The organism is Tabrizicola aquatica, assembly GCF_002900975.1.
GTDB classification, from domain to species: domain Bacteria; phylum Pseudomonadota; class Alphaproteobacteria; order Rhodobacterales; family Rhodobacteraceae; genus Tabrizicola; species Tabrizicola aquatica.
Genome location: NZ_PJON01000003.1, coordinates 388,382 through 498,669, shown reverse-complemented (window position 1 = coordinate 498,669; position 110,288 = coordinate 388,382). Strand labels below are relative to the sequence as shown.

The following is a 110,288-nucleotide window of genomic DNA, read 5'->3' as shown; positions in this document are numbered from 1 at the left end:
CGGCCTCAAGCTCGGCCGCGGCCTGATGCCAATGGTCGCGGTCCCGGCCCTGGGGCCGGCCTTCAGCTTCCCAAAGCTGATAGGCACGCAGGCGGATTTCGTTGTCGTCACGTTCGCGGTCGTCCATGGCTCGCCTCCTTCGCGCGGGCAGAAACCGGCAGGGCGGCGGAAAGGTTCCCGGGCGGCTAAGGTTCCCCCGCCCGGTGCCAAAGCCGCAGGCGGATCTGCTTTTCCACCTCAAGCACCGCCAGGAACACCACCCCCACCGCGAGGATCAGCGCGCCGTCAGTCAGAGACACGGAGCGGGTGCCAAGCAGCGTCTGGAACATCGGCACGTAGGTCACGGCCAGCTGTGCCGCGGTGATCGCAAGCACCACGATCCAGACCACCGGCGTGCCGCGCACGAAGGCGAAGCTGAGCGAGGTGCCGTGCAGGCTGCGGATGTAGAACAGGTGGAAAATCTCCAGCACCACCAGCGTGTTCATCGCCATGGTCTGCGCCAGCGCCAGGTCGTGCCCCTGGTCCAAAGCCCAGGCGAACACGCCAAAGACCGCGACCAGGAACAGGAGTGAGACGAAGACCACCTGCCAGACCAGCCCGCGCGACAGGATCGGCGCATCGCGGGGGCGGGGCTGGCGGGCCATGGTGCCGGGTTCGGTCGGCTCGAACGCGAGGGCAAGGCCCAGGGTGATGCCGGTGATCAGGTTGACCCAGAGGATCTGGATCGCGGTGATCGGCAAGGCAAGGCCAAGAAGCAGGGCCAGGACCACCGTCGCCGCCTCGCCCGCGTTGGTCGGCAGTTCGAAGCTGATGACCTTGCGCAGGTTGTCCTGCACGGTACGCCCCTCACGCACTGCGGCGGCAAGGGTGGCGAAGTTGTCGTCGGCCAGGACCAGGTCCGCCGCCTCTTTCGCCGCCTGCGAGCCGCGCAGGCCCATGGCGATGCCGACATCGGCGCGCTTCAGGGCGGGGGCGTCGTTCACCCCGTCCCCGGTCATCGCCACGGACAGGCCCTGGGACTGCAACGCCTGTACCAGGCGCAGCTTGTGTTCGGGGCTGGTACGGGCAAAGACATCAACCTCGGCCACGGTCTGGGCGAGGGCCGTGTCGTCCATGAGGTCAAGCTCGGCCCCGGTCAGCACGCGGTCAGGCCGGGCCAGGCCGACGGCGCGGGCGATGGCCATGGCGGTCCCGGCATGGTCGCCGGTGATCATCTTGACCCGGATGCCCGCGGCCCGGCAGTCGGCGACGGCGGCTACCGCCTCGGGGCGCGGGGGGTCCATCAGGCCGACGAGGCCCAGAAGCCGCATGTCGTGGTCCAGGTCCGCAAGGTCGAGCGTGGGGCCGGTCTGCGGCCGTTCGGCCAGGGCAAGGACGCGCAGGCCCTGGGCGGCCATCGCCTCGGCCCGGTCGTGCCAGGCGGCGCGGTCGATGTCCTTGCACATGCGCAAGACCCGTTCCGGCGCGCCCTTGACCAGCGCCAGCGGGGTGGTGTCGTTCACCAGGACGGCCATGAAGCGATGGCGGCTGTCGAAGGGGATCGCGTCCATCCGCCGGGCGGGGGGTGGGGCGCCTGCCTTGCCGGCAAAAGCCAGAAGTGCGGCCTCCATCGGGTCGCCCTCGGCCCGCCAGCCGCTGCCGTCCGGCACAAGGCTGGCGTCGTTGCACAGGGCTGCGGCCCGGGCGAGGCGGGTCAGGTCGCCCTGGGGGGTGATGGTGCCTTCAGGCGCATACCCCTCACCCGCGACGGCGAAGTGGCCAAAGGGGGTTTCAGCGGCGGTGACCATCATCTCGTTGCGGGTTAAGGTGCCGGTCTTGTCGGTGCAGATCACGCTGACCGCGCCGATCGCCTCGATCGCGGGCAGGCGGCGGACGATGGCGCGGCGGCGGGCCATGGCCTGGACGCCGATGGCCAGGGTGATCGTCATCACCGCCGGCAGGCCCTCGGGGATCGCGGCCACGGCGATGCCGACGACCAGCATGAAAAGTGCCGAAAACTCGTAGCCGCCCAAGAGCGTGCCATAGGCCAGCAGCGCGGCCGAGGCGGCAAGGATCGCCCCCGAAAGCCAACGCGCGAAGCGGTCCATCTGCGCGACCAGGGGGGTGGTCATGTCCTCGACTGCCGCCAGAAGGCCGCCGATGCGCCCGATCTCGGTGGCAGAGCCAGTGGCGGTGACGACGCCATGGGCGCTGCCCTGGGTGATCAGCGTGCCGGACCACAGCATGGAATGCCGGTCGCCCAGCGCCGCCTCGCGCGGGGCGGGGCGGGCGGATTTTTCGGCCGGGACCGATTCGCCGGTCAGCATGGATTCGTCGGCGGCAAGGCCATGCGCCTGCATGAGCCGCAGGTCGGCCGGAACACGGTCGCCCGCCTCGACCAGGACGACATCGCCGGGGACAAGGTCCTGTCCGGCCACTGTGGTCCGCTCGCCCCCGCGCAGGACGGCGGCGCGGGGCGACAGCATGGTGCGGAGCGCGGCCATCGCGGCCTCGGCCTTGCCTTCCTGCAGGAATCCGATCACGGCGTTGGCCAGCACGACGGCCAGGATCACCCCGGTATCGACCCAGTGCTGCAAGCTTGCGGTCACCAGGGCCGCAGCCAGCAGGACATAGACCAGCACGTTGTGAAACTGGGCCAGGAACCGGCGCAGGGGGCCACGGGTGCGCACCTCGGGCAGGCGGTTCGGGCCGTGGCGGGCCAGGCGGGTTGCGGCCTCGGCCGTCGTCAGGCCCTCGGGCCGGGCGTCCAGCGCGGCCAGCGTTTCGGCGGCGGTCAAGTGGTGGAAGGGTTCGGTCATGCGGTCCTTGGGGCGACGCGGGGGCCGGATGGCCGGGTCAATCGCAGATAAGTCTGGCCGCCGAGTCTTTGCCGATCCTTGCGTCAGATCAATGGGAAACCGGAAAAGCGGTGTAGAAGGGGGCATGACCCTGCCGCCCCCCGCCCCGCCGGCCCGCCCGGTGTTCCGCGCCGAAGGCGTGACCCGCGTCTATCGCACGGGGGCGGTCGAGGTGCGCGCGCTGCGCGGGATCGACCTGGACCTGTACGAGGGCGAGATGGTCGTCCTGCTTGGCGCCTCGGGCTCGGGGAAGTCGACGCTGTTGAACATCCTGGGCGGGTTGGACCGCCCGACCGGGGGCCGCGTCTTTTTCCGCGACACCGAGTTGACCAATGCCAGCGAGGCTGCGCTGACCGCGTTCCGCCGCGCGCATGTGGGCTTTGTGTTCCAGTTCTACAACCTGGTCCCCAGCCTGACCGCGCGTGAGAACGTGGCGCTGGTGACCGAGATCGCCACCACCCCGATGCGCCCCGAAGAGGCGCTGGAGCGGGTGGGGCTGTCGCATCGGCTGAACCATTTTCCGGCGGAACTGTCGGGGGGCGAGCAGCAACGGGTCGCCATCGCCCGCGCCATTGCCAAGCGGCCGGATGTGCTCTTGTGCGACGAACCCACGGGGGCCCTGGACATTGCCACCGGCGCGCAGGTGCTGGAGGCGCTGCATTCTGTCAACCGCGACCTGGGCACGGCGACGGTGCTGATCACCCATAACGCGGTGATCCAGCGCATCGCGCATCGGGTGGTGGTGCTGGCCGACGGTCAGGTGGTGCGCGACGAGGCGGTGACCGACCGGCTGCAACCAGCGGACCTGACATGGTAAGGGCGCTGGACCGCAAGCTTCTGCGCGACCTGACCCGGATCTGGGCGCAGGCCCTGGCCATCGCGCTGGTCCTGGGCTGCGGGATCATGGTGCTGGTCGGCGCGCAGGCCACCTTGCGCACGCTGGACCTGACGCTGGCCGCCTATTACGACCGCGCCCGTTTTGCCGACGTCTTTACCACGCTGAAACGCGCCCCCCGCTTTGTGCTGGAGGAGGTGGCGCGGATCGACGGCGTGGCGCAGGTCGAGGGGCGGATCACCACGCTGGCGCTGGTCCGGGTGGACGGCATGGCGGTTCCCGCGACCGGACAGGTCGTCTCATACGCGGCCGATGGGGCGGTGCTGAACCTGCCAATCCTGCGCCGGGGGCGGATGCCCCTGCCCGACCGGCTGGACGAAGTAGCGCTGTCCGAACCGTTCGCCGAGGCGCATGGCCTGGTTCCCGGCACCCATCTGGGCGTGATCCTGGGCGGAGAGCTGCGCGAGTTGACGGTGACCGGCTGGGTCCTGTCGCCCGAGTTCGTCTATGCGCTTGGCCCCGGCTCGCTGATGCCGGACGACCGCCGTTTTGGCATCCTGTTCATGCCGGACCGTGCCGTAGCGGCGGCGACCGACATGGCGGGGGCGGTCAACCAGATCTCGCTTCGGCTGATGCGCGAGGCGGATGCGCGGCAGGTCGCGGCGGAACTGGACCGCATCCTTGCCCCCTATGGCGGAACCGGCGCGCATGACCGCGAACGCCAGCAATCCCACGCCTTCCTGACCAGCGAGATGCACCAGCTTTCGGCGATGTCGACCTATGCGCCGCCGGTGTTCCTTCTGGTCTCGGCCTTTCTGGTCAACATGGTGCTGGGCCGCCTGATCGCGTTGGAGCGGCCGCAGATCGGGCTGCTGAAGGCGGTGGGCTATTCAACGCGCGAGATTGCCTGGCACTATCTGAAGCTGGCGCTGCTGATCGGAGTGATCGGCATTGCAGCGGGCTGGGCGGCGGGGTTCTGGATGGCCGACGGGATGATCGGGCTTTACGCCGAATATTTCCGCTTTCCCTTCGTGATCCGGGCGGCGAACCCTTCGGCGCTGGTGATCTCGGCCGCGTTGGCGCTGGCGGTGGCGGCACTGGGCGGGGGGCGCGCGGTCTGGCAATCGGTCCGCCTGCCTGCGGCCGAGGCGATGCGGCCCCCTGCCCCGGCGCTGTTTTCACGCGGGGTCCTGGACCGGGCGCTGGAGGCGATGCGCTTGCGCCAGACGGCGGTGATGATCGCCCGGTCGATCCTGCGCTGGCCGGGGCGGGCGGCGATCACGCTGTTTGGTGTCTCGGCCTCGGTCGCGGTGCTGGTGATGAGCTATTTCATGTTCGACAGCGCCTCGCTTCTGGGCAACAGCATCTTTGGTGCCGCGAACCGGCAGGACCTGACGCTGGGCCTGACCGAACCGGCGGGGGAAGCGGTGCTGCTGGCCGCCCGCGCCCTGCCCGGCGTGCTGAAGGTCGAGCCGGGCTATGCCATCCCCGCGCGGCTGGTGAATGGCACGGCGGAACGGTTAAGCGCGGTGCAGGCGCATTGGGAGGGCGAGACGCTGGCCCGCCTGGTGGACGACCGGGGCCGCGAGGTCGCCCTGCCGCCGCACGGGTTGGTGCTGCCGGAAAAGCTGGCGCAGGTGCTGAAGGTCGGCCCCGGATCGTGGCTGGAGGTGCAACTCCTCGCCCCGCCGCGCGAAACGTTGCGGCTGCCGGTCACGGCGGTCTTTGCGCAAGGGCTGGGGCAAGAGGCGCATATCGCTGCCCCTGCCCTTTTCGCCGCCCTGCGCAGCGCGCCGCAGGTCAGCCACCTGCACCTTTCGCTGGATACTTCCGCCCGCGCGGCACTGGACGACAGGCTGGGCAGCCTGCCCGCCGTCTCGGGCCTGATCGACTGGGCCGAGGTGGAGCGTCAGTTCCGCACGCTTTTGCGCGAGAACCTGTTGACCATGGTCACGATCTACACCGCCATCGGCATGATGATCGCCGTGGGCGTGATCTACAACGCCGCGCAGATCCTGTTGTCGGAACGCAGCTATGAGCTTGCCACCCTGCGCGTCCTGGGCTTTTCCCGCCACGAGGTGGCCTTTGTCCTGGTGGGCGAGATGATGCTTCTGACGCTGGTCGCGATCCCGGTGGGCTGGCTGGTCGGCACCTGGCTGGCGCAGGGCATGGTCAGCGCGGTCTCGACCGATATCATGCAGCTGCCCTTTGCCATCAGCCGGCGCACCTATGCCTTGGCCGGGGTCGCGGCGCTGGTGGCGGCCTTTGGCTCGGTCACGCTGGTGCGGCGACGGCTGGACCGGATCGACCTGGTGTCGGCCCTGAAATCCCGAGAATGACGGAGGCCCGAACGATGAACCTGCGGCAAGGACTGGTCTGGGGGGTGGGGGCGCTGGCCCTGGTCGGCGCGGTGGTCTGGGCACTGTGGCCCGAGCCTGTGGTGGTGGACCTTGGCGCCGTGGCGACCGGCCCGATGCGCGGCACCGTCCTGGCCGAGGGCGTGACCCGCGTGCGCGACCCTTTCACCGTGGCCGCCCCCATCGCCGGCACCCTGCAACGCAGCCCGGTCGAGGTGGGCGATCCGGTGACGCGGGGCGAGACGGTGCTGGCCGTGATCCAGCCCGCCGCCCCGGTCCTGATGGACGCCCGCAGCCGCGCTCAGGCCGAGGCCGCCGTGACCGAGGCCCGCGCCTCGCTTGCCCTGGCGGAAACCGGCGTGACCACGGCCAGCGCCGCCCTGGCCCAGGCCGAGGCGCAACTGACCCGGGGCCGGTCACTGGCCGAAAGCGGGATCATCCCGCAGCGGATGCTGGAGGACCTGGAAACCGCCCAGATCACCGCGACCCAGCGCCTTGCTGCCGCGCGGTCCGAGGTGGACCTGGCCCGCGCCTCGCTGGTCCGGGCCGAGGCGCAGTTGATCGGCCCCACGCCTGGGGGCGAGACCGCGCCGGGTGACTGCTGCCTGCGCCTGACCGCGCCGCATGACGGGGTGGTGCTGACGCTGGCGGACCCCTCGGAACGCCCGGTGCAGGCCGGCGAGCCCTTGATGACGCTGGGCGATCTGGCGGAACTGGAGATCGTGGTGGACCTCTTGTCCTCGGACGCGGTGCAGGTGGCGCCCGGGATGGCGGCCGAGGTTGACCGCTGGGGCGGATCGGGGGCCCTGCAGGCCGTTGTGCGGCGCGTGGCGCCCTCCGCCGTCACCAAGATCAGCGCCCTGGGGATCGAGGAGCAGCGCGTCCGGGTGCATCTGGACCTGGGCGCCGCGCCTGCCGCCCGGCCGGGCCTGGGCGACGGGTTCCGGGTCTTTGTCCGCCTGCTTCTGTGGCAGGAAGATGCAGTGCTGCAACTGCCGCAATCTGCCCTGTTCCGCCATGGCGAGGGTTGGGCCGTGTTCCGCGTCCGCGACAACCGCGCCGACCTGGTCCCGGTCGAAATCGGCCGCCAGGTCGAGGACAGCGCCGAGCTGCTTTCGGGCCTGGACGAGGGCGACAGCCTTGTCGTGTTCCCCTCCTCCGCGCTGGAGGACGGGATGGCCGTCGCTGCGCGCGCGCCCTGACCTGCCGCAAATCGGGGCAACTCCCGTCGCGGCCGCCGATTTTGCGGGCAAGTCGACGCCAAACCGGGCCGGCCCCCAGCAAGCTTGTATCGAATCGGCGGGACGTTTTTACTGTCTGGTAAAAATCAACCAATGACAGGGATGGGTGACAGCATGACGGACGGACGCTTCACGACCTCGCGGCGCGGGGTTCTTCTTGGCGGCGCGGCGGCGCTGGTCGCGGCGCACCTGCCGCGCGGCGCTTTCGCGCAGGAGACGCTGAAGATGGCGGGCATCTACACGGTGCCGGTCGAACAGCAATGGGTCAGCCGCATCCACATCGCGGCCGAGGCGCTGAAGGCTGCGGGGACGGTGGACTACACCTACACCGAGAACGTCGCGAACACCGACTATCCCCGCGTGATGCGCGAATACTGCGAGGCGGGCGTCAAGCTGATCGTGGGCGAAATCTTCGGGGCCGAGGCCGAAGCGCGCGAGGTTTGCGCCGAATACCCGGATGTGGCCTTCCTGCTTGGCTCCAGCTTCCCGCCGGATGCGGCGGCGAACCCGAACCTGGCGGTTTTTGACAACTACATCCAGGACGCGGCCTATCTGTCCGGGATCGTCGCGGGCGGCATGACGGCGGGCAATATCGGCATGGTCGGCGGCTTCCCGATCCCCGAAGTGAACCGCCTGATGAACGCCTTCATGGCCGGCGTGCGCGAGGTGAAGCCGGACGCCAAGTTCCAGGTCAGCTTCATCGGGTCGTGGTTCGATCCGCCGAAAGCCAAGGAAACCGCCTTTGCGATGATCGATGGCGGGGCCGACCTGATGTATGCTGAACGTTTCGGCGTGTCCGACGCGGCGAAGCAACGCGGCGTGCTGGCGATCGGCAACGTGATCGACACCCAGCCGGATTATCCCGAAACGGTCGTGACCTCGGCCCTGTGGCACTTTGAGCCGACGCTGAACGCCGCCGTGGCCGCGATCCAGGCGGGCAGCTTCAAGGCCGACAACTATGGGGTCTATTCCTACATGAACGCGGGCGGCTGCTCGCTGGCACCCTTGGGCACGTTCGAGGGCAAGGTTCCGGCCGAAGTGATGGCTTTGGTCGCCGAGAAAGAGGCCGCCATCAAGGACGGCAGCTTTACCGTGACCATCGACGACAACGAGCCGAAATCGTCGTGAGCGCAGGACAGGAGGCGGAGGTCGTCCTCCGCCTCGACCGCATTTCGAAAAGCTTTGGCGCGCTGAAGGCCAACGACGCGGTCTCGCTGACCCTGCGGCGCGGCGAGGTCGTGGCGCTGCTGGGGGAGAACGGCGCGGGCAAGACGACGCTGATGAACATCCTTTTCGGTCACTATGTGGCTGATGAGGGAGAGGTTCAGGTGTTTGGCCAACCCCTGCCACCCGGCAACCCGCGTGCCGCCCTGGCGGCGGGGGTGGGGATGGTCCACCAGCATTTCACACTGGCGGGCAACCTGACGGTGCTGGACAACATCCGCCTGGGGACCGAGGGGCTGTGGTCCCGCTCACACAGCGGGGCGCGGGACAAGGTGGAACGCCTGTCGCGCGACTTTGGGCTGGCGGTGCATCCCGATGCCAAGGTCGGCCGCCTGTCGGTTGGCGAACGCCAGCGGGTCGAGATCCTGAAGGCGCTGTATCGCGACGCCCGCATCCTGATCCTGGACGAACCGACGGCGGTGCTGACGCCGCAGGAATCCGATGCGCTGTTCGCCACGCTGCGGAAGGCGACGGCGCTGGGGCTGTCGGTGATCTTCATCAGCCACAAGCTGCACGAGGTCATGGCCATCGCCGACCGCTGCGTGGTGCTGCGGCATGGGCGCGTGGTGGGCGAGGTGGATACGCAGACCACCGACAAGGGCGCGCTGGCGGCCCTGATGGTGGGGGGAGAGCTGTCCCTGCCCCGAGCCGAGGCTCGGGTTGCCGGGCCGGTGCTGATGCGGTTGGACGGGGTCTCGACGCCCGACCGGGGGGCAGCCCCCGGATTGAAGGCGGTGACGCTGGACTTGCGGGCGGGACAGATCACCGGGCTGGCCGGCGTTTCGGGCAACGGGCAGGCGGCGCTGGCCGAGATTGTCGGCGGGTTGGCCCTGCCGGCGTCTGGGCGGATCGTGCTGAAGGACACGCCAGTCACGCGCTGGTCGCCGGGCGAAGCCTTGGCCCGGGGCGTGGCGCGGATACCCGAGGACCGGCACCACCAGGGCAGCATCGCCGATTTCGACCTGACCGAGAACGCGGTGCTGGAGGGGTATCGCACCCGGTTTTCCCGGCGCGGCTGGATGAACTGGCGCGCGGCGCGGGCCTTCGCGGAAGGGATCATCAAGGGCTATGACGTGCGCTGTCCGGGACCGGATACGCGCATACGGCTGCTTTCGGGCGGGAACATGCAGAAGCTGATCCTGGGCCGCGCGATGGCCCCAGGCCCCGAGGTCATCCTGGCGAACCAGCCGGTGCGGGGTCTGGACGTGGGCGCGATTGCCTATGTGCAATCGCAGCTGATCGCGGCGCGGGACCGGGGGGCGGCGGTGCTGCTGATCTCGGAAGACCTGGACGAAATCATGGGGCTGTCGGATGTCATTCATGTGATGTCTCAAGGCCGGTTGTCGCCCGGGTTCACGCGGGGGACGATGACGGCGGCGGAGTTGGGCCTATGGATGGCCGGCCAGAAGTTCGGGGACGCGGATGCGGCTTGAACCCATCGCCAACCCCTCGCCCGCGCGCCGACTGGGCCTGCCGGCGCTGGCGCTGGTCGCCACCCTGGGGGTCGCGATGCTGCTGGCATTGGTCGCCGGCGCGAACCCCTTTGCGATCCTTGGCCAGATCGCCACCGGCGCGCTGGGGTCGAAGCTGGCGATCCTGGAGACCTTGAACCGCGCGACGCCGCTGATCTTCACCGGGCTGGCGATTGCCGTCGCCTTCCGGGCGAAGCTTTGGAACATCGGCGCCGAGGCGCAGCTATACGCGGGGGCCATCATGGCCGTCGTGCTGGGGACCGGGGCGCTGGGGAGCCCCTTGGTCCTGCCAGTGTCCGCCCTGGCCGCAATGCTGGCCGGGGCGGCGCTGCTGCTGGGGCCGGTCCTGCTGAAAACGCGGCTGGGGGTGGACGAGGTCGTCACCACGCTCCTGCTGAACTTCATCATGCTGCTGTTCGTCAGCTACCTTCTGGAAGGCCCGATGAAGGACCCGATGGGCATGGGCTGGCCGAAATCGACTCCGCTGATCCCAGAGGCCCGCCTGCCCCGCCTCGTCGAGGGCTTGCGCCTGCACTGGGGCTTTGCGCTGGCGATCATCGCGGCGGTTATCGTCTGGGTGATCCAGACGCGAACCACGCTGGGCTTCGAGATCCGCGCCGTGGGCCAGAACCCGGAAGCGGCGCGCTTCGCCGGGATGCCGGTGAACGCGGTCATGGTAAAAACGGCGCTATTGTCCGGGGGCCTGGCCGCGCTGGCGGGGTGGTCCGAGGTCGCGGGGCTGAAGGGGCATCTGTCGTCGGACCTGTCGCCCGGCTTTGGTTACACCGGGATCATCGTGGCGATGCTGGCCTTGCTGCATCCCTTGGGGGTCGTCGTGACGGCGATCTTCGTGGCCGGCATCTTCGTGGGGTCCGACGCGATGAGCCGGGCGGCAGGGGTGCCGACCTATATCGCCGACATGCTGCTGGCGACGGCGCTTCTGTTCATGGTGCTGGCAATCCTTCTGACCAAGGTGCGGGTGGTGCGGGGATGAGCGAGATCGTCGATATCCTGATCTCGGCCAGCTTCTGGGCCGCCGTCATCCGCATCGCCTCGCCGTTGATCCTGGCGACGATGGGGGAGTTGATCTGCGAGCGCGCCGGGGTGCTGAACCTGGGGATCGAGGGGATCATGGTCATCGGCGCCTTTACCGGCTGGATGGCGGTCTATCAGGGGATGCCGCTCTGGGGCGGGGTCGCGGTGGCGATGGGGGCGGGCATGCTGTTCGGGCTTCTCCACGCCACCCTGACGGTGCCCTTCGGCCTGTCGCAGCATGTCGTGGGGCTGGGGGTGACGCTGTTTGCCACGGCCTCGGCCTCGTTCGCCTATCGCCTGATGCTGCCCGAAGTGACCAGCCCGCCAAAGATCGAGCCGTTTCAGCCGCTGGAGATCCCGGTCCTGGGCGACCTGCCCTGGCTGGGCGAGGCGCTGTTCTCGCAGACGGCGCTGACCTGGGCGGCCTTTGCGGTGGCGGGCTTGGTCGCCTTCACGCTTTATCGCACGCCGCTGGGACTGGCCGTGCGAGCGGTTGGGGAAAACCCGGCGGCGGTCGAGGCGCAGGGGCTGTCGGTCACCGGCTTGCGGATGGGCGCGGTGATTGTCGGATCGGGCCTGATGGCGGTGGGGGGTGCGTTCCTGACGCTGTCGGCCTTCTCCAGCTTCTTCTTCGAGATGGTGAACGGCCGCGGCTGGATCTGCGTGGCGCTGGTGGTGTTCGGGGCGTGGAAACCGGGAAAGGCCGTCCTCGGCGCGATCCTGTTTGCCGCCTTTGACGCCTTGCAGATCCGGTTGCAGCAGACGGACCTGGGCGCGGTCCTGCCTTATCAGTTGTTCCTCGCCCTGCCCTTCATCCTGTCGATCCTGGCGCTAATCCTGATGTCGCGCCGGGCCGAAGTCCCGGCCGCCCTGATGGTGCCCTACAACAAGGGGGAACGCTGATGTTCGATCTTCTGGTCAAGGGCGGCACGCTGCCCGATGGGACGGTGGCCGATATCGGCATCACCGGCGACCGGATCGCCGCCGTGGGCCGGCTGGAGGCCGAAGCCGCAAGGGTGATCGACGCGACCGGCGACCTTGTGGCCCCGCCTTTCGTCGATCCGCATTTCCACATGGATGCGACGCTGAGCTATGGCCTGCCACGGGTGAACGCCTCGGGCACGCTGCTGGAGGGGATCAGCCTCTGGGGCGAACTGCGCGAGATCGCGACGGTAGAAGAGATGATCGACCGCGCCGTCACCTATTGCGACTGGGCGGTCAGCATGGGGTTGCTCGCCATACGCACCCATGTCGACACCACGCCCGACCACCTGCGCGGGGTCGAGGCGATGCTGGAGGTGAAGGCCCGCGTGGCCCCGTATCTGGACTTGCAGCTGGTCGCCTTCCCGCAGGACGGGCTTTACCGGACCAAGACCGGACGACAGAACGTGCTGCGCGCGCTGGACATGGGCGTGGATGTGGTGGGCGGCATCCCGCATTTCGAACGCACGATGGAGGAAGGGGCGGAAAGCCTTCGCGACCTGGCCCGTATCGCGGCGGAACGCGGGCTGATGTGGGACGTCCATTGCGACGAGACCGACGATCCGATGTCGCGCCACGTCGAAACCATGGCGCGCGAGGTGACGCGGCACGGGCTCGGCGGACGCGCGGCGGGCAGCCACCTGACCAGCATGCACTCGATGGACAACTACTATGTGTCCAAACTGCTGCCGCTGATCGCCGAGTCAGGCATGACCGCGATCCCGAACCCGCTGATCAACATCACCCTGCAGGGCCGCCACGATACCTATCCCAAGCGGCGGGGCCTTACCCGGGTGAAGGAAATGCAGGCGATGGGCATCCCTGTCGGCTGGGGGCAGGACTGCGTGCTGGACCCCTGGTACAGCCTTGGCACCGCAGACATGCTGGACGTGGCCTTCATGGGCCTGCATGTCGCGCAGATGACCCACCCGGCGGAAATGGCGCGCTGCTTCACCATGGTGACCGAGACCAATGCCCGGATCATGGGTCTGGCCGACTATGGCCTGCGCCCCGGCTGCATCGCCAGCCTGGTGGTCCTGGACGCTGGCACCCCGGTCGAGGCCCTGCGCCTGCGGCCGGACCGGCTGGCCGTAGTCTCCAAGGGCAAACTGGTGGCCCAGCGGCAGCGCAATGGTGCGCAGCTGGCGCTGCCGGGACGACCGCAAACGGTGCGCCGGCGCCTGGGTTAACGGATTGTCGCCCCCCGGGAAATGCTGACCCAAGGCGGGAATCGCCTTGGCCGGTCGTCCCCACCGCGCAAAGCCCTGCCCGTTCTGCCGGCATTCCCGGCCAAACCCGGAACAATCCGGGCCAACCGGCCGGCAACCTTCAAGATTCCACCGCACCGCCCCATTTTCGCCCCGTTCCACAACCTACGATCGCCCTGTGTATTGGTGCGCTTGCGTGGACGATTGCCTGCCGACCGGGTGCAATGCCCCGAGAGTTCGGCGCTTTTTCGGGTTTTGAAACGTCGCTGAAAGGGGAACAACATGCAGCAGCCAAAAGCTGTCGAGGCTCCGAAACCGGAGCTTGAGGACCTCGTCGACGAGTTGCAGCCCGGCACCAAGCTACTGAAGGGCCAGTACACGATCACCCGCTTCCTTAACAGCGGCGGGTTCGGGATCACCTATCTGGCCAAGGACAGCCTGGATCGCGACGTGGTGATCAAGGAATGTTTCCCGGCCGCCTTCTGCCGCCGCTCGAAGGCCTTGGTCGCGGCCCGGTCCCGTGCGCATACGGCCGAGTTGCGGTCGGTCGTGCAGTTGTTCGTCAAAGAGGCGCGCAATCTGGCCAAGATCGTCCACCCGAACATCGTCGCCGTCCACCAGGTGTTCGAGGATAACGGCACCGCCTATATGGCGATCGATTACATCGACGGGATGGACCTCCAGCAGATCATCGACGGCTACGGTCCGGTCCCCTCGCCGTCCGAGATCGTCGTCATTACCGAAAAGCTGCTGACCGCCATCGGCTTTGTCCATGAAAAGGACATGCTGCACCGCGACATCTCGCCCGACAACGTGCTTTTGTCCAAGGGCGGAGAGCCGGTGCTGATCGACTTCGGCGCCGCGCGGGAACAGGCCAGCCAGAAAAGCCGCGCCATGTCGGCGCTGCGCGTGGTCAAGGACGGCTACTCGCCGCAGGAATTCTATATCGCCGGGTCCGAGCAGGGCCCGTGGAGCGATCTTTATGCGCTTGGCGCGACGCTGTACCACCTGATCTCGGGCGAGGCGCCGGTGAACGGGCAGGCCCGTCTGGCGGCGCTGGCGGATGAAAAGCCCGATCCCTACCTGGCACTCGCCGGTCGGTTCCAGGGGTATCCGCCCGGCTTCCTGGAGGCGATTGACCGCGCGCTGAACACGCTGCCAAAGCAGCGGGTGCAATCGGCCAAGGAATGGCTGTTGATGTTCCGCCGCGCGGTCCCGGCCGCCCAACCCGCGCCGCGCGATCCGACGGCGGATGCGGTGCACCGGATGGTGGTCGACTTCGGGCAGGACGGCGACACCACCCCCGCCACGGCAGAGCCGAAGGCGGTTGCCGCCCAGCCGCCGGTCGAGAGCTTTGGCACCCCGCCCAGCCTGCCGCGCCAGGTCTCGGTCCGCCCGACCGCCGCTCCGGTCGCCGCTGCGCCCGCCAAGGCCGGTAGCAGCCCGGTGCAGGTTGTCGCCGGTGTCTCGGTGGCGCTGGTCGTGATGCTGGGCGCCTATATCCTGTTCCTTGGCGGCGACGATCCCGCCGCTGCGCCAGCCGCAACCGTTGCGGCCAGCGCTCCGGCCTCGGCGACGGCGACGGATGCCGCCACGGCGCAAGCCGCCGCCACCCAGGCCGCTGCAGTCAGTGCCGCGCCTGCACCCGAGCCTGCCGCCCCGGCTGCCCAGCCGGCGGCCGAGCCTGCTGCAACGGAAACCGCCGCTGCCGCGCCGGAAGCCGCCGCCGCTGCCCCCGCCGCCACAGCCGAAGCCCCCGCCCCCGTCGAGGCGCCCGCCCTGGGCGAGGCTGAGACCCAGCTTCTGGCCGAAGCCGGCGGAGTCACCCTGGACGAAGCCGCAGCCCTTGAGGCCGAGCTTGCCCCGGAAGCCGCCGCCGAACCGCTGGCCGCGCCCGAAGGCGCGCCGCTGCCGAACCAGGTCGTGTTCTCGGTCTGGGATGTGCAGATGCCCTTCGACACCAACAGCCGCATCGTGGGCAACGAGCGTGTGGCCGTGATCTCACGGCTGGAGCGCGGCGTTGACATCGACCTGGCCGGCCCTTGGATCCTGCCCGGCACCCGGCTTTATGCGGTGAACGGCGTTCCGATCAGCGACAGCAGCGACTTCGCCGGTGCAGTCCTGAACTCGCTGCACGTCGACCCCGATGGCCGCGCCCGCGTCGTGGTGGACTATGCCGCCCCCGGGGCCGACCGCCAGACCGGCCTTTTGACCGTGACCGCCGTGCGGCTGGTCAGCCTGGCCAACGGCGTCAGCTTCGCGATCTCGCATCTTGAGGACGGCTGGAAAACCGTCGTCACGTCGGTCGAGCGTCCGTCCGAGACCGACCTGCAACCTGGCGACGTGCTGTTCCGTGAAAAGTCCACCGACATGCTTCTGGACCAGTCCGGCTCGCTGGATGCCATGCTGAAGGCCCTGACCGACAAGGGCGAAGCGGTGGTGACCCTGTCGGTCGTGCGCAACAACCAGGTCGCCGGCGCGTCGATGCGTCTGGCCGTGGAACGGTGAGGCGTCCGATGCTGTCGCGCAAGCCCCGCCGTGCCGCCGACCCTGCCCCGGTCACGATCGAACTGGACGAACCCGCCGACCTGCCGTCCGCCCACGCGCTGGACGATCTGGTCGCCGCCCTTGACCGCGCGGTGCTTCGCTTGGCCCGCAGCACGCAAGAGGGGGCGCGCTGACCGCGCGCACCCGACCCTCCCGCCGAATTGACGGCCCGATGCGACAGCCGCAAGGAGTAGACTCTGCCATGAATACCGCAAAGATGCTGGCCCTGGGGTGCACGGCGCTGACCTTGACCGGCGGATCGGCGCTGGCGCAGGACTGCGGCGTGCATGTCGTCACCGCCGGCGACAACCTGCGCTACATCGCGCGTGACGCTTACGGCGACGCCGACCTGTACCGCCTGATCTACGAGGCCAACGTCGACAAGATCGGCCCGAAGGCCGACCATATCGAGATCGGCATGGAACTGCGCCTGCCCTGCGCCGACGGCCAGACCGCAGAAGCCGCAGCCCCGGCAGTCGTCCAGTCGGTAGCCGCCGAGCCAGCCGCCGCCGAGGCCGTCGCTACGGCCCCCGAACCAACCGCCCCCGCCCCTGCCGCCGAACCGCAGATGGCCGTGCGCATTGTCACCGGCAACAACTTCGCGCCCTATGTCGACGAAGCCCTGCCCGGCGGCGGCATGTTCACCCAGCTGGTCGAGATGGCCATGTTCCGCGCCGACCCGGGCCTGCCCTACAACATGACGTTCGTCAACGACTGGCAGGCACATCTGGATGCGCTTTTGCCCTCGCTGGCCTATGATCTGAGCTTCCCCTGGATTCGCCCGGATTGCGAAACTCCAGCCACTCTGACCGCAAGCGATTTGTCCCGCTGCGAGAATTTCGAGTTCTCGGCGCCTTTCGTGGAAATCGTCGACGGCTTTTTCGCACTGCGCGACAGCGAATTGATCGCTGCGACCAAGTACTCCGACCTGCTGGGCAAGCGGATTTGCCGGCCCGAGGGCTATACCTCCAGCCTGCTCGAAGCCAATGGGCTGACCACCGACCAGATTCAGCTGACCCGCCCCGAGCGGTCGATCGACTGCTTCGAGGCGCTGGTTGCCGGACAGGTCGATCTCGTCTCGATCGACGCCAAGGTCGGCGATTCGCTGATCGCGCAGCTTGGCGTCGTGAAACTTGTCGAACAAAATCCGCATCTTGCGAATCTGACTAGCCTGCATGTCATCGCGCACAAGTCGAACCAGCGGGCCGTGGGGATGTTGGCGAAACTGGATGAGGGCATCGTCGAGATGTACGAATCCGGCGAATGGTACGAGATCGTCTCGACCGCGCTGACCCGCGACATGCGGGACCAGTGACCAGGCCAGCCGCCGCAACGCAGAAGCCCGAGCGGGCCACAGCGCAATTGCAGCTGGCCCGTCTCATCTATCGGACCAATTCGCCACATCACAATCGCATTGCATTGCGATTTGCGACAGTGAATCCACCGAATTGCCTTAATCGTGCCACTTCGCCACGGCTTTCTTGATCCTGTAGAGTGAATTGTTTCGTAATCGTGTCCACCAGATCCCTCCGCAAATGCCGACAAGAGGACCAGTCGAAATGAATCGTGCAACCATCAAGTCCCGTTCCGTCGCCCTTGCGGCGTTGATGCTGGCGGTGCCCGGTGTCGCTGCGGCCCAGGAAGCCTGCACCACCTACACGGTGCAGGATGGGGACACGCTGGGGTCGATCGCCCAGGCGGCCTACGGCTCGTATGACTACCAGATGATCTTCAACGCCAACCGCGATGCGCTGGCGTCGAACCCGAACAACCTGCCGCCGGGTCTCCAGCTGATCCTGCCCTGCGAGGATGGTCGCCTGACCGCCGACAGCGAACTCAGCTCCATCATCGCGGCCGAGACCGAGCGTCAGGAGTCCAACTCCAGCCGCAGTGCGACCTACGAGCCGCCGCTGAAATTCATCAGCTCGAACAACTGGATGCCCTTCACCGACGAAAGCCTGACCGGCGGCGGGATCTTCGTGCGCATGGCCACCACGGCGATGCAGCGCGGCGGCAACGACCGAGGCTACGAAGTCAGCTATGTCGATGACTGGATGTCGCACATCGACGTGTTGCTGCCCACCGGCGCCTTTGACGTGTCCATCGCCTGGGAAGCGCCGGACTGCTCGAAGCTGGATCTCCTGGGCGAATTCTCGGTCCGCATGTGCACCGAGTTCGACTTCTCGCTGCCGATCTACGAGACGGCTTATGCGTTCAACACCCTGGTCGACAGCAAATACGCCAGCGCCCGCTCCTTCGGCGACTATGCCGGCGCGCGGATCTGCCGGCCCGAGGCCTGGCCGATCAGCGATCTGGAAGTGCAGGGCCTGGTCGAGCCGCTTGTGACCTATACCCACCCGAAGAATCCGCAGGACTGCGCGCAGATGCTGATCAACGGCGAGGTCGACCTCTATTCGATCGAGGCCGAGACCGCGTCGAGCAACTTTGCCGAACTGGGGGCGACCGACCGCGTGGTGCCGAACCCGGCGCTGGCGACCTTCATCACCTACCACTTCCTGACCTCGAAAAGCAATCCGCGCGGCCGGGTCTACATCGCGATGCTGAACCGCGGCATCACCGAAATGCGCGAGTCTGGCGAATGGTACGACATCGTCGCCACGGGCCTTGCAGAATACAACAAGCTCAGCCAGTAACCCTTTCTGGCATGAGCGAAGCCCCGTGCCGCAAGGCGCGGGGCTTTTGTCTGCGCGGCACTCAGACCTTGGAACATTCATTCCATGTGCTATGCTGATGCCCACAACCGCGCAGGATGCCATGCCCCAGGACAGCCCCCGCCCGCCACCGCCACCCTCGGTTGCGGCATTTCGTGAGCGGCTTGCATCGCTTGACGGCAACCTGCCCCGTCGCCTGCAGCAATGCGCCGATCACCTGGCGCGGCACCCGGACCAGATCGCGCTTTCCACCGTCGCGCAGGTGGCGCAGGGGGCCGGGGTCCCCCCCTCGGCCATGATGCGCTTTTGTCAGGTGCTGGGCTTCTCCGGCTATGCCGAGATGCAGCGCCTGTTCCGGGACGCGCTGACGACCGCCCAGCCGGACTATGCCACGCGCCTTGCCAACCTGAAGGCCGGGGGCGCCGGCCAGCCCGCGACCCTGGTCGCCGAGTTCGTCGAAGCCGGCCGCCAGTCGATGGAGGCCCTGGCGCGCAATCTGGACGAAACCGCGTTGAATCAGGCGGTTGAGACGCTGGCCCGCGCCCGCACGATCCATCTGGCGGGCTTTCGCCGGTCGTTCCCCGTGGCATCCTACCTGGCCTATGTCTTTGACAAGCTGGGGGTTCCTGCCGTGCTGCACGACGGGGTGGCGGGCCTTGGCCACCGGTCGACCCTGCAGCCGACGGATGCGCTGCTGGCCATCACCTTCGCGCCCTATTCGGATGAGACCCTCGCGCTGGCCCGCGACGCCCGCAGTCGTGGCATGCCCGTGGTGTTCCTGACCGACCCGCCGGCGACAACCCTTGGCCCCCTGGGGGACACCATCCTCACCGTGACCGAAATCGACTTCGGTGCCTTCCGTTCGCTGTCGGCGGCGATTGCGCTGGCCCTGTCGCTGGCGGTCGCCGTGGCAGCCCGGCGTGAAACTTGATGCTTCCCTGCGAAGCGGAAATGGAATAAACGTTCCACCATCCATCCGACTCGCCAGGACTCTTCCATGACCCGCACGCTTGATGTCATCACCATCGGCCGCTCCTCGGTCGACCTTTATGGCGCCCAGGTCGGCGGCCGGCTGGAGGATATGGGGTCTTTCCAGAAGTATATCGGCGGCTCTCCTACCAACATGGCGGCCGGGACCGCGCGGCTGGGCCTGAAATCCGCCCTGATCACCCGCGTCGGCGACGAACACATGGGCCGCTTCATCCGCGAGGAACTGGCCAAGGAAGGCGTCGACGTGCGCGGGGTTCGCACCGACCCCGAACGTCTGACCGCGCTGGTCCTTCTGGGCATCCGCGACGACAAGCAGTTTCCGCTGATCTTCTACCGGGAAAACTGCGCCGACATGGCGCTCTGCGAGGATGACATCGACGAAGCCTTCATTGCCGAGGCGCGGTCGGTCGTCGCCACCGGCACCCACCTTTCGCACCCCAGGACCGAGGCTGCGGTGCTGAAGGCACTGACCCTGGCCCGCAAGCATGGCCTTCAGACCGCCCTCGACATCGACTATCGCCCGAACCTGTGGGGACTGGCGGGCCATGGCGACGGCGAGAGCCGGTTTATCGAGTCCGCGCAGGTCACCGCCAAGCTGCAATCGACGCTGCACTATTTCGACCTGATCGTCGGCACCGAGGAAGAGTTCCACATCGCCGGCGGCACCACTGACACCATCGCCGCCCTGCGCGCCGTCCGGGCCGTCTCCAACGCCACGCTTGTCTGCAAGCGCGGCCCGATGGGCGCGGTCGCCTTCACCGGCGCGATCCCGGACAGCCTTGACGATGGCGAGGCCGGCCCCGGCTTTCCGATCGAGGTGTTCAACGTCCTGGGCGCAGGCGACGGCTTCATGTCCGGCCTGCTGAAGGGCTGGCTGGATGGCGAACCCTGGCCGGTGGCGCTGAAATACGCCAATGCCTGCGGGGCCTTCGCCGTTTCCCGCCACGGCTGCACGCCCGCCTATCCCTCGTGGGAGGAGTTGCAGTTCTTCCTGAACCGTGGCGTCGTCACCCCTGCGCTGCGCAAGGATGCGGCGCTGGAACAGGTCCACTGGGCCACCAACCGCCACCGCGACTGGTCCACCATGCGGGTCTTTGCCTTCGACCACCGCATGCAGCTGGAACAGATGGAGGGCGCGACCCCGCAAAAGATCGGCGCGTTCAAGGAGCTGTGTCTGAAAGCGGCCTTGCAGGTCGCCAATGGCCAGCCCGGCTATGGCATCCTTTGCGACAGCCGCCTGGGCCGGGACGCCCTGTTCCAGGCAGCCGGCAGCGGCCTCTGGATCGGGCGCCCCGTCGAATGGCCCGGCTCGCGCCCGCTGACGCTGGAGCCGGAGCTTGGCCCCGACTTTGGCGGCTTGCAGGAATGGCCGCTGGAGCATGTGGTCAAGGTCCTGTGCTTTTATCACCCGGACGACGACGACGCGACCAAGGCCGCGCAAGAGGACACCGTTCGCCGCCTGTTCCACGCCTGCCGCCGCAACCGGCTGGAGATGCTGTTGGAGATCATCCCCTCAAAGGTCGGCCCCACCAACGACCAGACCAGCGCCGAAATCATCCAGCGGTTCTATGACCTTGGCGTCTACCCCGACTGGTGGAAGCTGGAGCCGTTCACAACCGAGGCCGCCTGGGACAATGCCTGCGCCGCGATCAACCGCAACGATCCGCACACGCGCGGTGTGGTCGTCCTTGGCCTTGATGCCAGCGAAGCGGCGCTTGCGACCTCGCTGGCCCTTGCGGCCCGGCAGCCGCTGGTGAAAGGCTTTGCCATCGGCCGCACGATCTTTGGCGACGCCGCCCGCGCATGGCTTAAGGGTCAGATGACCGACGCCGCCGCCGTTGAAATGATGTCAGACCGTTACGCGCGCCTTGCCGCCCTGTGGGACAGCAAGCGCGCAGAGGGAGCGAAGCAATGACCACCATCCGCCTTACCGCCGCCCAGGCCATGGTCCGCTGGCTGTCCGTCCAGCAGGCCGAGGATGGCAGCCGCTTCATCGAAGGCGTCTGGGCGATCTTTGGCCACGGCAACGTCGCCGGGATCGGCGAGGCGCTGCATGCCCACAAGGATGTCCTGCCGACCTACCGGGGCCAGAACGAACAGACCATGGCCCATGCCGCCATCGCCTATGCCAAGGCGAAACAGCGCCGGAACGCGATGGCCGTCACCTCCTCGATCGGGCCGGGGGCGACCAACATGGTCACCGCCGCCGCGCTGGCGCATGTGAACCGCCTGCCCGTCCTTTTCATCCCCGGCGACGTCTTCGCCAACCGCGCGCCGGACCCGGTCCTGCAACAGATCGAGGATTTCGACGACGCCACCGTTTCGGCGAACGACTGCTTCCGCCCGGTCGTGCGCTACTTCGACCGGATCAGCCGGCCCGAGCATATCCTGACCGCCCTGCCCCGCGCCCTGCGGGTGATGACCGACCCGGCCAACTGCGGCCCGGTCTGCCTGGCCTTCTGCCAGGACACCCAGGCCGAAGCTTACGATTACCCGGTGGAGTTCTTCGAGCCCCGCACCTGGCACATCCGCCGCCCCGAACCCGACCAGCGCGAGTTGGAGGCCGCCGTCGCCGCCATCAAGGGCGCCAAGACCCCGCTGATCGTGGCGGGGGGCGGTGTCCTTTACTCCGGCGCTGAACAGACGCTTCTGGACTTCGCCAAGGCACACAACATCCCGCTGGTGGAAACCCAGGCGGGCAAGGGTGCCGTCGACTGGGAGGAACCGCTGCACTTCGGCTCCCCGGGCGTCACCGGCACCGGCTGCGGCAATGAGCTGGCCGCCAAGGCCGACCTGGTGATCGGGGTCGGCACCCGGTTCCAGGATTTCACCACCGGCTCTTGGACCGTGTTCAGCGCACCGAACCGCAAGCTTCTGTCGATCAACATCCACGGTTTCGACGCCCACAAACGCGCGGCGCAACCGCTGGTTTCGGATGCGAAAGTTGCGCTTCAGAAAATCAGCGCCGCCCTTGGGCCACACCGCTGCGCCGACCCGGATTTCAGCGCCCGCGCAAAGTGGTTCGCCACCACAGACACGCTTTTCGCTGCGCCCAAGACGAATGAACTGCCGACCGACGCACAGGTGATCGGGGCGGTGGACCGCAACGCCGGCAAGCAAAGCCTGATCATGTGCGCCGCCGGCACCATGCCCGGCGCGCTGCACGTCCTCTGGCGGGCGGCACAGGGCGGCTACCACATGGAGTACGGATACTCCTGCATGGGGTATGAGATCGCCGGCGCCATGGGCATCAAGATGGCGCTGCCCCAGCGCGACGTGATCTGCATGGTCGGCGACGGCAGCTACATGATGGCGAACAGCGAACTCGCGACCGCCGTGATGATGGGCGTGCCCTTCACCGTGGTCCTGACCGACAACCGGGGCTACGGCTGCATCAATCGGCTGCAACAGGCCACCGGCGGCGCTCCGTTCAACAACCTTCTGCGCGACAGCTATCATGTGAATGAGGCGAACCTCGACTTCGTCGCCCATGCGCGGGCGATGGGGGCCAATGCGGTGAAGGTGGCCAGCATTCCGGAACTTGAGGCCGAGATGCAGCGTGCCAAGACCGCGACGATCCCCACTGTCATCGTGATCGACACCGATCCAGCGCCCGGAACCGGCGCCGGCGGGACATGGTGGGACGTGGCCGTCCCCGAGGTTTCGGACCGCAAGGAAGTGAACGAGGCCCGCAAGGGCTATGAAGCGGGCACCCGTGCCCAGTGGCTGTTGAATTGAGGACTGACGAATGAGCGTGAAGATCGGGATTTCTCCCATCTCCTGGCAGAACGATGACCTGCCGGACCTGACCGCCGCCTACACGATGGAGCAGGCCCTCAGCGAGGCGCGCGAAATCGGCTATACTGGCGTTGAGCGCGGCCGCCGGATGCCCGCCGACACCGAAGGGCTGCGGACCTATCTGAACGCCAACGGCCTGTCGCTGTGTGGCGGCTGGTGCTCGGGCAACCTTCTGGTCAACGACGTCCAGACCGAGATCGCGGCCGTCCGCCAGCAGGTCGAGCAGTTCGTGGCCCTCGGCGCGCCCTGCATCGTCTATGCCGAATGTTCGAACACGGTGCAGGGCAACATCGCGGTGCCGGTGAACAACCGCCCGAAATTCGCCGCCGCCGACGTGCGGGCCTATGGCGCGAAGTTGTCGGAACTGGCGAAGTGGATGGCCGATCAGGGCATGCCGCTGGCCTACCATCACCACATGGGGTCCTTCATCGAATCCGAGGATGACGTGAACGCGCTGATGGAAGGCTCAACGCCGAACGTGAAGCTTCTGTTCGACACCGGGCACCTCTTGTTCGGTGGGGCCGACGTGATGCGCGTCCTGAACACCTGGGCCGACCGGGTGCACCACGTCCACTTCAAGGACATCCGGCCCGAGGTGGTGAAGGATGTCCGCGCCAACAACCGCAGCTTCCTGGATGCCGTGATCGCCGGGGCCTTCACCGTGCCGGGCGACGGCTGCATCGACTTTCAGGCGGTGGCCGACAAGCTGAAAGCAATGGATTACAACGGCTGGATCGTGGTCGAGGCCGAGCAGGACCCGGCCAAGGCCCCGCCGTATGAGTATTCGAAACTTGGCTACGAGCACATCCTGAAGGTTTGCGCCCAGGCCGGCCTTCAGATCGACCACTCCCGCCCCGCCTGAGGACATGCCGATGCCCAACCTCCTCCGCCACCCCACCGGCACCCGCGGCAAGGTGCATGACATCACCGCCGAAAGTGCCGGCTGGGGCTATGTCGGCTTCTCGCTCTACCGGCTGGAACCGGGCGATGTGGCCGAGGAGGTGACCGGCGACCGCGAGGTGATCCTGGTGATCGTCGAGGGCAAGGCGCTGGTGGAGGCCGCCGGCCAGGCCTGGGGCGAAATGGGCAACCGGATGGACGTCTTTGAAAAGACCCCGCCGCATTGCCTGTATGTGCCGAACGGCAGCCAGTGGAAGGCCACCGCCACCACCGCCTGCACCATCGGTGTCTGCACGGCCCCCGGCAAGGGCGGCCATGCGGCGCAACGGCTGGGGCCGGAGGGGATCGAACTGACCCCGCGCGGCAAGGGCACCAACACCCGCCATGTGAACAACATCGCGATGGAGGGCCGCGAGGTGGCGGACAGCCTTCTGGTGACCGAGGTCTTTACCCCGGCCGGGCACTGGTCCAGCTACCCCAGCCACCGGCATGACGAGGACGACTTCCCCCGCATGACCTATCTGGAAGAGACCTATTATCACCGCCTGAACCCCGACCAAGGCTTCGGCATCCAGCGGGTCTATACCGAGGACGGGTCGCTGGATCAGACGATGGCCGTCAAGTCCCACGATGTCGTGCTGGTCCCGAAGGGGCACCATCCCTGCGGCGCGCCTTATGGGTATGAGATGTATTATCTGAACGTGATGGCCGGGCCGCTGCGGAAGTGGCGCTTCCAGAACGACCCCGACCACGACTGGATTGCCCAGCGGGACGCCTGATCCTTGTCCACGCGGGACAAAAGAAAAGGTTCGGTTTTTCAAACCCTTGCCTGCGGACGTTCAGCTTCTCTTAACCTGTTGCAACCCCTCTGGCCGCTCCTGCCGCCTGCCCCTATGCTGAGCATCCCATACCCAAGGGCCCCCGCATGAAGCTGCTGCGCGCCGCACTGCTTGCACTGACCGGCCCCGCCCTAGCCCAGGACCTGCCGCCCCTGCAACGCGGTGACCTTGTGTTCCAGACCTCCGGGTCCAGCCAGTCCACCGCGATCCTGCAGGCCACCGGCAGCCCCTATACCCATGTCGGCATCCTGGACTTCGACGCCTCGGGAGCGCCCGTGGTGCTGGAGGCGATCGCCACCACCCGTGCCACGCCGCTGGAGGACTGGATTGACCGGGGCCAGGGGCGCGACCTGGCGATCTACCGGCTGGAGGGCCTGACCGACCCCGACGCGCGCAGGGTCACCCAGGCCGCCCGCCGCCAGTTCGGCAAGCCCTACGATCCCTGGTTCCACGCCTCCGACACCGCGCTGTACTGCAGCGAGCTGGTGCGGATTGCCTTTCAGGACGGGCTGGGGCTCACCCTTGGCCGCACCGACCGCCTGGGCGATCTGAACCTTGGATCGGACGCAGCACTGGCGCTGATCCAGGACCGCTGGCCTACCCATCCCGCCTGCGACAAGGGCCAGGCGGCCGACGCTCAGGACTGCCTGACCCGCATCCTGGAGGAACCCATCGTCACCCCCCGCGCCGTGGCCGAGGATGCGCGCCTGACCCTGGTCCATTCGACCTATTAGGCCACGCGCTGCGGCACCCGGCCCTCGAACCAGCGGAAGATCAGCACGATCACCCCGGTGATCGCCATATAGACCACCGCCAGCAGCATCAGCGGCTCATAGGTGATGAGGGTTTCGGACCGCACCCGACTGGCCACGGCATAGATGTCGACGACCGTGATCATCGCCACCAGCGGCGTCGCCTTCAGCTGCAACACCGTCTCGCCCCCCAGGGTCGGCAAGACGCGCTGCAGGGCCTGCGGCAACCAGATCCGGCGAAAGATCGTCAGGCGCGGCATTCCCATCGCCCGGGCGGCTTCCAGTTGGCCATGCGGCACGGCCTTGAAGGCGCCGCGCATCACCTCGCCCTCATAGCCCGCGACCGACAGCGACAGGCCCAGAATCGCGTAATACCAGGCGTCGCGCAGGATCGGCCAGGCCCAACTTTCGCGGAGGCCGGGGATACCCGGAAACAGGCTGCCGATCCCGTAGTACAGCAGGAACAGTTGCAGGAGGAGCGGCGTCCCCCGGATCACCGAACAGAAGGCGCGCGCCGGCATCGCCAGCCACCACGGCCCCACCGCCTGCGCCAGCCCCAGGGGAATCGCCAGCGCCATGCCGATGGCCATGGTCAGCACCAGCAGGATCAGCGTGTTGCCGATGCCCCGGACGATCAGCGCCTGATACTTCGGATTGGCCAGCCAGTCCCAGCGGCCATAGATCGCGACCAGCGCGACGATGGCCAGCGCGATGGCCAGCATCACCAGACGACGCGGGATCAGCAACGACCTGATCATCCCGACACCGGCCTTTGCCCGCGCCGCGCCCGCCGCTCGGCCCAGGCGAACAGGACCGAGGACAGGATCGAGACGCCCAGATACAGCACCCCGGCAGCGGCGTAGAAGGTAAAGAAGGCCTTGGTGGTGCTGGCCGCCTGCCGCGTGGCCTGCGTCAGCTCGGCAAAACCCACCACGGCCAGAAGGGCGGTGTCCTTGGTCGCGATCAGCCACAGGTTCGCCAGCCCGGGCAGCGCAAGTGCCAGCATAAGCGGCAGCGTCACCCGCCGCGCCAAAAGGAACGGCGACATGCCCATCGCCCGCGCGGCCTCGATCTGTCCCGAGGGCACGGCCAGAATGGCCCCGCGCAAGACCTCGGTCGCATAGGCGCCCTGCACCACGCCAAGGACCAGCACCCCGGCCACCACGCCGGAAATCTGCATCTTCTCGCGCCCAAGCGCGACCAGCAGCTGGTTCGCCGCATCGGTGACGGCGAAATACAGGATCAGGATCAGGATCAGCTCCGGCACCGCGCGAACCACGGTGGTATAGATCGCCAGCAGATCCTTCGTGACCGGCCCGCCATACAGCTTGCCATAGGCCCCCAGGATGCCGATCCCCAGACCCAGCGCAAAGGCCCCGGCCGCGATCAGCACGGAATGCCACAGCCCCCACAGAAGCGTCGCCCCCCAGCCCGGCGGGTTCAGCGCCAGCAGGTCCAGCGTCGAGGCCAGCAGCGCACCACTCATCAAACCTGCACGACCCTTGACATTTTCTGTCCCCAAATATCCCCGCCGGAGGCCGCCCGAGCCGTTGCGCGTCCTTCACGCGCAAAAGGCGAGACAAAAGGCTTGCGCCGCAAGGCGCTCAATATGACAGGCGTCCCGACCCGCGATGGGGCCGGGCCGCCGGGTGCTGCCTTACGGCCAGCGATCATTCGCCGTAGATCGACGAGGCGAAATAGCCCGCGGTGATCTTGTCATAGGTCCCGTCCTCGCGGATCTTGGCGATCCCGGCGTTGAACTTGGCCTTCAGCTCATCCTCGCCCTGGCGCAGGCCGACGCCGACGCCCAGGCCCAGCACTTCCGGGTCATCGGCCACGGCACCCGCGATCTCGCAGCAGGCCGCCCCGCTTTCCGAGGCGATGAAGGCGTCCAGCGCGATGCTGTCGGCCTGGGTCGCATCGATCCGGCCGGCGGCAAGGTCCTGGTTCGCTTCGTCCTGGGTCTGGTAGACCTTCACCTCGGCTGCGGTGCCGGCGAAATGCTTGTTCACATAGGCTTCGTGGATCGTCGCCACCTGGACGCCGATGATCTTGCCCGCCAGCCCTTCGGCGGTCGGCGCGATGCCCGCGCCCTTGGCGGTCGCGATCACGGTGGGGGTGTTATAGTACTTGTCCGAAAAGTCGATGGTCTGCATCCGCTCAGGCGTGATCGACATGGAGGCCATGATCGCATCGATCTGGCCGGCGGTCAGGGCGGGGATGATGCCGTCCCAGGCGACCGGGGTGATGACGCACTGCATCTCGGCGGCGGCGCAGACGGCGTTGATGATCTCGACCTCCCAGCCGACCCAGTTGCCGGCGGCATCGGGGCTGGCGAAGGGCGGATAGGGTTCGGCGGCGATGCCGACCTTGACCTCTTGCGCAGCGACGGGCGCGGCCATCAGCATCAGGGCTGCGGCGAGGGATTTGAGTTTCATGGATCTCTCCTTGCTGGTTGGTTCCGTCTGTTCAGGCGACGGATTTGAGAAACTGTTTCAGCCGGTCGGACTTTGGCGCGCCGAACAGCTGGTCGGGCGGGCCTTCTTCCTCGATCCGGCCATTGTGCAGATAGATGACGTGGCTGGCCACCTCGCGGGCGAATTTCATCTCATGCGTGACCAGGATCATCGTGCGCCCCTCATCGGCCAGGGCGCGGATCACTTGCAGCACTTCGCCCACCAGTTCGGGGTCCAGGGCACTGGTCGGCTCGTCAAAGAGCATGGCCTTCGGCTCCATGCACAAGGCCCGGGCGATGGCGGCCCGCTGCTGCTGGCCGCCGGACATGAAGGCGGGATAGGCGCCCTCCTTCTCGGCCAGGCCGACCCGGGCCAAAAGCTTGCGCGCCCGCGCCACCGCCTGGTCCTTCGGCAGTTTCAGCACATGGACCGGCACCTCGATCAGGTTTTCCAGCACCGTGCGGTGGGTCCAGAGGTTGAAGTTCTGGAACACCATTCCCAGCGACTGGCGAATCCGCTCGATCTGGCGGCGGTCCGATGGCGTGCCGTCCGCCCGCATCGACACCGGCTCTCCCGCCACCGCGATTCCACCAGAACTTGGCGTCTCCAGAAAGTTGATGCAGCGCAGCATGGTGGACTTGCCCGAGCCCGACCCACCGATGATCGCGACCACATCGCCCTCGCGCGCGGTCAGCGACACGCCCTTCAGCACCTCATGCGTGCCAAAGCTTTTGTGAAGGTCGTGGACCCGTATCGCCTCTGGCCTGTCCGTCGTCGTCATGCGCCCCCCGGTTCTTGTTATCTGACCGTGCAACAGCGCGGCTTGCAAGCCTTTCCTTGGGAGAAGGGCATCGCGCCTTGAAGGGCCGGGACGGGTCGTCTAATCAGGGGACGGACACGGGGGACCCATGCGCATCCTGATCACCAACGACGACGGCATCAACGCGCCGGGGCTTGAGGTCCTGACCGAAATCGCCACCGCCATCGCGGGGCCCGAGGGTGAGGTCTGGACCGTCGCCCCCGCGTTCGAGCAGTCGGGCGTCGGCCATTGCATCAGCTACACCCACCCGATGATGATCGCCGAACTGGCGCCACGACGCTTTGCCGCCGAGGGCAGCCCGGCCGATTGCGTGCTGGCCGCGATCTATGACGTGCTGGACGGCGCCAAGCCGGATCTGGTGCTGTCCGGCGTCAACCGGGGCAACAACGCGGCCGAGAACGTGCTGTATTCCGGCACCATCGGCGGGGCGATGGAGGCGGCGCTGCAGGGCATCCCGGCCATCGCGCTGTCGCAGTTCTTCGGGCCGGAAAACGTCCGGCTGGCCGATCCTTTCGAAAGCGCGCGGGTGCATGGGCCGGCCGTCGTGCGGGCGCTGCTGGACAAGGGGTTGTGGACGCAGGACGATTACCGCGTCTTTTACAACGTCAACTTTCCGCCCCTGCCCGCCGCCGCCACCCTGGGCAGCAAGGTCGCACCGCAGGGCTTCCGCCGCGACACCGCCTTTTCGGTCGAGCCGCATATCTCGCCCTCGGGCAAGCGGTTCCTGTGGATCAAGGGCGGCCCGCAGCAGACACCGACCCTGCCCGGCAGCGATGCGGCGGTGAACCTGGACGGCTATGTCTCGATCACTCCGATGCGCGCCGACCTGACCGCGCATGACCTGCTGGCCGATCTTGAGGCGCGGCTGGCATGACGGGCGGACCGGAGGACCCCTTCGCCTCCGAAGAGCTTGCCGAACGCAAGATGCGCTTTCTCTTTGCCCTCCGCTCGCGCGGCGTGACCGATGCCCGGGTCCTGACCGCGATGGAAAAGGTCGACCGCGGCCTTTTCGTGCGCGGCATCTTCGCCGACCGCGCCTATGAGGACATGCCCCTGCCCATCGCTTGCGGCCAGACGATCAGCCAGCCCTCGGTCGTCGGCCTGATGACCCAGGCCTTGCAGGTTTCCGCGCGGGATACGGTGCTGGAGGTGGGCACCGGTTCGGGCTACCAGGCCGCGATCCTGGCGCAGCTGGCGCGGCGGGTCTACACCGTGGACCGCTACCGCCGACTGGTGCGCGAGGCGGCCGACCTGTTCCGCCAACTGGACATCACCAACATCACCACGATCACCGCCGACGGCTCGCACGGGTTGCCCGAACAGGGGCCCTTCGACCGCATCCTGGTGACCGCCGCCGCCGAGGACCCGCCCGGGCCGCTGCTGGAGCAGTTGAAGCCCGGCGGGATCATGGTTCTGCCGGTCGGGCAGTCCGATGCGGTGCAAAGCCTGATCAAGGTCACCCGCAGCTCACGCGGGTTTGATTACGAGGAACTTCGCCCAGTGCGCTTTGTTCCTCTGGTGGAAGGGCTGGGGTCCGAGTAGATTCGGACGCAGAACCGGGCCAACCCGGTCGGGCGTGACATGAGGCGGGTAATGCGGATTTCCTTTGGCAGACTGCGGATTCTCGGGCTGGGGGCCAGCCTTCTGGCGCTGACGGCCTGCATGGACACCGGCAACCTGGATTGGGATTTCCGGGCCGGGGGGGGCGATACCTCGGACGCGGCGCGGCAGGCCACGGCGGCAGCGCCGACGGCGGATGCCAATGGCGTCCTGTCCTATCCCGACTATCAGCTGGCCAAGGCCCGGCGCGGCGATACGGTCGCCTCGATGGCCGGGCGGCTGGGGCTGAATGCCAACCAGCTGGCCCAGGCGAACGCGCTGCGTCCGACCGATCCCCTGCGCGAGGGCGAGTTGCTGCTGCTTCCCGCCCGCGTCTCGGCCACTCCGCAGCCCGCCGTGGTAGCGGGGGGCACCGGGCCGGTGGACATCACCTCGATCGCGACCACGGCGCTGGACAATGCCGGGCCCACCCCGGTCGCAGCTTCGCCGGCGGCGTCAAAGCCGGTCGCGGGCCAGCCCCTGACCCACCGCGTCGCACGGGGCGAGACCGCCTTCACCATCGCGCGGACCTACAACGTCTCGGCCAAGGCGCTGGCGGACTGGAACCAGCTTGGCGCCGACATGGCCGTGCGCGAGGGGCAGACCCTGATCATTCCGATCGCCACCGCCCCGGCGCCGAACCCCGAACCCGTCCCCACGCCCCCCGGCGCCGGCAGCCCCACGCCCGAGCCGCCCTCGGCCGCGAAACCCCTGCCGGATGAAAAGCCCGAGGTTGCGGCGGCCAAGCCCAAGGCCACCCCGCCCTCGCCCGACCTGGGCGACCAGGCGACGGCGGCCTCGGCGGCCAAGATGGTGATGCCGGTGTCCGGCAAGATCATCCGCAGCTACGACCGCAAGACCAACCAGGGCATCGACATCGCCGCCGCTCCGGGCACGCCGGTCAAGGCGGCGGATGCCGGGACGGTGCAGGTGATTTCGGCCGACACCAACGGCAAGGGCATCGTGATCCTGCGCCACGCCAACAACCTGCTGACGGTCTATGTCGGTGTGGGCGGGGTGAAGGTGAAGAAGGGCGACAAGGTCTCCCGTGGCCAGTCGATCGGCACGGTGGCGGCGGGCGACCCGGCCTTCCTGCACTTTGAGGTGCGCAACACGTCGAAGGAAAGCTTCGACCCGATGACCTATCTGCAGTAACGGGCGCCGGGTGCGCGTCCAGCGCACCCTCCCCCGTCAGCCCTGATAGGCGCCGACCCGCGTCACCAGAATCTTGTCGATCCGTCGGCCGTCCAGGTCGATCACCTCGAACCGATAGCCTTCTGTGGTAAAGCTGGCGCCCAGGTCGGGGATCTGGCCGATCTGGTGCAGGACCAACCCCGCGACCGTGTCATATTCCCCCGCCAGGTCATGCGGCAGGCCCAGAAGGTCGCAGAATTCATCTACCGGCATCCAGCCGGCAACCAGATGGCTGCCATCGTCGCGCGCAACCATCGCCGGTTCATCCGCCTCGCTTGCGGCCACCGCCCCGGTGATCGCCTCCAGCACGTCGCCGGTGGTCAGGATGCCCTCGAAATGGCCGTATTCATCGTAGACCAGCGCGAAGCGATGTTCGGACCGTTGCAGGATCTCCAGCACATCCAGCGCCTCGGCCCGGTCCGAGACCACGGGCACCTCGCGCACCAGCGCCTTCAGCGACAGCGTCTCGCGGCGCGAGACGACCTGGAACGCCTCGGTCAGCAGGACGATCCCCACCACCTCGCCCTCGGCATTGGCGACGGGCATCCGGGGGCGGGCGATCTTGCGGATCGCCGCCACGGCTTCGGCCCCGGTGGCGTCCAGGGGCAGCATCTCGACCTCGTGCCGGGGGGTCATCAGCGCCCGCGCCGTGCGGTCCGACAGGCGCATGACGCCGGTGATCATCTCGCGCTCTTCCGCCTCCAGCACGCCGCCCTCATGCGCTTCGGCCAGAAGGACATGGACCTCTTCCTCGGTCACCCGGTTTTCGCTTTCCCCGCTTTGGCCCAGCAGCCAGAGCAGCGCCCTCCCCGACTTGTCCAGCAGCCAGACCAGGGGCGCGCCGATCACCGACAGGAAGGTCATTGCCGGGGCCATGCGAATCGCGATGCCTTCGGGGTTGCGCAAGGCGATCTGCTTCGGCACCAACTCGCCCACGATCAGGCTGACATAGGTGATCCCGACGACCACGCCGCCTACTCCCAGGGTCGCGGCCCAGTCGGCGGGCACGCCCTGCGCCACCAGCCAGCCCTGCAGGCGCAGGCCCAGCGTCGCCCCGGACAAGGCCCCGGACAACACGCCGACGGCGGTGATGCCGATCTGCACCGTGGACAGGAACCGCCCCGGATTTTCGGCCAGCCGAAGCGCCATCCGCGCGCCGCGGCTTTTCGCCTCCAACGTCTTCAGCCGGCCCGGGCGGGCGCTGACGATGGCAAGTTCGGACATCGCAAGGACGCCGTTCAGCACGATAAGGGCCAGAATGACCAGAAGTTCTGTAACCATGATCCTATCCGCGTAAGGCCGGTGACCGCCGCAGGCAAGTGCCAAGACCAATCACAGGCGGATCCGCACCCCTTCGCGGGCGGCAAGGTCGCAGAAGAACTGCCAGGCCACCCGGCCCGAGCGACCGCCCCGCGTCGCCTGCCATTCGATCGCCTCGGCATGCAGCCGGTCGTCGGGCACTGCGACCCCATGCGCCACGCAATAGCCGCGGATCATCTCCAGATACTCGTCCTGCGTGCAGGGATGGAACCCCAGCCACAGCCCGAAGCGGTCGGAGAGCGAGACCTTCTCCTCCACCGCCTCGCCCGGATTGATCGCGGTCGAGCGTTCGTTCTCGATCATGTCGCGCGGCATCAGGTGGCGGCGGTTCGAGGTCGCGTAGAACAGCACGTTCTCGGGCCGCCCCTCGATCCCGCCATCCAGAACCGCCTTCAGCGACTTGTAATGCTGGTCGTCATGGCTGAACGACAGGTCGTCGCAGAACAGAACGAAGCGGTACGGCGCCGCGCGCAGATGCGTCAGCAGCCGCTGGACCGAGGGCAGATCCTCGCGGCTCAGCTCCACGATCTTCAGGTCGTGCCCCTCGGCCCGGACGGCGGCATGCACCGCCTTGACCAGGGAGGACTTGCCCATCCCCCGCGCGCCCCAAAGCAGCGCATTGTTCGCAGGCAAGCCGGCCGCGAAATGCCGGGTGTTCTCCAGCAGCGTATCGCGCGACCGGTTCACGCCCACCAGCAGCGACAGGTCCACCCGGCTGACCTGGGCCACCGGCTCCAGCCGGTCGGGCGCGGTGTGCCAGACGAAAGCCTCGGCCTGGAAATCGGGAGCGGGCATCGGCGCGGGGGCCAGACGCTCCAGCGCCGCGGCGATGCGGTCCAAGGGATCGGTCACTTCTCGCCCGCCCCTTCGCCGTCGGTCTCCTCGTCCCACAGCCCCTCGGCCTTCAACTCGGCCTCGCGCCGCTTTTCGATGCGGCGGATCAGGAAGATCGACACCTCATACAGCGGGTAGACCGCAACGAAGAGGATCAGCTGGCTCATCACATCCGGCGGGGTGACCAGTGCCGCCACCAGCAGGATCAGGACGATCGCATATTTCCGCATCCCCGCCAGCCCGGTCGAGGTCGCCAGCCCCGCCTTGCCCATCAGGGTCAAAAGGACCGGCAACTGGAAGCACAGCCCGAAGGCCAGGATCAGCTTCAGGCTGATGTCCAGCGTCTCGTTCACCTTGCCCTGAAAGACGATGTCGATCCCCTGATCCACGACCGGCGCGGTGGCGTCCGGCACGGCACCAGTGCCATCGGCCAGACCCGGAATCAGCGCCGTGACGACCGAGAAGGCATCGGCAAAGCCCAGGAAGAACGTCATCGCGATCGGCGTGACGACGTAATGCGCAAAGGCGGCGCCAACCAGAAACAACACCGGCGAGGCGATCAGGAAGGGCAGAAACGCCTGCTTTTCATTGCGATAGAGACCCGGCGCCACGAACCGCCACAGCTGATAGGCGATGACCGGAAAACTGACCATCAGCCCGGCCACGACCGAGATATGGACCAGGGTGAAGAAGTACTCTTGCGGCGCGGTGTACTGCATCACCGGGTTCGGATCGCCCAGATCGCGCATCGCGCGCTCGATCGGCTGCAGCATGAAATTCAGGATCGGCTCGGCCACCACGAAGCACAGGATCATCGCCACCATGAAGGCAGAGACGGCCCAGATCAGGCGGTTGCGCAACTCGATCAGATGCTCGACCAGCGGGGCCGAGCTGTCGTCGATGTCATTCTTGGCGGTCATTCCTCGTCACCCGTCGCGACCGTGCGCTTGCGCAGCCGGCCCCCGCGCACCACTTGCGGCGCCTCGGTCACTGCTGGGGCGGCGGCTGGCGCCGTGCGCACCTCGCGCAGGCTGGCCGCCACTTCGGCCGAGGCCGCCTTCTTCGCCGCGACTTCCGCCGCCAGCGCCGCCGTCGCCGATCCTGCCGGGGCAGCGGCAGCGGCAGCCGCCGCCGGCGCCGTGGCCGCCGCAGCCGCGACCGGGGTCACCGGCGGCATCGGCGGCGGGGTCAGCGGCTTGGCCGCCGGGGTCGTGCCCTTCAGCGGGTCCCATTTTTCGAACCGGTCGGCGGCGGATTTCACCGCATCCAGCCCCATCGCCTTGGGCGACGTCACCTTGCGCAGGTCATCGGCCACGTCCTTGACGCCCGATTCCTTGGCCGCGGATTCCATCGCCCGGCTGAACTCACGCCCCATGGAGCGCACCTTCGCGGTAAAGCGCCCCAGCTCACGGAACATGCCGGGCAGGTCTTTCGGGCCGATGACAATCAGCGCGACGACCCCCACGATCAGAAGTTCGGACCAGCTGAGATCCATCTTGCGTTCCCCGACCGGCGCCTGTCGTTCAGACCTTGTCCTTTTCGGCCGGCGTCACATCCTTGGCCTCGGCGGCCTTCTGGGCCTCGATCTCGGCGTTGCCATCGCCGACGCCCTTCTTGAAAGCGGTGATGCCCTTGCCGACTTCACCCATCAGGCTGGACACCTTGCCCTTGCCGAACAGGACCAGGACCACGACCGCGATCAGCAGAAGGCCCGGCAGACCGATGTTGTTGAACATGGCGAATTCTCCGATTCTCGCGCCCCGACGGCGCCCTTGGTGCTTGACTGCCCCTCAGATACGCCCCCGACCCCACCTGTTCCAAGGGCCAAGCGACTTGGCAAGGACAGTCAACTGACAGTATTTTGTCAGTAAGGCGGCAAGACTGCCCACCCAGCGCCCGGAGTGCCGATGAAACGCGACGCCCGCCTTTACGACATCGTCCAGGTCCTGCGCGACGGGCGGCTGCACACGGCATCGGAACTGGCCCAGCGGCTGGGGGTCTCGACCCGGACGATCTGGCGCGACATGGAGATGCTGGCCGCAACCGGCCTGCCCGTCACGGGGGAACGCGGCCTGGGCTATATCCTCCGCGCGCCGCTGATGCTGCCGCCGACAATGCTGACGCCCGAAGAGCTGGAAGCGCTGGTCGAGGGGCTGCGTCACGTGGGCCAGGAGGGGAACCCACGGGCCAAGGCGGCGCGGAGCCTGCTGTACAAGGTCGCAACCCTGCTGCCGCAATCGGGCATCGAGACTGAGGGGTAATCCAGGCGCCCCCAAAATCCTTGAGGAAGGATTTTGACAAATTTCTTACTCAAGAAATTTGCCCCCGGCCGCGCCGTTGCTGACAGACCCTTGTCAGTTGCCCCCTGCCATACCCGTCGCATCGCAACCAAAGGAGTTCCCGATGGCCCCCGAAACGACGGTAATCGAATACGTCACCTTCACCCTGGTCCCCGATACGCCCGAGGCTGCCTTCCTGTCCGCCGCCCACGGGACCGAGGCCCTGGTCCGCCGCCAGCCCGGCTTTCTCTCGCGCCGGTTGTCGCAGGGGCCGGACGGCCGCTGGACCGACGCCGTGACCTGGGCCAGCCTGGCACAGGCCGAAGCTGCGGCGCAAAGCGTGATGGCGGACCCGGACTTCCATCCCTTCATGGCACTGATCGACGGGCCGTCCGCCACAATGCGCCATGAAACCCTGGCCTTGACGCTGGACTGACCCCCGGCCCACCCTGCCGCCATGCGCCGCACCGACCGCCTGTTCGAACTGATCCAGATCCTGCGCGACGGACGGCTGCACACCGCGCGCGACATGGCCGCACGGCTGGAGGTCTCGACCCGCACCCTTTGGCGCGACATGGCAACGCTCATCGCCTCGGGCCTGCCGGTCGAGGGCGAGCGCGGGGTGGGCTACATCCTGCGCGAACCCGTGACCCTGCCACCCCTCACGCTGACCCCGGACGAGGTGCAGGCCCTGACGCTGGGGCTGCAACTGGTGACCCGGGGGGCCGACCCTTCGCTGACGCGGGCGGCAGACAGCTTGCTGGGCAAGATCACCGCCGTCCTGCCCGCCCGCCTGCTGGACGGAATCGGGCAGGACACCTGGGTCTTTCCCGGTGCCGAAGCGCTGGCCGCCGCCCGACACCTGCCTGCCTTGCGCCGCGCGATCCGGCTGCGCGAACGTGTGGTCATCGCCTATGCCGACAGTGCGGGCGTCCCTTCGGAACGGCCAATCCGCCCCCTCCTGCTGGAGTTCTGGGGCCGCGTCTGGACGCTGGCCAGCTGGTGCGAGACGCGGGGCAATTTCCGCAGCTTCCGCGTGGACCGGATCGACAGCCTGCACCCGACAGGCGAGAGCTTTCCCGAAGTGCCAGGAACGACGCTCGCCGACTGGCGCCGCCTGCACGGCAGCTGAGTCGCCCCCTTGGTCAACGGCCCGCAGGCCAGACAGGAAGCACACAGATGGCAGCAGATCTTTCTGCAACAGGATCAGCAGCTTAACGCTGCGTGCGCCTAGACCCCGAACACAAAGCAGCGCTCGCGCCGGATCATCAGCCACAGGACAGTCCCCGGCTTCGGCAGGAACACCCCCGGCACGCTGGCCGTCAGCTTGGCCCCCTCGAAATCCATCGCGAAGTCCACCAGGCTTTCGCGCCCCAGATAGCGGCTGCGCAGGACCGTGCCACGGGCGGGAGTGCCATCTTCCGGGGTCGGATTCGGGCCGCGGCCGCCACGGTCGAAGTCGATCCGCAGGTGCTGCGGGCGGATCACGATTTCCACCTCGCCACCATCGGCATGGCCGGGGGTCAGGAAGGCTCCGAACGGCGTCTCGGTCAGCGCGCCCTTCGACACACCGCGGATCACATTGATATCGCTGAAGAACGCCGCCGCCGCCTTGTCCACCGGCGCGTTATAGACGTTGTAGGGCGCGCCCTTCTGCACGATGCGGCCCGCGCGCATCAGCGCGATCTCGTCGGCCATCCGCATCGCCTCGTCGGGTTCGTGGGTCACCAACAGGACCGCCGCGCCCTCTTCCTTCAACAGTTCCAGCGTCCGGTCGCGGATGCCGTCGCGCAAGCGGTTGTCGAGACCCGAGAACGGCTCGTCCATCAGCATGACCCGGGGCCGCGGCGCCAGCGCCCGGGCAAGGGCGACACGCTGCTGCTCGCCCCCGGAAAGCTGATGCGGGTGCTTGGCGCCAAAACCGGAAAGGTCCACTTTCTCAAGCAGTTCCCCCACGCGCCGTGCCTTTTCCGCCCGGTCCACCCGCAGGCCGAAGCCGACGTTCTCGGCCACCGTCAGATGCGGAAACAGCGCGAAATCCTGGAACATCAGGCCGACCGATCGCGCCTCGGGCGGGACATGCACGCCACCGCCCGCCACCTGGCGACCGTCGATCCGCACCTCGCCCTGATCGGCACGCTCCACCCCTGCGATGATCCGCAACGTGGTCGACTTGCCGCAGCCCGAGGGGCCCAGAAGGCAAGTCACCTGCCCCGCCGCCACCGAAAGCGAGACATCGTCCACCACCCGCCGCCCGCCGAACGCGCGGCTCAGATGATGGACCTCAAGACGAAGGGGGGCGCTGTCGGGCATGCCGTCCTAGTGAATTGCTCAGGTTTCTCTAGCAGCGCCCCGCCGGACGGGCAACCGTCAGCCCGACGGCGGCCGGACGCAAAATTGGCGCAAACTGTCCACGTTTTGCACAGAATGCGCCGCTATGGCGGGACTGTTATTGAAACCTGGACAGGAAGGTCCCGGCCATGCTGTTTCGCCCGCTCGCGCTTCTGTGCGCCGTTGCCATTCTTGCCGGGCTTTTCCTGCCCTGGGTCGCCACTCCGATCGGCAGCAACCTGACCCCCTGGGATGTCCTGCCCGCCTTCGACCGCGACACGGTCGAGACCTATCTGCGCGAGGCCCCGAACGAGGTGCGGCTGTTCCTGTTCAGTTTCGTCTTGGCCGGCCTGTTCCTTCTCGCCGCGCTTGTCGGGCTAGAGCGGCGCTGGCTGGCCTTCCTGACCGGCCTGTGTCCGGTGGCGCTGGCCGGCATCCTGGTCTGGCGCGCGCGCGAAACCCTGGGCCTGGCCGAGCCGCAATGGACGGCGGAAGAGGCGAACCGCCTCTTCACTCTGGCCTCGGACGTGTTGGGGCCGGGCGGCTGGGCCTGGATCGGCGGGGGCCTTCTGATGCTGCTTCTGGGCATCTTCGACCCCGGCCGCCCGAAGCCGCGGCCGATCACAACGTCGCGTTGGTAGCCCCGCCGTCCAGAAGCACGTTCTGCCCGACGATAAAGCCCGCGTGCTGCGAACACAGGAACGCGCAGGCCGCGCCGAATTCGGCCGCCGTGCCATAGCGCCCCGCCGGGATCGTGGCGGCGCGCTCCTCTATCGCCTGCTCCATCGTGATCCCGCGCGCCTTGACCACCGCCGAATCCAGCGCAATCGCCCGATCCGTCGCATGGATGCCGGGCAGAAGATTGTTGATCGTGACCCCCTTGCCCGCCACCTGCCGCGAGGTGCCGGCGACGAACCCCGTCAACCCCGCCCGGGCCGAGTTCGACAGGCCCAGCACCGGCACCGGCGACTTGACCGAGACGCTGGTGATGTTGACCACCCGCCCCCAGCCCTGCGCCATCATTCCCGGCAAGACGGCCTGCATCAGCGCAATCGGCGTCAGCATGTTGGCATCCAGCGCCTTGATGAAATCCTCGCGGCCCCAATCGGACCACAGACCAGGCGGCGGGCCACCCGCGTTGGTCACCAGAATGTCGAACGGCCCCTCTGCCAACACCGCCGCGCGCCCCGCCTCGGTCGTGATGTCTGCCGCCACGGTCGTCACACTCACCTGATGCCGCGCCCGGATCTCGGCCGCCGCCGCCTCCAGCGCCTCGGCACCGCGGGCGTTCATCACCAGGTCCACGCCGACTTCGGCCAAAGCCTCGGCGCAGCCCCGCCCCAATCCCTTGGACGAGGCACAGACCAGCGCCCGCTTTCCCCTGATCCCCAGATCCATTCGCAAACCCTCCTGCTTCTGGCCCAAGCCTAGCAGGCGACCCGGCCAGGACAAGGACCTGCAAGCCTTTCACATTTGCCCAAATATCCTCCGGGGGTTTGGGGGTGGAAAACCCCCAACTCCGAGGAGAAGGGCGCAAGCCCGCCGACGAGACAAAGACTTGCGCGCAAGCGCTCCTTTTGAAACCCGGCCGAAGCCGGGCTCAGCCGCCGAAGAAGAACTCCTCCCGCATGATCTTGCCGTCCTTGACGTGATAGACACCGACCTCGCGGTCCTTGCGCCGTTCGCCCGACGCCTTGTGCACCGTCTCCATGTCGAAGATCACGGCAAAGCGGTCGTCGCCATGCAGAAACGGCCCCTCCACCACCAGCGCCGGCACGTCGAAGTTGGCATCCCACCAGTCATGCTTGCCGTGGATACCCGCCAGTCCAACAGTCTCGCGCCCCGTTCCCGTGTCCGTCGGCTCGACCGAAACTGCGTCCGGGGCATAAAGCTTGTCCAGGTTCTCCCGCGTCCGGTCCTCGCGGCAGCCTGCAACCAGCGCCTCTGCAATCTCTTTCAGGGTCATGTCATCCTCCAATGTTCGATCATTGTTCTCACCTTGCGCTGCGGACTGCGGTCGCACAAGCCCCCGTGCCCGTTGCGGCCAAACCCCGCCCGCGCTATGGGGATGCCCATGTCGAACCGTGCCCCCCTTCCGCCCGAAATTGCCCGCCGCCGGACCTTCGCGATCATCGCGCACCCCGATGCGGGGAAAACCACGCTGACCGAAAAGTTCCTGCTGTTCGGGGGCGCGATCCAGATGGCCGGCCAGGTCCGCGCCAAGGGCGAGGCGCGGCGCACGCGGTCGGACTTCCTGAAGCTGGAGCAGGACCGGGGCATCTCGGTTTCCGCCTCGGCCATGTCCTTCGACTTCCGGCAGTACCGCTTCAACCTGGTCGACACGCCCGGCCACAGCGATTTTTCCGAGGATACCTACCGCACCCTGACCGCCGTCGATGCCGCGATCATGGTGATCGACGGGGCCAAGGGCGTCGAATCCCAGACCCGCAAGCTGTTCGAGGTCTGCCGGATGCGCGACCTGCCGATCCTGACCTTCTGCAACAAGATGGACCGCGAAAGCCGCGACACCTTTTCCATCATCGACGAGATCCAGGAGAACCTGGCGATTGACGTCACTCCGGCAAGCTGGCCCATCGGCGTCGGGCGCGATTTCGTGGGCGCCTACGACCTGCTGCATGACCGGCTGGAGATCATGGACCGCGCAGACCGCAACAAGGTGGCGGAATCGATCCAGATCAGCGGCGTCGACGACCCCAAACTTGCCGAACACATCCCCGCCGACCTTCTGGCCAAGTTCCATGAGGAACTGGAAATGGCGCGCGAGCTGCTGCCCGCTTTCGACCGCGCCTCCTTTCTGAACGGTTCGATGACGCCGATCTGGTTTGGCAGCGCCATCAACTCTTTCGGCGTGAAGGAACTGATGGACGGCATCGGCGAATTCGGGCCCGAACCCCAGCCGCAGAAGGCAGCCGAACGCCAGGTCAGCGCGGATGAAAGCCCGGTCACCGGCTTTGTGTTCAAGGTCCAGGCCAACATGGACCCCAAGCACCGCGACCGGGTGGCCTTTGTTCGCCTTGCCTCGGGCCATTTCGAACGCGGCATGAAACTGCATCACGTCCGCACCAAGAAACCGATGTCGATCACCAACCCGGTCCTGTTCCTTGCCGCCGACCGCGAGCTGGCCGAGGAAGCCTGGGCCGGCGACATCATCGGCATCCCGAACCACGGCCAGCTTCGCATCGGCGACGCGCTGACCGAAGGCGAGACGCTGCGCTTCACCGGCATCCCCTCTTTCGCGCCGGAACTCCTCCAATCCATCCGCGCGCTGGACCCGATGAAGGCCAAGCATCTGGAAAAGGCCCTGACCCAATTCGCCGAGGAAGGCGCCGCCAAGGTGTTCAAGCCGATGATCGGCAGTGGCTACATCGTCGGCGTCGTCGGCGCCCTGCAATTCGACGTTCTGGCCAGCCGGATCGAGCAGGAGTATTCCCTCCCCGTCCGTTTCGAGGGGTCGAACTTCACCTCGGCCCGCTGGATTTCCGGCGACAAGGCCGAGATCGAAAAGCTGGTGAACGTCAACAAGGGCCACATCGCGCATGACAGCGACGGGGACCTGGTGTTCCTGACCCGCCTGCAATGGGACATCGACCGCGTGGTGCGCGACTATCCCGGCGTGAAGCTGACCGCGACCAAGGAGATGATGGTCTAGCGCGTTCTTGACCCCGTCCGCCATTTGCGTTATGCGCGAAGCGCGGCCAAACGGGGCCGAGACGCCGGGGCGCCCGGAAACTTGCGTCCCATCATTCATGCGGTCCGATACCGCATCCATAGGACGCTAATGACCAAATTCTCCGACCTCGCGCTGGACCCGCGCGTGCTGCAGGCCGTCACTGAAGCCGGCTACGAAACCCCCACCCCGATCCAGGCCCAGGCCATCCCCGAGGCGCTAAAAGGCCGCGATGTCCTTGGCATCGCCCAGACCGGCACCGGCAAGACCGCCAGCTTCACGCTGCCGATGATCACGCTTCTGGGCCAGGGCCGCGCCCGCGCCCGGATGCCGCGCAGCCTGGTGCTGGCGCCGACGCGCGAACTTGCCGCCCAGGTGGCCGAGAACTTCGACATCTACGCCAAGCACACCAAACTGACGAAGGCGCTGCTGATCGGCGGCGTGGCCTTTGGCGAACAGGACAAGCTGATCGACCGTGGCGTCGACGTGCTGATCGCCACCCCCGGCCGCCTGCTCGACCATTTCGAGCGTGGCAAGCTTCTTCTGACCGGCGTGCAGATCATGGTGGTCGATGAGGCCGACCGGATGCTCGACATGGGCTTCATCCCGGATATCGAGCGGATCTTCCAGCTGACCCCCTTCACCCGCCAGACCATGTTCTACAGCGCCACCATGGCGCCCGAGATCGAGCGGATCACCAGCACCTTCCTGACCAACCCGGCCCGGATCGAGGTTGCCCGCCAGGCCACCGCCTCGCTGACGATCACGCAAAGCCTGATCGAGGTGAAGCCGATCCGCAAGGACCGCAACTTTGCCGACAAGCGCGCCGTCCTGCGCGCCCTGATCCGCGCCGAGGGCGAGGCTTGCACCAACGCCATCATCTTCTGCAACCGCAAGATGGACGTGGACGTGGTGGCCAAATCGCTGAAAGCGCATGGCTTCAACGCGGCCCCCATCCACGGCGACCTGGAACAGTCGACGCGGATGAAGACGCTGGACGCCTTCCGTGACGGCACGCTGCATCTCCTGGTCGCCTCGGACGTGGCGGCGCGCGGACTGGACATTCCGGCGGTCAGCCATGTGTTCAACTTCGACGTGCCCAGCCACCCCGAGGATTATGTCCACCGCATCGGCCGCACCGGCCGCGCTGGTCGTCTGGGCAAGGCGCTGACCATCTCGGTGCCATCGGATGAGAAGTATCTCAAGGCGATCGAAAGCCTGATCAAGACCGAAATCCCGCGCGGCGACCTGCCCGAAGGGTTCGAGCCTTCGACCGCCGAAAGCCGCCCCGACCGCCCGCGTGAGGACCGCAAGCCCCGCGAACGCAGCGGCCGCAGCCGTGAGCGGGATCGCCCGGTGAAACCGCATGACGAGGTTGCGGCGATGGAGCCGTTGGTGGCCGCCCCGAAGGCCGAACCCGCGGTCGTGTCCGAAGAACCCGCACGCGAACCGCGCCGCGAAGCACGGCCCGACAGGTCCGAGCGGAGTGAGCGCAGCGACCGGGGCGAACGCCGCCGGGACGACCGGGGCGAGGGTCGCCGCGATGACCGCAGCGAGGGTCGGGCCGAGCGGACCGAAGCCCGGACCGAAACGCGGAGCGACCGGGGCGACAGCCGCCGCGAGCCGCGCGATGACCGGCGCGACCAGCGCCGCGACCGCGATCTGGGGCCGGCAGTGATCGGCATGGGCGACCATGTTCCCGATTTCATCCTGCGCAGCTTCGCGCTGAAGTCCGCGCCGACCGCCGACACCGAAGAGACCGCGACCGGCACCGAAGGCTAAGGCCCAAAAGACTACGCCCCGGACCGGGTCCGGGGCGCTGGTCTGTTAGGAACAGAATGACGAGGGTCCCGGATGTTCTCCGGGACCTTTTGCTTATTCCGCGACCAACCGGCTGATCACCACGGTAACCTCAGGCTTCTTGCCGATCTCCTCGACCGAGACCTGACGCACGACGCGGCGGATTTCCTCTTCCAGCTTGGCGTCGTCGGCCAGCACCTTGCGGCCCAGACGGTCGACCACCTGCGCGAGGTCGCCTTCCAGCGTCTCGGCCAAAGGACGCTCGCCCCGTCCGATACCGGCCAGGCCCATCAGCTCCACCCAGGGCTCGCCCATCGGTGCGTCGGTTTCATCCAGGATCAGCGTGACCAGCACATGGCCGTTCAGCGCCATGCGGATGCGGTCGCGCACGACCCCATCCAGCGCGCCGACCTGGGCGGTGCCGTCCAGGTAGACCCGGCCGGTCTCGACATATTCCGCCACCTCCGGCACATCGCCGGTCAGGTCCAGCATCGTCCCGTTCGGCGCCACGGCCGCGGCGATGCCGCTTTCCGTGGCTATCCGGGCATGTTCCGACAGATGCCGATGCTCGCCATGCATCGGGATCAGCATGTCGGGCAGGATCAGGCGGTGCACATGCTCCAGATCCGGGCGGTTCGCGTGGCCCGAGACGTGGTACTTGCCGCCCTGATCGTCGATCACCTGCACCCCCATTTCCGAGAACGCATTCCAGACGCGGCCCACGTCCCGCTCGTTGCCCGGGATGGTCTTGGAGGAAAACAGGAACGTGTCGCCCTCTTTCATCTCCAACCCCAGATACTTGCCGCGCGACAACTGCGCGCTGGCCGCGCGGCGTTCGCCCTGGCTGCCGGTGACGAGCAGCATCAGGTTGCGGCGCGGGACTTCCAGCGCCTCGTCCGGGGTCACGGTGCGGGGAAAGCCAGACAGCACCGCCGCCTGTTCGGCCGCAAGCAGCATCCGCTTCATCGACCGGCCCAGCACGCAGATCGTCCGATCCGCCGCACGCGCGGCCTCGGCCAGCGTTTTCAGGCGCGCGACGTTCGATCCGAAGGTCGTCGCCACCACCATCCCGCTGCAACTGCGGATCAGCTGGGTCAAAGGTTCCGCCAGGGTCGATTCCGACCGGCCGACATGGGTGGAAAACACGTTGGTCGAATCGCAGGTCATCGCCTTGACCGGCCGCTCGGCCACGATCTCGGAGAACCGGGCGTCATCCCAGGCCTCGCCGACGACGGGCGCGTGGTCGATCTTGAAGTCGGCCGAGTGGAAGATACGGCCCGCGGGCGTGTCGATCACCAGGGCCGAGGATTCCGGGATCGAATGGCTGACCGGGACGAACTGCACCTTGAACGGCCCGACCTCAACCGTATGCGGCCGCGCCTCGACCGCGACGATCTGGTCCAGCGGCAGGCCGGCTTCCTCGAACTTAAGCCCGCCGATGGTGGCGGTGAAGCGGCGGGCATAGACCTTCTTCTGCAGCTGCGGCCAGAGATGCGGCAGGGCGCCGATGTGGTCCTCATGCGCATGGGTGATGAAGATCGCCTCCAGCCGGTCCAGCTTGTCGTGCAGCCAGGTGATGTCGGGCAGGATCAGGTCGACGCCGGGCGAGGTGTCCATGTCCGGGAAGGCCACCCCAAGGTCGACCAGGATCAGCCGCTCTTTCCCCTTGGGGCCATAGCCGTAGACGTAAGAGTTCATGCCGATCTCGCCGGCACCGCCGAGGGGAAGATAGATAAGGCGGTTCATGGGCTATCCTTGTTGTAGTCGTTGATCAGGACGAGGCCGCGCATGGTCAGATCGTCCTCGATGGAATGAAATAGCTCGGTCCCCTGCGCGAAAAGGGAGGCAAGGCCACCGGTGGCGATGACTTTCATCGGACGGTCGCGTTCGCGCCGAATTTCGCGCACGATGCCTTCGACCAGGCCGACATATCCCCAATACACGCCGGACTGCATGCAGGCCACCGTATTCGTCCCGATCGCGCGGGCGGGTCTGGCGACATCGACATGCGGCAGGGCAGCGGCCGCCATGTGCAGCGCCTCCAGCGAAAGGTTCACGCCGGGGGCAATCACCCCGCCGATATAGGCGCCGTCATCGTCCACCACGTCGAAGGTGGTGGCGGTGCCGAAGTCCACCACGATCAGGTCGCCACCATGCTGGCTGAAGCCCGCGACGGTGTTGACCAGCCGGTCCGGCCCGACCGTGGTGCCCTGATCCACGCGGGGGGCGACGGGCAGCTTGCAGTCGGGCTTGCCGACGACCAAGGGGCGGCAGTCGAAGTAGCGGTCACACAGGACCCGCAGATTGAACACCACGCGCGGCACGGTCGAGGAGATGATCGCCTCGGAGATGGTCGCTTGGGTCCTTGTCAGGGACATGAGGCTGGAAAGCCAGACGAAGTACTCATCCGCCGTCCGCTTGTGGTCGGTCGCGATGCGCCAGGTGGCGAGGAAGCGTGCGCCGTCCCAGATCGAGAAGACGGTGTTGGTATTGCCACAGTCGATGGCGAGAAGCATGGGCGGGATCTCGGGTTCAGCGGCGGACCGGGGGTTTCACACCCCCGGATCCCCGTGGGATATTTGGGGACAGAAAATGCAGGGACGCGGTCAGAAGAACACCTCGGCGGCGGGGATGGCAAGGGTTCCACTGGGGGTGCGAAGCATCAGGTTGCCGGTGGCGTCAATGCCGTCGAAAACACCCTCGCGGCTGTCCTGCCCGGTCCGGGCGCGGATCGTCTCGCCCAGGCGGGCGGCGTGGGCAAGCCAGGCCGCGCGCAGGGGGGCGAAGCCTTCGGTCACGAAGCGGGCTTCCCAGGCGGCATAGGCGGGGGCCAGGGCGTCGAGGAACGCACCCGGTGTGATGCGTAGGCCGGTCTCGTGCAGCAATGAGACGGGAGGAACAGCCCCGGCTTCGACCTGGGAGGCGTCGGGCGCGGCTATAAGATTGACACCGATGCCGATGCAAAGGACCGGGTGAGTGCTGTTTAGGCCCTGGGATTCCAGCAGGATACCGGCCAGCTTGCCACCGTTGCAAAGCACGTCGTTCGGCCATTTCAGCGTGAAGCTGCCGGGCAGTCCGGTAAGTTGCACCAGGGCATCGCGCAGGGCCAGGGCAGCGGCGAAGGACCGAAGCGCGACGGTCTCGGGTGGCTCGGAGGGTTTCAGGACCAGGGTGCCGTGGAAGTTGCCTTCCGGGCTGGACCAGGGGCGGGCGCGGCGGCCTCGGCCCGCGGTCTGGACCCCGGCCAGCACCCAGGTCGGGCCCGGCAGGCTGGCGGCCCGGCGGAAACCTTCGGCGTTTGTGCTGTCGATCTCGGGCAGGGTGATGCGCCCTGCCCCTTCGCCGTTAACGGACAAGCGCTTCGGCGGCCAGGGCCGCAGGCGCTTCGATCCCGAACAGGTTCACGATGCCCAGAAGCATGATCGCCGCCACCCCGACCAGCATCCCCCACTGCACCGGGGCCATGCGGCTGTCGACGGGCTCCTGCTCGGCGCCGAAGTACATGTAATAGACGATGCGCAGGTAGTAGAAGGCGCCGATCACGCTGGCGACCGCACCGGCCACGGCCAGCCAGACCCAACCCGCGTCCACGGCAGCCTTCAGGACGTAGAACTTGCCGAAGAAACCGACCATCGGCGGGACACCGGCGAGCGAGAACAGGAGGACCAGCATCGCTAGCGCCTTAAGGGGTTCCTTCTTGGCAAACTGATTCAGGCCGGCGATGTCCGACACCGGACGCCCGTCCCGCTCCATCGACAGGATGAAGGCGAAGGTGCCGACGTTCATCGTGACGTAGATCGCCATGTAGATCATCGTCGCCTGCACGCCGTAAGCCGTGCCGACGCAAAGGCCGATCAGCGCATAGCCCATGTGGGCGATCGAGGAATAGGCCATCAGCCGCTTGATGTCGCGCTGGCCGATCGCGGCCACGGCGCCCAGGAACATCGAGACGACGGCAAGCGCCGCCAGCACCTGGCCCCACTGGCCGGGGATGCCACCGAACGCGTCCTGCACCAGGCGCGCGATCAGGGCCATCGCCGCGACTTTCGGCGCGGTAGCGAAGAACGCGGTCACCGGGGTGGGCGAGCCTTCGTAGACGTCAGGTGTCCACATGTGGAAGGGCGCGGCCGAGACCTTGAAGGCAAGGCCCGCCAGCATGAACACCAGACCGAAGAGGAGGCCCAGCGGCACGCCGTCCTGCACGGTGGACAGGATGCCCGCGAACTGGGTCGTCCCGGCATAGCCGTAGACCAGCGATGCGCCGTAAAGGAGGAGGCCCGACGACAGGGCGCCGAGGACGAAGTACTTCAGACCCGCTTCCGAGGACTTGGCGCTGTCACGGCGGATCGAGGCGATGACGTACAGCGCCAGCGATTGCAGCTCCAACCCCATGTAAAGCGTGATCAGGTCGGCGGAGGAGACCATGACCATCATGCCCACCACGGACAGCGTGACCAGGATCGGGTATTCGAAGCGCAAAAGGTCGCGGCGGGTCATGTAGTCCTGGCTCATCACCAGAACCGCCGCAGCGGAGAGCAGGATCGTCACCTTGGCAAATCGCGCGAAGGGGTCGTCGATGAAGAGGCCGTTGAAGACCAGCCGCTCCCCCGCCCCGCCTGCGCCGATATACAGCGCAAGTGCGACGAAAAGGCCCGCCGTGGCCCAGACCAGCGTGGCGGCCAGCTTGTCCTTGGTGGTGTAGACGGCGACCATCAGGGCGGCCATCGCATAGCCCGCCAGAACGATCTCGGGGAGGAGGGTCTGGAAATCGGCGGAAGTCATTCCGAATGTCCTTCGTTCAGGGCCACCGCCGTCGCATCAGCGGGCAAGGCAGCCTGGTAGTCGGTGACAAGGGCCGTGACGGAAGGCCCGATGATGTCGGTCACGAGGCTGGGGTAGACGCCCAGGATCAGGGTCATGGCGATGAGGGGGGCGAAGATTGCCTTCTCGCGGCGGTCCATGTCGGTGATCGACTTCAGTGCTTCCTTGATCAGGTCGCCAAAGACGACCCGGCGGTACAGCCACAGCGCATAGCCGGCCGACAGGATCACGCCCGTCGCGGCGACGGCGGCGACCCAGGTGTTGACCTGGAAAATGCCCATCAACGTCAGGAATTCTCCGACAAAGCCCGACGTGCCCGGCAGGCCGACGTTGGCCATGGTGAAGAACATGAACACCAGCGCATAGGCGGGCATCCGGTTCACAAGGCCACCGTAGGCGTCGATCTCGCGCGTGTGCATCCGGTCGTAGATCACCCCGACACACAGGAACAAGGCACCCGAGATGAAGCCGTGGCTGATCATCTGGAAGATCGCCCCGTCGACGCCCTGCTGGTTCGCCGCGAAGATGCCCATGGTGACAAAGCCCATGTGCGCGACCGAGGAATAGGCGATCAGCTTCTTCATGTCGGTCTGCGCCAGCGCCACCAACGACGTGTAGACGATGGCGATGGCCGACATCCAAAGGACCAGCGGCGCCATCACGTCCGACCCCACCGGGAACATCGGCAAGGAGAAGCGCAGGAAGCCGTAGCCGCCCATCTTCAAAAGGATCGCCGCCAGCACCACCGACCCGGCCGTCGGGGCCTGCACGTGGGCGTCGGGCAGCCAGGTGTGGACCGGCCACATCGGCATCTTCACCGCGAAGCTGGCGAAGAAGGCCAGGAACAGCATCGTCTGCAAGCCGCCAACGACCTGGATGCCAAGGACGCTGAACGTCTCGGACCCGAAGTCATGCGCCAGCAGGTCGACGATATCCGTCGTTCCGGCGTCCAGATACATCGCGATCATCGCGACCAGCATCAGGACCGAGCCGAGGAAGGTGTACAGGAAGAACTTGAACGCGGCGTAGATCCGTTCCTTGCCGCCCCAGATGCCGATGATCAGGAACATCGGGATCAGGCCGGCCTCGAAGAACAGGTAGAACAGGACCAGGTCCAGCGCCATGAACACGCCCAGCATCAGCGTTTCCAGCACCAGGAAGGCGATCATGTATTCCTTGACGCGGGTTTCCACGTTCCAGCACGACCAGATCGTGATCGGCATCAGGAAGGTGGTCAGCATCACGAACAGGATCGATATCCCGTCGACGCCCATCTTGTAGGTCAGGCCCAGGATCCATTCCCGTTCCTCGACGAACTGAAAGCCGGTGTTCGACGGGTCAAAGCGGAGCAGCACGAAAAGCGAGATCACGAAGGTCGCGCTGGTGGTGAACAGCGCAAGCCACTTCGCCCCGTTGCGCGCCGCCGCATCGTCCCCGCGCATGAACAGCGCAAGGATCAGCGCCGCGACCAGCGGCAGGAAGGTGATGATCGAGAGAAGCTGGTTTTCCATTCTGCGCGCCCCTTACTTCGCGCCGCCGAAAAGCGTCATCCAGGTGACCAGGATCACGATCCCCAGCACCATCGCGAAGGCGTAGTGGAACAGGTAGCCGGACTGCGCGCGGCCTGCGAGGCGGGTGAAGAAGGGGATGATCCCCATCGCCACCCCGTTGATCGACCCGTCAATGACGTTGCCGTCGCCCTTCTTCCAAAGGAAGCCCCCCAGCCACTTGGCGGGGCGGACGAAGATCACGTCATAAAGCTCGTCGAAATACCATTTGTTCAGAAGGAACAGGTAGAGCGGGCGCTGCTGGGTCGCCAGACGGCGCGGCAGGCTGGGGTCCTTGATGTAGAAAAGCCAGGCCACCGCGAAACCGATCAGCATCGCGATAAAGGGCGAGACCTTGACCCAGGTCGGCACCAGGTGCGCGGCGTTGATCATGGTTGTTGGTGCGTGTTCGGCTTTGGCGGCCTTGTCGGCATCAAGCCGGCCGTCGACCACGGCCTGCTCTTCGGGAGTGAAGGGCAGCATGACCAGCGCGCCCTTGGGGGCAGCGCCCACGGCGTGACCCTCGGCATCGCCGGGGCTGGCTTCGGGCTCGGCAGGCTCACTCGTCGTGGCAACAGCGGAGCCTTCAGCCGGAGCGGCATCGGTCGCCGGAGCAGCCTCGGTGGTCACAGTCGCTGCAGGAGCAGCCTCGCTGTGCGTTTCCGTGGCGACGGCTTCCGTCCCATGGTCGGCGGCTTCGCCATGCGCGACCTGCTCCATGCCGAACCAGTCACGCACAGCGGTCTCTTCGCCGAAGAACACCTTGTACCACAGCATGCCGGAGAAGATCGCGCCCAGGGCAAGAACCCCCAGCGGGATCAGCATGACCATCGGGCTTTCGTGCGGCTCGTGGTGGTGGTCATCATGCCCGTGGGCCGCGTGACCGTGGCCGTGCGCGTCGTGGCCGTGGGCGCGGCTTTCGCCGAAGAAGGTCAGGAACATCAGCCGCCAGGAATAGAAGCTGGTGAAGCAGGCCGCGACGACCAAGAGCCAGAAGGCAAAGCCCGAGCCGACCCAGGCGCTCTCGATCACCGCATCTTTCGACAGGAAGCCGGCAAAGCCGTAATGCGTCAGCGGGATGCCCACGCCGGTGATGGCCAGCGTGCCGATCAGCATGGCCCAGAAGGTCAGCGGGATCTTCTTCCGCAGCCCGCCATAGTTGCGCATGTCCTGTTCGTGGTGGGTCGCGTGGATCACGGACCCCGCGCCAAGGAACAGCATCGCCTTGAAGAAGGCGTGGGTGAACAGGTGGAACATCGCCACCGAATAGACGCCGACGCCGGCGGCCACGAACATGTAGCCCAGCTGTGACATGGTCGAATAGGCGATCACGCGCTTGATGTCGTTCTGCACAAGGCCGATGGTCGCCGCGACAAAGGCGGTCAGCGCGCCAAGGATGGTGATGAAGGCCAGCGCCTGCGGCGCGTATTCATAGACCGGCGACATCCGGCAGACCAGGAACACCCCCGCCGTCACCATCGTCGCCGCGTGGATCAGCGCGGAGACCGGCGTCGGGCCTTCCATCGCGTCCGGCAGCCAGGTGTGCAGGAACAACTGCGCCGATTTCCCCATCGCGCCGATGAACAGCAGCACGCCCACCAGGTTCGCCGCGTTCCACTCACCCCAAAGGAAGGTCAGGTTCGTCTCGGCCAAGGCCGGAGCAGCCGCAAACACGTCGTCGAAGCGGATGGAATCCGTCAGGTAGAACAGTGCAAAGATCCCCAGCGCAAAGCCGAAGTCACCCACCCGGTTGACGATGAACGCCTTCATCGCGGCCGCGTTGGCACTGGCCTTGCGGTAGTAGAAGCCGATCAGCAGGTAGGAGGCGACGCCCACGCCTTCCCAGCCGAAGAACATCTGGACCAGGTTGTCACTGGTCACCAGCATCAGCATCGAGAAGGTGAAGAACGACAGGTAGGCGAAGAAGCGGGCCTTGTAATGCTCGCCCTCGTGCCAGTTGTCGTCATGCGCCATATAGCCGAAGGAATAAAGGTGGACCAAGGCCGAGACCGAGTTCACCACCACCAGCATGATCGCGGTCAGCCGGTCCAGACGGATCGCCCACTCGCTGCCCATCGTGCCGGACTCGATCCAGCGCATCAGGACGATGCGCTGCGTCTCGCCATCGAAGGTCAGGAAGATCTGCCAGGACAGGGCGGCCGCCAGAAAGACCAGCGCGGTGGCGATGACCTGCCCGGCTTTCTCGCCGATCAGACGCCAGCCGAAGCCACAGATGATGGCCCCGATCAGGGGAGCGAAGAGGATGATCGTCGCCATTTACTCGGTCCTGCCTTGGGTCGCGCCACAGCGGGTGGAACCGCAGCGGGTCGATTGAAATTCCTGCACTGGGGCGGCCCCAGCGGTGTGGCATGTCTCGCACTCCAGATCGACCAACCCGCCCCGTAGGGCGGTGATCCGCATCCCGAACACGTTGCGCTCTCCGACCTGCATGGCTCAGCCCTTCATCACGTTGACGTCTTCCACCTCGATGGTGCCGCGGTTGCGGAAGAAGACGACAAGGATGGCCAGGCCGATGGCGGCCTCGGCGGCGGCGACGGTCAGGACGAACATGGTAAAGACCTGCCCCACCAGATCGCCCGAGAAGGACGAGAAGGCGACGAGGTTGATATTGACCGCCAGAAGCATCAGTTCGATCGACATCAGGATGACAATCACGTTCTTCCGGTTCAGGAAGATCCCGAAGATCCCGATGACGAACAGCGCCGCGGCCACCGTCAGGTAATGTTCAAGTCCCACCATCTCTCGTTCCCTCTTGGGCTCTTTTGGCCCGAATTTCGCTGGCCACTGGCCAATTTCGTAAGGTGGGGTTCTACCCCACCCCGGTCACAACCCCTGGCCCGGCTTCACGTCCTTGAGTTCCATCGCCTTGGCCGGGTCGCGCCACATCTGCTGCAGCACGTTCTGGCGCTTGACGTCCTTGCGGTGCCGCAAGGTCAGCAGGATCGCCCCGATCATCGCGACCAGCAGGATCAGGCCCGAAAGCTGGAACAGCAGGAAATAGCGGTCATAGAGGATCATCCCCAGCGCGCGGGTGTTCTCCATCTCGGCCGGGGCGGGCGCCACGGCCTGCCGCAGCCCTTCGGCCCCGTCGGCCGCTTGCCAGACACCGACGCCAATGGCGACCTGCATCAGCAGCACCACGCCGATCAGCAAACCAAGCGGCATGTAGCGGGCCAGTTCCCCCTTCAGCGCGGCAAAGTCGATGTCCAGCATCATCACCACGAACAGGAACAGCACCGCCACGGCGCCGACATAGACGATCACCAGAAGCATCGCCACGAACTCGGCCCCCAGCATCACGAACAGGCCCGAAGTCGACAGGAACGCCAGGATCAGCCACAGCACCGAGTGGACCGGGTTCCGCGAAAGCGTGACCATCAGGCCAGCCGTCACCGTGATCACGGCGAACATGTAGAAGGCGAAACTGAAGACGGTCATGCGTCTTTCTCCTCGGTCTCTGCAAAGACGGCCTGAGCAAGCTCAAGCGCCTTCTGCGTGGCGGGCAACCCGCCGAACATGGACATCTGCCAGATCACTTCCGCGATCTCGCGTTTCGTGGCCCCGGCCGCAAGGCCGTTCTTGATCGTCATCCGCAACTGCGGCTCACCGACCGGACCCAGCACCGTCAGGGCCGCGATGGTCACCAGAAAGCGGGTCCGCGCATCCAGGCCTTCGGGGTTGAAGGTCTTGCCGAACCACATCTCCAAGAGTTCCTTCGGCATGGCCGGAAAGAACTTTTCCATCGCCTTCGCGTCGAAATTTTCCACACCCGGCATGAAGGCGCTGGCCATCTTCTGGCCCTGCTCCATCCAGGCGGAAAACATCTTGGCAAGGTCGTCGGTCATGGGATCACCGATACGGGGCGTCGATTTCAAGGTTACGGGCGATCTCGGCTTCCCAGCGGGCGCCGTTCTCCAGAAGCTTGTCCTTGGTGTAGAACAGCTCCTCGCGCGTCTCGGTCGAGAATTCGAAGTTCGGACCTTCGACGATGGCATCCACCGGGCAGGCTTCCTGGCAGAAGCCGCAGTAGATGCACTTGGTCATGTCGATGTCATAGCGCGTGGTGCGGCGGCTGCCGTCCTCACGCGGTTCGGCATCGATGGTGATCGCCTGCGCCGGGCAGACCGCCTCGCACAGCTTGCAGGCGATGCAGCGTTCCTCGCCGTTGGGATAGCGGCGCAGCGCGTGTTCGCCACGGAAACGGGGCGACAGCGGCCCCTTTTCGTGCGGGTAGTTCAGCGTGGATTTTGGCGCGAAGAAGTACTTCATCCCCAGGCCAAAGCCCTTGATGAAGTCCATCAGCAGGAAGTAGCGCGTCGCGCGGTTCCAGTCGATGTTTGCCATCCTCAGCCTCCAATCGTCCAGCGGGCCCAGAAGCCGCCAAGCACTTCGAATTTCGCCAGGAACGCCACCAGCACGACCCAGGCCAGCGACATCGGCAGGAACACCTTCCAGCCGATCCGCATCAGTTGGTCATAGCGGTAGCGGGGGACGATGGCCTTCACCATCGCGAAGATGAAGAAGAAGAACCACATCTTGCCGACCATCCACCACCAGCCATCGGCTAGCCCTGGGATCGGCGACAGCCAGCCGCCGAAGAACAAGAGCGAAATCAGCGCGCACATCAGGAAGATCGCGATGTATTCGCCGGCCATGAACAGCAGGTAGGGGGTCGAGGAATATTCCACCATGAACCCGGCGACGAGTTCCGATTCCGCTTCCGGCAGGTCAAAGGGCGGGCGGTTGGTTTCAGCCAGGGCGCTGATGAAGAACAGGAACACCATCGGGAAATGCGGCAGCCAGTACCAGTTGAACAGGCCATAGTCGCCGTCCTGCGCCTCGACGATGGCGCCAAAGCTCATCGCACCGGTCGACAGGATCACCCCGATGATGATCAGGCCCAGCGACACCTCATAGGAAATCATCTGCGCCGCCGACCGCAACGACCCCAGGAACGCGTATTTCGAGTTCGAGGCCCAGCCGCCCATGATCACGCCGTAAACCTCCAGCGAGGAGACGGCAAAGACGAACAGGATCGCCACGTTGATGTTGGCCAGAACCCAGCCGTCATCAAAGGGGATCACCGCCCAGGCCAGGATCGCCAGCACGAAGGACAGCATCGGGGCCAGGAAGAACACCGGACGGTCCACGCCGGCCGGGATCACGATCTCCTTGACCACATATTTCAGCGCGTCGGCCACCGATTGCAGCAGGCCGAACGGCCCCACCACGTTCGGGCCGCGCCGCATCTGCACGGCGGCCCAGATCTTCCGGTCGCCGTAGACAAGGAACAAGAGGCTGATCATCACGAAGGCCACGATCAGCAGCGACTGCGCCGCGATCAGCACCGCCGTTCCGAACCCCGTGGCAAGAAACCCGTCCATGTCAGTCCCTCATCCTCAAACCGCCAGTGTTACTGGCCCGGTATTCCAAGCTCTGCGCATTCCGTCACCGCCACTTCGGCGTCGATGGTGCGCAGGCCCTCGGGCAGGCCGGACGAGATCAGATAGACCGCGTCCCCGTACCACACCCCGCCTTCCTTCTTCACGATGGTCCGCACCTGGCGGGCGAACCCGTAACCCCGATCCAGCGCATATTGCGCGGCCGCACAGCGCCCGTAGGCCTCGACATCGGACTGGTCCTTCGCGCCGCGCATCGCGACGGTGAAGCTGACCAGATCGTCGTCCAGGAGGATCGTCTGTATCCCTTCGTACACCGGCTGGCCGCGCCCCTCTGACACCTCTCCGGCAGGCGCGCAAGCCCCCAGCGCCGCTGTCGCGGTGCCAAGGGTCGCCAGCAGGGTCAGCGGGTGCTGCATCGCTTACTCCGCCGCCAGCGCCGGGGTCGCCCGCGCCTTGGCCATCGCCGAAAGTTCGGCCATCACGGCCGAGGCCCGCGCGACCGGGTTCGTCAGGTAAAAGTCCTTGATCGCATTGCGGAAATCCGCCTTGCCCAGGTGCTTTACCGCGATCGGTTGCAGCGCGTTCTCGGCCACCTCGTCCACCCGGCCCAGGACCGGATGCGCCTTGACCAAGGCGGCACGCAGCCCGGCCAGCGAATCCCACGGCAGTTGCGCCCCAAGTTCCGCCGACAGCGCCCGCAGGATCGCCCAGTTCTCCTTCGCCTCGCCCGGCGCGAACCCGGCGCGGAAGGCCAGCTGCGGCCGGCCCTCGGTGTTGACGAAGAGGCCGTTCTCCTCGGTCCAGGCCGCGCCCGGCAGGATGATGTCGGCGCGGTTGGCACCCCGGTCACCGTGGCTGCCCTGATAGATCACGAAGGGACCCGGCGCGATCTCGACCTCATCGGCGCCCAGGTTGTAGACCACCTCGGCCCCCTCGGTCGCGGCGGCAAGCCCGCCCTCGGTCACCGCGCCCACATCCATCGCACCGACCCGCGACGCGGCGGTGTGCAGGATCAGCAGCTTCGCGCCGCGCGCTTCGGCGATGCGCATGGCATGGGCCAGCACCGCCTCGCCATCCGCCTCGTTGATGGCGCCCTGGCCGACGATCACCACGCCGGGCTTGGCATCTGCCGGAGCCGCCTCGGCGGTCTTCAGATGCTCGGCCAGCGCGGCGCGATCCGTGCCGATGTGGTGATAGTCATAGGTAAGGTCGACCGCCTGCCCGATCAGACCCACGACCGCGCCATTGGTCCAGGCCTTGCGGATGCGCGCGTTCAGCACTGCGGCTTCGACGCGCGGGTTGGTCCCGATCAACAGGATGCCGCCTGCCGTGTCGATATCCTCGATCCGCGCGGTCCCGGCATAGCCCGAGCGGTTGCCCGCCGGCAGCTTCGCCCCGTCGGTGCGGCATTCGATCTTGCCGCCCATGCCTTCGACCAGCTGCTTGAGGGAGAACACCGCCTCGACCGGGGCCAGATCGCCGACCAGGGCGGCGACCTTCTTGCCCTTCATCGCCGCGGCCGCGCGGGTCAGCGCCTCGCCCCAGGTTGCCTTCCGCAGCTTGCCGTTCTCGCGCACATAGGGCACGTCCAGCCGCTGGCGACGCAGCCCGTCCCAGACGAAACGGGTCTTGTCGCTGATCCACTCTTCGTTCACGCCGTCATGGTTGCGCGGCAGGATGCGCATGACTTCGCGGCCCTTGGTATCGACCCGGATCGACGCGCCCATCGCGTCCATCACGTCCACCGTTTCGGTCTTGGTCAATTCCCACGGGCGGGCGGTAAAGGCATAGGGCTTCGAGGTCAGCGCCCCCACCGGGCACAGGTCGATGATGTTGCCCTGCAGGTTCGAATCCAGCGTCATGTTCAGATAGCTGGTGATCTCGCTGTCCTCACCCCGGCCGGTCTGGCCCATCTGGGTGATCCCGGCGACCTCGGTCGTGAAGCGGACGCAGCGGGTGCAAGAGATGCAGCGCGTCATAGCCGTCTTGACCAACGGGCCCAGGTTCAGATCCTCGGACGCCCGCTTCGGCTCGCGGTAGCGGCTGAAGTCCACCCCGTAAGCCATCGCCTGATCCTGCAGGTCGCATTCGCCACCCTGGTCGCAGATCGGGCAATCCAGCGGGTGGTTGATGAGCAGGAACTCCATCACCCCCTCGCGGGCCTTCTTCACCATCGGCGACTTGGTCTTGACCACGGGCGCCTGCCCTTCCGGTCCCGGCCGCAAGTCGCGCACCTGCATCGCGCAGCTTGCCGCAGGCTTCGGCGGGCCACCGACCACCTCGACCAGGCACATCCGGCAGTTACCGGCGATCGACAGCCGCTCATGGTAGCAGAACCGCGGGATCTCGATCCCGGCGACTTCCGCCGCCTGGATGATGGTCATCGCGCCATCGACCTCGACCTCGATCCCGTCGATGTTGATTTTCTTGAGATTGGTCATGGCCCTACTCCGCCGCCACTTGCGCACAACCGCGGGTTTTCCACGCTTGCGCTTCTTTCAGATATGTCCAGCCGAAGGCATGGTCGCTGTCGCCATGCGCTTCCAGATGCTTCAACCGCTCCAGCGCCTCGTCCAAGGTGGGCTGGTGCCCGGCAGGCACCCACCACATGACGAAATGCATCCGGCCCAGCACCTCGAACCACTCGGCCCGCCGCTCATAGAACGCGCGATGCACCGTGTTGAAGACGAAATGCTCCAGCGTCTCGACGCTTTCCCAGACCGTCAGGTTCGACACGAACTGCGGGTCGCCGTCGATCTTGGCTTCGGTATTCCCGGTCCCCGGCTCGCCCGAACCTTCCATCATCCAGACGAAGCCGGGCATCCGCTTGCCCATCCCGTTCACCCGGTCGAGTGCGGCCATGAACTCGGCCACGCGCGGGTCGTCGGTGGGGGCCAGAAGGCGCCCCACGTTCAACTCGGCCAGGTGGAGGACGGGCTGGGTCACTTCTTCGACCTCAGCAGATAGCCGATCAGGCTTTCCTTGGCGATTTCCGCTTCTCCGATGGCGCAATAGGCCTCGGGCTTGCCCGGCTCGGCACCCTTGGCTTTCAGCCAGTCCGCCGCCTCGGCCTTGAACTTGGCCTTCTCCTCGTCCGAGGTGACGAAGGCGCGCACCACGTCCGAGGCATAGCCCTGCTTCAGCGCATAGTCGCGCAGCTTGTTCAACTCGCCCAGGGCGCGCAGCTTGCGGGCCTCCATCGTCGGGCAATTGTCGGCGATGGCATCGCCGATGAAACCCTGCAACAGCTTCTCGCGGATCACCGGCTCTTCGTTGATCGGCACCAGCGCATGGGCGGGCGCGGCAAGGGCTGCGGTCAGGGTAAGGGTCAGAATGAACGGGCGCATCAGGGCCTCCTTGGCTGCTCGTACCAAGGACATGGGGCCATAAGCCCGTGATATGCCATGACAAGCGGCCCTGTTCAGGGCTTCGTGACCAAAGGTGACAGCATTCGTCATGCGCACCCCTCCGCATAGACCCATTCGCCGGTCGCCCGGTCATAGCGGTCGTAGATCGAGACGCGGACCTTGCCCCCGCAGGCCGCGTCCGCCGCCTTGCGGGCCTGGGCACCCTCCCACATGGCAAAGGGCTGACCGTTGTTGGTCACCCGTACAGGCTCACCGCCGCGCTGGTCCGGGCCGGTCGCGGGCTGAACGCAGGCCGCGCAGGCAAGGACCATCGGCGATATGAGCAGGGCACGCATCATCCGCAGAACCCGTCGAACCAGTAGTCGCCCGAGGCAGGCTCCTTGTAGACGAACTGCGTGTCAAAGCCCTTCGGGTCGATCTTCCGCCCGCAGAACTGCCCCAGCGCATCCACCGCCGCGTCAAAGTCCGGCGCGCCCGAGATCACCACGGTATCCGCCGTTCCCGACTGCACGACCTGCGACTGACCCTTGGCATCGACCGTCGAGATCATCGACGGCCAGTCGGACATCTGCTCGGCCACAATGGTCGCGCCGGCAACTTCGACGGGTGTGCCCGCCAATACCCCGTCCACCCGTTCGGAATCCGGGATCTCGGACGACACACAGGCCGCAAGCGCCAGGGGAAGGAGCAGAGCGAACTTCATTCGGCGGCCACCGCACTGACGCGGCCGGTGCGCTTGGCCTTGATGCGGTCCTCGATCTCGTCGCGGAAGGCGCGGATCAGGCCCTGGATCGGCCAGGCGGCCGCGTCGCCCAGGGCGCAGATCGTGTGGCCTTCGACCTGCTTGGTCACCGACAGCAGCATGTCGATCTCTTCGACCTCGGCCTCGCCGCGGACCAGCCGGTCCATGACCCGCATCATCCAGCCGGTGCCTTCGCGGCAGGGGGTGCATTGGCCGCAGGACTCGTGCTTGTAGAACTTCGACAGCCGCCAGATCGCCTTGATCACGTCGGTCGACTTGTCCATCACGATCACCGCCGCCGTGCCCAGACCCGACCGCTGCTCGCGCAGCCAGTCGAAGTCCATGATCGCGTCGTCGCACTGTTCCTTGGTCAGCAAGGGGACCGAGGAGCCGCCAGGGATCACCGCCTTGATGTTGTCCCAACCGCCGCGCACGCCGCCGCAGTGGCGCTCCAACAGTTCCTTCAGCGGGATCGACATCGCCTCTTCGACGACGCAGGGATTGTTCACATGGCCCGAGATGCCAAAAAGCTTCGTCCCGGTGTTGTTCGGACGGCCAAAGCCCGCAAACCACTCCGGCCCGCGGCGCAGGATCGTCGGGACCACCGCGATGGATTCCACGTTGTTCACCGTGGTCGGGCAGCCATACAGACCCGAGCCCGCAGGGAACGGCGGCTTCATCCGGGGCATGCCCTTCTTGCCTTCCAGGCTTTCCAGCAGCGCCGTTTCCTCGCCGCAGATATAGGCCCCGGCCCCGTGGTGCAGGTACAGGTCGAAGTCCCAGCCGGATTTCGCGGCGTTCTTCCCCAGCATCCCGGCGTCATAGCATTCGTCGATGGCGGCCTGCAGCGCCTCGCGCTCACGGATGTATTCGCCGCGGATGTAGATGTAGCAGGTGTTCGCGTTCATGGCGAAGGAGGCGATCAGCGCGCCTTCGATCAGCGTATGCGGATCGTGCCGCATGATTTCGCGGTCCTTGCAGGTCCCCGGCTCGGACTCGTCGGCGTTGATGACCAGATAGGACGGGCGCCCATCCGACTGCTTGGGCATGAACGACCACTTCAGGCCCGTCGGGAACCCCGCCCCGCCCCGACCGCGCAGGCCGCTGGCCTTCACCTGCTCGATGATCGTGTCGCGCCCGCGCTTGATGATCTCGGCCGTGCCGTTCCAATGTCCGCGCTTCATCGCGCCCTTCAGGCTGCGGTCATGCATCCCGTAGAGGTTGGTGAAAATGCGGTCCTGATCCTTGAGCATCTTGTCTTCCTAACCCCGGCGTCCGCGCCAGATCTGATACGTCACCACCAAGGCCCACAGGAAAGCGGCGATGGCGGCCAGGTCGAACAGGAAGACATAGCGCGTCTCCCAGCCCATCTGGCCCCCAAGCCACTGCGCCCCCATCCACAACACGATCGTCCCGGCCAGGACGATACCGACCGTCCGCGACTTACGGGCGCGGGCAAGGTCGGCGGGATCGGGGCGCGGTTGCACCATGGGCCTCAATAGTTGTTGGTCTTGGCGCGTTCCCGGAACGCCTCAAGCCCGTCGGTCACGATGATCCGGGCCTGGGCCACCCACTTGTCGCGGGTGATCCGGCCCTTGAATCCCTTCATCTCGGCATCGACCAGCGCCACATCGGCGTCGGTCCAGGCGGCGATCTGGTCGAAGTGGTAAAAGCCCAGCTCATTGGCCAGCTTCTCCATCGCCGGACCAACGCCTTCCAGCTCTTTCAGGTTGTCCGCCACGCCGTTGCGCGGGGCCGACAGCCGCAGCGGGCCCTCGCCCACCGGGGCAGACATCACCGGGGCAGCCACCACCGGGGCAGACATCACCGCCGCCGGGGCCACCACCGCCTCGGCCACCACGGCAGCCGCAGGCGCCGCGTGATGCCCCGCGCCCGAGGCCTTGTCCGAACGGTCCAGATAGACCGCAGGCTCGGCGCTGCCCCAGGGCAGGCCCAGGATCAGGCCGACGACCGTCGCGACAACCGCCGCCATCGCCGCCGCAGGAAAGAGATCGAAGTCACCCAGAACAACCAGCACCGCAAAGGCGACCAGACCGGCTGCCGCCCCGATGACAAATCCCCCAAGCCAGGGGGCATTCACGTTTTCCGCTCTGTGCATTGCCGTCTCCCTCGTCCCGTTTGCCTGCCCTTGCGGGCGTTCTTGGTCGTCCTTCCGTTACGATTTGGCCGCGCGCTCGGCCTCGGCGACCGAGCCGCCCGCCGCCAGGATCTTCGCCTGCGCCACCCAATTGTCGCGGGTGACGCGGCCCTTGAAGCCTTCCAGGTTCGCGTCGACCCAGGCGATCTCGTTCGTGGTCCAGCCGGCGATCTGGTCGAAATGGTAGAACCCCAGCTTGTGGCAAAGCGCCTCCAGCTTGGGGCCGATCCCGACGATCAGCTTAAGGTCATCCGCCTTGCCGTCACGCGGGGCCGCAAGGCCCGCCGGGCGGGTGTCTTCACCCGCCGGCACCCGGGCTTCGGGCGTGGCGGCGGGGGTGGCGTTCGGGGCATCGCCCTCGGACTTCGGCTTGCCGCGGGACGAGGCCTTGGCCTCCTGCACCGTAGCGCCGGTCACATCCGCCTTGGCACCGGCACCCGGCGTCGGCTCGACCGCCTTGCCGCGCGCGGGCTTCGGCGCGGCCGGCTGGCCCAGCCAGGGCGTCGTCAGCGGCACTTCGGTCCCGTCGATCCGCTTGACCGTATCGGCCAGGTCCACCGCCCGCCGCGCGCTGGCGTTGTACTTGTCGCGCCCGGCCTCGTGGTCCTTGAGGCTGGTCAGCCCGCTCAGCGGTTCCGAGGCATAGCGGCCGTTCTGCGGCCCAGGCACCGCCACGTCGCCCACCCCGAAGCGCGCGATCAGGTCACGCAGCTTGTCGGCGGTCAGATCCTCGTAATAGTCCTTGCCGATCTGGGCCATCGGCGCATTGGCGCAGGCGCCCAGGCATTCGACCTCTTCCCAGCTGAACTTGCCGTCATGGCTCAGGGTGTGGGGGGTCGGCGCGATCAGCTGCTTGCAGACCGCGACCAGATCCTCGGCGCCACAGATCATGCAACTGGTGGTGCCGCAGATCTGCACATGCGCGACGCTGCCCACGGGCTGCAACTGGAACATGAAGTAGAAGGTCGCCACTTCCAGCGCCCGGATATAGGCCATGCCCAGCATCCCGGCGACGTATTCGATGGCCGGCCGGCTAAGCCAGCCCTCCTGCTCTTGCGCGCGCCACAGAAGCGGGATGATCGCGCTGGCCTGACGACCCTCGGGATATTTGGTGATCTGGGCCTGGGCCCATTCCAGGTTCGCCGGCGTGAAGGCGAAGGAGGCGGGCTGGTCTTTGTGAAGGCGGCGCAGCATCAGGGGCAGTCCTTGTGGTTCAGACGGAAAACACCGTTCGCAAAATCCATCGCGCCTTCGCCTGCCAGTTCCATCACCACGGTGACCGGATAGGTCTCCGCCGGTTCAAGCCCCAGTTCGGCCTCGACGGCCTCAAGCTGGCCAATGGGCAGGGTACAGCCGCGCGAAAGCAGCAGATCGGTGAACTTGGCGACGCTCTCGGGCTTGGCCGGGATCAGCGTTGTCGCCGGGGCATCGGGGGTGCAGATTTCCGGCGCAAGCGACACGCGCTGACTGCCGTCAGCGTCATCCGAGATCGTGGCAGACCCCGCGGCGACAAGGGCCTGGGTCATCGGCTCGTGCAGATGCTGCCGCAACCCGTAACCCGGCATCTGCTCGGCAATTGCGGCCTTGGTCATCGTGCAGCCGTTCGTCGCCATGATGCTGGTATAGACTTCGTCCCGGTAGGGCATTTCTGCCCCCTGCGGGGTCAATGGCTGTGCGGCTTCCTCGAAACCTTCGATTTCGACCGGCGCGCAGGCATGTTCGGGCATCGAGACCCGCTTGCTGCCATCGGCCTCATCCGTCAGCACCGCATCGCCCCGGGCGACCAGCGCCTCGGCCACAGCCTGATAGGTCGCCTGGTCGATCCCGGCGTCCTGCATCTGGCTGGCAAGATCGGCCTCGGCCATCGAGCAGCCGTTGAACTGCATCAGCATGACATAGGCGAATTCGGGATCGTCCACATCCTGCGCCAGAACCGGCGTCGCAAGCAGCATCAGACCAAAGGCAAGCGCGCGCGTCATTGGCAGATCTCGTCGCTCAGCGTCAGCAGCTTCATGTCGTCGGACAGCACGGCAAGATTGCGGTCGATCAGATAGACCGCGATCGCGCCCGACACCTCACGCGTGATCCCGGCGGCGGGCATCAGCTCTTCGGCCTCGTCCTCGGTCATGCTGCAATCATTCGCGGCGATGGCGTCGATGAACATGGCCTTCTGGTCTTCGGTGAAATCCTGCGCCAGGGCGGGCGCCGCCAGAAGGACAAGGGCCAAGGCCGGGGAAAGCACCCGCATCTCAGGCCCCCGCCATCATCGCGGACAGGACGGCCGGCAGGACCGCCGGCTGCGAGCCGAACAGCACCAGCAACACGATCAAACCCAGACCCACGGCAGGCGAGGCGGCGATCAACGGTCGATCTCCCCGAACACCACGTCCATCGTGCCGATGATCGCGCTGACATCGGCCAGCTGGTGGCCCTTGCAGATATAGTCCATCGACTGCAGGTGCAGATACCCCGGGGCCCGGATCTTGGCGCGGTAGGGTTTGTTGGTGCCATCGGCGACCAGATACACCCCGAACTCGCCTTTCGGCGCCTCGACGGCGGCATAAACCTCGCCGGCGGGAACGTGGAAGCCCTCGGTGTACAGCTTGAAGTGGTGGATGAGCGCCTCCATCGAGGTTTTCATCTCGCCCCGCTTCGGCGGCGTCAGCTTGCCGCGCGCCAGCACGTCGCCCTTCTCGACCCGCAGTTTCGCGCAGGCCTGACGGATGATGCTGGTCGACTGGCGCATCTCCTCCATCCGGCAGAGGTAGCGATCATAGCAGTCGCCGTTCTTGCCGACGGGGACCTGGAACTCGAATTCGTCGTAGCATTCATAGGGCTGGGCGCGGCGCAGGTCCCAGGCCAGGCCCGATCCCCGCACCATGACGCCCGAGTAACCCCATTTCTGGATATCCGCCTCGGTGACGATGCCGATATCGGCATTGCGCTGCTTGAAGATGCGGTTTTCCGTCAGCAGCCCGTCGATATCGTCCAGCACCTTCGGGAAGGCTTCCGCCCAGGCGTCGATATCGTTGATCAGGCTGTCGGTCAGATCCTGGTGCACGCCGCCGGGCCGGAAATAGGCCGCATGCAGCCGCGCGCCCGAGGCCCGCTCATAGAACACCATCAGCTTTTCGCGTTCCTCGAAGCCCCAGAGCGGCGGGGTCAAGGCGCCCACGTCCATCGCCTGCGTGGTCACGTTCAGCAGGTGGTTCAGGATGCGCCCGATTTCCGAATACAGCACCCGGATCAGGCTGGCCCGCCGGGGAACCTGCACGCCGGTCAGCCGCTCGATCGCCAGGCACCAGGCATGTTCCTGGTTCATCGGCGCCACATAGTCGAGGCGGTCGAAATAGGGCAGGTTCTGCAGGTAGGTCCGAGACTCCATCAGCTTCTCGGTCCCGCGGTGCAGCAGGCCGATATGCGGGTCGCAGCGTTCGACGATCTCGCCGTCCAGCTCCAGCACCAGACGCAGCACGCCATGCGCCGCCGGATGCTGGGGCCCGAAGTTGATGTTGAAGTTGCGGATGCGCTGCTCGCCGGTCTCGAAATCCTTCGAGCCGTCGTCATACGTGTTCACGCGGATATCGCCGTCCATCTACTTGCCCTCCGCCTTCTGGTCGCCCGGCAGGATGTAGCCCGCTCCCTCCCAGGGGGACATGAAGTCGAACATCCGGTACTCCTGCACCAGGCTGACGGGTTCATAGACGACACGCTTAAGCGCCTCGTCATAGCGGACCTCGGTATAACCCGTGGTGGGAAAGTCCTTGCGCAGCGGATAGCCGCGGAACCCATAGTCGGTCAGGATGCGCCGCAGGTCCGGGTGGCCGCTGAACAGGACGCCGAACATGTCGAACACCTCGCGCTCGAACCAGTTCGCGCTGGGGTGCAGATCGACCAGCGAAGGCACCATCTCGTCGTCCCGCACCGCGACCTTCAGCCGGATGCGGTGGTTCCGGTACATCGACAGGAAGTGGTAGACCACATCGAACCGCGCCGGGCGCTCGGGGTGGTCGACCGCCGTGATGTCCACCAGCGTCGAGAACCGGCAGGCCGGATCGTCGCGCAGGAACTCGAGCAGGGCTTTCAGGTTGGCCAGGTTGACGACCAGCGTCAGCTCGCCAAAGGCGACCGCGCTGGATTGCACGGCCTCGGGCTGCTTCAGCTCGATCAGGGCGGCCAGTTCGCGCAGGGCTTCCGACATGGGGTTACCTCACCAGGGTGCCGGTGCGGCGGATCTTCCGCTGCAACTGCAGGATTCCGTACAGCAGCGCCTCGGCCGTGGGCGGGCAGCCGGGGACATAGATGTCCACCGGGACGATCCGGTCGCAGCCGCGCACCACACTGTAGCTGTAATGATAATAGCCCCCGCCATTGGCACATGAGCCCATGCTGATCACATAGCGCGGCTCGGGCATCTGGTCATAGACCTTGCGCAGCGCCGGGGCCATCTTGTTGGTCAGGGTGCCGGCCACGATCATCACGTCCGACTGACGCGGCGAGGCGCGGGGCGCGACACCAAACCGTTCCGCATCATAGCGCGGCATGCTGGTATGCATCATCTCGACCGCGCAGCAGGCCAGACCGAAGGTCATCCAGTGCAGACTGCCCGTCCGCGCCCAGTTGATCAGATCCTCAGTCGAGGTCAGCAGAAACCCCTTGTCCTGCAACTCGCGGTTCAGGGCCTGGGTCGAGACCTCGCGATCCGCGCCGGCCGTGTTGGCCCCCGTCATCACTCCCATTCCAGGGCCCCCTTCTTCCATTCATAGGCAAAGCCGATGGTCAGAACCCCCAGGAACAGCATCATCGACCAGAAGGCGGCCATGCTGATCTCGCCGAAGGCCACGGCCCAGGGGAACAGGAAGGCGACTTCCAGGTCGAAGATGATGAACAGGATCGACACCAGGTAGAAGCGCACGTCGAACTTCATCCGCGCGTCGTCGAAGGCGTTGAAACCGCATTCGTAGGCGCTGACCTTTTCCGGGTCGGGATTGCGCACCGCGATCACGGCGGCGGCCAGGATCAGGATCAGGCCCAGGCCCACGGCGACGGCCAGAAGGATGAGAATGGGAAGGTATTCCCGGAGAAGCAGATCCACGAGGGGGCTCCTTGATGCTGGCGACATGCGAGCAGACGGACTCTGACGGCCCGCTTCGTCTCAGCGCCCGTTTACTCCGCCCCCCCGGCGCGGTCAACCGAAGGCGCAGGGAATTCGGGGTGATGCAGGCGCAGAAAATCGTCGCGGCCCCGCGCGCAGGCCGGGGACGCAAGCGGCGCGCCCTGGCGGCGGGCGGCGGGGGGCGGGCGCAGCGAAGGCCGGGCCGGTTTCCCCCACCTTGACCCCGGCGCGCGTCCTTGGTCCCCTGCATCCCAGCACAGTTCAAAGGACCCAGCCCATGCACCGCCCGCTTGCCACCTGCCTTGCCCTTCTGGCCGCCCTGCCCCTGCAGGCCCAGACCTGCGGCATCGACGCCACCGCGCTCGAAGCACGAATCGCCGAGCTTGAGCCTAGCTATGGCCTGATCCTGTCCGATATCAGCTGCGACGCGCCCACCCTGCCCGCGCATGTCGTGATGTGCGATGCGGCCAATACGCCGAACTGGACGCTGTGGCGGATGGGCCGGCTGGACGACCTCGCCTGGGCCTATGCGGTGGAAAACGCGACCGGGCAACAGATCGACCTGGCAAACCCGCCCCGCGACGCAAGCTTCCTGCAAGCCCGCGACGCCTGCACCGACGAGGCCTGCCTGTGCGAAGTGCTGATCCAGCACACCAACGACAGCCTTGGCGGCACCTCGCCCTACCCGCAGTGACCGGAGCCGACGGTGATCAGATAGGGCGCTTGCGCGCGAAGACTCCTTGTCTCGTCGTCGGGGCTTGCGCCCTCCTCCTCGGCTGACGAGGGGCGCTGCCCCTCGTGCTCCCCGGGATATTTGCGGAAGGGAAAGCGGAAGCCCGTTTCATCTTTGCCCAAATATCCCCGCCGGAGGCATCCCCGAGGAGAAGGGCGCAAGCCCCGACGACGAGACCAAGGACTTCGCCGCAAGGCGCTCAATCTCTCTGGCGACGGGGACCCTTGGTCAGCCCCGGGTGACCGGGTGGAAGGCATAGCCTGCACCGTCCCGCTCGATCCGGCCGATGCCGGGGTCGGACAGATGCGCGCCAGCGACCAGCCAGCCGGCCTCGACCGCCTGTTCCATCAGCGCAAGGCGGCTGGCCCGCGCCTGGTCGCGGTCGTCATCGTGGTGCCAGCCGACCCGCGGGCTGGGAAACTGCACGGCGGCATGGTGAACAAGGTCACCCCAGATCAAGAGCCGCCCGTCCACGAGATAGGCCATGTGCCCCGCCGTATGGCCCGGCGCGTTCACCGCCGTGACCCCGCGGATCGGCCCGTCGCCCTGCTCCAGCGGCATCAGCCGGGGGTGCAACGGGATCAGCCGCGGATTGGCACGGACCACCATCAGGTCCTCGACCGCGACGAACAGCCGTTGCGCAGCGGGGAAGGCCAGCCCGCCGTCCCCGTCCACCAGGCCCGAGACATGGTCGGCATGCGGATGGGTCAGCGCCAGCGCCGTGATCTCGGTCGCGCCGATGCCAGCCTCGGCCAGCGCCTCGGGCAGGCGGCCAAGGCCCGGCCGCCACTGATCCGCCGCGCCGGTGTCGATCATCAGGCACCCTCCCGGTCCCTGCACCAGGAAGGCTCGCACGGGCAGGCGCAACTCGCCCGCCACCAGATCCGCCGCCGTCAGAGCAGCCGAGTCCAGCGGCTTGTCGTCCTCATCCAAAAGGAACCGCGCCGGCAGCGTGGTCTCGCCGTCTGACAGCATGGTCACCGTCATCTCGCCCAGTTCCACCGTCAGGAACAGCTTGCCCGCCCGCAGGATCCGCATCAGCACCAACTCCCCCTCGGCCCGTTGCCATAGACGCGCGCATGGCCCGCCCGCACCATCCGCCCCGCCACATCCTGCCCGTCGAGGACCAGCCGCACCAGCGCCCGGCCGTACCGGTCCTGCCCCTCGCGCGTCAGGCTCAGCCGGTCGGCCTTCTGGATCAGCGTGCGCAAGCCCCAGGTCGCGCGCTCCGCCGCGATGAACTCGGCCAGGCATTTCGGCGAATACTTCTCGGGCGTGTCGAAGCCCACCAGCCGCGCGCTTTGCATCCCTTCCTCGGGACACATGAGCGAGACGGTATCCCCGTCGATCACCCGCAGGATGCGGCAGGCGCCCGCGTCGCTGTCCACCGGCTTCATCGCCGCATTCACCAGATCGGCCAGCGTGGGCAGCAGGAACAGCCCGACCACCCCCAGCCCCATCACCAGCTTCAGATAGAAGCGCGGGTCCACCAGCCGCCGCACCAGCCGCACCAGGGGTCCCGCAGGCCGCGCCGGGCGAAAGATCCGGCCCATCAATCCGCCGCCGGGGCCGCGACCGGGGCCAGGACTTCGGCCTTGGCGGCCAGTGCGGCCTCTTCGACCAGGATGCGGGCGATCTGCGCCACATCCTCGGGCGTGAAGGTCAGCGGCAGGCGCATGTCGATCAACCCGGCCAGCACCCGGTCGGTCTCTGGCAGCACCTCGGGCGCGGCATAGCGCCAATGCGCGTAGCGGCTGGTGAACCCCTGGGGATCGGCCGCGCCGAACCACTTCAACTCCACCCCCCGCGCCGCCGCCGCCGCGACGAAACCGGCGACCCGGGCCGCCTCCCACCCCGGCAGCAGGAACTGGAACGACGAGCCGACATAATCCTCATGCTGCGGCCGCGGGATCAGCTTGACGCCAACCGCCCCCGCCAGCCCCGCCTCCATCGCCTGGTACAGCGCCCGCCACCGCCCCCGCCGGTCGTCCAGCATGCCGACCTGAGGTCGCAGGATCGCCGCCCGCAGATTGTCCATCCGGCTGGACACATTGGGCACGTCCAGCTTCAGCGCCTCGAACACCTCTGGCCCCGGCGCCGCCCGGTGCCGCGCGTACAGCATGTAGGACCCCGACAGAAGCACCGCCCGCGCCGCCAGCTCCGCATCGTCGGTGACCAGAAACCCGCCCTCGCCCGAGTTCATGTGCTTGTAGGTCTGCGTCGAATAGCACCCCACCGCCCCATGCCGGCCCGAAGGCACGCCCTTCCACTTCGCCCCCATCGTATGCGCGCAATCCTCGATCACCCGCACGCCCAGCCGGTCACACAGGGCCATCAGCGCGTCCATGTCGCAGACATGGCCCCGCATGTGGGACAGAAGCAGCACCGTCGCGCCACTGGCCAGCGCCTGCGCCTCCAGATGCGCAAGGTCGATGGTCAGATCCTCGGTCACGTCGACGAAGACCGGCCGCGCACCGATCGACGCAATCGCCCCCGGCACCGGGGCCAGGGTAAAGGCATTGGACAGGACCGGATCGCCCGGCCTCACCTGCAACGCCCGCAGGGCGCAGGCCATCGCCGCCCCGCCCGAAGCCAGCGCCAGGCAGTACTTCGCGCCGACATAGGCCGCGAACTCCTCCTCCAGCAGCGCGGTCTCGGCCACCTCGCCCGGCACCGTGTTGTATCGGTGCAGCCGCCCATGCCGCAGCACCGCCATCGCCGCCTCGATCCCCGCCTCCGGGATCGGCTCCTGCTGGGTGAAACTGCCCGAAAACCTTTCGACCCGCTCGGTCATGCCTTTTCCGACCTCTTCAACATCAGGAACAGAAGGGTAGTTAGCGCAAGGAACCCCGCTGCCACCCAATAGGCCACATCGGTGGACCGCCAGGCCCGATCCTCGGCCCAGAAATGGCCGAAGATGAAGGCGAAGAACACCGTGCCAAACAGCATCGCCACATTGGTCACGGCGGAAATCCCGCCCTGTAACTCGCCCTGCGCATCCTCGGGCACGCGCTTGGTCAGAAGCGTCGTCATCAAGGGATGCACGAACCCCTCTGGCCCATGCAGGATCATCAGCGCGATCACCGCGCCAAGGCTGCCGACAAAGCCATAGCCCAGCACCACCAGCGTGGCACAGCACAGGCCGAAGAGCGCGACCTGCCACTCACCGAACCGCTTGGTCGCCGGGCCGGTCAGAAACCCCTGAAAGCCCCCCGCGATCAGCCCGAACACGGCCAGGGTGCCGCCGACCATCGCTTCGGACCAACCGAACTTGGCGATGCCCCAGAAGGTCCAGATCGCCGGGTAGACCGAGGTGGAAAAGAAGAACAGCCCCATGACCAGCACCATCGGCAAGACGCCGGGATAGCTGGCAAAGACCCGGAACGCGCCGAAGGGATTGGCGCGCCACAACTCGAACTTGCGGCGGTTCGCGGGGGCCAGGGATTCGGGCAGGACGAACCAGCCATAGGCGAAATTCAGCAAGGAAATCCCCGCCGCCACCCAGAAGGGCACGCGCGGCCCCAACTCTCCCAACAAACCGCCGATCGCCGGGCCGATCACGAAGCCCACGCCGAACGCCGCGCCCATATAGCCGTAAGCCTTGGCCCGGTCATCCGGCGCGGTCACATCGGCGATATAGGCGGATGCGATGATCCAGCTTGCGCCGCAGACCCCCGCGATGATCCGGCCGACGAACAGCCATTCCAGCGTCGGGGCCAGCGCCATCAGGATGAAATCCATCCCCAGCCCGAAGATCGCCAGCAACAGCAGCGGCCGCCGGCCGAAGCGGTCGGACAGGTTGCCCATCAGGGGCGCAAACACGAACTGCGCCAGGCTGAAGGCCGCGAACATCCAGCCCCCGATCACCGCCGCCTGGGCGATGTCGACATGGCCCACGTCCTCGATCAGCTTCGGCAGGACCGGCATGATCAGCCCGAACCCCACCATGTCCAGGAAAACGGTGATCAGGACAAATGTGACGGCATGACGACTGACGGGCCTCGGGGCCTCGGTCGCGGCGGCGGCGGTTGCGTCAGGGGCCTGGTTCATGGGGCGCGACCCTATGTCTGGCCCCTCGAACTGTCAAACTTCCGTGCGCCCTCCTGAGGCCCCGCGCCCGCCCACCCCGGAACCACCCCGCAGCCCTTTCATACTGGCCCAAATATCCCCGCCGGAGGCGATCCCAGCCGGTTGGCCGAAAGCCAGAGGCGAGACACAAACTCGCGCGCAGCGCGCTATTTCAAAACCGCCCGCCCCCACGCGGACCCGCCCGTCAAAGCGACGCTCCGCCGCGCGGCACAGCCAGCGCAAGACCAGCAAAACCCCGCCGGAGAATTCTTAAGAAACCCTTAGCGCCCGCGACCAACCTGTTGTTTTCACAAGTTGAACCCCAAATGTCCACCGTGGACATGTCAGCCCAGCAACCGCCCCGCCAGCCCCGGCAGGTCCTCGAACCGGTCCAAAAGCGCGGCCGGTCGGAACCGCTCCACCCCCCGGCCCTCCGGCCCGAAGGTGACCAGCGCGACCGGCACGCCTGCCGCAATTCCGGTCTTGGCGTCGGTCTCGGTGTCCCCCACCAGCATTGACCGTCCGACCACGCCCCCCGCCCGCTCCACCGCCGCCCGATAGGGCAGCGGATCGGGCTTTCTGACCGGCAGCGTATCCGCCCCGACCAGCGCCCCGAAGGCCTCCCGCACCCCCAGGGCGCGCAGCAGCCCCTCGGCCAGCCCCTCCGGCTTGTTCGTGCAGATCGAGACCGCGAACCCCGCTCGCCGCAGGCTCTCCACCGCCGCCATCGCGCCGGGATACAGCCGGGTATGGACGGCAATCGCCGCCCCATAGGCCTCCAGTAGCCGCGGATAGGCCGCGTCCACATCCGCCTCGGACCACGCCATCCCCAGCCGCTGGAACCCCAGCCGCAGCATCGCCCGCCCGCCATGGAACGCGGTCAGCGCGTCCGCAGGCCCCAGACAGGCGCGCGGCAGGCAGGCATTCGCCGCCGCCAGAAGATCGGCCGAGGTATCGGCCAGCGTCCCGTCCAGATCGAACACCACGCAGCGCATCGTCGCATCCTGTAACGTGGCGTGAGGCCCGTCCCCCTTGCCACCCGGCGCCACGGGGGTAAAACGGCCGCAACGATAAAGGAAGGGGCAGAATGCAGGTATCAGTCATCGTTCTGGCAGCCGGTCAGGGCACGCGGATGAATTCCGACACGCCCAAGGTTCTGCACCAGGTCGCCGCCGCCCCCCTCCTCCACCACGCGCTCAGCCTCGCGCAAGCCCTCGAACCCTCGCGCATCGTGACCATCACCGGGCACGGCGGCGAGGCTGTCGCGGCCGCCGCTACCGCCTTCAACGAAGCGATTGAGACCGTTGTCCAGGACCCCCAGCTTGGCACCGGCCATGCGGTCGCCCAGGCTGCCCCCCTCCTCGCGGACGCCGAGGGCGAGGCCATCGTCCTGTACGCCGATACCCCCCTGATCCGCGAGGACACCCTTCGCGCGATGCTGGAGGCCCGGGCGAAACACGCCGTCGTCATCCTGGGCTTCCACGCCCGCGACCCCGGCCGCTACGGTCGCCTCCTTACAAAAGGCGACGAACTCCTCGCCATCCGCGAGTTCAAGGACGCCACCCCCGAAGAACGCGCGATAACCCTCTGCAATTCCGGCGTTATCTGCGCCGAGGCAAAGCTCCTCTTCTCGCTCATCGCCGAGGTGAAGAACGACAACGCGGCGGGCGAATACTACCTGACCGATATCGTCGAACTGGCCCGCAAGCGCGGCCTTTCAGCCGGCGTTGTTCTTTGCGACGAGGCTGAGACGTTGGGCGTCAACACCAGGCAGCAACTGGCCGAGGCCGAGGCCGCCTTCCAGTCCCGCGCCCGCGCCGACGCGCTGGAGAACGGCGTCACCCTGACCGCCCCCGAAACCGTGTTCTTCGCGCTGGATACCTGGATCGGGCGCGATGCGATCATCGGGCCGAACGTCCTGTTCGGTCCCGGTGTCACCGTGGAATCCGGCGCGGAAATCAAGGGGTTCTGCCACCTGGAAGGCTGCCACATCAGCCGTGGCGCGACGGTCGGCCCCTTCGCCCGCCTGCGCCCCGGCGCCGAACTGGCCGAGGATGTACACGTCGGCAACTTCGTCGAAATCAAGAACGCCATCCTGGACGAGGGCGTGAAGGTCGGTCACCTGACCTACCTCGGCGACGCCCATGTCGGCGAATTCACCAACATCGGCGCGGGCACCGTCACCTGCAACTACGACGGCGTGATGAAGCACCGCACGACCATCGGCAAGCGCGCGTTCATCGGCTCGGACACGATGCTGGTCGCCCCGGTCACCGTGGGCGACGGCGCGCTGACCGCCAGCGGGTCGGTCATCACCGAGGACGTGCCCGCCGAGGCCGTGGCCATCGCCCGCGCCAAGCAGGTGACAAAACCGGGCCTGGCCACGCGAATGTTCGAAAAGTTGAAATCCATCAAGGCCGCCAAGGCCAAAGGACAGTCATAATGTGCGGTATTGTGGGGGTCCTGGGAAACCACGAGGCAGCGCCGCTGCTGGTCGAGGCGCTGAAACGCCTGGAATATCGCGGCTATGACAGCGCCGGGATCGCCACCGTCAACGCCGGGCGCCTGGACCGGCGGCGCGCGGTGGGCAAGCTGGTGAACCTCTCCGACCTTCTGGTCCATGAGCCTCTCGCGGGGAAGGCCGGCATCGGCCACACCCGCTGGGCCACGCATGGCGCGGCCACCGTGACCAACGCCCACCCGCATCGCGCGGGCGGCGTGGCGGTGGTCCACAACGGGATCATCGAGAACTTCCGCGACCTGCGCGCCGAACTGGCGGCCGAGGGCTATACCCAGGAATCCGAGACGGATACCGAGACCATCGTCCTGCTGACCCGCCGCGCGATGGACCGGGGCGCGACGCCCATTGAGGCGGCACAAGAGACGCTCGCCCGCCTGCACGGCGCCTTCGCGCTTTGCTTCCTGTTCGACGGCCACGACGACCTGATGATCGCCGCCCGCAAGGGCAGCCCGTTGGCCATCGGTTGGGGCGACGGCGAGATGTTCGTGGGCAGCGACGCCATCGCGCTGGCGCCGATGACCGACCGCGTGACCTATCTGGAAGAGGGCGACTGGGCCGTCATCACCCGCGCCGGCGCGCAGATTTTCGACGCCAACGGCGCGCGGGCGAACCGGGCCGAGACCCGTATCCAGTTGGACAGCGCCCGGATCGAGAAGGCCGGCTACAAACACTTCATGGCCAAGGAAATCGCCGAGCAACCCGTGGTCATAGCCGACGCGCTGAAGCACTACACCTCTTCCCGCGGCACGTTGGAACTGCCAGAGGCCCTTGATTTCACAGGTATAGACCGGGTGACGCTGGTTGCCTGCGGCACCGCCTCCTATGCCTGCCATGTCGCGAAATACTGGTTCGAGCAGATCGCCGGCCTGCCCGCCGACATCGATATCGCGTCCGAATTCCGCTACCGTGACCCGGTCCTTTCACCGGCCAGCATGGCGGTTTTCGTCAGCCAGTCGGGCGAGACGGCGGACACGCTGGCCGCGCTGCGCCATGTGAAGGAAAAGGTGGCCAAGGTTGTCGCCGTGGTGAACGTGCCCACCTCCTCGATCGCGCGAGAGTCGGACCTTGCCCTGCCGATCCTGGCGGGGGTGGAGGTTGGCGTCGCCTCGACCAAGGCCTTCACCTGCCAGTTGACAACATTGGCCCTGATGGCCCTGAAAGCGGCGCAGGATCGCGGGCGGATCGACGCGGCCACGCTGAAGGATCGGCTGGACGGCCTGCGCGCCCTGCCGGGGTTGATGAACGTGGCCCTGGCGCTGTCGGACCCCATCGCCCGCATCGCCGAAGAGCTGGCAAAGGCGCAGGACATCCTGTTCCTGGGTCGCGGCCCGATGTTCCCGCTGGCCCTGGAAGGCGCGCTGAAGCTGAAGGAAATCAGCTACATCCACGCCGAAGGTTATGCGTCAGGTGAGCTGAAGCACGGCCCTATCGCCCTGATCGACGCCGCCGTCCCGGTGATCGTTCTGGCCCCCAAGGACGCGCTGTTCGACAAGACCGTGTCGAACATGCAAGAGGTGATGGCGCGCAACGGCAAGGTGCTCTTGCTGTCTGACGCCGGGGGGGTGGACCTCGCGGGCCAGGGCACCTGGAAAACCCTGACCCTGCCCGCCGTCGATCCCCTTTGGGCACCGATCCTCTATGCGGTCCCGGCGCAGCTGCTGGCCTATCACACCGCCATCGCCAAGGGCACCGATGTGGACCAGCCGCGCAACCTGGCGAAATCGGTGACCGTGGAGTGAGGGCGTAAGGTGCGTGATATCACGCACCCTACCTTCAGCGTGCCGCCCAGAGGAGGCCGCGCCGCATCAACTCGGCCGCCGGGCCATTGTCGATCACGTTCCGCTGGTGGCCAAGCGCGTTGTAATAGACCCGCCCCGCGCCCCAGCGTTTGGTGAACACCACCGGCATCGCCACCGGCCCGTTCGGGGAATGCGGCCCCTCGAGCAGTGGGAAGTCGCAGACGGCATGGACCTTCACCACCGGATCGACGTGCAGGTAATACTGCTCGGTCTTGACCGTGAAATCGCCCACGCCCGCGACCAGGGGATCGTCCGAGACGATCCGCACCCCATAGTCCACCCCGTCATTGCCCGGATGCGCCACCCATTGCGCGCCGGTCATGAACTGCCAATCCACATTCTCGCGGAAGGCGTCGCACATGCCGCCGTGGCAGCCAGCCAGGCCCACGCCCCCGGCAACGGCGGCGCAGGCGTTCTTGGCCTGCTCCTTCTCGATCTTCGACATGGTCCAGACCGGGACGATCAGGCTCAGCCCTTCCAGCCGGGCCGGATCGTCGAAACAGGCCAGCGTGTCGGTCACCTCGACCTCCATCCCCGCCTCGCGCAGCCAATCGGCGAAAAGCGCGGCCACCTTGTCCGGCTCATGCCCGTCCCAGCCGCCCCAGGTTACCAATGCCTTTGCCATGTCGTCCCCTCCGGTTCTTGCCGGGCAGGCTAGGCAGCGACGGCGCGGCGGTCAACGCGGTAAGGTAATCCCTACGGCCGACATGCAGCCTTTGACCCTCGGCCGACCGGGGCCTAGCCTTGCGCGGCCTTATCCCGGACAACTTATGAAAACCGCGCATTACACCGCCTATGGCCCGCCCTCGACCATCGCCTTCCGCGATGACCCCGTCCCCACGCCCGGCGCGGGAGAGGTTCTGGTCCGTGTCCACACCGCCCCCGTCACCGCCGGGGATGCCCGGATGCGCTCGGGCAGGGTGCCCCGGGGTCTGGGCCTGATGGTCCGGCTGGCCCTTGGCCTGACCCGCCCCCGCGTCGCCCCCGGCTGGGCCTTCGCGGGCGAGGTGGCGGCCGTGGAGCCGGGGGCCGAGGGGTTCCAGCCAGGGCAAAAGGTCTTTGGCCTCAAGGGCTTCAAGGGTGGGGCGCACCGCGAGTATCTGACCATCGCCGCCACCGGCACGATCCTGCCCCTGCCCGAGACGCTTGATTTCCGCACCGGCGCGGCTTTCTTTTTCGGCGGCCTTACCGCAGCCGAGTTCCTGATCGACCGCGCCCGCCTGCAACCCGGCGAACGCCTGCTGGTGGCTGGCGCGACCGGGGCCGTGGGGGGGGCTGCGGTGCAGATCGGCCGCCACCTTGGCGCGCGGGTCAGCGCCACCGCCTCGCCCGCGAACCACGCGCTGGCCCGCCAGTTGGGGGCCGAGGCGGTCAGCGACTATCGCGACCAGCCCCCCTCTGGCCCCTTCGACGTGATCGTCGACGTGATGGGCAAGCTTGCCTGGCCCGGCGCGCGGCCGCTTCTGGCCCCGGGCGGGCGGCTGGTCCTGATCACCGCCGACCTGCCCCAGATGCTGGGCGCGGCGCTCCGCCCCCGCCGCGACGGCCGCCGCATCCTGACCGGCACCAACCGCGACGACCTGCCCTCGATGCGCCGGCTTGTCGACCTGCACCTGGCGGGCGCCTACACGCCCGCACTTGGCCCCGTCCTGCCCTTCGACCAGTTAGCGCAGGCCCACAGCCTGGCCGAAAGCTTCCACAAACCCGGCAACATCGTGGTCGAGATGGCCGCCTGAGCCCCGCCGCCTTGCGGGGTGGCCGCGAAGCCGTTAGGAAACCCGGGTCCCTAAAGCCAAAGGCCCGCCATGCGTCTTTCCCGCTACTTCCTGCCCGTCCTGAAGGAAAACCCCGCCGAGGCGCAGATCGTCTCGCACCGCTACATGCTGCGCGCCGGCATGATCAAGCAGCAGGCGGCCGGCATCTATTCCTGGCTGCCGCTGGGCTATCGCGTGCTGAAGCGGATCGAAGAGATCGTGCATCAGGAACAGATCCGCGCCGGGCACATCCCGCTTCTGATGCCGACGCTGCAACCCGCCGACCTGTGGCGCGAGTCGGGTCGCTATGACGACTACGGCCAGGAAATGCTGCGGATCAAGGACCGGCAGGACCGTGACATGCTGTACGGCCCGACGAACGAGGAGATGATCACCGACATCTTCCGGTCGCACGTCAACAGCTACAAGGACCTGCCGCTGACGCTCTACCACATCCAGTGGAAGTTCCGCGACGAGATGCGCCCCCGGTTCGGCGTCATGCGCGGGCGCGAGTTCCTGATGAAGGACGGCTACAACTTCGACGTGGACCGCGACGCGGCACTCCATGCCTACAACCGCCACATGGTCAGCTATCTGCGCACCTATGAACGCATGGGCCTGACCGCGATCCCGATGCGCGCGGCGTCTGGCCCCATCGGCGGCGACAACACGCATGAATTCCTGGTGCTGGCGCAGACGGGCGAGTCCGAGGTGTTCTACGACGACCGCGTGACCGCTCTGAAACTGGGTCAGCGCGACATCGACTATGACGACCGCGCGCAGGTGGCCGATGTCTGCAAGGAGTTCACCACCCTTTACGCCCGCACCGACGAAACCCACGACCAGGCAGTGTTCGACCAGGTCCCCGAAGCGCACCGCAAGGTCGGCCGGGGCATCGAGGTCGGGCAGATCTTCTATTTTGGCACCAAGTATTCCCAGTCGATGGGCGCTGAAGTCACCACGGCCGAAGGCACCAAGGTCCCGGTTGAGATGGGGTCGCACGGCATCGGCGTTTCCCGCCTTCTGGGCGCGATCATCGAGGCGAGCCATGACGACAAGGGCATCATCTGGCCGGAGGGGGTCACCCCCTTCCCGGTCGGCATCGTGAACCTGAAGCAGGGCGACAGCGCCGCCGATGCCGCCTGCGAGGGGCTGTACAAGGCGCTGCGGGCCAAGGGGCTTGAGGCGCTGTATGACGACCGCGACGAACGCGCCGGGGCAAAATTCGCCACGATGGACCTGATCGGCCTGCCCTGGCGGATCACCGTCGGCCCGCGCGGCCTGGCGAACGGGGTGGTCGAACTGACCTGCCGCCGCACCGGCGAATCCGAAGAGGTCTCGCCCGAAGCCGCCGTCGACCGGATCGCCCAGATCTACGCCGGTATCTGACCCGCCGCGCCGGGGTCCTGCATCACGCGGGACCCCGGCCGCCTTCAGCCGCGCGACCTTTGCCGGTACTGTTTCGCAAGATGAAACCGCGCCGGGAACCATCTAGCCCGTGAACGCTTGTCCCATGGTACCGGAGGGCCCTGCCCGCCGCAGCTTTGTGCGCCCGGACCTCAACCCTGCGACAGCACTGTCGCCCGTTATCTGAAAAGCATGGAGAGCAGCATGGAATACCGTCGTCTGGGCAAATCGGGGCTGAAGGTCAGCGAGTTCTCTTTCGGGTCCTGGGTCACCTTCGCCAATCAGGTCGATGTGGGCCCGGCCAAACAGCTTCTTACCGCCGCCTATGACGCCGGGATCAACTTCTTCGACAATGCGGAGGGGTACGAGGCCGGGGCCTCGGAACAGGTCATGGGCCAGGCGATCCAGGAGTTGGGCTGGGGCCGCGACAGCTTTATCGTCTCGTCCAAGGTCTATTGGGGCGGCGACAAGCCCACCCAGCGCGGCCTTTCGGCCAAGCATGTGACCGAAGCCTGCCATGCCGCGCTGAAGCGGCTGCGCGTCGATCACCTTGACCTCTACTTCTGCCACCGCCCCGACATCGACACGCCGATCGAGGAAACCGTGCGGGCGATGCACAACCTGATCCTGCAGGGCAAGGTGATCTACTGGGGCACCTCGGAATGGTCGGGCCAGCAGATCACCGAGGCGCATCTGGTCGCCCGCCGCGACGGCCTGACCCCGCCGACGATGGAGCAGCCGCAGTACAACCTTTTCGAGCGGGACAAGGTCGAACGCGACTATCTGCCGGTCTATGACACCTACGGCCTTGGCACCACCATCTGGTCGCCGCTGGCCTCGGGCCTTCTGACCGGCAAGTACAATGACGGCGTGCCGCAGGACAGCCGTGCCGCCCTGCCCGGCTATGATTGGCTGCGCGAGATCGTCGAGGGGCCGAAAGGCGCACGCCGCATCCCGCAGATCAAGGCCCTGGCCAGGATCGCCTCGGACGCGGGCCTGCCGATCCACCACATGGCGCTTCTGTGGTGCCTGGCGAACCCGCGTGTGTCGACCGTGATCCTGGGGGCCTCAAGGCTGGAGCAGTTGCAGGACAACCTGGAGGCGCTGGACCACAAGGCCAAGTTGACGCCCGAGGTGATGGATGCGATCGAGGAGGTCGTGCAGAACAAGCCCGAACTGCCGCAGCGCATCTAGTGACGCAGCGGCAGGTCGCGCAAAGGTGGCTTGACCGGCGATCACCGCCGGTCATCTATCGGTAATGTTTCCGCGCCAGACTGACACCATGACCCTGCCCTCCGACCACTACCGCCTGAAAAAGCGCGAGCTTTCGCTGCACGAGCTCCTGGCCGATGGCATCGTCCACGCCCTCGCCCTCTTGGCCGGGATCATCGCCTTTCCGATCCTGCTGTTCCACGCATTGCAAACAGCCGGAATCGGCACTTTCGCCGCGCTGGCCGTCTATGCCGCCGGGTTCTTCCTGATGTGGGGCTTCTCGCTGGCCTACAACATGACGCCGCCCTCGGCGCTGAAATGGCTGCTGCGGCGCTTCGACCATTCGATGATCTACGTGATGATCGCCGGCACCTACACGGCCGTGATCCCGCATCTGGACAGCTCCTGGGCCTGGGGCCTGGGGATCGTGGTCTGGACCGGCGCCGCACTGGGGATCGTGGTCAAGGTGGTTCTGCCGGGCCGCTATGACCGGCTGGCGATCCTGGCCTATATCCTCTTGGGCTGGGTCGGCGTCATCGCCATCGGCCCGGTCTCGGCCGCGTTGCCCTCGGTCTCGCTGTGGCTGCTGGCAGCGGGGGGGCTGACCTATGTGGCCGGCGTGGCCTTTTATGTGTGGGAGCGGCTGCGGTTCCAGAACGCGATCTGGCATCTCTTTGTCGCGGCGGCGGCGGGAATGCACTTTGCCGCGGTGGCGGTCGCGGTGGCCTGACCGGGGTGGGCGCATCGCCCACGCTACGCCCCTGCGGATGACGGCAGGTCATTCAGGGCACCGCACAGGCCCCACTTCACAAAGTCACATTCGGGACTAACGGGCGTAGGGTGGGCGATCCGCCCACCGTCCCCATGCCCAGCGGCTAACCCACCGAAGCGGGAACGCCCTGGCCCAGCAGATCCTCGACGAAGAAAGCCGCGAACTGCGCCCGTCCCGAGACCCCGGCCTTGGCATAGATCCGCGTCAGCTGTGCCCGGACCGTGCCCTGCGCCGCGCCGCGCAGCTCGGCGATCTCGGCCACGTCCAGGCCCTTCAGCGCCAGAAAGCCCACATCACGCTCGGCCGGGGTCAGCGCCCAGGCCTGGAACTGCGTCTCGATCACCTCGCCCAAGGCGCCCCGCGCCACGTCCAGCGCCTGCTCCTGCGCCCGCAAAAGCTCGATCGTCCGGCGCAGCGCGAAGGCGCCAAAGACGATTCCCAGCACCAGCGCCGCCGTCACCCCCGCCTCGAAGATGAAATGAACCGAGGTCGGGTCCTCGCGCAGGTCGCCGATCACGTCGCCGACGAAGAACACCGTGCCCAGTGTCTGGACCAACAGAAACGCCAACAGGGCGGCCGTCTGCCGCCGCCCCGCCTCTTTCAAGCCTGCCGTCGCCGTCATTTGCGCCTTTCGCCCAGCAGCATCGGCGCGACCAGGTTGCGCCGCATCGCGCGCCCCTCGACCACGACCCCGGCCACGTGCAGCGCGGCCAGGATCAACAGCAGATTGGCCACCACTTCATGCACCTCCTCGGCGGTATGGCGCAGGCCCGAATCCTCGTCGTTATCGTCCCCGCCCTTGCGGATCAAAGCAGACCAGTCGCCGGATGCAACCGCCGCCTTGTCCGCCGCCACCTGCATCGGTGTCGCACCGCCGGTCATCACCAGGCCCGTCACCGTCACCAGCGCCAGGCAGGCCCAAAATGCATAGGCCATCATCGCCCCCGCCGGGTTGTGCGAGGGATAGTCCCGCACCCGGCCCGAGGCGAGTTGCCCCAGATGGCGCAGCGCCGCCACCGGATTGGGCGGGAAGGCCGAGAACCGCGCCTCGGTCGGGCCAAGCGCCCCCCAGACCAGCCGCAGCATCAGAAGCGCCAGCACCAGCCAGCCCAGCAGGACATGCCACAGGCTGCCGCCCTCGGTCACCAGCGCATTGGCCAGGACCGAAACGGCGATCCCCCAATGCGTCAGACGGACCACCGGGTCCCACAGAGACGGCGGCGCGGCAAGGGTCAGGGGGGCGGCCATGTCAGTCCTCGGCCTTGATTTCGACGACCTTGCCGCTGGCCGGATCAAGGTAGACTTCCATCAGCTTGTTGGTGGCGGTGTCGGTACACTTGGCCTCGATCTTGCCATCCTCGGCCTCGAACTCGACGACCTTGCAGCCGGCCTTCTCCAGGGCCGCTGTCGCGGTGGCAGGATCGGTGCCGATCACGTCGCCCACCACCGGCATCGCCAGCGCGGCAAAGGGGGTGAAGGCGGCCAGCGTCAGGGGAAGCAGGAATTTCGATGTCATGGTCAGACCTTTCGGTAGGTGAGGGACCGGCCCACCCATCGGGCGAAGGACCGGGCCGGGACGATTGCCCCGGCTGCCCCGATCTGCCCGCAGCCTGGGCCCGCGGTCCATCGACCCTGCGCTTAAGGGGCGGTCCTTAAGCGGCAGCTGACAGCGAAATCCCGCCGAAACGCCAACCCCTTGCGCGGCGGCGCGGCAGGGGCGATATGTGGGGCCTTTCCAAGGGGAAGCCCACATGGCCCTGCCGATCAAAGACCAGCTGCGTTACTGGGGCATCGCCGCGGTGCTTTTCCTGGTGCTGTTCTGGTTCCTGGGCAACGTCCTGCTGCCCTTCCTTGTGGGCGGCGCCCTTGCCTATTTCCTCGACCCCGTCGCCGACCGGCTGGAGCGGGCGGGTATGAGTCGCGTCGCCGCCACCACGCTGATCTCGCTGGTCGCGCTGATCCTGGTGGTCCTTCTGGTCCTCGCGGTGATCCCGACCCTGGTCAGCCAGCTGACCGCCCTGATCAATTCCGCCCCCGACATCGCCAAGCGGCTGCAAGGCTTCCTCTTGGAGCGGTTCCCGGAACTGGCGGACAGCACCTCGACCATCCGCCAGACCCTGGCCGAAATCGGGACCGCGATCCAGGCGCGCGGCGCGCAGCTGGCGCAGGGTGTCCTCAACTCTGCCTTGGGGGTGATCTCGGTCGTCGTGTTTATCGTCGTCGTGCCGGTGGTGGCCTTCTACATGCTGCTGGACTGGGACGAGATGCTGGACCGCATCGACGCCATGCTGCCGCGCGACCATGCCCCCACGATCCGCCGCCTCGCGCGCGAGGTGGACGCCGTGCTGGCCGGCTTCGTGCGCGGCCAGGTCTCGGTCTGCCTGGCGCTGGGCACCTTCTACGCGGTCGCACTGATGGCGGCGGGGCTGCAATTCGGCCTGGTGGTGGGCGCGATTGCCGGGGCGATCACCTTCATCCCCTACGTCGGCTCGATCATCGGCGGCACGCTGGCGGTGGGCCTGGCGCTGGTCCAGTTCTGGGGCGACTGGGTGCAGATCGGCATCATCGCCGCGATCTTCGCCGTGGGCCAGTTCATCGAGGGCAACATCCTGACCCCGAAACTGGTGGGCAAGTCGGTCGGCCTGCACCCGGTCTGGCTGTTGTTCGCGCTGTCCGCCTTCGGCTCGGTCTTCGGCTTCGTCGGCATGCTGATCGCCGTGCCGGTCGCGGCCGCCATCGGTGTGCTGACCCGCTTCGCGGTCGAACAGTACCGCTCCAGTCTGCTTTATCGCGGCGCCGAGGCGCGGGTGCTTCTGCCCGAGGATGGCACGACCCCGCCCCCCGCCCCTTCCTCCCGGCGCAGCCGCAAGGCGGCGGGCAAGGCGGACCCGGCCCCGTGATCCGGCAACTGGCGTTCGACCTGCCCAGCGCCGAGGCGATGACGCGGGCGGATTTCTTCGTCGCCCCCTCGAACGCGCTGGCGCTGCAGACGGTCGAGGATTGGCAGAACTGGCCAGGGCGCAAGCTGCTTCTGGTCGGGCCGGAAGGGTCGGGCAAGACCCACCTCACCCGCGTCTGGGCCACGCTGTCCGGCGCGCAGGTCATCCCGGCCTCGGCCTTGCACGGCCTGGACCCCGCCACGCTGACCGGCACGCCCGTCGCGGTCGAGGATGCCGACCACCTGGACGATGCCGAGGCGCAGCTGTTTCACCTCCACAACCTGGTCACCGCGACGTCCAGCCTGCTCTTGACTGCCCAGCGCCCGCCACGCGACTGGGGCTTGCGGCTGCCCGACCTGATCAGCCGGCTGCAGGCGGCCCCCATTGCCCGGCTGGAAGCGCCCGACGATGCGCTGCTCTCGGCCGTGCTGGTCAAGCTGTTCGCCGACCGTCAAGTCGCGGTCCCCGCGAACCTGATCCCCTACCTGGTCAGCCGGATGCCCCGCTCCATCGGCGCCGCACGGGCGCTGGTCGCGGCCCTCGATGCCGCCGCATTGGCGCAGGGCCGCCCGATCACCCGCGCGCTTGCCGGCGACGTGCTGGACGCCCACGGCCCCTAGCCCCACCTGCAAACTCGTCGATGACTTCGTCACTCCTCGTCACCCCGACGAGGAGACGAAGTCGAACGAGGAGGCCCCCCGCACCCCCAGATGTCTGAAACCCCGGACGGCAAGGGCGCTGGACAGCCCGCAGGCGTGGTGAAACACTGTCATGGTTCTGTCACGATCCTTGGCGCATAAGCCCCCCATGACCCAGGCCGATTTCCTTCGCTCGCCCTTCCCCGCCCCGGTGGAACTGTCCTTCGCCGAAACCGCCGGCCCGGGCCGCTTTTTCAACCGCGAACTCAGTTGGCTGGCCTTCAACTGGCGCGTCCTGGAAGAGGCGGCGAACCCCGCCGTGCCGCTTCTGGAACGGCTGCGCTTTCTGTCGATCAGCGCCACCAACCTGGACGAATTCTACACCGTCCGCGTCGCGGGCCTGCGCGCCCTGGTGCGCAACGGCAACGCCACCCTGTCCGAGGACGGCCGCAGCCCGGCCGAACAGCTGCACCTGATCAACGCCGACGCCCGGCGCCTTATGCAGACCCAGCAGACCACCTTCAACCGCCTGCGCAAAGAGATGGAGGGTCAGGGCATCACCCTGGTCCAGCGCAGCAAACTGACCGCCCGCGACCTGAAGCACCTGGAAGCCCACTTCCTGAACAACGTCTTTCCGGTCCTGTCGCCCCTTGCCATCGACCCGGCGCACCCCTTCCCCTTCATCCCCAACACCGGCTTTTCGCTGGCGCTGGAACTGGAACGCGCCACCGACCGCCGCCCCCTGAAAGCCCTGCTCCCGATCCCGCAGCAAATCGCCCGCTTCATCCCCCTGCCAGGGAAAGAGGGCGAGCATCGCTTCCTGCCGCTGGAAGAATTGCTGCTTCTGCACCTCAACATGCTTTTCCCCGGCTATGCCGACCGCGGCCATTGCACCTTCCGCGTTTTGCGCGACAGCGACCTTGAGGTCGAGGACGAGGCCGAGGATCTGGTCCGCGAATTCGAGACCGCCCTGAAACGCCGCCGCCGCGGCGAGGTGATCCGCCTGAAGCTCTCCGCCGGCGCGCCCGAGGATCTGCGCGCCCTCATCATGGAAGAACTCGCCGTCACCGAGGACGAGGTGGTGGAGGTGAAAGGCCTGCTCGGCGTCGCCGACCTGAAGGAACTGATCCTGCCCAGCCGGCAAGACCTGATGTGGCCGCCCTTCACCCCCCGCGTGCCGGAACGGGTGCAGGACCACGAAGGCGACATGTTCGCGGCGATCCGGCAAAAGGACATGCTGCTGCATCACCCGTACGAGACGTTCGACATGGTGATCCGCTTCCTGCAACAGGCGGCGACCGACCCGAACGTCCTGGCGATCAAGCAGACGCTCTACCGCACCTCCTGGGACAGCCCCATCGTCGGCGCCCTGTGCGAAGCGGCCGAGGCCGGGAAATCCGTCACCGCGCTGGTAGAACTGAAAGCCCGCTTCGACGAGGCCGCCAACATCCGCCAGTCGCGCCGGCTGGAACGGTCGGGCGCGCATGTCGTCTATGGCTTCGTCAACTACAAGACCCACGCCAAGATCAGCACCGTGGTGCGACGCGAGGGCGACCATCTGGTCACCTATACCCATTACGGCACCGGCAACTATCACCCGATCACCGCGCGGATCTATACCGACCTGTCGTTCTTCACCTGCGATGCGGCACTGGGGCGCGATGCGACCAAGGTGTTCAACTACCTCTCCGGCTATGTCCAGCCCGAGGGGTTGGAGAACCTGGCAATCTCGCCCATCACCCTGAAACCCCGCCTTCTGGAACTTATCGCCGCCGAGGCGGAACACGCCCGCGCCGGGCGCCCGGCCGAGATCTGGGCCAAGATGAACTCGATCATCGAACCCGACGTGATCGACGCGCTTTATGCCGCCAGCCAGGCGGGCGTGAAGATCAGCCTCATCGTTCGCGGCATCTGCGGCCTGCGCCCCGGCGTGAAGGGCCTGTCGGAAAACATCCGCGTCAAGTCCATCGTCGGGCGGTTCCTGGAACATTCCCGCATCGTCTGCTTCGGCAATGGCCACGGCCTGCCCGGCAAGAAGGCGCGGGTGTTCTTCTCGTCGGCCGACTGGATGGGCCGCAACCTGACCCGCCGCGTCGAAACCCTGGTCGAGGCGCTGAACCCGACCGTGAAGAACCAGATCCTCAGCCAGATCATGGCGGCCAACCTTGCGGACGAGGCGCAAAGCTGGTCGCTGGCCCCCGATGGCTCGTATCACCGCGACCTTGGGCCCGAGGGTGCCAAGCTGTTCAACTGCCACCAGTTCTTCATGGAAAACCCCTCGCTCTCGGGCCGGGGCACGGCGGGGGCCAAGGATGCGCCCCGTTTGGTCATGCCGCGCGACGATGATACGCTGGGCGCAACGGCGGCGCGCTGAACCGGGCCAAATTCCTTTGCAGGAATTTGCAAAAGTTTTCGAAAACTTTTGCCCCGCCCGGTGACTGCCAACGGCCCGCCAAGTGGTTGACCCCGTGCGGGGCGACCGGCACGATAAGCGCCCAAGACCTGGGGGATTCTGACATGGCTGACGGCAACGCGCCCTTGACCGAGGACGACGATGACGGCCCCTTTGGCAAACCCCTGTTCGATGACCCGTCCGCCCGCGCCCTCAGCCGCGTCGGCGTCGTGGACGTCGGCTCGAACTCGGTCCGCATGGTGGTCTTTGACGGCGCGGCGCGCAGCCCGGCCTATTTCTACAACGAAAAGATCATGTGCGGTCTGGGCAAGGGCCTGGCCGAAACCGGCCGGCTGAACCCGCAGGGCCGCGTCCGCGCCCTGGCCGCGCTGCGCCGCTTTGCGATGCTGGCCGAAGGGATGCAGATCAACCCGCTGACCGTCGTCGCCACCGCCGCCACGCGCGAGGCCGCCGATGGCCCCGACTTCCAGGCCGAGGTGACGCGTGAGACCGGCCTGAAGCTGCATGTCGTCGATGGCGACGAAGAGGCGCGGCTTTCGGCCCAAGGCGTCCTGCTGGGCTGGCCGGACGCCAAGGGCATCGTTTGCGACATCGGCGGCAACTCGATGGAACTGGCGCGGATCAGCGACGGCCGCGTCGGCAAGCGCGTCTCGACCCCGCTTGGCCCCTTCCGCCTGCAACAGGTCTCGACCGACCCGCAGAAACGCCGCGCCCATATCGCCAAGACTTTGAAACAGGCGCAATCGGTGATGAAATCCACCGGCGAGCGGATCTACCTCGTCGGCGGCAGCTGGCGGGTGATCGCGCGGCTGGACATGGAGCGGCGGAACTATCCCCTGACCGTCCTGCACGAATACCGCATGACCCCCAAGGGCCTGGCCGACACGCTGGATTGGCTGGCGGTGGCCGACCTTGCCGTCCTGCGCGGCCGCACCGGCACCAGCGCCGAACGGATGGAGCTGGTCCCCCTCGCCTGCGAGGTTCTGCAAGAGCTTCTCGCCCTTTTCAAACCCTCCGAGATCGACGTCTCGGCCTATGGCATCCGCGAGGGGCTGCTTTACGAACACATGCCGGAAAAACTGCGCGCCCGCGATCCCCTGATCGAGGCCGCCCGGATGGCCGAGATGGTGCAGGCCCGCATCCCCGGTTTCGGCAAGAAACTGTACGACTTCCTGCTGCCCCTTTTCCCCGAGGCGTCGAAGGACCGGCTACGACTGATCAAGGCCGCCTGCCTTCTGCACGACACGACCTGGCGCGCCCACCCAGATTTCCGGGCCGAGGCCTGTTTCGACAATGCCACCCGCGCCAACCTGGGCGGGCTGGACCATCCCGGCCGGGTGTTCCTGGGCCTGGCACTCCTGCACCGCTACAAGAACAGCCGCTCCGGGTCGCGGCTGGAGCCGATGTTCCGCCTGCTGGACGACGACCAGATCCAGGCGGCCGAGGTTCTGGGCAAGGCCATGCGCTTCGGCGCGATGTTTTCGATCGGCGACCCGGCCAAGGCGGGCGTCCTGCGCTGGCAGCCGAAGAAGCGTGTGCTGGAACTGGCGCTGACCCCGGCGGGCGAGGCCCTGTTCGGCGAGGTGGCGCAGGCCCGGTTCCACTCGCTCGCCGTGGCGATGAAGGCGACGACCAGCGTCGCGCGGCCGGGCTGATGCTGCGGCTTGACCATCTGGCGATCTCGGCCGAACGGCTGGCAGACGGCGTGGCGGTGATCGAACGGCTGCTGGGCGTGCCCATGGCCGGCGGGGGCCAGCATCCCGCCATGGGCACGCACAACCGGCTACTGTCGCTGGGCGACCTGTATCTCGAGGTCATCGCGGTGGACCCCGACGCCACCCCGCCCGGCCGCCCGCGCTGGTTCGACCTTGACCGCTTCTCCGGCCCGCCGCGCCTGACCACCTGGATCGTGGCAACCGACGACATCGACACCGCCTTGACCGCAGGCCCGCCCGGATGGGGCGCACCGATGCAACTGGCGCGCGGCGACTACCGCTGGCAGATGGCCGTGCCGGGCGACGGCCGCCTGCCCTTTGACGGCACCTGCCCCGCGCTGATCCGCTGGCAGGGCGCCCTGCACCCCGCCCCCGCCCTTCCCGACCACGGGCTGCGGCTCCACCGCCTGACCGTCAGCCACCCCCAGGCCCCCGCGCTGCAAGCCGCCCTTGCGCTGGACGACCCCCGCGTCACCTTCACCCCCGGACCCCCGGACCTTCGGGCCGTGATCGACACCCCCAAAGGCCCCGTCCCCCTGCCATGATCCGCCGCGCCACCCCCGCCGACGCCGCCGCCATCGCCGCGCTCTGGAACCCCTGGATTCGCGACACGCCGATCACCTTCAACGCCGCCGAAAAATCCGCCGACGAAGTCGGCCGCATGATCACCGACCGTGACGCGCAGGGCCATGCCACCTTCCTGGCGGAAGGCCCCGACCTTCTGGGTTTTGCCACCTACGCCCAGTTTCGCGGCGGGGTCGGCTATGCCACCTGCATGGAACACTCTGTCATCCTTGCGCCCCAGGCCCGCGGTCGCGGTGCCGGCCGCGCGCTGATGGCCGCGGTCGAGGACCACGCCCGCGCCGCCGGGGCGCACCAGATGATCGCCGGCGTCTCGGCCGAAAACCCCGACGGCATCGCTTTCCACGCCCGTCTCGCCTATGCCGAAATCGCCCGGATCAAGGACGCCGGCTGCAAGTTCGGCCGCTTCATCGACCTTGTGCTGATGCAGAAATTCCTCTGACAACCGCCGCGCCCGCGGTTATTGTCAGCCCATGTCGATTTGGACCCGCATCGCCGATGCCCTCTCTGCGCTTGCCAAGGGCGAGCCGCTGTCGGTCGTTTTCGACCGCCTCCTTGGCCAAAACGCGCCCGAGCAATCAGTCGGCTTCACCATCGCCGTCCTTGCCCTTGGCGCCAAAATGGCCAAGGCCGATGGCACCGTCACCCGCGATGAGGTGACAGCCTTCCGCCGCATCTTCACCTTCCCCGAAGGCGAGGAACAGCACGCCGCCCATGTCTTCAACCTGGCCCGCCAGGACATCGCCGGCTTCGACGCCTATGCCCGCAAGATTGCCCGCCTGTTCAACCCCGACGGCCACCGGATCTGCGCCGACGACCACCACGTCCTGGTCGATATCCTTGAGGCGCTGTTTCAGATCGCCGTCGCCGATGGCTCTTATCACGAGGGCGAGGATGCCTTCCTCGCCCATGTGGCCGAGGAATTCGGCCTGGACGACGCCTGCTTCCGCATCGTCCGCTCGCGCCTTGTCGAAGGTGCCCCGCGCGACCCCTATGACGTTCTCGGCCTGCCGCGGGGCGCCAGCAAGGACCAGGCCCGCAAGGCCTGGAAGGACCTGGTCCGCGACACTCACCCCGACGTGATGCAGGCCCGTGGCGTCCCGCCCGAGGCGATGAAGCTGGCCACCCGCCGCCTGCAACTGATCAACGAAGCCTGGCGCGAGATTTCCGCGAAAGAGGCCGCATGACCCGCCTGCGCCTGGCCACCTACAACGTCGAATGGTTCAACAACCTTTTCGACGATCATGGCCGGCTGTTGGACGATCACGGCCCCTCGGCCCGCTACCAGGTCACCCGGGGCGAACAGCTTGCCGCGCTGGGGATCGTGTTCACCGCGCTGGATGCTGACGGCATCCTCATCATCGAAGCCCCAGACACCAACGGCAAACGCTCGACCGTCAAGGCGCTGGAGCGCTTCGCCGCCACCGTGGGTTTGCGCGCGCGCAAGGCGCTGATCGGTTTTCCTTCGGAAACCGAACAGGAAATCGCCTTCCTTTACGATCCGGACCGCCTGACCGTCCGCCATGACCCGAAAGGCGCCGCCACCACCAGCCACGGCTCGACCGAGGCGCCGCGCTTTGACACCATCTTCCGCTACGACCTGGACGCCGACAACATCAGCGAGACGGTCCGCTTTTCCAAACCCCCGCTGGAACTGGCCATCACCACGGCCCAGGGCAGCGAACTGCGCGTCATCGGCGTCCATGCCAAGTCGAAGAACCCCTACGGCGCCGTCGGGCGTGAAGCGCAGATCCGCCTCTCGATCGAGAACCGCCGCAAGCAGCTGGCGCAATGCCTCTGGCTGCGGGAACGGGTCGAGGGTCACTTGCAGGCAGGCGAAAGCCTGATCGTCCTGGGCGATTTCAACGATGGTCCCGGCATCGACGAATTCGAAAAGCTCTTCGGCCATTCCGGGGTGGAGATCGTGCTTGGCACCGCCCCCGACCCCGCGCTGCACCTGACCGACCCGCATGCCGCCATGGCGCTGCAAAGCCGCGTGGGCCTGGCCCCGACGACGGCCCGCTTCTACCTCGCCCCGCAGAAGCGGTTCTTCGAGGCGCTGCTGGATTTCGTCATGGTCTCGCCCGACCTTGCCGCCCGCAACCCGGACTGGCGCATCTGGCATCCGTTCAACGATCCCGCCGTCACCGCCGTCCCCGAACTGCGCGAGGCGCTGTTGCAGGCGTCGGACCACTTCCCCGTCACCGTCGACCTGCCCGAGGGGGTTTGAAATGCCGCCTGCCGCTTCCCATATCTGGCCAATGAAACTCGCCCTCGCCCTGATCCTCGCCGCTGCCCCCGCGCTTGCGCAAGAGACGGCCCCCACGCCCACCCCAGCCCCCGGGGCCGAGGAGGACGGATTCAGCCTGATGGAAGAAGGCGCCAAGCTTCTGTTCCGCGGCCTGATGTCCGAGATGCAGCCCGCTATCGACGAGATGGGCCAGGCGATGGAGGAGATGGGCCCCGCCCTGGAAGGCCTCGGCGAAGAGATCGGTCCGAAGATCCGCCAGCTCATCGCGATGATCGACGATTTCAAGAACTACGACGCGCCGGTGATGCTGCCCAACGGCGACATCCTGATCCGCCGTAACGCGCCCCTTGTGCCGCAGGCCGAGCCCACACCCGGCCCGAACGGCGAAATCGAACTCTGACAGACGCCTCCTCGTTCGACTTCGTCTCCTCGTCGGAAACTTCGCGTCCACCGCTGCGCGAATGCGCACCCACGCCCCTCTCCGCGAGGAGTGACGAAGTCATCGACGAGCAGCCCCAAGGGTCGAAGTCAACGACAAGCAATCCCAAGTGGCCGGGGCCAAAGTTCGATCCGGCGTGCCCCCTTGGTCCTGACCCAAGCCCGCGAGGAGTGACGAAGTCATCGACGAGCCACGGTGGCAAAGGGTTAGCGCGCGGTAAATTCCCGCCGCCAACCCCTTGATTTCCCAGCCCCGCTCCGACCTGACCCGCGTTGACCGCCTACCCCCGCGCCGCGCGGATCAGGTCCAGGATCTCCTTCGCGGCGGCCGGGATGTTGGTCCCCGGCCCGAAGATCGCCTTCACCCCGGCCCCCTTCAGGAAGTCATAATCCTGCTGCGGAATGACCCCGCCGCAGATCACCAGGATATCCCCCGCCCCGCGCTCTTTCAGAACCTCGATCAGCTTCGGGGCCAGCGTCTTGTGCCCCGCCGCCTGGCTGGAAATCCCGATCACATGCACATCGTTGTCGATCGCATCCTGCGCGGCCTCTTCCGGCGTCTGGAACAACGGCCCCACATCCACGTCGAATCCGATGTCGGCGAAAGCCGTCGCGATCACCTTCGCGCCCCGATCGTGGCCGTCCTGCCCCATCTTCACGACCAGCATCCGCGGCCGCCGCCCCTCGGCCTCGGCGAAGGCTTCCACATCCTTCTGGATCTGCTGGAAGCCCGCGTCACCCTCATAAGCCGCACCATAGACCCCTGCGAGGGTCTTCACCTCGGCCCGATGCCGCCCGAACACCTTTTCCATGGCCAATGAGATCTCCCCGACCGAGGCCCGTGCCCGGGCTGCTTCCACCGCCGCGTCCAGAAGGTTGCCCCCCTCAGCGGCCCGCCGTGCGACCTCGGCCAGCGCCGCCTGGCACCGCGCCTCGTCGCGGGACCCGCGCACCGCCGCCAGCCGCGCGACCTGGGCCTCGCGGACCGCGACGTTGTCGATGTCCAGGATGTCGATCGGGTCTTCCTTGGCCTTGCGGTACTTGTTGACCCCGACGATCACCTCTTCGCCCCGGTCGATCATCGCCTGCCGCTTGGCTGCCGACTCCTCGATCCGCAGCTTCGGCATGCCGGTGGCCACCGCCTTGGTCATGCCGCCCATCGCCTCGACTTCCTCGATCAGCTTCCAGGCCTCTTCGGCCAGCTGGTTGGTCAGGCTTTCAACGTAATAGGACCCGGCCAGGGGATCGACGACATGGGTGATCCCCGTCTCCTCCTGCAAGACCAGCTGCGTATTCCGGGCAATCCGCGCCGCGAATTCGGTCGGCAGGGCAATCGCCTCGTCCAGCGCGTTCGTATGCAGCGACTGCGTCCCGCCCAGCACCGCCGCCATCGCCTCGTACGCCGTGCGGATCACGTTGTTGTAGGGGTCCTGCTCCTGCAAGGACACGCCCGAGGTCTGGCAATGCGTCCGCAGCATCAGGCTGGAGGTTTTCTTCGCCCCGAACCCGTCCATGATCCGGTGCCACAGCAGCCGCGCGGCGCGCAGCTTGGCGACCTCCATGAAGAAGTTCATGCCGATGGCAAAGAAGAATGACAGCCGCCCGGCGAAATCGTCCACATCCATCCCGCGCGCTACGGCGGTTTTCACATATTCCTTGCCGTCGGCCAGGGTGAAGGCCAGCTCCTGCACCAGGTTCGCGCCGGCCTCTTGCATGTGGTAGCCGCTGATCGAGATGCTGTTGAACTTGGGCATCTCGGCGCTGGTGTATTCGATGATGTCGGCCACGATGCGCATCGAAGGTTCGGGCGGATAGATATAGGTGTTCCGCACCATGAATTCCTTCAGGATGTCGTTCTGGATCGTCCCCGAAAGGGCCGAGCGCGGCACCCCCTGCTCTTCACCCGCCACGATGAAACTGGCCAGGATCGGGATGACCGCGCCGTTCATCGTCATGGAAACGCTGATCTTTTCCAACGGGATGCCGTCGAACAGGATCTTCATGTCCTCGACACTGTCGATCGCCACGCCGGCCTTGCCCACATCGCCCACCACGCGGGGATGGTCGCTGTCATAGCCCCGGTGCGTCGCCAGGTCGAAGGCGACCGAGACGCCCTGCTGCCCCGCCGCCAGCGCCTTGCGGTAAAAGGCGTTCGACGCCTCGGCGGTGGAGAAGCCGGCATATTGCCGGATCGTCCAGGGCCGCCCGGCATACATCGTTGCCCGCACGCCGCGGGTAAACGGCGCCACGCCCGGCAATTCGCCCATCTGCGGCAGGCCCTGCACATCGGCCGCCGTGTACAGCGGCTTGACCGTGATGCCTTCCAGGGTCTGCCAGTTCAGGCTTTCGGGGTCCGCCCCTTTCAGCTCTTTCGCCGCCAGCGCCGCCCAGGCCTTCAGATCATTCGTCATGTCACACCTCAAAGCCTTTGGTTTTCGCCCGATCGCCCCTATATCCGGGACAAAGAGAGGCCCCATGAGACCCCTGCACATTGCTGTATTTGCTGCCCTTCTGCCGCTGACCGCTTTGGCGCAGGAGGCAGCCGCCCCAGATGCCCCGCCGCCCGAGGCCCCGCCGCAGGAGGTCGCGGCCTTCGGTCCGCTTCCGGCGGCAGAAGTCGTCTTTGCCGACCAGCTTTACGTCAAGCGGCCGCTGGTCGTCTTTGCGGATTCGCCCAACGACCCGAACTACCTTCGCCAGATGGAGCTTCTGTCCCGCGAGTACCCCGACCTGGACGAGCGCGACGTCATCCTGGTCACCGACACCGACCCCGAGGGCCGCAGCGAATGGCGCCAGAAGCTGCGCCCGCGCGGCTTTTCGCTGGTGATCATGGACAAGGACCTGCGCCCGGTGGTCCGCAAGCCGAACCCCTGGACGGTGCGGGAGATCACCCACGCCATCGACAAGCTGCCCCTGCGCCGGCAGGAAATGCTGGAGCAGAACCCCGCCGGCCGCTAGCGCAACGCCGATTTCCGTACGGAAATCGTCACGGAATTCGTACGAATTCCGGTCCCGGTCCATCATTCGAACTCCAGGATCACGTCGTCGACCTTCAGGCTTGCGCCCGCGCTGGCCTTCACGGCCTTGACCACGCCCTTCCGCTCGGCCTTGAGGATGTTTTCCATCTTCATCGCCTCGACCGTGGCCAGGGCCTGGCCTTCCTGCACCTCGTCGCCGACGCCGACATTGATCTTCACCACCAGCCCCGGCATCGGGCAGAGCAGGTATTTCGACGTATCCGGCGGGGCCTTTTCCAGCATCAGCCCGGCCAGGTCGTGCTGGCGCGGCGTGCGGACATGGACCTTCAGGTCCGCCCCGCGCAGCCGCATCCGGAAGCCCATCGGGATCTTCGCGACCTTGATCACCACCGGCTCGTCACCCACCATCAGCCGCGCAAGCTGCTGGCCGGGCGTCCAGTCGCTGGTCACCCGCAGCGCGGTGCCGTCGTCGAAGGCCACGGTCGACCCCTCGGGATCGGCCGCCACCTTGACTGCAAAGCTGACACCCTGGGCCGAGACGACCCAGTCGTCGCCCACCCGCCGCGTGTGGTTGTCCATCGTGCCGGAAATCCGCGTCCGCCTGATTTCCGCCACCCGGTTCATCGCCGCCGCTGCTGCTGCCACCCGGCGCAGGGTGGCTGCGTCCAGCGTCGCCCCCTGGAAGCCCTCGGGATATTCCTCGGCGATGAAGGCTGTGGTGATGTTGCCGGACTGAAAGCGCGGATGGTCCATGACAGCGCCGACGAAGGGCAGGTTGTGGCCGATGCCCTCGACCTCGAACGTGTCCAGCGCCAGCCGCATCTCTTCGATGGCATCAGCGCGGGTCGGGCCCCAGGTGCACAGCTTGGCGATCATCGGGTCGTAGAACATGCTGATCTCGCCGCCCTCATAGACGCCGGTATCGTTGCGCACGATGCCGCCGCGGTCGGTCTTGCCTTCGACCGGCGGCCGGTAGCGCGTCAGACGGCCGATCGAGGGCAGGAAGTTCCGGTAGGGGTCCTCGGCATAAAGCCGGCTTTCCATGGCCCAGCCGTGGATCTTCAGGTCCTCTTGCCGGAAGGGCAGCGGCTCGCCCGCCGCGACGCGGATCATCTGCTCCACCAGATCGACGCCGGTGATCAGCTCCGTCACCGGATGTTCCACCTGCAGACGGGTGTTCATTTCCAGGAAGTAGAAGTTGCGGTTGCCGTCGACGATGAACTCCACCGTCCCGGCGCTGGTATAGCCCACGGCCTTGGCCAGGGCGCAGGCCTGTTCGCCCATCGCCTTGCGCGTCGCCTCGTCCAGGAAGGGGCTGGGGGCCTCCTCGATGACCTTCTGGTTCCGCCGCTGGATCGAACATTCACGCTCATGCAGGTAGACGCAATTGCCGTGCTTGTCGGCAAGCACCTGGATCTCGATATGGCGCGGCTGGGTCACGAACTTCTCGATGAAGATCCGGTCGTCGCCGAAGCTGGCCGCCGCCTCGTTCTTCGACGACTGGAAACCCTCGCGCGCCTCCGCGTCGTTCCAGGCGATCCGCATGCCCTTGCCACCACCGCCGGCGCTGGCCTTGATCATCACCGGATAGCCGATCTGGCCGCTGATCTTCACCGCCTCATCCGCATCGGCGATCAGGCCCATATAGCCCGGAACCGTGGAAACCCCCGCCTCCTGCGCGATCTTCTTCGAGGTGATCTTGTCGCCCATCGCCTCGATCGCGGGGCTGGGGGGGCCGACGAACACCACGCCCGCAGCTTCCAGCGCGGCGGCGAAGTTCATGTTTTCGCTCAGGAAACCATAGCCCGGATGCACGGCCTCGGCGCCGGTCTGGCGGATCGCGTCCATGATCTTGTCGATCACGATATAGGACTGCGCGGCCGGGGGCGGTCCGATATGCACCGCCTCATCCGCCATGCGGACGTGCAGCGCATTGCGGTCGGCGTCGGAATAGACCGCCACCGTCTTGATCCCCATCTTGCGCGCGGTCTTGATCACGCGGCAGGCGATCTCGCCCCGGTTGGCGATCAGGATCTTCTTGAACATCGGCTCCCCCTTCAGACGCGAAAATGCAAAAGAACCACCCGGGCGGTCAGCCCGGATGGTCCCGTGAGTGGTGTGGACCGCCCGCAGGCGGCCGAAGTCGTTAGCGGCTTAGTAGCCCGAGTTGCAGGGCGGCAGGCCAAGCTCGATGCCGCAGGTCGCGACGCCGGCCAGACCGCCGATCGCGGCACCCGCGACCATGTTTTCGTCAAGCGCATCGGCGACCAGGGCGCCCGCGGCGGCACCGGCAAGCCCGCGCGATGCGGGGTCCTGCATGCAGCCGGCAAGCGGCATGGAGAGAAGAGCGAAAAGGATAAGCGACTTGCGCATGGAAGACTGCCTCGTTTGCGTGTTGTTATTGCGGCGGATTCTACCGCAACGCCACGGAATTCAAAGCAGTTTTTGACCCGCCCCGCACAGTCGGCGCCCGGCCGCCTGCCCGGAAGGGTCGGCCCGGCCTGGGAAGGGCCGGGCCGAAGGGAAGGGGAAGGGTAACAACTCAGACTGCACGGGCAGAAGCCAGACCGGCCCTGACCCGTGCGGAAACAATGCCGACCATCCGCGCCCATTGCAAACGCGCCAGCAACGCCGGCCAGAGTTTGGGCAAAAGCTTGCCGCAGGGGGCTGGGGGTCGGCGCGTTCATGCCTATTCGTCCTCGTCCCAGTCGTCGGCCAGGGCGTCGGGCGCATTGGGGGCGAAAACCTGCGGAAATGCGGCTTCTGCGCGTTTGACGTCGATCTTCAGCAACGCCTCGTACGAGCAGGGATCGAACGGGTCCTCGGCCGGCACCACCTCGCGGCCGAACAGCCAGGACAGGCGGCCGGCATCCAGGTTGCCACGCTCAAACGGTTCCTCGCCGAAATACTGCCAGAGGGCAGCCATGAAGGCGGCATCGGCGGCGCGGTCCACGCTTTTGCGGTCCTTGAACCGCTCACGCTTGATGATCTTTGTCGCGCCTTCCTTCACGTTGGCGCGGCGGATGGTGAACTGGAAATCGGTCCCCGGCATCCTTCCGGGAAAGCCACGGTGCTTCAGCATCTGTCCCTGCTCCTGTCAAACGGATCGGAGGGACGGATACGGCAAAGCGACGGCGCAGGACAGAGGCGCAACGACGTGGCGATGTTGGGGAGGGGTTGCCCGAAGGCGCGTTTGTGCCCGAAGGCACGGGGGCCGCAGCCCCCGAGGGGAGCAGGCCCGGTCAGCGCATGCCGACGGGCCCGCCCCGAAAGATCACTTGTACTTGCCGGTGTACTCGGGCTCGACGGTGACCGGCTCGACGACTTCGACTTCTTCTTTCTTGGCGCAAGCAGCCATTGCTGCGAACATGGCCACGACCAGAACGATACGTCCGCTCTTCGACATCCTCTACTCCATCCTTTTTGGGACGCGCGAGGGCCATCGGCACCCGGCGCCAGATTGTTGACTTCGGCCGATTTGGCCCGGCCTGGCGCCACCTTACCCGAAGCCATCGGGGAAGAACACGCCAGCCGAACCAAGTTCCCGACCTGTGGCGTTCCTACATCAGCGGTCACGCCAAAGCCAGTCGGATTTACAGGATTTTGTGCCCGCATCAGAACTGCTCCCAGATGCAGGAGCCGGACCCGATGGCGTAGCTTTCGAAGAACTGCACCACCTCTGGTGCCGGATGTCCGAAGGGCACTGCTTCGGCCGACCATGACACCACGATCTGCTGCGGTGCGGGCACCATGCCGTCGACCCGCGGCAGCGCAAAACCGTCGCAAAGCGCCTGCATGTCCACCGCCGCGGCCTCGGCCTCGTCCTGGGTCAGGCCGGGCGCAAGGAAGCGAAAGCGCGCCACGGCGCCTTCGGTCCCGGCCACGTCGGTCAGCACCTCGATCAGCGACAGCTCGCGCCCCGAGGGCACGGCAATGCCCTCGCCCCCAGGCTCGTCCTGGCAGGCCGCAAGGGCCGTCAGCGCAAGGATGGGAACGAAGCGCGCCATGATCACAGCGGAATATTGTCGTGCTTTTTCCAAGGGTTGGCCAGCTTCTTCGACCGCAGGGCGGCAAAGGCACGGGCCACCCGGCGGCGGGTGGAATGGGGCATGATCACTTCGTCGATAAAGCCCTTTTCCGCCGCCACGAAGGGGTTGGCGAAACGGTCCTCATAGTCCTTCACCCGCTGCGCGATCTTTTCCGGCTCGCCCAGTTCGGACCGATACAGGATCTCGACCGCGCCCTTGGCGCCCATCACCGCGACCTCGGCCGTGGGCCAGGCATAGTTGAAATCGCCGCGCAGGTGCTTGGAGGACATGACCACATAGGCCCCGCCATAGGTCTTGCGGGTCAGGACCGTGACCTTCGGCACCGTCGCTTCGGCATAGGCGAACAACAGCTTCGCGCCGTGCTTGATCACCCCGCCATATTCCTGACCCGTCCCCGGCAGGAAGCCCGGCACGTCGACCAGCGTCAGGATCGGAATCTCGAACGCGTCGCAGAACCGCACGAAGCGCGCGGCCTTGCGGCTGCTGTCGATGTCCAGGCAGCCGGCCAGCACCATCGGCTGGTTCGCCACCACGCCCACGCTCTGCCCCTCCAGCCGGATGAAGCCGGTGATGATGTTGGCCGCGAAATCCTTTTGCAGCTCGAAGAAATCGCCCTCGTCCGCGACCTTGGCGATCAGTTCCTTCATGTCATAGGGCTGGTTCGGGTTGTCCGGGACCAGGCTGTCCAGGCTCATCTCCACCCGCGCCGGATCGTCGAAGAACGGCCGCACCGGCGCCTTCTCGCGGTTGTTCAGCGGCAGAAAGTCGATCAGGCGGCGGGTCTCGGCCAGCGCCTCGACGTCGTTCTCATAGGCACCATCGGCGACGCTGGACTTGCGGGTATGCGTCCCCGCCCCACCCAACTCCTCGGCCGTGACCTGCTCGTTCGTCACCGTCTTGACCACATCCGGGCCGGTCACGAACATGTAGCTGGAATCCTTCACCATGAAGATGAAGTCGGTCATCGCGGGGGAGTAGACCGCCCCACCTGCGCAAGGCCCCATGATAAGCGAAATCTGCGGCACCACGCCGGACGCCAGCACGTTGCGCTGGAACACCTCGCCATAAGCTGCCAGAGAGCCGACACCCTCCTGGATCCGCGCCCCGCCGGAATCGTTGATCCCGATCACCGGTGCGCCGTTCTGGATCGCCATGTCCATGATCTTGCAGATCTTCGCGCCATGCGTCTCGGAGACCGAGCCGCCGAACACCGTGAAATCCTGCGCAAAGACATAGACCATGCGGCCGTTGACCGTGCCCCAGCCGGTGACCACCCCGTCCCCCGGCGGGCGCTCCGCCTCCATGCCGAAATCGGTGCAGCGATGGGCGACAAACATGTCGAATTCTTCGAAACTGCCTTCGTCCAGCAGAAGCTCGATCCGCTCGCGCGCGGTCAACTTGCCTTTGGCATGCTGTGCTGCGACGCGCTTTTCGCCGCCCCCCGCCCGCGCCACCGTGCGGCGCGCCTCAAGTTGCTCAAGGATGTCTTTCATCGCTCCCCCCGTTGGCCGACGCGAGGGGCAATCTAGGGCAAGCGCGGTGGCTCACAAAGCGGGAAAGCGAAAATTTGCATAACTTGCTGCACGGTTATGCATCAAATTGCAAATCTGCAAAAGCCAGATCAGAACCTCGTTGAAAACCCGATGGATATCGACTGGAAGGACAGATCGTCACGGTACAGGTTTCCGTTCAGAAGTGACGGATTAAGCAGGCTTTCATTGGCTGCCGTCGCCGCCTGCGCCAGATCGTCCAGCCAAAGGACCTGGTATCCCAGGGTCAGACTTGCCTGCTTGGAAAGCCGATACTCTGCCTGCAGCCCCAGTTCGGCGGCATAGGTTGTCGTGGTATCGCCGCTGCTGAACCCCTGGATCGCGTTCCCGCCTGCCAGCGAACGCGTACCCGCCACGGACTTGGTCCGGAACGCGCCAAGCTTGCCAAAGCCCTGCAGCAACCAGCGATCCGTTGGCCGGCCCAGGACCATATCTGCCCCGATCTGAACGCCCGTCAGATCGTTCTCGGCCTCATAGATTCCCGTCGCAACCGTGGTGTTAAGCGTGGTCGACAGCGCATCGTCGATCGACAGCTTGCGGACGCCCGCAAGAACGCCGAACCGGTCGCCATAGCTGTGACGCAAGTTGACCTCGCCGCTTGCCAACCGGGTTTCATAGTCGGACACAAAGTTGACCCCCGCAGGACCCGTGAATCCGACGCCGATGAAATTTCCGGGCGACACGAAAAGGTTGCGGCCTTCGGCCTTGGCGGACAGCAGGCGGACCTCGATCGAGGTGGCCGAGAACGCCTGATAGGTCAGTGCGGCTTCGATCCCGTTGCCAAGGCCAAAGTCCAGATCGCTGCCACTCAGGAAGGGCGTGCCCGACGGGTTTGCAGCCACGATCGCGCCCGCATCCGGCGTACTTCGCTGCCAGGCCAGTGCCGCCACCTCCAGCGCCCACAGCGGCCCGGTCCCCGGCTCTTCGGCCCCAGCCGCGGTGGCCAGTCCGATCATCGCGGCAAAGGCCACGCCCACAGCCACCCTTTGTCCCATCGTCCCCTCCAAACCCGTAGAAACTCGTTGCCCTTGGACTGAGTGACCCAAAGCCGGACGGTCGATCCAGGCGCCGGCAGGCCGTCTGCCATCATTGGTCTCACCTGTCGGATGCATAATCAAGCTGGAATATGTCTCTCGCCCCGGCTCTGGCCTTGGCCTCACCTGCCCGCTAAGCAACCGTCAAGCCCCGCCTTGATCAAGCCCCCCGTGATGAGGACCCCCATGACCGCCCTGCCCATCCCCGTCGTCACCATCGGCCTCCTCCTGGCCTCGAACGTGTTCATGACCTTTGCCTGGTATGGGCACCTGAAATTCAAGGAAAGCGCGGTGATCACGGTGATCCTGGTCAGCTGGGGGATCGCCTTCTTCGAGTATGTCCTGCAAGTCCCGGCGAACCGGATCGGCCACGGCTATTTCTCGGCCGCCGAACTCAAGACGATCCAGGAGGTCATCACCCTGTCGGTTTTTGCCGTATTTTCCGTGTTTTACCTGAAGGAACCGCTGATGTGGAACCACCTCCTCGGCTTTGCCTTCATCGCGCTGGGGGCGTTCTTCATTTTCCACAAATGGGCGTGAGCAGGCCGGCTGACCCTGCGTCCTGGCGGTGGACAAAGCCCCGGCACGGGCGTAGCCCTTGGCAATGCAAGACGCCCGCTTCCTTGACCGCTCCACCCCGCCGAAGATTGTCACGCTGATCCTGATCGCCGGGCTTTCGGCGCTGACGATGAACATCTTCCTGCCGTCGCTGCCCGGCATGGCCACCTATTTCGGCGTCTCCTACGGGGTGATGCAGCAATCGGTCGCGCTGTATCTGGCGCTGTCGGCCGCCTTGCAGATCGTGATCGGCCCGATTTCTGACCGCTACGGTCGGCGCAAGGTGCTGCTCTGGTCCCTGGTCCTGTTCCTCTTGGCCACGCTCGGCACGCTGCTGGCGACCTCGGCCACGGTGTTCCTGGTGTTCCGCATGGCCCAGGCGGTGATTGCCGCCGGCATGGTCCTGTCGCGCGCCGTCGTGCGCGACATGGTGGCCGACGCCCAGGCCGCCAGCATGATCGGCTACGTCACCATGGGGATGAGCCTGGTGCCCATGATCGGCCCGGTCATCGGCGGGGTGCTGGACGACCTTTACGGCTGGCAGGCCAACTTTGCGCTGCTGCTGGTCCTGGGCGCGGTGGTTCTGGCGCTGACCTGGGCCGACCTGGGCGAGACGGCGGAACTGCGCAACGTCAGCCTGGCCGAGCAGGTGCGCACCTATCCCGCACTCCTCGCCTCGCGCCGGTTCTGGGGCTATACGCTTGCCGCTGGTTTCGCCTCGGGCTGCTTCTTCGCCTATCTTGGCGGCGCACCTTATGTCGGGGACAAGGTCTTTGGCCTCTCCTCCACCCATGTCGGGGCGCTTTTTGCCCTGACCGCTATCGGCTATGCCCTGGGCAACTTCCTGGCCGGCCGCTACTCGGTCCGCATGGGGATGAACCGGATGATCCTGATCGGCTGCGTCGTCACCTCGCTTGGGCTAAGCCTGCTGGCGCTTCTGACCCTTGCCGGGCTGTCCGGTCCCACCACCTTCTTCGGCCTGACCGTGTTCATGGGCCTTGGCAACGGCATCTGCCTGCCCAACGCCAATGCCGGCATCCTCTCCGTCCGGCCCGAGCTTGCGGGCACCGCCTCGGGCCTGGGCGGGGCGATCCTGATCGGCGGCGGGGCGGCCCTTGCGGCGCTGGCCGGCGTCCTCCTCGGCCCCGGCTCGTCCGAGATGCCGCTGGTCCTTCTGATGCTGGCCTCCTCGGCCGCTTCGGTCGTGGCGATCCTTTTCGTCATCCGCCGCGCCCGCCAGATCGGCGCTTGACGGACCTTTGCAAAGCACCGCATAGCTTTGCAAAGAGGTCGCCATGCCCACCCAGAAACTTTACGCCGGCGTCAAACTGCGCGAGATCCGCGGCCGCCTGTCGCTGACCCAGAAGGCCTTTGCCGACAAGCTTTCCGTCTCGCTGCCCTACCTCAACCAGATGGAGAACAACCACCGGCCCGTCAGCGCGGCCGTGGTCCTGGCCCTGGCGCAGGAATTCGGCCTGGACGTCACCGAACTGACCGTCGGCGAAAGCGAGCGTCTGGTGACCGACATGCGCGAGGCGCTGGCCGACCCGGTGTTCACCACCCCCAACCCGCCGCTGGCTGACCTGCGCCTGGCCGCTTCGAACGCCCCGGCGCTGGCCCGCGCCTTCCTGCACCTGCACCGCGCCTACCGCCAGACCCACGAACGCCTGGCCTCGCTGGACGAGGCCTTGGGGCGCGAGGACGCCACGCTGCGCCCTTCTGCCTGGGAAGAGGTCCGCGACTTCTTTCACTATTGCGACAATTACCTGGATGCGATCGACCGTGCGGCGGAACATTTCGCAACCTCGGCAACCAGCGGGAAATCCATCGAGAATCTGGCGCAGGACCTGCTGAAACGTGCCGGCATCAGCTTGCACTATTCAAACACCGCACCCCTGCGCCACTATGATCCCGCCGCCAAGCGCCTGGATATCTCGGCCCGCGCGTCCAGCCCCTCGCAGCGCTTCCAGCTTCTCCACCAGGTTGCGCTTCTGACGCAGAACGACCTCCTGGAGGCGACCCTCGACCTTGCCCGCTTCTCCACGCCCGAGGCGCGCGACATCGCCAAGATCGGCCTTGCGAACTATTTCGCCGGGGCCGCGCTTCTGCCCTACCGCGCGTTCCTGGCCGCCGCCCAGGAAACCCGCCACGACCTTGAACGTCTGGCCGGCATCTTCGGCGCCAGTATCGAGCAGGTCGGCCACCGCCTTTCCACCCTGCAGCGCCCCGGCGCCAAGGGCATCCCTTTCTACTTCGTCCGCGTCGATCAGGCCGGCACCATCACCAAACGTCACTCGTCCACCCGGCTGCAATTCGCGCGCTTCGGCGGGGCCTGCCCCTTGTGGAACGTCCACCAAGCCTTTGAAACACCTGGACAATTCCTGCGCCAACTGTGCGAGACGCCAGACGGTGTCCGCTACCTTTCTCTGGCCCGCGATGTGTCGAAACCTGCCGGGGCCTTCCTGGCCCCCGTCCGCCGCTATGCCATCGGCCTGGGATGCGAGGTGCAGCACGCCCCGCATATCGTCTATTCCGATGGGCTGGACCTGAAAGGTCGGTTCGAGCCCATCGGCATTTCCTGCCGGATTTGCGAGCGGATAAACTGCCACCAGCGCAGCGTGCCGCCCCTGGAGGGCCGGTTGAAGATCAACCCCAACGCCCGCGACGTCCTGCCATACGAGATCGGCTGACCCGTCTTCCCCCCGCGAGGAGAAGACGAAGTCGCACGACGAGCCGTTACTTCCGCAGCGCCGCCGCGATCTGGTCCTTCAGCCGCGACCGGGTGCGGCGCAGTCCCTCTTCCTCTTCCTCGGTCAGCAGGTCCAGCCGCGTCTCGGACCGATGCACCTTGTCGTTGACCGCATCATACTCGACCAGCAGCTTCGCGAAATGGGCGTCAGACGCCTTCAGCGCGCTGATAGCCGCCCCTTGATTGGGGAATTCCTCGTGCAGGGTGTGCGGAGTGTTCGACATGCCTGTCTCCTTCTTGACTGTCCCCGCCAGTCTAGCGCCCTGGGCCGGCCCGGCCTTGACCCGGATCAAACGCCTGAAAAATCAGCGTTGCGACACTTGCCAATTCGGGTTGATCCACGGCTCCAGGTTCGAGGCCGGCAGCGGCGTCCGGCCCAGGATATGGTCGGCCGCCTTCTCGCCGGTCATGATCGACGGTCCGTTCAGATTGCCGTTCGTCACCTGCGGGAAGATCGACGAATCGGCGACCCGCAGCCCCTCGACCCCGATCACGCGACATTCGGGATCGACCACCGCCATCGGATCGCTCGCGCGGCCCATCCGCGCCGTGCCGCAGGGGTGATAGGCGCTTTCGACATGCTCGCGCAGGAAATCGTCCAGCTCGGCATCGGTCTGATAGGCCGGCCCCGGCTGCAATTCGTCCTTGAGATAGGGCTTGAACGCCTCCTGCCCGAATATCTCGCGCGTCAGGCGGATGCAGGACCGGAAATCCGCCCAATCCTCGGGATGCGACATATAGTTGAAGCGGATCACCGGGGCGTCCGTGGGGTTGCCTGACCGCAAGGTCACCGACCCCCGCGACTTTGACCGCATCGGCCCGACATGCGCCTGGAACCCATGCCCCGCCGCCACCGCCCGGCCGTCGTAGCGCACGGCGATGGGCAGGAAATGATACTGGATATCAGGATATTCCACCCCGGCCTTCGAGCGGATGAAAGCGCAGGCCTCGAACTGGTTCGACGCCCCCGGCCCCTTGCCGGTGAACAGCCACTGCGCGCCGACCCAGGCCTTGCCCCACAGGTTCCAGTACTTGAACAGCGTCACTGGCTGGCTGGCCGAGAACTGCATGTAGATTTCCAGGTGGTCCTGCAGGTTCGCGCCTACGCCCGGACGATCCGCCACCACCTCGATCCCATGCTCCCGCAGATGCGCCGCCGGCCCGATCCCCGACAGCATCAGCAGTTTGGGCGAGTTGATGGACGACGCGGCCAGAATCACCTCGCGCCCGGCCCGGATCACCTGCCGCCCGGCGCGGGTATCGACCTCGACCCCCACGGCGCGCTTGCCCTCCAGCACCACCCGGCGGGCAAGGCCGCGCAGGATCTGCACATTGCCCCCCGCCATCGCGGGTTTCAGATAGGCATTGGCCGCCGACCAGCGCCGGCTTTTCCAGATCGTCGCCTCCATCGGGCCAAAGCCCTCTTGCTGCTGGCCGTTATAATCGGTCGTGACCGGATAGCCGGCCTGCGCGCCGGCCTGGATGAAGGCATCGAACAGCGGGTTCTCACGCGGACCCCGGGTAATGTGCAGCGGGCCATCGGTCCCCCGGAATTCGGGGCCCGAGCCGCCGTGCGACTGCTCCATCCGTTTGAAATAGGGCAGGACATCGGCATAGCCCCAGCCATCCGCCCCCATCTCGGCCCAGGTGTCATAATCCTTGGCGTGGCCCCGGACGTAGACCATCCCGTTGATGCTGGACGAGCCACCGATCACCTTGCCGCGTGGCGTCGCCAGCACCCGGCCGCCCAGATGCGGCTCGGGCTCGGTGGCAAAACCCCAGTCGTAGATCCCCATGTTCATCGGATAGGACAGCGCCCCCGGCATCTGGATGAAGGGCCCCGCGTCCGACCCGCCATGCTCGATCACCGTCACGCGCTTTCCCGCTTCGGCCAGGCGGTAGGCCAGCGCGCAACCGGCCGAACCGGCGCCCACGATCACATAATCCGCGGTCATTCGCCCACCCCCTGCTCCAGTTCCGCCTCCAGGTGGCGCAGCGCGAAGGCCACGGCCACCGCCCCGTCCGGGGGCCCGGATTTCAGCACCTCGCGCAGGTAAAGCCCGTCGATCAGCGCGCCCAGCGACTCGGCGATCTCGACCGCCCGCCGCCCCGCCAAGGGCCGCAGCGCCGCGACCAGGTTCGACTGCAGCCGCCCCTGATAGACCGCCAGAAGCCGCTTCGCCTCGGGCACCGATTGCGCCAGAACCCAGAAGTTCAGCCAGGCGCTGACCGCCTCGCGGCGGAAGTTGCCGGGGCTGAAACTGGCCCGCAGAATCGCCCGGATGCGCCCCTCCGGCCCCTCGGCCGCCGCCAGCGCGCCGCGCACTTCCGCCCCGTACAGCGTCAGGATATGGCGCATCGCGGCCAGGAACATCTCTTCCTTGGACCCGAAATAGTGATGCGCCAGCGCACTGGACATCCCCGCCCGCTTGGCGATCTGGCTGACGGTCACGTCCAAGGACCCCACCCTGCCGATCTCGACAATGGTGGCTTTTACCAGGGCTTCCTTGCGGATAGGCTCCATTCCAAGCTTCGGCATCGGTGCGGCCCCAGAAATTGCTTGCCAAACCGAATAAGGGCGAAGTTTATTGACTCGTCAATCAACAAAAACAGGGAGCCCGACATGACCCTCCGTTCCACCCTTCTGACGACCTGCGTCACTTTCGCGCTGGCGGGCTCTGCCTTCGCCGAAGGTTGCGACAAGATCGTCTTTTCGGACGTCGGCTGGACCGACATCACCGCCACCACCGCCGCGACCACCCTGGTCCTCGAAGCCCTGGGCTATGAGACCGAGACCAAGCTCCTTTCCGTCCCCGTCACCTATGCCGGCCTGGCCGAGGGTGACATCGACGTGTTTCTGGGCAACTGGATGCCCACGATGGAAGGCGACATCGCCTCGTACCGCGAGGCCGGGACCGTCGACACCGTCCGCACCAACCTGGAAGGCGCCAAGTACACCCTTGCCACCAATGAGGCCGGCGCCGCCCTGGGCATCACCGATTTCGCCATGATCAAGGACCACGCCGAGGCGCTGGACTCCAAGATCTACGGGATCGAAGCCGGCAATGACGGCAACCGCCTGATCCTGGACATGATCGCCGCCGACCAGTTCGGCCTTGGCAGCTTCGAACTCGTCGAAAGCAGCGAACAGGGCATGCTGGCCGAAGTGGACCGCAAGACCAGCGCCGGCGAGCCGATCATTTTCCTTGGCTGGGAACCGCACCCGATGAACGCCAACTTCAAACTCACCTACCTCGCCGGTGGGGATGAGGTCTTTGGCCCCGATTTCGGCGGCGCCATCGTGGCGACCAACACCCGCAAGGGCTATGTCACGGAATGCCCGAACACCGGCAAGCTGCTGCAAAACCTCGTTTTCTCGCTGCCGATGGAGAACGAGATCATGGGCGCCATCCTGAACGACGGCACCGACCCGCGTGAGGCCGCCAAGGCCTGGCTCGCCGCCAACCCGGCCGCCTGGGAAGGCTGGCTTGACGGCGTGACCACCAAGGACGGCGGCGACGCCAAGGCCGCGGTCGCGGCCGCTCTGTAACCTGTGTCGCGGGCCGGGGCCCTGCCCCGGCCCTGCCACAAGGTCCGGCCCGCAAAGAAGGCCGGACGCGACCAAGGACGGGGGGAACTGGTTTGGACTGGCTGCAATCCACATATCCGTGGCTGTTCGAGAAGATCCCGGTCGGCTGGGCCGCGAAACAGGCCGTCGACTGGCTGAAGGCCAATGCCCGCCCCTTTTTCGACGGGATCAGCGACAGCTTCGGCTTCCTGATCGACGGCACCGTCAGCCTGATCCAATGGCCGCACCCGCTGGTGATCGTGGGATTGTTCGTGGCGCTGACCTGGGTTCTGCAACGATCCTGGAAACTGTGCGCGCTGGTCCTGATCGGCTTTCTCTATATCCTGAACCAGGGCTACTGGGAGGCGACGACCGAAAGCCTGGTCCTGCTGTTCTACTCTTGCCTGTTCTGCATGGCGATCGGCGTGCCGATCGGTGTCGCCGCCGCGCATCGACCCCGGCTTTATGCCGCCATGTCGCCGGTGCTTGACCTGATGCAGACGCTGCCCACCTTCGTCTACCTGATCCCGGCCGTAGTCTTTTTCGGCCTGGGCATGGTTCCCGGCCTGCTGGCCACGGTGATCTTCGTCGTCCCCGCCCCGATCCGCCTGACCTACCTGGGAATCTCCGCCACGCCCCAGGCCCTGCTCGAGGCCGCAACCGCCTTTGGCGCCACCCCTCGGCAAAGGCTGTGGAAGGTGGAACTGCCCTATGCCCTGCCGCAAATCATGGCCGGCCTGACCCAGACGATCATGCTGTCGCTGTCGATGGTCGTCATCGCCGCAATGGTGGGCGCCAACGGCCTGGGAACGCCCGTGGTCCGGGCGCTGGGGCAGAACAACTCGGCCCTTGGCTTCGAATCGGGTATGGTGATCGTCGTGGTGGCGATCATGCTGGACCGGATGCTGCGGGTGGCGAAATGACGGTGTCCTCCGCGCGTCCCGCCGTTGAATTCGACCGCGTCTCCATCGTCTTTGGCGATCACCCCGAGCGTGCCCTGCCCTTGATGGACCAGGGCCAGACCCGGCAAGAGGTGCAGCAGGCCACCGGCCAGGTGCTGGGCGTCCACGACTGTTCCCTGACCGTTGCCGAGGGCGAGATCCTTGTCCTGATGGGCCTGTCCGGGTCCGGCAAGTCCACCCTTCTGCGTGGGGTCAATGCGCTGAACCCCGTGGTCCGGGGCGAGGTGCGGGTGCTGGACGGCGACCGCATGGTCTCGGTCACCCATGCCGACCCCGCCACGCTGCGCCGCCTGCGCGCCACGCGCATCGCGATGGTGTTCCAGCAGTTCGGGCTATTGCCCTGGCGCACGGTGCGGGAAAACGTCGGCCTGGGGCTGGAACTTGCGGGCATGACGCCCCAAAGCCGCAAGCCCA

General features: G+C 66.7%; 112 protein-coding genes (2 of these 112 running past the window's edge). 50 read left to right on the top strand and 62 right to left on the bottom strand.

Annotated elements, in window-relative coordinates:
- Positions 1-127: the 5' portion of a DUF2934 domain-containing protein gene (locus CXR42_RS14275; RefSeq protein WP_103258213.1), read on the bottom strand. Its footprint begins 125 nt before the window's first position; the window shows 127 of its 252 coding nt (coding positions 1-127); the start codon lies at positions 125-127; its stop codon lies beyond the left edge, outside the window.
- A gap of 58 nt (positions 128-185) precedes the next feature.
- Complete coding sequence (locus CXR42_RS14270; protein WP_103258212.1) at positions 186-2,798, bottom strand: HAD-IC family P-type ATPase; 2,613 nt, start codon at positions 2,796-2,798, stop codon at positions 186-188.
- Positions 2,799-2,922: 124 nt separating this feature from the next.
- On the opposite strand from CXR42_RS14270, the gene CXR42_RS14265 reads away from it, so the two are divergent.
- The 18 genes from CXR42_RS14265 to CXR42_RS14185 all read left to right on the top strand — a co-directional run bounded on the left by CXR42_RS14265 (position 2,923) and on the right by CXR42_RS14185 (position 25,670).
- Positions 2,923-3,654, top strand: a complete 732-nt coding sequence (locus tag CXR42_RS14265) for an ABC transporter ATP-binding protein (RefSeq protein WP_103258299.1) — start codon at positions 2,923-2,925, stop codon at positions 3,652-3,654.
- Positions 3,648-6,011, top strand: a complete 2,364-nt coding sequence (locus CXR42_RS14260; protein WP_103258211.1) for an ABC transporter permease — start codon at positions 3,648-3,650, stop codon at positions 6,009-6,011. The genes CXR42_RS14265 and CXR42_RS14260 overlap by 7 nt, the downstream gene beginning before the upstream one ends.
- The gene (locus CXR42_RS14255; protein ID WP_245875449.1) at positions 6,008-7,231 is read left to right on the top strand and encodes an efflux RND transporter periplasmic adaptor subunit; all 1,224 of its coding nucleotides are present in this window, start codon (positions 6,008-6,010) and stop codon (positions 7,229-7,231) included. The genes CXR42_RS14260 and CXR42_RS14255 overlap by 4 nt, the downstream gene beginning before the upstream one ends.
- 153 nt (positions 7,232-7,384) lie before the next feature.
- Complete coding sequence (locus tag CXR42_RS14250) at positions 7,385-8,398, top strand: BMP family protein (RefSeq protein WP_103258298.1); 1,014 nt, start codon at positions 7,385-7,387, stop codon at positions 8,396-8,398.
- The gene (locus CXR42_RS14245; protein ID WP_103258209.1) at positions 8,395-9,927 is read left to right on the top strand and encodes an ABC transporter ATP-binding protein; all 1,533 of its coding nucleotides are present in this window, start codon (positions 8,395-8,397) and stop codon (positions 9,925-9,927) included. The genes CXR42_RS14250 and CXR42_RS14245 overlap by 4 nt, the downstream gene beginning before the upstream one ends.
- Entirely contained in the window at positions 9,917-10,960 is a 1,044-nt protein-coding gene (locus CXR42_RS14240) for an ABC transporter permease (protein WP_103258208.1), read from the top strand. The genes CXR42_RS14245 and CXR42_RS14240 overlap by 11 nt, the downstream gene beginning before the upstream one ends.
- Entirely contained in the window at positions 10,957-11,904 is a 948-nt protein-coding gene (locus tag CXR42_RS14235; protein WP_103258207.1) for an ABC transporter permease, read from the top strand. Before CXR42_RS14240 ends, CXR42_RS14235 begins: the two co-directional genes overlap by 4 nt.
- Positions 11,904-13,172 (top strand): amidohydrolase family protein, encoded by a 1,269-nt coding sequence (locus CXR42_RS14230; protein ID WP_103258206.1) that lies wholly within the window; start codon positions 11,904-11,906, stop codon positions 13,170-13,172. The genes CXR42_RS14235 and CXR42_RS14230 overlap by 1 nt, the downstream gene beginning before the upstream one ends.
- Before the next feature lie 300 nt (positions 13,173-13,472).
- Positions 13,473-15,698, top strand: a complete 2,226-nt coding sequence (locus tag CXR42_RS19655) for a serine/threonine-protein kinase (RefSeq protein ID WP_219727953.1) — start codon at positions 13,473-13,475, stop codon at positions 15,696-15,698.
- An 8-nt stretch (positions 15,699-15,706) separates the two neighbouring features.
- Positions 15,707-15,871: a hypothetical protein gene (locus CXR42_RS19600; protein ID WP_180996069.1), complete on the top strand. Its 165-nt coding sequence runs from the start codon at positions 15,707-15,709 to the stop codon at positions 15,869-15,871.
- Positions 15,872-15,939: 68 nt separating this feature from the next.
- Positions 15,940-17,052, top strand: coding sequence for a transporter substrate-binding domain-containing protein (locus CXR42_RS14220; protein WP_103258205.1), 1,113 nt, complete (start codon positions 15,940-15,942; stop codon positions 17,050-17,052).
- Positions 17,053-17,296: 244 nt separating this feature from the next.
- Positions 17,297-18,391, top strand: a complete 1,095-nt coding sequence (locus CXR42_RS14215; protein ID WP_103258204.1) for a LysM peptidoglycan-binding domain-containing protein — start codon at positions 17,297-17,299, stop codon at positions 18,389-18,391.
- 97 nt (positions 18,392-18,488) lie between these two features.
- The gene (locus CXR42_RS14210) at positions 18,489-19,340 is read left to right on the top strand and encodes a MurR/RpiR family transcriptional regulator (RefSeq protein ID WP_245875448.1); all 852 of its coding nucleotides are present in this window, start codon (positions 18,489-18,491) and stop codon (positions 19,338-19,340) included.
- Positions 19,341-19,406: 66 nt separating this feature from the next.
- Positions 19,407-21,314 (top strand): bifunctional 5-dehydro-2-deoxygluconokinase/5-dehydro-2-deoxyphosphogluconate aldolase, encoded by a 1,908-nt coding sequence (locus CXR42_RS14205; RefSeq protein WP_103258203.1) that lies wholly within the window; start codon positions 19,407-19,409, stop codon positions 21,312-21,314.
- Complete coding sequence (gene iolD, locus CXR42_RS14200; protein WP_103258202.1) at positions 21,311-23,137, top strand: 3D-(3,5/4)-trihydroxycyclohexane-1,2-dione acylhydrolase (decyclizing); 1,827 nt, start codon at positions 21,311-21,313, stop codon at positions 23,135-23,137. Before CXR42_RS14205 ends, iolD begins: the two co-directional genes overlap by 4 nt.
- Before the next feature lie 10 nt (positions 23,138-23,147).
- Positions 23,148-24,059: a myo-inosose-2 dehydratase gene (gene iolE, locus CXR42_RS14195; RefSeq protein ID WP_103258201.1), complete on the top strand. Its 912-nt coding sequence runs from the start codon at positions 23,148-23,150 to the stop codon at positions 24,057-24,059.
- 10 nt (positions 24,060-24,069) lie between these two features.
- On the top strand, positions 24,070-24,876 hold the full coding sequence (gene iolB / locus CXR42_RS14190; RefSeq protein ID WP_103258296.1) for a 5-deoxy-glucuronate isomerase: 807 nt from the start codon (positions 24,070-24,072) through the stop codon (positions 24,874-24,876).
- Between the two features lie 146 nt (positions 24,877-25,022).
- Positions 25,023-25,670 (top strand): YiiX/YebB-like N1pC/P60 family cysteine hydrolase, encoded by a 648-nt coding sequence (locus CXR42_RS14185; protein ID WP_103258200.1) that lies wholly within the window; start codon positions 25,023-25,025, stop codon positions 25,668-25,670.
- Here the strand turns inward: CXR42_RS14185 and CXR42_RS14180 are convergent.
- The 4 genes from CXR42_RS14180 to CXR42_RS14165 form a co-directional block, all read right to left on the bottom strand.
- A complete protein-coding gene (locus CXR42_RS14180) occupies positions 25,667-26,446 on the bottom strand; it encodes an ABC transporter permease (protein WP_103258199.1) in 780 nt (259 codons plus the stop codon). The two genes, CXR42_RS14185 and CXR42_RS14180, sit on opposite strands and share 4 nt — an antisense overlap.
- On the bottom strand, positions 26,443-27,174 hold the full coding sequence (locus CXR42_RS14175; protein ID WP_103258198.1) for an ABC transporter permease: 732 nt from the start codon (positions 27,172-27,174) through the stop codon (positions 26,443-26,445). The genes CXR42_RS14180 and CXR42_RS14175 overlap by 4 nt, the downstream gene beginning before the upstream one ends.
- A gap of 184 nt (positions 27,175-27,358) precedes the next feature.
- A complete protein-coding gene (locus CXR42_RS14170) occupies positions 27,359-28,126 on the bottom strand; it encodes a transporter substrate-binding domain-containing protein (protein WP_103258197.1) in 768 nt (255 codons plus the stop codon).
- Between the two features lie 31 nt (positions 28,127-28,157).
- Complete coding sequence (locus CXR42_RS14165; RefSeq protein ID WP_103258196.1) at positions 28,158-28,925, bottom strand: ABC transporter ATP-binding protein; 768 nt, start codon at positions 28,923-28,925, stop codon at positions 28,158-28,160.
- Between the two features lie 127 nt (positions 28,926-29,052).
- Here CXR42_RS14165 and surE point away from each other — a divergent pair, with 127 nt between their 5' ends.
- Genes surE through CXR42_RS14150 form a run of 3 tightly spaced genes read left to right on the top strand, consistent with a single transcriptional unit; the run spans position 29,053 to position 31,718 of the window.
- Positions 29,053-29,838: a 5'/3'-nucleotidase SurE gene (surE, locus tag CXR42_RS14160; protein WP_103258195.1), complete on the top strand. Its 786-nt coding sequence runs from the start codon at positions 29,053-29,055 to the stop codon at positions 29,836-29,838.
- Positions 29,835-30,506 carry a protein-L-isoaspartate(D-aspartate) O-methyltransferase gene (locus CXR42_RS14155; RefSeq protein WP_103258194.1) on the top strand — a complete coding sequence of 224 codons (672 nt, stop codon included), beginning with the start codon at positions 29,835-29,837 and terminating at the stop codon, positions 30,504-30,506. The genes surE and CXR42_RS14155 overlap by 4 nt, the downstream gene beginning before the upstream one ends.
- 51 nt (positions 30,507-30,557) lie before the next feature.
- The gene (locus tag CXR42_RS14150) at positions 30,558-31,718 is read left to right on the top strand and encodes a peptidoglycan DD-metalloendopeptidase family protein (RefSeq protein WP_103258193.1); all 1,161 of its coding nucleotides are present in this window, start codon (positions 30,558-30,560) and stop codon (positions 31,716-31,718) included.
- A 36-nt stretch (positions 31,719-31,754) separates the two neighbouring features.
- Here the strand turns inward: CXR42_RS14150 and CXR42_RS14145 are convergent, their stop codons facing one another.
- The 5 genes from CXR42_RS14145 to CXR42_RS14125 are packed head-to-tail and all read right to left on the bottom strand — an operon-like array spanning position 31,755 to position 35,647.
- A complete protein-coding gene (locus tag CXR42_RS14145) occupies positions 31,755-33,038 on the bottom strand; it encodes a hemolysin family protein (RefSeq protein ID WP_103258192.1) in 1,284 nt (427 codons plus the stop codon).
- Positions 33,039-33,089: 51 nt separating this feature from the next.
- Complete coding sequence (locus CXR42_RS14140) at positions 33,090-33,929, bottom strand: ATP-binding protein (RefSeq protein WP_245875447.1); 840 nt, start codon at positions 33,927-33,929, stop codon at positions 33,090-33,092.
- Positions 33,926-34,831: a twin-arginine translocase subunit TatC gene (tatC, locus tag CXR42_RS14135; protein WP_103258191.1), complete on the bottom strand. Its 906-nt coding sequence runs from the start codon at positions 34,829-34,831 to the stop codon at positions 33,926-33,928. Before tatC ends, CXR42_RS14140 begins: the two co-directional genes overlap by 4 nt.
- Entirely contained in the window at positions 34,828-35,406 is a 579-nt protein-coding gene (gene tatB / locus CXR42_RS14130) for a Sec-independent protein translocase protein TatB (RefSeq protein ID WP_103258190.1), read from the bottom strand. Before tatB ends, tatC begins: the two co-directional genes overlap by 4 nt.
- 28 nt (positions 35,407-35,434) lie before the next feature.
- Positions 35,435-35,647, bottom strand: coding sequence for a twin-arginine translocase TatA/TatE family subunit (locus CXR42_RS14125; RefSeq protein WP_103258189.1), 213 nt, complete (start codon positions 35,645-35,647; stop codon positions 35,435-35,437).
- A gap of 171 nt (positions 35,648-35,818) precedes the next feature.
- On the opposite strand from CXR42_RS14125, the gene CXR42_RS14120 reads away from it, so the two are divergent.
- From CXR42_RS14120 to CXR42_RS14110, 3 genes are all read left to right on the top strand, one after another.
- A complete protein-coding gene (locus tag CXR42_RS14120; RefSeq protein WP_103258188.1) occupies positions 35,819-36,172 on the top strand; it encodes a helix-turn-helix transcriptional regulator in 354 nt (117 codons plus the stop codon).
- 142 nt (positions 36,173-36,314) lie between these two features.
- On the top strand, positions 36,315-36,626 hold the full coding sequence (locus CXR42_RS14115) for a hypothetical protein (protein WP_103258187.1): 312 nt from the start codon (positions 36,315-36,317) through the stop codon (positions 36,624-36,626).
- A gap of 21 nt (positions 36,627-36,647) precedes the next feature.
- Positions 36,648-37,322, top strand: a complete 675-nt coding sequence (locus CXR42_RS14110) for a helix-turn-helix transcriptional regulator (protein WP_103258186.1) — start codon at positions 36,648-36,650, stop codon at positions 37,320-37,322.
- Between the two features lie 98 nt (positions 37,323-37,420).
- On the opposite strand, the gene CXR42_RS14105 is transcribed toward CXR42_RS14110, so the two are convergent.
- Entirely contained in the window at positions 37,421-38,503 is a 1,083-nt protein-coding gene (locus CXR42_RS14105) for an ABC transporter ATP-binding protein (RefSeq protein WP_103258185.1), read from the bottom strand.
- A gap of 167 nt (positions 38,504-38,670) precedes the next feature.
- Between CXR42_RS14105 and CXR42_RS14100 the strand changes: the two genes are divergently transcribed.
- A complete protein-coding gene (locus tag CXR42_RS14100; protein WP_103258184.1) occupies positions 38,671-39,162 on the top strand; it encodes a hypothetical protein in 492 nt (163 codons plus the stop codon).
- Here CXR42_RS14100 and CXR42_RS14095 read toward each other — a convergent pair.
- Together CXR42_RS14095 and CXR42_RS14090 are read right to left on the bottom strand one after the other, a co-directional pair.
- Positions 39,143-39,919, bottom strand: a complete 777-nt coding sequence (locus CXR42_RS14095; RefSeq protein ID WP_103258183.1) for an SDR family oxidoreductase — start codon at positions 39,917-39,919, stop codon at positions 39,143-39,145. The genes CXR42_RS14100 and CXR42_RS14095 overlap by 20 nt on opposite strands.
- Positions 39,920-40,121: 202 nt before the next feature.
- Positions 40,122-40,487 carry a nuclear transport factor 2 family protein gene (locus tag CXR42_RS14090; protein ID WP_103258182.1) on the bottom strand — a complete coding sequence of 122 codons (366 nt, stop codon included), beginning with the start codon at positions 40,485-40,487 and terminating at the stop codon, positions 40,122-40,124.
- 108 nt (positions 40,488-40,595) lie between these two features.
- Here CXR42_RS14090 and CXR42_RS14085 point away from each other — a divergent pair, with 108 nt between their 5' ends.
- Together CXR42_RS14085 and CXR42_RS14080 are read left to right on the top strand one after the other, a co-directional pair.
- Positions 40,596-42,191: a peptide chain release factor 3 gene (locus CXR42_RS14085; RefSeq protein ID WP_103258294.1), complete on the top strand. Its 1,596-nt coding sequence runs from the start codon at positions 40,596-40,598 to the stop codon at positions 42,189-42,191.
- 129 nt (positions 42,192-42,320) lie between these two features.
- Entirely contained in the window at positions 42,321-43,991 is a 1,671-nt protein-coding gene (locus CXR42_RS14080; protein ID WP_103258181.1) for a DEAD/DEAH box helicase, read from the top strand.
- Positions 43,992-44,084: 93 nt separating this feature from the next.
- Here the strand turns inward: CXR42_RS14080 and CXR42_RS14075 are convergent, their stop codons facing one another.
- The 28 genes from CXR42_RS14075 to CXR42_RS13945 all read right to left on the bottom strand — a co-directional run bounded on the left by CXR42_RS14075 (position 44,085) and on the right by CXR42_RS13945 (position 67,163).
- Complete coding sequence (locus CXR42_RS14075; RefSeq protein WP_103258180.1) at positions 44,085-45,755, bottom strand: ribonuclease J; 1,671 nt, start codon at positions 45,753-45,755, stop codon at positions 44,085-44,087.
- Entirely contained in the window at positions 45,752-46,525 is a 774-nt protein-coding gene (locus CXR42_RS14070; RefSeq protein WP_103258179.1) for a type III pantothenate kinase, read from the bottom strand. The genes CXR42_RS14075 and CXR42_RS14070 overlap by 4 nt, the downstream gene beginning before the upstream one ends.
- A gap of 90 nt (positions 46,526-46,615) precedes the next feature.
- Positions 46,616-47,365: a biotin--[acetyl-CoA-carboxylase] ligase gene (locus tag CXR42_RS14065; RefSeq protein WP_103258178.1), complete on the bottom strand. Its 750-nt coding sequence runs from the start codon at positions 47,363-47,365 to the stop codon at positions 46,616-46,618.
- Positions 47,355-48,791 (bottom strand): NADH-quinone oxidoreductase subunit NuoN, encoded by a 1,437-nt coding sequence (gene nuoN, locus CXR42_RS14060; protein ID WP_103258177.1) that lies wholly within the window; start codon positions 48,789-48,791, stop codon positions 47,355-47,357. The genes CXR42_RS14065 and nuoN overlap by 11 nt, the downstream gene beginning before the upstream one ends.
- The gene (locus CXR42_RS14055; protein ID WP_103258176.1) at positions 48,788-50,341 is read right to left on the bottom strand and encodes an NADH-quinone oxidoreductase subunit M; all 1,554 of its coding nucleotides are present in this window, start codon (positions 50,339-50,341) and stop codon (positions 48,788-48,790) included. The genes nuoN and CXR42_RS14055 overlap by 4 nt, the downstream gene beginning before the upstream one ends.
- A 12-nt stretch (positions 50,342-50,353) precedes the next feature.
- Positions 50,354-52,654: an NADH-quinone oxidoreductase subunit L gene (nuoL, locus tag CXR42_RS14050; RefSeq protein ID WP_103258175.1), complete on the bottom strand. Its 2,301-nt coding sequence runs from the start codon at positions 52,652-52,654 to the stop codon at positions 50,354-50,356.
- Positions 52,655-52,828 carry a hypothetical protein gene (locus CXR42_RS19595; protein WP_180996068.1) on the bottom strand — a complete coding sequence of 58 codons (174 nt, stop codon included), beginning with the start codon at positions 52,826-52,828 and terminating at the stop codon, positions 52,655-52,657.
- A gap of 3 nt (positions 52,829-52,831) precedes the next feature.
- Positions 52,832-53,137, bottom strand: a complete 306-nt coding sequence (nuoK, locus tag CXR42_RS14045) for an NADH-quinone oxidoreductase subunit NuoK (RefSeq protein ID WP_103258174.1) — start codon at positions 53,135-53,137, stop codon at positions 52,832-52,834.
- A gap of 84 nt (positions 53,138-53,221) precedes the next feature.
- Positions 53,222-53,836 carry an NADH-quinone oxidoreductase subunit J gene (locus CXR42_RS14040; RefSeq protein ID WP_103258173.1) on the bottom strand — a complete coding sequence of 205 codons (615 nt, stop codon included), beginning with the start codon at positions 53,834-53,836 and terminating at the stop codon, positions 53,222-53,224.
- Entirely contained in the window at positions 53,833-54,243 is a 411-nt protein-coding gene (locus CXR42_RS14035) for a carboxymuconolactone decarboxylase family protein (protein WP_103258172.1), read from the bottom strand. The genes CXR42_RS14040 and CXR42_RS14035 overlap by 4 nt, the downstream gene beginning before the upstream one ends.
- A 4-nt stretch (positions 54,244-54,247) precedes the next feature.
- The gene (gene nuoI / locus CXR42_RS14030; protein ID WP_103258171.1) at positions 54,248-54,742 is read right to left on the bottom strand and encodes an NADH-quinone oxidoreductase subunit NuoI; all 495 of its coding nucleotides are present in this window, start codon (positions 54,740-54,742) and stop codon (positions 54,248-54,250) included.
- 2 nt (positions 54,743-54,744) lie between these two features.
- Positions 54,745-55,782 carry an NADH-quinone oxidoreductase subunit NuoH gene (gene nuoH / locus CXR42_RS14025; RefSeq protein ID WP_103258170.1) on the bottom strand — a complete coding sequence of 346 codons (1,038 nt, stop codon included), beginning with the start codon at positions 55,780-55,782 and terminating at the stop codon, positions 54,745-54,747.
- Positions 55,783-55,811: 29 nt separating this feature from the next.
- A complete protein-coding gene (locus CXR42_RS14020; protein WP_103258169.1) occupies positions 55,812-56,216 on the bottom strand; it encodes a hypothetical protein in 405 nt (134 codons plus the stop codon).
- Between the two features lie 3 nt (positions 56,217-56,219).
- Entirely contained in the window at positions 56,220-58,241 is a 2,022-nt protein-coding gene (gene nuoG / locus CXR42_RS14015) for an NADH-quinone oxidoreductase subunit NuoG (RefSeq protein ID WP_103258168.1), read from the bottom strand.
- A gap of 4 nt (positions 58,242-58,245) precedes the next feature.
- Positions 58,246-58,746: a DUF3291 domain-containing protein gene (locus CXR42_RS14010; RefSeq protein WP_103258167.1), complete on the bottom strand. Its 501-nt coding sequence runs from the start codon at positions 58,744-58,746 to the stop codon at positions 58,246-58,248.
- Entirely contained in the window at positions 58,743-59,147 is a 405-nt protein-coding gene (locus CXR42_RS14005) for a DUF5333 domain-containing protein (protein WP_103258166.1), read from the bottom strand. Before CXR42_RS14005 ends, CXR42_RS14010 begins: the two co-directional genes overlap by 4 nt.
- A 107-nt stretch (positions 59,148-59,254) precedes the next feature.
- Positions 59,255-59,506 (bottom strand): hypothetical protein, encoded by a 252-nt coding sequence (locus CXR42_RS14000; protein WP_103258165.1) that lies wholly within the window; start codon positions 59,504-59,506, stop codon positions 59,255-59,257.
- The gene (locus tag CXR42_RS13995; protein WP_103258164.1) at positions 59,503-59,871 is read right to left on the bottom strand and encodes a hypothetical protein; all 369 of its coding nucleotides are present in this window, start codon (positions 59,869-59,871) and stop codon (positions 59,503-59,505) included. Before CXR42_RS13995 ends, CXR42_RS14000 begins: the two co-directional genes overlap by 4 nt.
- Positions 59,868-61,163 (bottom strand): NADH-quinone oxidoreductase subunit NuoF, encoded by a 1,296-nt coding sequence (gene nuoF / locus CXR42_RS13990; protein WP_103258163.1) that lies wholly within the window; start codon positions 61,161-61,163, stop codon positions 59,868-59,870. The genes CXR42_RS13995 and nuoF overlap by 4 nt, the downstream gene beginning before the upstream one ends.
- A 9-nt stretch (positions 61,164-61,172) precedes the next feature.
- A complete protein-coding gene (locus CXR42_RS13985; RefSeq protein WP_103258162.1) occupies positions 61,173-61,400 on the bottom strand; it encodes a DUF5337 domain-containing protein in 228 nt (75 codons plus the stop codon).
- A 5-nt stretch (positions 61,401-61,405) separates the two neighbouring features.
- Complete coding sequence (locus tag CXR42_RS13980) at positions 61,406-62,029, bottom strand: NADH:ubiquinone oxidoreductase (protein WP_103258161.1); 624 nt, start codon at positions 62,027-62,029, stop codon at positions 61,406-61,408.
- A 57-nt stretch (positions 62,030-62,086) separates the two neighbouring features.
- Positions 62,087-63,262, bottom strand: a complete 1,176-nt coding sequence (locus tag CXR42_RS13975; RefSeq protein WP_103258160.1) for an NADH-quinone oxidoreductase subunit E — start codon at positions 63,260-63,262, stop codon at positions 62,087-62,089.
- Positions 63,262-64,047 carry a hypothetical protein gene (locus CXR42_RS13970; RefSeq protein WP_103258159.1) on the bottom strand — a complete coding sequence of 262 codons (786 nt, stop codon included), beginning with the start codon at positions 64,045-64,047 and terminating at the stop codon, positions 63,262-63,264. Before CXR42_RS13970 ends, CXR42_RS13975 begins: the two co-directional genes overlap by 1 nt.
- On the bottom strand, positions 64,044-64,316 hold the full coding sequence (locus CXR42_RS13965; protein ID WP_103258158.1) for a hypothetical protein: 273 nt from the start codon (positions 64,314-64,316) through the stop codon (positions 64,044-64,046). The genes CXR42_RS13970 and CXR42_RS13965 overlap by 4 nt, the downstream gene beginning before the upstream one ends.
- Before the next feature lie 111 nt (positions 64,317-64,427).
- Entirely contained in the window at positions 64,428-65,663 is a 1,236-nt protein-coding gene (locus tag CXR42_RS13960) for an NADH-quinone oxidoreductase subunit D (protein WP_103258157.1), read from the bottom strand.
- Positions 65,664-66,269 carry an NADH-quinone oxidoreductase subunit C gene (locus CXR42_RS13955; RefSeq protein WP_103258156.1) on the bottom strand — a complete coding sequence of 202 codons (606 nt, stop codon included), beginning with the start codon at positions 66,267-66,269 and terminating at the stop codon, positions 65,664-65,666. It lies immediately after the preceding gene.
- Between the two features lie 4 nt (positions 66,270-66,273).
- Positions 66,274-66,798 carry a NuoB/complex I 20 kDa subunit family protein gene (locus CXR42_RS13950; RefSeq protein ID WP_103258293.1) on the bottom strand — a complete coding sequence of 175 codons (525 nt, stop codon included), beginning with the start codon at positions 66,796-66,798 and terminating at the stop codon, positions 66,274-66,276.
- A complete protein-coding gene (locus tag CXR42_RS13945; protein WP_103258155.1) occupies positions 66,798-67,163 on the bottom strand; it encodes an NADH-quinone oxidoreductase subunit A in 366 nt (121 codons plus the stop codon). Before CXR42_RS13945 ends, CXR42_RS13950 begins: the two co-directional genes overlap by 1 nt.
- Before the next feature lie 298 nt (positions 67,164-67,461).
- Here CXR42_RS13945 and CXR42_RS13940 point away from each other — a divergent pair, with 298 nt between their 5' ends.
- On the top strand, positions 67,462-67,878 hold the full coding sequence (locus tag CXR42_RS13940; RefSeq protein ID WP_103258154.1) for a hypothetical protein: 417 nt from the start codon (positions 67,462-67,464) through the stop codon (positions 67,876-67,878).
- A 267-nt stretch (positions 67,879-68,145) separates the two neighbouring features.
- On the opposite strand, the gene CXR42_RS13935 is transcribed toward CXR42_RS13940, so the two are convergent.
- The 5 genes from CXR42_RS13935 to CXR42_RS13915 all read right to left on the bottom strand — a co-directional run bounded on the left by CXR42_RS13935 (position 68,146) and on the right by CXR42_RS13915 (position 72,980).
- On the bottom strand, positions 68,146-68,955 hold the full coding sequence (locus tag CXR42_RS13935; RefSeq protein WP_245875454.1) for an MBL fold metallo-hydrolase: 810 nt from the start codon (positions 68,953-68,955) through the stop codon (positions 68,146-68,148).
- The gene (locus tag CXR42_RS13930) at positions 68,955-69,470 is read right to left on the bottom strand and encodes a thermonuclease family protein (RefSeq protein WP_103258152.1); all 516 of its coding nucleotides are present in this window, start codon (positions 69,468-69,470) and stop codon (positions 68,955-68,957) included. Before CXR42_RS13930 ends, CXR42_RS13935 begins: the two co-directional genes overlap by 1 nt.
- Entirely contained in the window at positions 69,470-70,711 is a 1,242-nt protein-coding gene (locus CXR42_RS13925) for a DegT/DnrJ/EryC1/StrS family aminotransferase (RefSeq protein WP_103258151.1), read from the bottom strand. The genes CXR42_RS13930 and CXR42_RS13925 overlap by 1 nt, the downstream gene beginning before the upstream one ends.
- Entirely contained in the window at positions 70,708-71,967 is a 1,260-nt protein-coding gene (locus tag CXR42_RS13920) for a TCR/Tet family MFS transporter (protein WP_103258150.1), read from the bottom strand. Before CXR42_RS13920 ends, CXR42_RS13925 begins: the two co-directional genes overlap by 4 nt.
- Before the next feature lie 362 nt (positions 71,968-72,329).
- Positions 72,330-72,980 (bottom strand): HAD family hydrolase, encoded by a 651-nt coding sequence (locus tag CXR42_RS13915; protein WP_103258149.1) that lies wholly within the window; start codon positions 72,978-72,980, stop codon positions 72,330-72,332.
- A gap of 92 nt (positions 72,981-73,072) precedes the next feature.
- Here CXR42_RS13915 and glmU point away from each other — a divergent pair, with 92 nt between their 5' ends.
- Positions 73,073-74,428 carry a bifunctional UDP-N-acetylglucosamine diphosphorylase/glucosamine-1-phosphate N-acetyltransferase GlmU gene (glmU, locus tag CXR42_RS13910; protein WP_103258148.1) on the top strand — a complete coding sequence of 452 codons (1,356 nt, stop codon included), beginning with the start codon at positions 73,073-73,075 and terminating at the stop codon, positions 74,426-74,428.
- Positions 74,428-76,245 (top strand): glutamine--fructose-6-phosphate transaminase (isomerizing), encoded by a 1,818-nt coding sequence (glmS, locus tag CXR42_RS13905; protein ID WP_103258147.1) that lies wholly within the window; start codon positions 74,428-74,430, stop codon positions 76,243-76,245. Before glmU ends, glmS begins: the two co-directional genes overlap by 1 nt.
- 34 nt (positions 76,246-76,279) lie before the next feature.
- On the opposite strand, the gene CXR42_RS13900 is transcribed toward glmS, so the two are convergent.
- Positions 76,280-76,930 (bottom strand): ThuA domain-containing protein, encoded by a 651-nt coding sequence (locus CXR42_RS13900; protein WP_103258146.1) that lies wholly within the window; start codon positions 76,928-76,930, stop codon positions 76,280-76,282.
- Positions 76,931-77,075: 145 nt separating this feature from the next.
- Here CXR42_RS13900 and CXR42_RS13895 point away from each other — a divergent pair, with 145 nt between their 5' ends.
- The 4 genes from CXR42_RS13895 to trhA all read left to right on the top strand — a co-directional run bounded on the left by CXR42_RS13895 (position 77,076) and on the right by trhA (position 81,408).
- Complete coding sequence (locus CXR42_RS13895) at positions 77,076-78,041, top strand: NAD(P)-dependent alcohol dehydrogenase (RefSeq protein WP_103258145.1); 966 nt, start codon at positions 77,076-77,078, stop codon at positions 78,039-78,041.
- 69 nt (positions 78,042-78,110) lie between these two features.
- Positions 78,111-79,448 carry a proline--tRNA ligase gene (proS, locus tag CXR42_RS13890; RefSeq protein WP_103258144.1) on the top strand — a complete coding sequence of 446 codons (1,338 nt, stop codon included), beginning with the start codon at positions 78,111-78,113 and terminating at the stop codon, positions 79,446-79,448.
- Positions 79,449-79,670: 222 nt separating this feature from the next.
- Positions 79,671-80,660: a potassium channel beta subunit family protein gene (locus tag CXR42_RS13885; RefSeq protein WP_103258143.1), complete on the top strand. Its 990-nt coding sequence runs from the start codon at positions 79,671-79,673 to the stop codon at positions 80,658-80,660.
- Positions 80,661-80,748: 88 nt separating this feature from the next.
- Positions 80,749-81,408, top strand: coding sequence for a PAQR family membrane homeostasis protein TrhA (gene trhA, locus CXR42_RS13880; protein WP_180996067.1), 660 nt, complete (start codon positions 80,749-80,751; stop codon positions 81,406-81,408).
- A gap of 145 nt (positions 81,409-81,553) precedes the next feature.
- Here the strand turns inward: trhA and CXR42_RS13875 are convergent, their stop codons facing one another.
- From CXR42_RS13875 to CXR42_RS13865, 3 genes are read right to left on the bottom strand one after another with little or no spacing between them, the layout of a single operon-like run.
- Positions 81,554-82,072 (bottom strand): helix-turn-helix transcriptional regulator, encoded by a 519-nt coding sequence (locus tag CXR42_RS13875; protein ID WP_103258141.1) that lies wholly within the window; start codon positions 82,070-82,072, stop codon positions 81,554-81,556.
- The gene (locus CXR42_RS13870; protein ID WP_103258140.1) at positions 82,069-82,698 is read right to left on the bottom strand and encodes a cytochrome b/b6 domain-containing protein; all 630 of its coding nucleotides are present in this window, start codon (positions 82,696-82,698) and stop codon (positions 82,069-82,071) included. Before CXR42_RS13870 ends, CXR42_RS13875 begins: the two co-directional genes overlap by 4 nt.
- A gap of 1 nt (position 82,699) precedes the next feature.
- Positions 82,700-82,966, bottom strand: a complete 267-nt coding sequence (locus tag CXR42_RS13865) for a PepSY domain-containing protein (RefSeq protein ID WP_103258139.1) — start codon at positions 82,964-82,966, stop codon at positions 82,700-82,702.
- Between the two features lie 235 nt (positions 82,967-83,201).
- Here CXR42_RS13865 and CXR42_RS13860 point away from each other — a divergent pair, with 235 nt between their 5' ends.
- From CXR42_RS13860 to CXR42_RS13820, 9 genes are all read left to right on the top strand, one after another.
- A complete protein-coding gene (locus tag CXR42_RS13860) occupies positions 83,202-84,350 on the top strand; it encodes an AI-2E family transporter (protein ID WP_103258138.1) in 1,149 nt (382 codons plus the stop codon).
- Positions 84,347-85,009: a P-loop NTPase family protein gene (locus tag CXR42_RS13855; protein ID WP_103258137.1), complete on the top strand. Its 663-nt coding sequence runs from the start codon at positions 84,347-84,349 to the stop codon at positions 85,007-85,009. The genes CXR42_RS13860 and CXR42_RS13855 overlap by 4 nt, the downstream gene beginning before the upstream one ends.
- Before the next feature lie 187 nt (positions 85,010-85,196).
- Positions 85,197-87,401 (top strand): RNA degradosome polyphosphate kinase, encoded by a 2,205-nt coding sequence (locus CXR42_RS13850; RefSeq protein ID WP_103258136.1) that lies wholly within the window; start codon positions 85,197-85,199, stop codon positions 87,399-87,401.
- A 143-nt stretch (positions 87,402-87,544) separates the two neighbouring features.
- The gene (locus CXR42_RS13845; protein WP_103258135.1) at positions 87,545-89,095 is read left to right on the top strand and encodes a Ppx/GppA family phosphatase; all 1,551 of its coding nucleotides are present in this window, start codon (positions 87,545-87,547) and stop codon (positions 89,093-89,095) included.
- Complete coding sequence (locus tag CXR42_RS13840; RefSeq protein ID WP_103258134.1) at positions 89,095-89,700, top strand: VOC family protein; 606 nt, start codon at positions 89,095-89,097, stop codon at positions 89,698-89,700. Before CXR42_RS13845 ends, CXR42_RS13840 begins: the two co-directional genes overlap by 1 nt.
- Positions 89,697-90,179 carry a GNAT family N-acetyltransferase gene (locus CXR42_RS13835; RefSeq protein WP_103258133.1) on the top strand — a complete coding sequence of 161 codons (483 nt, stop codon included), beginning with the start codon at positions 89,697-89,699 and terminating at the stop codon, positions 90,177-90,179. Before CXR42_RS13840 ends, CXR42_RS13835 begins: the two co-directional genes overlap by 4 nt.
- A gap of 31 nt (positions 90,180-90,210) precedes the next feature.
- Positions 90,211-90,924, top strand: a complete 714-nt coding sequence (locus CXR42_RS13830) for a molecular chaperone DjiA (protein ID WP_103258132.1) — start codon at positions 90,211-90,213, stop codon at positions 90,922-90,924.
- Entirely contained in the window at positions 90,921-91,967 is a 1,047-nt protein-coding gene (locus tag CXR42_RS13825; protein ID WP_103258131.1) for an endonuclease/exonuclease/phosphatase family protein, read from the top strand. The genes CXR42_RS13830 and CXR42_RS13825 overlap by 4 nt, the downstream gene beginning before the upstream one ends.
- Before the next feature lies 1 nt (position 91,968).
- Positions 91,969-92,388, top strand: coding sequence for an AAA+ family ATPase (locus tag CXR42_RS13820; protein ID WP_245875446.1), 420 nt, complete (start codon positions 91,969-91,971; stop codon positions 92,386-92,388).
- A 319-nt stretch (positions 92,389-92,707) separates the two neighbouring features.
- On the opposite strand, the gene scpA is transcribed toward CXR42_RS13820, so the two are convergent.
- On the bottom strand, positions 92,708-94,837 hold the full coding sequence (gene scpA, locus CXR42_RS13815; protein WP_103258129.1) for a methylmalonyl-CoA mutase: 2,130 nt from the start codon (positions 94,835-94,837) through the stop codon (positions 92,708-92,710).
- A gap of 64 nt (positions 94,838-94,901) precedes the next feature.
- Here scpA and CXR42_RS13810 point away from each other — a divergent pair, with 64 nt between their 5' ends.
- A complete protein-coding gene (locus CXR42_RS13810) occupies positions 94,902-95,384 on the top strand; it encodes a DUF4174 domain-containing protein (protein WP_103258128.1) in 483 nt (160 codons plus the stop codon).
- Between the two features lie 62 nt (positions 95,385-95,446).
- Here CXR42_RS13810 and CXR42_RS13805 read toward each other — a convergent pair whose 3' ends face one another.
- The 7 genes from CXR42_RS13805 to CXR42_RS13780 all read right to left on the bottom strand — a co-directional run bounded on the left by CXR42_RS13805 (position 95,447) and on the right by CXR42_RS13780 (position 101,998).
- Positions 95,447-97,450, bottom strand: a complete 2,004-nt coding sequence (locus tag CXR42_RS13805; RefSeq protein ID WP_103258127.1) for an acetyl-CoA carboxylase biotin carboxylase subunit — start codon at positions 97,448-97,450, stop codon at positions 95,447-95,449.
- Between the two features lie 108 nt (positions 97,451-97,558).
- On the bottom strand, positions 97,559-97,777 hold the full coding sequence (locus tag CXR42_RS13800) for a hypothetical protein (protein WP_103258126.1): 219 nt from the start codon (positions 97,775-97,777) through the stop codon (positions 97,559-97,561).
- 316 nt (positions 97,778-98,093) lie between these two features.
- Complete coding sequence (locus CXR42_RS13795; RefSeq protein ID WP_103258125.1) at positions 98,094-98,486, bottom strand: hypothetical protein; 393 nt, start codon at positions 98,484-98,486, stop codon at positions 98,094-98,096.
- Positions 98,487-98,678: 192 nt separating this feature from the next.
- Complete coding sequence (locus CXR42_RS19920; RefSeq protein ID WP_281256752.1) at positions 98,679-98,810, bottom strand: hypothetical protein; 132 nt, start codon at positions 98,808-98,810, stop codon at positions 98,679-98,681.
- 208 nt (positions 98,811-99,018) lie between these two features.
- Positions 99,019-99,411 (bottom strand): DUF6497 family protein, encoded by a 393-nt coding sequence (locus CXR42_RS13790; protein ID WP_103258124.1) that lies wholly within the window; start codon positions 99,409-99,411, stop codon positions 99,019-99,021.
- Between the two features lie 2 nt (positions 99,412-99,413).
- Positions 99,414-100,946, bottom strand: coding sequence for an acyl-CoA carboxylase subunit beta (locus CXR42_RS13785; protein WP_103258123.1), 1,533 nt, complete (start codon positions 100,944-100,946; stop codon positions 99,414-99,416).
- A 128-nt stretch (positions 100,947-101,074) separates the two neighbouring features.
- Positions 101,075-101,998, bottom strand: a complete 924-nt coding sequence (locus CXR42_RS13780) for a BBP7 family outer membrane beta-barrel protein (RefSeq protein WP_146038080.1) — start codon at positions 101,996-101,998, stop codon at positions 101,075-101,077.
- Positions 101,999-102,223: 225 nt separating this feature from the next.
- Here CXR42_RS13780 and CXR42_RS13775 point away from each other — a divergent pair, with 225 nt between their 5' ends.
- The 3 genes from CXR42_RS13775 (at position 102,224) to CXR42_RS13765 (ending at position 105,285) form a co-directional block, all read left to right on the top strand.
- Positions 102,224-102,577, top strand: a complete 354-nt coding sequence (locus tag CXR42_RS13775) for a DMT family protein (RefSeq protein WP_103258121.1) — start codon at positions 102,224-102,226, stop codon at positions 102,575-102,577.
- Between the two features lie 64 nt (positions 102,578-102,641).
- Positions 102,642-103,847: a Bcr/CflA family efflux MFS transporter gene (locus CXR42_RS13770; protein WP_103258120.1), complete on the top strand. Its 1,206-nt coding sequence runs from the start codon at positions 102,642-102,644 to the stop codon at positions 103,845-103,847.
- Positions 103,848-103,890: 43 nt separating this feature from the next.
- Positions 103,891-105,285, top strand: coding sequence for a helix-turn-helix domain-containing protein (locus tag CXR42_RS13765; protein WP_103258119.1), 1,395 nt, complete (start codon positions 103,891-103,893; stop codon positions 105,283-105,285).
- 46 nt (positions 105,286-105,331) lie between these two features.
- Here CXR42_RS13765 and CXR42_RS13760 read toward each other — a convergent pair whose 3' ends face one another.
- The 3 genes from CXR42_RS13760 to betI form a co-directional block, all read right to left on the bottom strand.
- Positions 105,332-105,568 (bottom strand): HP1242/YdcH family protein, encoded by a 237-nt coding sequence (locus tag CXR42_RS13760; RefSeq protein ID WP_103258118.1) that lies wholly within the window; start codon positions 105,566-105,568, stop codon positions 105,332-105,334.
- 81 nt (positions 105,569-105,649) lie between these two features.
- Entirely contained in the window at positions 105,650-107,299 is a 1,650-nt protein-coding gene (betA, locus tag CXR42_RS13755) for a choline dehydrogenase (RefSeq protein WP_103258117.1), read from the bottom strand.
- Complete coding sequence (gene betI, locus CXR42_RS13750) at positions 107,296-107,883, bottom strand: choline-binding transcriptional repressor BetI (RefSeq protein ID WP_103258116.1); 588 nt, start codon at positions 107,881-107,883, stop codon at positions 107,296-107,298. Before betI ends, betA begins: the two co-directional genes overlap by 4 nt.
- Positions 107,884-107,967: 84 nt before the next feature.
- On the opposite strand from betI, the gene choX reads away from it, so the two are divergent.
- The 3 genes from choX to choV form a co-directional block, all read left to right on the top strand.
- A complete protein-coding gene (choX, locus tag CXR42_RS13745) occupies positions 107,968-108,894 on the top strand; it encodes a choline ABC transporter substrate-binding protein (RefSeq protein WP_103258115.1) in 927 nt (308 codons plus the stop codon).
- 92 nt (positions 108,895-108,986) lie between these two features.
- On the top strand, positions 108,987-109,835 hold the full coding sequence (gene choW / locus CXR42_RS13740; RefSeq protein ID WP_103258114.1) for a choline ABC transporter permease subunit: 849 nt from the start codon (positions 108,987-108,989) through the stop codon (positions 109,833-109,835).
- Positions 109,832-110,288 carry the 5' end (the start) of a choline ABC transporter ATP-binding protein gene (choV, locus tag CXR42_RS13735; protein ID WP_103258113.1) on the top strand. The gene runs 593 nt beyond the window's last position, so the window shows 457 of its 1,050 coding nt (coding positions 1-457); it begins with the start codon at positions 109,832-109,834; the stop codon falls past the right edge of the window. Before choW ends, choV begins: the two co-directional genes overlap by 4 nt.

What these genes read in the sequence shown, in the direction of transcription:
- CXR42_RS14270 (WP_103258212.1), bottom strand. Translation starts at nt 2,798, where the DNA reads ATGACCGAACCCTTCCACCACTTGACCGCCGCCGAAACGCTGGCCGCG.
- CXR42_RS14265 (WP_103258299.1), top strand. Translation starts at nt 2,923, where the DNA reads ATGACCCTGCCGCCCCCCGCCCCGCCGGCCCGCCCGGTGTTCCGCGCC.
- CXR42_RS14260 (WP_103258211.1), top strand. Translation starts at nt 3,648, where the DNA reads ATGGTAAGGGCGCTGGACCGCAAGCTTCTGCGCGACCTGACCCGGATC.
- CXR42_RS14255 (WP_245875449.1), top strand. Translation starts at nt 6,008, where the DNA reads ATGACGGAGGCCCGAACGATGAACCTGCGGCAAGGACTGGTCTGGGGG.
- CXR42_RS14250 (WP_103258298.1), top strand. Translation starts at nt 7,385, where the DNA reads ATGACGGACGGACGCTTCACGACCTCGCGGCGCGGGGTTCTTCTTGGC.
- CXR42_RS14240 (WP_103258208.1), top strand. Translation starts at nt 9,917, where the DNA reads ATGCGGCTTGAACCCATCGCCAACCCCTCGCCCGCGCGCCGACTGGGC.
- CXR42_RS14235 (WP_103258207.1), top strand. Translation starts at nt 10,957, where the DNA reads ATGAGCGAGATCGTCGATATCCTGATCTCGGCCAGCTTCTGGGCCGCC.
- CXR42_RS14230 (WP_103258206.1), top strand. Translation starts at nt 11,904, where the DNA reads ATGTTCGATCTTCTGGTCAAGGGCGGCACGCTGCCCGATGGGACGGTG.
- CXR42_RS19655 (WP_219727953.1), top strand. Translation starts at nt 13,473, where the DNA reads ATGCAGCAGCCAAAAGCTGTCGAGGCTCCGAAACCGGAGCTTGAGGAC.
- CXR42_RS19600 (WP_180996069.1), top strand. Translation starts at nt 15,707, where the DNA reads ATGCTGTCGCGCAAGCCCCGCCGTGCCGCCGACCCTGCCCCGGTCACG.
- CXR42_RS14220 (WP_103258205.1), top strand. Translation starts at nt 15,940, where the DNA reads ATGAATACCGCAAAGATGCTGGCCCTGGGGTGCACGGCGCTGACCTTG.
- CXR42_RS14215 (WP_103258204.1), top strand. Translation starts at nt 17,297, where the DNA reads ATGAATCGTGCAACCATCAAGTCCCGTTCCGTCGCCCTTGCGGCGTTG.
- CXR42_RS14210 (WP_245875448.1), top strand. Translation starts at nt 18,489, where the DNA reads ATGCCCACAACCGCGCAGGATGCCATGCCCCAGGACAGCCCCCGCCCG.
- CXR42_RS14205 (WP_103258203.1), top strand. Translation starts at nt 19,407, where the DNA reads ATGACCCGCACGCTTGATGTCATCACCATCGGCCGCTCCTCGGTCGAC.
- iolD (WP_103258202.1), top strand. Translation starts at nt 21,311, where the DNA reads ATGACCACCATCCGCCTTACCGCCGCCCAGGCCATGGTCCGCTGGCTG.
- iolE (WP_103258201.1), top strand. Translation starts at nt 23,148, where the DNA reads ATGAGCGTGAAGATCGGGATTTCTCCCATCTCCTGGCAGAACGATGAC.
- iolB (WP_103258296.1), top strand. Translation starts at nt 24,070, where the DNA reads ATGCCCAACCTCCTCCGCCACCCCACCGGCACCCGCGGCAAGGTGCAT.
- CXR42_RS14185 (WP_103258200.1), top strand. Translation starts at nt 25,023, where the DNA reads ATGAAGCTGCTGCGCGCCGCACTGCTTGCACTGACCGGCCCCGCCCTA.
- CXR42_RS14180 (WP_103258199.1), bottom strand. Translation starts at nt 26,446, where the DNA reads ATGATCAGGTCGTTGCTGATCCCGCGTCGTCTGGTGATGCTGGCCATC.
- CXR42_RS14175 (WP_103258198.1), bottom strand. Translation starts at nt 27,174, where the DNA reads ATGAGTGGTGCGCTGCTGGCCTCGACGCTGGACCTGCTGGCGCTGAAC.
- CXR42_RS14170 (WP_103258197.1), bottom strand. Translation starts at nt 28,126, where the DNA reads ATGAAACTCAAATCCCTCGCCGCAGCCCTGATGCTGATGGCCGCGCCC.
- CXR42_RS14165 (WP_103258196.1), bottom strand. Translation starts at nt 28,925, where the DNA reads ATGACGACGACGGACAGGCCAGAGGCGATACGGGTCCACGACCTTCAC.
- surE (WP_103258195.1), top strand. Translation starts at nt 29,053, where the DNA reads ATGCGCATCCTGATCACCAACGACGACGGCATCAACGCGCCGGGGCTT.
- CXR42_RS14155 (WP_103258194.1), top strand. Translation starts at nt 29,835, where the DNA reads ATGACGGGCGGACCGGAGGACCCCTTCGCCTCCGAAGAGCTTGCCGAA.
- CXR42_RS14150 (WP_103258193.1), top strand. Translation starts at nt 30,558, where the DNA reads ATGCGGATTTCCTTTGGCAGACTGCGGATTCTCGGGCTGGGGGCCAGC.
- CXR42_RS14145 (WP_103258192.1), bottom strand. Translation starts at nt 33,038, where the DNA reads ATGGTTACAGAACTTCTGGTCATTCTGGCCCTTATCGTGCTGAACGGC.
- tatC (WP_103258191.1), bottom strand. Translation starts at nt 34,831, where the DNA reads ATGACCGCCAAGAATGACATCGACGACAGCTCGGCCCCGCTGGTCGAG.
- tatB (WP_103258190.1), bottom strand. Translation starts at nt 35,406, where the DNA reads ATGGATCTCAGCTGGTCCGAACTTCTGATCGTGGGGGTCGTCGCGCTG.
- CXR42_RS14125 (WP_103258189.1), bottom strand. Translation starts at nt 35,647, where the DNA reads ATGTTCAACAACATCGGTCTGCCGGGCCTTCTGCTGATCGCGGTCGTG.
- CXR42_RS14120 (WP_103258188.1), top strand. Translation starts at nt 35,819, where the DNA reads ATGAAACGCGACGCCCGCCTTTACGACATCGTCCAGGTCCTGCGCGAC.
- CXR42_RS14115 (WP_103258187.1), top strand. Translation starts at nt 36,315, where the DNA reads ATGGCCCCCGAAACGACGGTAATCGAATACGTCACCTTCACCCTGGTC.
- CXR42_RS14110 (WP_103258186.1), top strand. Translation starts at nt 36,648, where the DNA reads ATGCGCCGCACCGACCGCCTGTTCGAACTGATCCAGATCCTGCGCGAC.
- CXR42_RS14105 (WP_103258185.1), bottom strand. Translation starts at nt 38,503, where the DNA reads ATGCCCGACAGCGCCCCCCTTCGTCTTGAGGTCCATCATCTGAGCCGC.
- CXR42_RS14100 (WP_103258184.1), top strand. Translation starts at nt 38,671, where the DNA reads ATGCTGTTTCGCCCGCTCGCGCTTCTGTGCGCCGTTGCCATTCTTGCC.
- CXR42_RS14095 (WP_103258183.1), bottom strand. Translation starts at nt 39,919, where the DNA reads ATGGATCTGGGGATCAGGGGAAAGCGGGCGCTGGTCTGTGCCTCGTCC.
- CXR42_RS14090 (WP_103258182.1), bottom strand. Translation starts at nt 40,487, where the DNA reads ATGACCCTGAAAGAGATTGCAGAGGCGCTGGTTGCAGGCTGCCGCGAG.
- CXR42_RS14085 (WP_103258294.1), top strand. Translation starts at nt 40,596, where the DNA reads ATGTCGAACCGTGCCCCCCTTCCGCCCGAAATTGCCCGCCGCCGGACC.
- CXR42_RS14080 (WP_103258181.1), top strand. Translation starts at nt 42,321, where the DNA reads ATGACCAAATTCTCCGACCTCGCGCTGGACCCGCGCGTGCTGCAGGCC.
- CXR42_RS14075 (WP_103258180.1), bottom strand. Translation starts at nt 45,755, where the DNA reads ATGAACCGCCTTATCTATCTTCCCCTCGGCGGTGCCGGCGAGATCGGC.
- CXR42_RS14070 (WP_103258179.1), bottom strand. Translation starts at nt 46,525, where the DNA reads ATGCTTCTCGCCATCGACTGTGGCAATACCAACACCGTCTTCTCGATC.
- nuoN (WP_103258177.1), bottom strand. Translation starts at nt 48,791, where the DNA reads ATGACTTCCGCCGATTTCCAGACCCTCCTCCCCGAGATCGTTCTGGCG.
- CXR42_RS14055 (WP_103258176.1), bottom strand. Translation starts at nt 50,341, where the DNA reads ATGGAAAACCAGCTTCTCTCGATCATCACCTTCCTGCCGCTGGTCGCG.
- nuoL (WP_103258175.1), bottom strand. Translation starts at nt 52,654, where the DNA reads ATGGCGACGATCATCCTCTTCGCTCCCCTGATCGGGGCCATCATCTGT.
- CXR42_RS19595 (WP_180996068.1), bottom strand. Translation starts at nt 52,828, where the DNA reads ATGCAGGTCGGAGAGCGCAACGTGTTCGGGATGCGGATCACCGCCCTA.
- nuoK (WP_103258174.1), bottom strand. Translation starts at nt 53,137, where the DNA reads ATGGTGGGACTTGAACATTACCTGACGGTGGCCGCGGCGCTGTTCGTC.
- CXR42_RS14040 (WP_103258173.1), bottom strand. Translation starts at nt 53,836, where the DNA reads ATGACCGTCTTCAGTTTCGCCTTCTACATGTTCGCCGTGATCACGGTG.
- CXR42_RS14035 (WP_103258172.1), bottom strand. Translation starts at nt 54,243, where the DNA reads ATGACCGACGACCTTGCCAAGATGTTTTCCGCCTGGATGGAGCAGGGC.
- nuoI (WP_103258171.1), bottom strand. Translation starts at nt 54,742, where the DNA reads ATGGCAAACATCGACTGGAACCGCGCGACGCGCTACTTCCTGCTGATG.
- nuoH (WP_103258170.1), bottom strand. Translation starts at nt 55,782, where the DNA reads ATGGACGGGTTTCTTGCCACGGGGTTCGGAACGGCGGTGCTGATCGCG.
- CXR42_RS14020 (WP_103258169.1), bottom strand. Translation starts at nt 56,216, where the DNA reads ATGCAGCACCCGCTGACCCTGCTGGCGACCCTTGGCACCGCGACAGCG.
- nuoG (WP_103258168.1), bottom strand. Translation starts at nt 58,241, where the DNA reads ATGACCAATCTCAAGAAAATCAACATCGACGGGATCGAGGTCGAGGTC.
- CXR42_RS14005 (WP_103258166.1), bottom strand. Translation starts at nt 59,147, where the DNA reads ATGCGCCCGTTCATTCTGACCCTTACCCTGACCGCAGCCCTTGCCGCG.
- CXR42_RS14000 (WP_103258165.1), bottom strand. Translation starts at nt 59,506, where the DNA reads ATGATGCGTGCCCTGCTCATATCGCCGATGGTCCTTGCCTGCGCGGCC.
- CXR42_RS13995 (WP_103258164.1), bottom strand. Translation starts at nt 59,871, where the DNA reads ATGAAGTTCGCTCTGCTCCTTCCCCTGGCGCTTGCGGCCTGTGTGTCG.
- nuoF (WP_103258163.1), bottom strand. Translation starts at nt 61,163, where the DNA reads ATGCTCAAGGATCAGGACCGCATTTTCACCAACCTCTACGGGATGCAT.
- CXR42_RS13985 (WP_103258162.1), bottom strand. Translation starts at nt 61,400, where the DNA reads ATGGTGCAACCGCGCCCCGATCCCGCCGACCTTGCCCGCGCCCGTAAG.
- CXR42_RS13980 (WP_103258161.1), bottom strand. Translation starts at nt 62,029, where the DNA reads ATGCACAGAGCGGAAAACGTGAATGCCCCCTGGCTTGGGGGATTTGTC.
- CXR42_RS13975 (WP_103258160.1), bottom strand. Translation starts at nt 63,262, where the DNA reads ATGCTGCGCCGCCTTCACAAAGACCAGCCCGCCTCCTTCGCCTTCACG.
- CXR42_RS13970 (WP_103258159.1), bottom strand. Translation starts at nt 64,047, where the DNA reads ATGACGCGCGCGCTTGCCTTTGGTCTGATGCTGCTTGCGACGCCGGTT.
- CXR42_RS13965 (WP_103258158.1), bottom strand. Translation starts at nt 64,316, where the DNA reads ATGCGGGTGCTTTCCCCGGCCTTGGCCCTTGTCCTTCTGGCGGCGCCC.
- CXR42_RS13960 (WP_103258157.1), bottom strand. Translation starts at nt 65,663, where the DNA reads ATGGACGGCGATATCCGCGTGAACACGTATGACGACGGCTCGAAGGAT.
- CXR42_RS13955 (WP_103258156.1), bottom strand. Translation starts at nt 66,269, where the DNA reads ATGTCGGAAGCCCTGCGCGAACTGGCCGCCCTGATCGAGCTGAAGCAG.
- CXR42_RS13950 (WP_103258293.1), bottom strand. Translation starts at nt 66,798, where the DNA reads ATGACGGGGGCCAACACGGCCGGCGCGGATCGCGAGGTCTCGACCCAG.
- CXR42_RS13940 (WP_103258154.1), top strand. Translation starts at nt 67,462, where the DNA reads ATGCACCGCCCGCTTGCCACCTGCCTTGCCCTTCTGGCCGCCCTGCCC.
- CXR42_RS13935 (WP_245875454.1), bottom strand. Translation starts at nt 68,955, where the DNA reads ATGCGGATCCTGCGGGCGGGCAAGCTGTTCCTGACGGTGGAACTGGGC.
- CXR42_RS13930 (WP_103258152.1), bottom strand. Translation starts at nt 69,470, where the DNA reads ATGGGCCGGATCTTTCGCCCGGCGCGGCCTGCGGGACCCCTGGTGCGG.
- CXR42_RS13925 (WP_103258151.1), bottom strand. Translation starts at nt 70,711, where the DNA reads ATGACCGAGCGGGTCGAAAGGTTTTCGGGCAGTTTCACCCAGCAGGAG.
- CXR42_RS13920 (WP_103258150.1), bottom strand. Translation starts at nt 71,967, where the DNA reads ATGAACCAGGCCCCTGACGCAACCGCCGCCGCCGCGACCGAGGCCCCG.
- CXR42_RS13915 (WP_103258149.1), bottom strand. Translation starts at nt 72,980, where the DNA reads ATGCGCTGCGTGGTGTTCGATCTGGACGGGACGCTGGCCGATACCTCG.
- glmU (WP_103258148.1), top strand. Translation starts at nt 73,073, where the DNA reads ATGCAGGTATCAGTCATCGTTCTGGCAGCCGGTCAGGGCACGCGGATG.
- glmS (WP_103258147.1), top strand. Translation starts at nt 74,428, where the DNA reads ATGTGCGGTATTGTGGGGGTCCTGGGAAACCACGAGGCAGCGCCGCTG.
- CXR42_RS13900 (WP_103258146.1), bottom strand. Translation starts at nt 76,930, where the DNA reads ATGGCAAAGGCATTGGTAACCTGGGGCGGCTGGGACGGGCATGAGCCG.
- CXR42_RS13895 (WP_103258145.1), top strand. Translation starts at nt 77,076, where the DNA reads ATGAAAACCGCGCATTACACCGCCTATGGCCCGCCCTCGACCATCGCC.
- proS (WP_103258144.1), top strand. Translation starts at nt 78,111, where the DNA reads ATGCGTCTTTCCCGCTACTTCCTGCCCGTCCTGAAGGAAAACCCCGCC.
- CXR42_RS13885 (WP_103258143.1), top strand. Translation starts at nt 79,671, where the DNA reads ATGGAATACCGTCGTCTGGGCAAATCGGGGCTGAAGGTCAGCGAGTTC.
- trhA (WP_180996067.1), top strand. Translation starts at nt 80,749, where the DNA reads ATGACCCTGCCCTCCGACCACTACCGCCTGAAAAAGCGCGAGCTTTCG.
- CXR42_RS13875 (WP_103258141.1), bottom strand. Translation starts at nt 82,072, where the DNA reads ATGACGGCGACGGCAGGCTTGAAAGAGGCGGGGCGGCGGCAGACGGCC.
- CXR42_RS13870 (WP_103258140.1), bottom strand. Translation starts at nt 82,698, where the DNA reads ATGGCCGCCCCCCTGACCCTTGCCGCGCCGCCGTCTCTGTGGGACCCG.
- CXR42_RS13865 (WP_103258139.1), bottom strand. Translation starts at nt 82,966, where the DNA reads ATGACATCGAAATTCCTGCTTCCCCTGACGCTGGCCGCCTTCACCCCC.
- CXR42_RS13860 (WP_103258138.1), top strand. Translation starts at nt 83,202, where the DNA reads ATGGCCCTGCCGATCAAAGACCAGCTGCGTTACTGGGGCATCGCCGCG.
- CXR42_RS13850 (WP_103258136.1), top strand. Translation starts at nt 85,197, where the DNA reads ATGACCCAGGCCGATTTCCTTCGCTCGCCCTTCCCCGCCCCGGTGGAA.
- CXR42_RS13845 (WP_103258135.1), top strand. Translation starts at nt 87,545, where the DNA reads ATGGCTGACGGCAACGCGCCCTTGACCGAGGACGACGATGACGGCCCC.
- CXR42_RS13840 (WP_103258134.1), top strand. Translation starts at nt 89,095, where the DNA reads ATGCTGCGGCTTGACCATCTGGCGATCTCGGCCGAACGGCTGGCAGAC.
- CXR42_RS13835 (WP_103258133.1), top strand. Translation starts at nt 89,697, where the DNA reads ATGATCCGCCGCGCCACCCCCGCCGACGCCGCCGCCATCGCCGCGCTC.
- CXR42_RS13830 (WP_103258132.1), top strand. Translation starts at nt 90,211, where the DNA reads ATGTCGATTTGGACCCGCATCGCCGATGCCCTCTCTGCGCTTGCCAAG.
- CXR42_RS13825 (WP_103258131.1), top strand. Translation starts at nt 90,921, where the DNA reads ATGACCCGCCTGCGCCTGGCCACCTACAACGTCGAATGGTTCAACAAC.
- CXR42_RS13820 (WP_245875446.1), top strand. Translation starts at nt 91,969, where the DNA reads ATGCCGCCTGCCGCTTCCCATATCTGGCCAATGAAACTCGCCCTCGCC.
- scpA (WP_103258129.1), bottom strand. Translation starts at nt 94,837, where the DNA reads ATGACGAATGATCTGAAGGCCTGGGCGGCGCTGGCGGCGAAAGAGCTG.
- CXR42_RS13810 (WP_103258128.1), top strand. Translation starts at nt 94,902, where the DNA reads ATGAGACCCCTGCACATTGCTGTATTTGCTGCCCTTCTGCCGCTGACC.
- CXR42_RS13805 (WP_103258127.1), bottom strand. Translation starts at nt 97,450, where the DNA reads ATGTTCAAGAAGATCCTGATCGCCAACCGGGGCGAGATCGCCTGCCGC.
- CXR42_RS13800 (WP_103258126.1), bottom strand. Translation starts at nt 97,777, where the DNA reads ATGCGCAAGTCGCTTATCCTTTTCGCTCTTCTCTCCATGCCGCTTGCC.
- CXR42_RS13795 (WP_103258125.1), bottom strand. Translation starts at nt 98,486, where the DNA reads ATGCTGAAGCACCGTGGCTTTCCCGGAAGGATGCCGGGGACCGATTTC.
- CXR42_RS19920 (WP_281256752.1), bottom strand. Translation starts at nt 98,810, where the DNA reads ATGTCGAAGAGCGGACGTATCGTTCTGGTCGTGGCCATGTTCGCAGCA.
- CXR42_RS13790 (WP_103258124.1), bottom strand. Translation starts at nt 99,411, where the DNA reads ATGGCGCGCTTCGTTCCCATCCTTGCGCTGACGGCCCTTGCGGCCTGC.
- CXR42_RS13785 (WP_103258123.1), bottom strand. Translation starts at nt 100,946, where the DNA reads ATGAAAGACATCCTTGAGCAACTTGAGGCGCGCCGCACGGTGGCGCGG.
- CXR42_RS13780 (WP_146038080.1), bottom strand. Translation starts at nt 101,998, where the DNA reads ATGGGACAAAGGGTGGCTGTGGGCGTGGCCTTTGCCGCGATGATCGGA.
- CXR42_RS13775 (WP_103258121.1), top strand. Translation starts at nt 102,224, where the DNA reads ATGACCGCCCTGCCCATCCCCGTCGTCACCATCGGCCTCCTCCTGGCC.
- CXR42_RS13770 (WP_103258120.1), top strand. Translation starts at nt 102,642, where the DNA reads ATGCAAGACGCCCGCTTCCTTGACCGCTCCACCCCGCCGAAGATTGTC.
- CXR42_RS13765 (WP_103258119.1), top strand. Translation starts at nt 103,891, where the DNA reads ATGCCCACCCAGAAACTTTACGCCGGCGTCAAACTGCGCGAGATCCGC.
- CXR42_RS13760 (WP_103258118.1), bottom strand. Translation starts at nt 105,568, where the DNA reads ATGTCGAACACTCCGCACACCCTGCACGAGGAATTCCCCAATCAAGGG.
- betA (WP_103258117.1), bottom strand. Translation starts at nt 107,299, where the DNA reads ATGACCGCGGATTATGTGATCGTGGGCGCCGGTTCGGCCGGTTGCGCG.
- betI (WP_103258116.1), bottom strand. Translation starts at nt 107,883, where the DNA reads ATGCCGAAGCTTGGAATGGAGCCTATCCGCAAGGAAGCCCTGGTAAAA.
- choX (WP_103258115.1), top strand. Translation starts at nt 107,968, where the DNA reads ATGACCCTCCGTTCCACCCTTCTGACGACCTGCGTCACTTTCGCGCTG.